Here is a 111,193-nt window from a genome sequence, read left to right on the forward strand (position 1 = left end):
TAATGATACGGCGACCACCGAGATCTACACGTGTGGCGCTTCGTCGGCAGCGTCAGATGTGTATAAGAGACAGGCCGAACACCTCGCGCACCGTGTCCGCCGTCGCGCCCAGGCTGGTGGCCTCCAGCGCCGTGCCCTGCGCGCCGCGCGTGCCCCAGCCGCGCGCATGCAGCTGCGCGCCGGGTTGCAGCTGCGCACCGTAGGCCGCGCCGACGTGCGGCGGGAAGCGCACGATGGTCTTGTCCGCCAGCACCACGCCGCGCACGTCACCGCGGTCGGTGTACAGCAGGCGCTCGATGCGTCCGCTCGCCGACAGGGCGCTGAGCGCGCCCGGCTCGCGCGGCGGCGGCGGGGCCATGCCGGGGGCCGGTGGCTGGTCGGTCAGGCTGCGGCCGTTGGCGGCGAGCGACTGCATGCGCACCACCGGCACGTTGGGCGCGCGCCAGCCGCTGACCTGCACCGTGTCGCCGGGCTTGAGCATCTGCATCACCGCGGCCGAGAGGTGCGGGGCAAAGGCGACCTGCGTGCCGTCGGCCAGCAGCAGGCCGTCGGCCTCGCCGTTGGGGTTGACCAGCCATTGCTGCACACGGCCGGTGGCGACCGTGCCCGCTTCGGGCGCAACAGGCGCGATGGGCGCGGCGGGCTGCATCGGGCCGCTGGCGCCGAGCGGCGCCGGGGGAACCGGGCCGCCCGGCGGGGGCGGTGGCACCTGGGCGAAGGCGGCGCCGCCCGCCAACAGGCAGGCGGCGGCGATGAAGGTGATGCGGGTTGTCATGGGTGGCTCCTTGTGGATGGGATGCCCAAAGACATCTCACACAACGTGCCAGCTCACGAACCCTTTGAAATCAACGACTTGCGTGCACAGGGCGGCGAGCGGCCGGATGATCCGCGGACACCGTGTGTCCGGTTTGCGGACACTCCGGCGTCAGTCGAGCCCGTACTGCGTCAGCTTGCGGTACAGCAGCTGGCGGTGAATGCCCAGCCGGCGCGCGGTCTCGGCGCGGTTGCCTTGGGTCTGCGCCAGGGCGTGGGTGATGAGCATGCGTTCGAGCCTCTCGACGGCGGCCGGCAGTTCGCCTTCGAGCCATTCGGCGGGGAGCGTGCCGCCCGCGTTGCCGTGCGGCGCGGCCCCCAGCCCGAGGGCCAGGTCGGCGCCGCCGATCACGCGGTGCCGCACCAGCGCATGGCAGCGCTCCATCACGTTGCGCAGCTCCCGCACGTTGCCCGGCCATGGGTGGCTCAGCAGCCGCTGCGCAGCCTCGGCCGACAGCGCATTCGGCGCATCCAGGGACCCCGACGAACCGTACCGCGCCGCGCGGCGCAGGAAGTGCTCCGCCAGCGGAATGATGTCGGCCAGCCGTTCGCGCAGCGGCGGCATGCGGATCGACAGCACGTCCAGCCGGTACAGCAGGTCTTCCCTGAAGCGCCCCTCGCGCACGGCGGCGGCCAGGTCGCGGTGCGTGGCGGCGACCACGCGCACATCGACCTTCACCGTCTTGTGGCTGCCCAGCGGCGTGACTTCCCCCTCCTGCAGCGCGCGCAGTATCTTGGCCTGCACGTCCAGCGCCATGTCGCCGATCTCGTCGAGCAGCAGCACGCCGCCGTCGGCCGCGCGAAAGCAGCCGGGGCGCTCGCCGGTGGCGCCGGTGAAGGCGCCGCGCACGTGGCCGAAGAGCTCGCTTTCGAGCAGTTCCTTCGGAATGGCCGAGCAATTGACGGCCACGAAGGGGCGTTCGGCGCGCGCCGAGTGGCGGTGCAGCGCGCGCGCCACCATTTCCTTGCCGGTGCCCGTTTCGCCGAGCACCAGCACCGGCATCGCGTTGGCGGCGGCCAGGCCGATGCGCTTGTGCACCTCGCGCATTGCGTGGCTCGGGCCGACCAGGTCGCTGCCGTCTTCCTCTTCGTCGCCCGGCGCCGCACCGGGCGACGATGCCGCCGCGTGCTGCTGCAGCGCGCGGCCGAGCACCTCGCGCACCGCCTCGCGGCTGACCGGCTTGGCCAGGTGGTCGAAGGCGCCCAGGCGCATCGCCTCGATGGTGTTGCCCGCGCTCGAGAACGCGGTGAGCACGATCACCGGCGGCAGCCGCGCCCGGCCTGCCAGCAGTGCCTGCATGGCCGCGAGCGTCTGCAGGCCGTCCATGCCGGGCATGCGGTGGTCGAGGAAGACAGCGTCGAAGCGCTGGCGGGCGAGCAGGTCCAGCGCTTCGGCGCCACCGGCCGCAGCGCTCACGTCGTGACCGAGGCCCTGCAGCGTTTCGGCCAGCGTGTCGCGAAAGGCGTCGTCGTCGTCGACGATCAGGAGATGCGCCATGGAAGCTCCAGTTCGAAGCGGGTGCCCGGTGTCAGCGGCACATGATGCAGGTCGCCGCCGTGCGCCAGCGCCACCTCGCGCGCCAGCGCCAGGCCCAGCCCGGTGCCGTCGGCCCGCCCGGTGGCGAAGGGCTCGAACAGGCTCGCCTGCAGCGACTCGGGCACGCCCGGCCCGTCGTCTTCCACGCGAATGGCCAGCGTGGGCGCCGCAGGTTGCAGGGCCGACAGCACCACGTGGCCGCCGCGCGGCGCATGGCGCACCGCGTTGTCGAGCAGGTTGTCCACCGCGCGCGCCAGATGCACGGGGTCGAACACCGCGCTGGCGGGCGTGCTGTGCTGCAGCGTCACCTGCACGCCGGCGGCATGGGCCTTGGGCGCCACGGCGGCCACGCGCTCGTCCAGCCAGCGGTGCAGCACCACCTCCGCCGGCGCCAGCGTCACCGGCTGCACCAGCGCCAGCAGGCTTTGCACCAGGCCGTCGAGCCGGTCGATCTGCCCGACGATGGCCTGCAGCGCGGCGCCCTGGCGTTCGGGCGTGGCGGCCAGCGCGTTCTCGGCCTTCAGTCGCATGGTGGCGATGGGGTTTCGGATTTCGTGCGCGATGCCACCCGTCATGCGGCCCAGCGCGGCCAGGCGCTGGTCGCGGCTGCGCTGCTGTGCGGCGGCGCGCAGGTGGGCGCGAGCCTCCTCGAAGCGCAGGCGGTAGCGGTTGAAGCCGTCGACGATGCGGTCGAGCTCGCGCACGCCGGTGCGCGGCAGCTCGGGCATGGCGCCGCCGTCGGCGTCGGCTTGCGCTTCGGCGTGCGCCAGGCGGTTTTCCAGGCGCTGCACATGGCGCAGCCCGCGCAGCAGGATGAAGCCCAGCCACAGGCCCGAGGCCAGCACCAGCAGCAGCAGCACGCCCAGGCCGGTGCGCAGGCTGCCCTGGGCGGCCAGCGCGCCGCCGTTGGTGCGGGTCATGGTCCATGCCGCCAGGTCTTTGCCCGGGGCGGCCAGCGGGCAGGCCGAGACGATCAGCGCCTCGCGGCTGCCGCGCACCACGTCGGTCTGCGGCTGCTGCGTGCGCGCGGCGAGCTGCGCCATCTCCACGATCAGCGGCTGCTCGGCCGCTGGCACGTCGCGCTTGACGCCGCTGCCCTCGTAGGTGGGGTAGGCATAGGCGAGCTGGCCGCCGGCCGCCTGCCACACGCCGCCCTCGACGTGCGGCGCCTCGATCAGCACCAGCTGCAGCAGCACCTGCAGCAGGTCGACCTGCGGCTTGGGCGGAGCGGGCACGGTGGCCGACTTGGCGTAGCGCGCCGCAATCGCCCGGCACGACTGTTCCGTGGCGCTGCGCCCCGCCGCCACCTGTGCGCCCGCGCTGCTGCGGTAGAGCGTGAGCATCACCACCGCCAGCGCGGCACACATGCCGAACAGCAGCACCCAGAAGAACAGCAACTGACCGCGCAGGGATTTCATTGGCCGCGATCCTGCCTTGTCCGGGGGCCGCGACGCGTCAGCCGGGGTCGCGTTCGCGCAATTCCCGCTTGAGCACCTTGCCGATCGCGCTGCGCGGCAGCTCGTCGATGAAGCTCAGCCGCGCCAGCCGCTGGGTCTTGCCGAGCTGGTCGTTGGTCCACTGCAGCAGGGTTTGTTCGGTGGTGGCGTCGCCGTCCTTGCGCACTACGTAGGCCACCGGCGTTTCGCCCCACTGCTCCGACGGCACGCCGATCACGGCCACGTCGGCCACCGCCGCGTGGCCGCGCAGCACGCCCTCGAGGTCGCTCGGGTAGATGTTGAAGCCGCCGCTGATGATCATGTCCTTCTTGCGGTCGAACAGCGTGAGGAAGCCGTCGGCATCGAAGCGGCCCACGTCGCCCGTGCGGATGAAGCGCTTGCCGGTGGCGTCGAACCACTCGGCCTCGCGCGTCTTCTCGGGCTGGCGGTGGTAGCCGGTCATCATGCCGGCCGAGTGGCCCACCACCTCGCCGGCGGCGTCGAGCTGGTCGCGCGACAGCTCGCGGCCTTCCTCGTCGATCAGGCGGATGTCGCTGCCCGGCGCGGCCTGGCCCACGGTGTGCAGCTTGGTCGGGTGCAGGTGCGCCTCCAGGATGCAGGTGCCGCCGCCTTCGGTCATGCCGTAGAACTCGATGAGCCCGCCCGGCCAGCGCTTGAGCACGTCGGCCTTCAGCGCCGCGTTGAAGGGCGCGCTGGTGCTGAACTTGAACTTGTAGGTCGACAGGTCGTGTTCGTCGAAGCGCGGGTGCGCCATCAGCCGCTGGTACTGCACCGGCACGAGCATGGTGTGCGTCACGCCGTGCTTCACCGCCAGCTGCAGGTAGCCCAGCGCGTCGAACTTGGGCATCAGCACCACGCAGCCGCCGAAGGCAATGGTCGGGAAGAACACCACCAGCGTGGTGTTGGAGTACAGCGGCGTCGACAGCAGCGTGACGGTGTGGCTGTCGTACTCGTACTTGGCGCCGCGCTGCACGTGGGCCCAGCGCATGCCGTGGCCCTGAACGATGCCCTTGGGCCCGCCGGTGGTGCCCGACGAATAGATGATGTTGAAGGGCCAGGCGGGCTGTGCCTCCACCGGCGTGGGGCTCGTACCGACCGGCGCCAGCCATGCGTCGAAGGCGCTGCCGACCTGCGAGCCGTCGAGCGCGATGCGGGCAATGCCGCCTGGCACGGTGGGGCCGATGACCTCGGCGGCCGAGGCGTCGCTGAACAGCAGGCGCGCGTCGGCGTCCGAGATCATGCGCGCCAGGCTGGCGGGCGTGGAGCCGGGTGCCAGCGGCGCCACGGCCACGCCCGCGCGCAGCGCGCCCAGGAACACGGCCGCGTAGTTCACCGACGAGGCCGCGCACACGGCAATGGCGTCGCCGGGCTGCAGGCCGTCGCGCTGCAAGGCGGCCGCGATGCGGTCCATCAGCGCGTCGAGCGCGCGGTAGCTCAGCATGTGCTGTGCATCGGCCAGCGCGGCGTGGTCAGGTGTGTGTTGCGCGTGGAGGCGAACCAGGTCGGCGATGGCGCCGAATTCGCGTTCCATCGCGGCTTGAAAAGCGGAGTGCATGAGAGCGTCAGTCCTTCATCTTGGCCAGCCGGCAGGATAGCGGAGCCATCGCCCAAGGCCAGCGCCTTGGCGACGCGGGCGCGGCGCGTCAGTTGCCGCTCAGCCAGGCGGCGCCACGATGGCCGCACGAAGCCGCTTGCATCGTGGCCGCTTTGTGCCGCAACAACGGGCATCGCGCCGGTGCCGGCCCTGCGGGTTGCGCACCGGCAGCACTCGATTCCAACAAGGAGCTTTTCCCATGGGGCTACTCGACATCCTCCAGCAGGCCATCGGCAACCACAACGCCGAGGCCCACATCGACCAGGTCACGCAGCATGCCTCCACCGGCGAAGTCGGCGCGGGGCTTGCCGCGGCGATGCGCTCCGACCAGACGCCGCCCTTCGGCGACATGGTGGGCCAGCTGTTCGGCCGGTCGTCGCCGACGCAGCAGGCCGGCGTGCTCAACCAGATCCTGGCCACGCTCGGCCCGGCGGCCGCGTCGGCGCTGGCCGGCGGCGTGCTGGGGCGCCTGCTGCAGCCGGGGCAGACGCAGGTCACGCCCGACCAGGCCTCGCAGCTGTCGCCCGCCCAGGTGACCGAGATCGCCGCGCACGCCGAGCAGCAGCACGCCGGCGTGATCGACGAGGTCAGCCAGTTCTATGCGCAGCATTCGGGGCTGATCAAGACCCTGGGCGGCGCGGCGCTGGCCATCGCGCTGGCGAAGATGAAGGAGAACGCCACGCGCGGCTGATGCGCCGCACGCTCAGCGCGATGACGCGGTCGTCCCGGCCGGCACCTCCGCCTGTGCCTGCACCTGCACCGTGTCCCCGCCCCCCATCACCTTGTAGAGCGTGATGCGGTTGCTCTGCTCCGACAGGCGCAGGCCGATCAGCGTCTGCTGCGCGGTGTAGAGCGAGCGCTGCGCGTCCAGCACCTCGAGGTAGCTGTAGCTGCCGTTGCGGTAGAGCGCGTTCGACAGCGTGAAGCTCTTCTGCGTGGCGTCCACCAGCGATTGCTGCGCCGCCAGCTGCTCGCCCAGCGCGCCGCGCGTGGCCAGCGCGTCGGCCACTTCCCGGAACGCGGTCTGCACGGTCTTCTCGTAGGTGGCGAGGTCGATCTCCCGCTGCGCCTTGGCGGCGTCCAGGCTGGCGCGGTTGCTGCCCGCGTTGAAGATCGGCAGGCTGACCGAGGGCGCAAAGCTCCATGCGCCGTTGCCGCCCTTGAACAGGCCCGACAGCGCCGTGCTCGACGAGCCGGCGCTCGCCGTCAGCGAAATGCTCGGGAAGAAGGCCGCGCGCGCCGCGCCGATGTCGGCGTTGGAGCCCTGCAGCGTGTGCTCCGCGGCCCGCACGTCGGGCCGCTGCTGCAGCAGCGCCGAGGGCAGGCCCGCGGGCACGTCGACCAGCGCGCTGGCCGAACCGGCCGGGGCCAAGCCGGCGGCGGGCAGCAGGTCGTCGGGCACCGTGGCGCCGGCCAGCAGGTCGAGCGCGTTGCGGTCCAGCGCCACCTGCGCGGTGTAGCTGGCCACGTCCACGCGCGCGGAATCGACGGTGGTCTGCGCCTGGGCCAGCGTCAGCGCCGAGCTCGCGCCCAACGCGTGCATGCGCCCGGTCAGCGCGTACGAGCGCTGCTGGCTGGCCAGCGTGTCCTGCGCCAGCTGCAGCCGCGCGTGGTCCGCGGCCAGCGTGAGCCAGGCCGAGGCGACCTCCGCCACCAGGCTGATCTGCGTGCTGCGGCGCGTGGCCTCGGTAGCGAGGTAGCTCTGCAGCGCCGCCTCGTTCAGGTTGCGCACGCGGCCGAACAGGTCGAGTTCGTAGCTGCTGAAGCCCAGCGCCGCCGTGTACTGCGTGCCGATGGCCGACTCGCCGCTGCTGCTCGCGGCCGCCGAGGTGCGCTGGCGCGTGGCGCCGGCCGTGGCGGCCACGCTGGGGAACAGCTCGGCGCGCTGCACGCCGTACTGGGCACGCGCCTTCTCGATGTTCTGCACCGCCACGCGCAGGTCGCGGTTGTTGGCCAGCGCCAGCGCGATGGTGCGGCGCAGCCGCTCGTCGGTGACGAAGTCTTGCCAGCCGGTGAGGGGCGTGGCGACGGTGCCGGCCTTCGCATTCGCGGAGGCCGTGGAAACGGGCCACGCCGAGGCGACCGGCGCCTCGGGCCGCGAGTACACCGGCGCGAGGTTGACGCAGCCGGCCAGCAGCGCGGCCACGACCAGCGCGCAGGGTCGGAAATTCACGGAAGTCATGGGGTCCCCGTTTGAGCAAGTGCGGGCAGCGTGGGCGCTGCCGCGGGCCGGTTCTTGGGCGCGAAGAAGCGCCGGATCACCACGAAGAACAGCGGCACGAAGAAGATGCCCAGCGCCGTGGCGCTCGCCACGCCGCCCAGCACGCCCACCCCGATGGCGCGGCGGCTGCCCGAGCCCGCGCCGGTGCTCAGCGCCAGCGGCAGCACGCCGAACATGAAGGCCAGCGAGGTCATGAGGATCGGGCGCAGCCGCAGGCGCACCGCCTGCAGCGTGGCGTCGACCAGGGCCATGCCGTCGTCCTGCAGCTGCTTGGCGAATTCCACGATCAGGATCGCGTTCTTCGCCGACAGGCCCACCGTGGCCAGCAGCCCCACCTGGAAGTACACGTCGTTCGACAGCCCCGCGAACTTGGTGGCCACCACCGCACCCAGCACGCCCAGCGGCACCACCAGGATCACCGAGAACGGCACCGACCAGCTCTCGTACAGCGCGGCCAGGCACAGGAACACGAACAGGATCGACACCGCGTACAGCAGCGGCGCCTGCGAGCCCGACAGCCGCTCCTGGTAGGAGCTGCCTGCCCACTCGTAGCCGATGCCCTGGGGCAGCTGCTTCATGATGCGTTCCACCGCGTCCATCGCCGCGCCGGAGCTCACGCCCGCGGCCGGGTCGCCGATGAGCTCGAAGGACGACATGCCGTTGTAGCGCGCCAGCTCCGGCGAGCCGTAGGTCCAGCGGCTGCTGGCGAAGGCCGAGAACGGCACCATCTCGCTGTTGGCGTTGCGCACGTGCCAGCTGTCGATGCTGTCGGGCTGCATGCGGAAGGGCGCGTCGGCCTGCACGTAGACCTTCTTCACACGGCCGTTGTTGACGAAGTCGTTCACGTAGCTGCCGCCCATGGCGCTGGACAAGGTGTCGTTGATGTCCGCCGTGGAAAGGCTCAGCGCGGCGGCCTTGCGGTCGTCGATGTCGATGGCGAACTGCGGCGTGTCGTCCAGGTTGTTGCTGCGCACCTGGCTGAGCGCCGGGTCCTTGCGCGCGAGCGCCAGGAACTGCTCGCGCGCCTTCACGAGCGCGTCGTGCCCGATGCCGCCCAGGTCCTGCAGCTGCACGTCGAAGCCCGCGCTCGAGCCCAGGCCGCGCACCGCCGGCGGCAGCATGACGAACACGCTGGCGTTGCTGGCGCGCACAGACATCTCCTGCGTGAAGCGGCGCGCCAGGGAGGCGGCGTCCTGTGCCTTGCCGCTGCGCTCGCTCCAGTCCTTCAGCGTGATGAAGGCATTGCCCGTGGCCTGGTCGCCGCTCAGGCCGGTCAGCGTGATGTAGTGGCCGACCTCCTTCTGCGTGGCCAGGTAGTCCTCGAAGATCTTCATGGTCTGGCGCAGCTGCTCGTCGGTGGCGCTGGCGGGCAGCTTGATCTGCGTCATCAGCGTGCCCTGGTCTTCGTCGGGCAGGAACGAGGTGGGCAGGCGCATGAAGACCAGCGCCATCACGCCCACCATCAGCGCGTACACCAGCAGGCTGCGCTTGCCACGGTGCAGGATGCCGCCGACGCCCGAGCGGTAGCGCCCGGCATTGCGCTCGAAGCTGCGGTTGAACCAGCCGAAGAAGCGCCCCGGCAGGCCCGTTCGCGGCGCATGCCCGGCCGCTGTCGCCGGCTTGAGCAGCGTGGCGCACAGCGCCGGCGTCAGCGTGAGCGCCACCACCACCGACAGCAGCATGGCCGCGACGATGGTCACCGAGAACTGCCGGTAGATCACGCCCGTGGAGCCGCCGAAGAAGGCCATGGGAACGAACACCGCCGACAGCACCAGCGCGATGCCCACCAGCGCGCCGGTGATCTCGCGCATCGACTTGCGCGTGGCCTCCAGGGGCGAGAGCCCTTCCTCGGCCATGAGCCGCTCCACGTTCTCCACCACCACGATGGCGTCGTCCACCAGCAGGCCGATGGCCAGCACCATGCCGAACATGGTCAGCGTGTTGACCGAATAGCCCAGCAAGGCCAGCACGCCGAAGGTGCCCAGCAGCACCACCGGCACCGCGATGGCGGGCACCAGCGTGGCGCGCAGGTTCTGCAGGAAGAGATACATGATGAGTACCACCAGCACCATGGCCTCGCCCAGCGTCTTGGCAACTTCCTCGATGGAGATGCGCACGAAAGGCGTGGTGTCGTAGCCGACCACGGCCTTCATCTGGTTCGGAAAGAAGGGCTCCAGCGTGGCCAGCTTGGCCTTCACGGCGTTGGACACCGAGAGCGCGTTGGCGCCGGTGGCCAGCTTCACGCCCATGCCGCTGGAGGGCTTGCCGTCGAAGCGGGAGTTGACGGTGTAGCTCTCGCTGCCCAGCTCGATGCGCGCCACGTCGCCCAGGCGCACCACGGAGCCGGCGCTGTCCGACTTGACGATCACCTCGCGGAACTGCTCCGCGGTGCGCAGCTTGCTGCGCGCGGTGATGGTGGCCGTGAGCCGCTGGCCGGCGACGGCGGGCAGGGCGCCGAGCTGGCCGGCCGAGACCTCGGTGTTCTGGCTGGTGAGCGCGCTCGTCACGTCGGACGGCATCAGCGAATACTTCTGCAGCTTCGACGGGTCGAGCCAGATGCGCATGGCGTAGCCCGAGCCCAGCACCTGCACGTCGCCCACGCCGTCGATGCGGCTCAGCACGTCGAGCAGGCTGCTGGAAATGTAGTCGCCGATGTCGGTGGCCGAAGCGCTGCCGTCCTGCGAGGTGAGCGAGACGATCATCAGGATGTCGGTGCCCGCCTTGGTGACCGTCACGCCCTGGCTCTGCACCGACTGCGGCAGCTGCGACAACGCCTGCTGCACCTTGTTCTGCACCTGCATCTGCGCCACGTCGGCGTTGGTGCCGGCCTCGAAGGTGAGCTCGATGCTCGCGCTGCCCGAGGAGGTGCTCTTGGACGACATCGAGCTCAGCTGGTCGAGCCCTTTCATCTTCTGCTCGATGACCTGGGTGACCGAGTCCTCGATGGTCTTGGCCGACGCGCCCGGGTAGGTGGCGTTGATCGACACCTTGGTGGGCGCGATGTCGGGGTATTGCTCCAGCGGCAAGGTGCTGATGGACAGCGCCCCGGCCAGCATGATGACGATGGCGATGACCCACGCGAAGATGGGCCGGTCGATGAAAAAGCGTGCCATGTGCGGTGCCTTCAGCGCGCGGCGGCCGCGCCGGCCGCGGGCGCGGTGTCGCCAACGGTGGCGGCCGTGGCAACCGTGGCAACCGTGGTGTCCGCGGCGGCCACCGGCTTGACCGTGTCGCCCACCCGCACCTTCGTCGAGCCTTCGACGATCACGCGCTCGCCGGCCTTCAGCCCCTCGGTCACCTGCCAGCGGCTGCCGACCGCGCGCGACAGCTTCAGCGCGCGCTTCTCGACCTTGTTGTCCGCCGTGACCACCAGCGCCGAGGCGTCGCCGCTCGCGGTGCGGGTCACGCCCTGCTGGGGCACCAGCAGGGCCTGCTCGGCCACGCCCTCTTCGAGCACGGCGCGCACGTACATGCCGGGCAGCAGCGTGCGCTCGGGGTTGGGCACCAGGATGCGCAGCGTGACCGCGCCGGTGCCTTCGTTGACGGTGACGCTGGAGAACTGCAGGCGCCCGGCGTGGGCGTAGGCGGTGCCGTCTTCCAGCATCAGCCGGACCGACGCCTCGCCCTTGTTCGCGCTGCTCTTCAGCGCGCCGCTGGCCAGCTCGCGCTGCAGCCGCAGCAGGTCGGTGGTCGACTGCGTCACGTCGACGTGAATCGGGTCGAGCTGCTGCACCGTGGTGAGCGCCGTGGTCTGGCCGGCGGTGACCAGCGCGCCGGGCGTGACGGTGGAGGCCTCGATGCGCCCTGCGATGGGCGCGGTGATGCGCGTGAAGCCCAGGTTGATGCGCGCCGTGTCCAGCGCGGCGCGCGCCACGCCGAGGTCGGCCTGGGCCTGCTGCAGCGTGGCCTGGCTGTCGTCGTTGGTCTGCTGGCTCACCGCGTCGATCTTCACGAGCTCTGCGTTGCGGCGCGCCGCGGTCCTTGCGGAATTGAGCGTGGCCTCGGCCTTGGCGACGCTGGCCTGCGCGCTGGCATGGGCGGCCTGGTAGCTGGCCGGGTCCAGCTGGTAGAGCACCTGGCCGGCCTTGACCAGCGCGCCTTCTTCGAACAGCCGCTGCTGCACGATGCCGCCGACCTGCGGGCGGATCTCGGCGCTCAGGCGGGCCCGCGTGCGGCCCGAGAGTTCGGTGGTGACGGGCTGGTTTTCAGGCTGCAGGGTGACCACGCTCACCTGCGGAGTGGCGGCTGCGGGAGGCTGCGCGGGAGGCTGCGCGGAAGAAGAACCGGAGCACCCCGCAATGCCGCCCAGCAGGCCGAGGGCCAGGGCGCACGCAAGGGCGGTGCGGGTGAAGCGAGAAGACATGGGCGGGTTTCCAATCAGGTTGGAACCCATGGTCTTCAGCGAATGTGGAGCGAGTGTGAAGGTCCCCCGGCCCGCGCGGCCTTGGGGCCGGCGTGCACTGCGCGGGCTGCAATCTGGCTTATCTTGTGGGCCTTCATGAAGATCAGCATCACCACCAAGCTCTTTCTCGCCGTGCTGGCCACCGCCGTGCTGGCGGTGGTCGCCATGGGCGCCGCCTCGCGCTGGAACTTCGAGCGCGGCTTTGTCGGCTACCTCAACGAGCAGGGCGTGGAGCGGCTGGACGCCGTGCTGCCCAACGCCGTGGCGGCCTACCGGCAGAACGGCAGCTGGGACTTCCTGCGCGAAGGGCCGGGGCCGTGGTTCGAGATCATGCGGCCCGCGCCCTTGGTGAGTGGTGAGCGCTTCGATCCGGGCCGCACGCCGCCGCCTGTGTCCGACCTGACGGGGGCCATGCTGCGCGTGAGCCTGCTCGACACCGACCGCAGGGTGATCGCCGGCTTCCGGGAGGCGCGAAAAGGGTCGGCCGAACGCGCCGTGGTGGTCGACGGCAAGACCGTGGGTTGGGTGGTGATGGCACCGTTCCAGAACGTGAGCGAGGCCGGTGACCAGCGCTTCCAGCAGAACCAGGCGCGTGCGAGCTGGGTCATCGGCGTGCTGTGCGTGCTGCTGGCCGCGGGCATCGCATGGTGGATCGCGCGGGTGCTGCTGGGCCCCGTCAAGCGCGTGGCCGCGGCCACCCACCGGCTGGCCGCCGGCGACTACGAAAGCCGCGTGGCCGTGGCCTCGCAGGACGAGGTGGGGCAGCTGGCGCGCGACTTCAATTCACTGGCCCACACGCTGCAGCGCAACGAGCGCATGCGCCGCGAGTTCATGGCCGACGTGTCGCACGAGCTGCGCACGCCGCTGGGCGTGCTGCACGGCGAGCTGGAGGCGATGGAAGACGGTGTGCGCCGCCTCGACGCGCAGGCCGTGCGCTCGCTGCAGCACGAGGTGGGCATGCTCAACCAGCTGGTGTCCGACCTCTACGACCTGTCGCTGGCCGACGTGGGCGCGCTCGCGTACCGCAAGGCCGACGTGGACCTGCGCGAACTGGTCGAGGCGAGCGTCGACGGCTTCCGTGAGCGGCTGGCCTCTGCGGGCCTGCGCCTGGAACTGGACCTGCCGGCGCAGCCGCTGGTGGCGTTCGCCGACGAGCGCCGCATGCAGCAGCTGTTCAGCAACCTGGTGCTCAACAGCTGCCGCTACACCGATGCGGGCGGCGTGCTGCGCATCGCGGCGCGCGAGGAGGGCGCGCAACTTGCCGTCGATTTGATGGATTCGGCGCCGGGTGTGGAGGCGGCGCAGCTGCCGCGCCTGTTCGAGCGCTTCTTTCGCGGCGAGGGCTCGCGCAACCGCGCCAGCGGCGGCGCGGGGCTGGGCCTGTCGATCTGCCGCAGCATCGTGGAGGCGCATGGCGGCACCATCGAGGCCCAGGCCTCGCCGCTGGGCGGCGTGTGGGTCGCGATCCGCCTGCCGCGTGCCTGAGGACCGGCGATGAACGACGTACCCATGACACCCCCTTCGGCCGCACACGTCCTGATCGTCGAGGACGAGCCGCGCATGGCCGCGCTGCTCGCCGACTACCTGCAGGCCTCCGGCTACACCTCGGCATGGCTGGCCAACGGGCTGGAGGTGGTGCCCAGCGTGAAGGCGCGCCGGCCCGACCTGGTGCTGCTCGACCTGATGCTGCCCGGCCAGGACGGCATGAGCGTGTGCCGCGCGTTGCGCCTGTTCAGCGACGTGCCGGTCATCATGCTCACCGCGCGCGTGGAAGAGGCCGACCGCCTGATGGGCCTGGAGATCGGCGCGGACGACTACATCTGCAAGACGCCGTTCAGTCCGCGCGAGGTGGTCGCGCGGGTCAAGGCGCTGCTGCGCCGCAGCGGCCATTCGGCGCGCGAGGTGTCGGCGCTGCAGATCGACGCGCAGGCCTACAAGGCATCGTGGCAGGGGGCCGCGCTGGACCTCACGCCGATCGAGTTCCGGCTGCTGAAGGCGCTGGCCGATGCGCGCGGGCGCGTGCTGTCGCGCGACAAGCTGCTCGACCACGTGCATGCCGACCAGCGTGCGGTGACCGATCGCGCGGTCGACAGCCATGTGAAGAACCTGCGCCGCAAGCTGGACGCGGCGAGCGGGGGGCAGGAGCTGATCCGGTCGATCTATGGGGTGGGGTACAGGCTGGACTTGCCTTAGGCCAGCGGTGGGCGCGCGATTCGTGCCCTCGCGCCGCCATTGAAAAAGGCCCGCGACGGGCCTTTTTCATTCGCTTGCCGAAACGCTCAACCGCCTGCGGCGTGCGCCTGCTGGGCCGCATGGGCCTGCTGGTCGGCGTGGTAGCTGGAGCGCACCATCGCGCCCACGGCCGCATGGCTGAAGCCCATCTTGTAGGCCTCTTCCTCGAACATCTTGAAGGTGTCGGGATGCACGTAGCGGCGCACCGGCAGGTGCGAGCCCGACGGCGACAGGTACTGGCCGATGGTCAGCATGTCGATGTCGTGGGCGCGCATGTCGCGCATCACCTGCAGGATCTCTTCGTCGGTTTCGCCGAGGCCCACCATGATGCCGCTCTTGGTCGGCACCTTCGGGTGCAGCGCCTTGAATTTCTTCAGCAGGTTCAGGCTGAACTGGTAGTCGCTGCCGGGGCGCGCTTCCTTGTAGAGGCGGGGCGCGGTCTCGAGGTTGTGGTTCATCACGTCCGGCGGCGCGGCCTTGAGGATCTCGAGCGCGCGGTCGTCGCGGCCGCGGAAGTCGGGCACCAGGATTTCGATCTGCGTCATCGGCGAGAGCTCGCGGATGTGAGTGATGCAATCGACAAAGTGCTGGCTGCCGCCGTCGCGCAGGTCGTCGCGGTCCACGCTGGTGATCACCACGTACTTCAGGCGCAGCTTGGCGATGGTCTTGGCCAGGTTGAGCGGCTCGTCCTTGTCCAGCGGGTCGGGGCGGCCGTGGCCCACGTCGCAGAACGGGCAGCGGCGCGTGCACTTGTCGCCCATGATCATGAAGGTGGCGGTGCCGTTGCCGAAGCATTCGCCGATGTTCGGGCAGGAGGCCTCTTCGCACACGGTGTGCAGGTTGCTCTCGCGCAGGATCTGCTTGATCTCGTAGAAGCGCGTGGTGGGGCTGCCGGCCTTCACGCGGATCCACTCCGGCTTCTTGAGCACTTCGCCGCTCTGCACCACCTTGACGGGGATGCGCGAGAGCTTGGCGGCGGCTTTCTGCTTGGCCAGGGGGTTGTAGTTTTCGGCGCTCTGGGCCTCTCTCACTACGGGGGACGGGACGACTTCGGTGGTGCTCATTGGATTGCTAGGGCGCCAGGTAGGTGGTGAGTTTTTGGCTCAGGACCCGGGCAGCTTCTTCCCATGTGGTTTGGATGCCGATTGTAGAAAGGTCGACCGTTTGCAGCCCCGCATAGCCGCAAGGGTTGATGCGCGAGAAGGGTTCGAGGTCCATGGCGACGTTCAGCGCCACGCCGTGGTAGGTCGCGTGGCGGCTCACCTTGATGCCCAGCGCGGCGATCTTGCCCAGGCCGCGGAAGGGGTCGCCGGCGGGCAGCGGTCCGGTCAGCGCCGCATGGGAGAACGGGTCGTCCAGGCGCACGTAGATGCCCGGCGCACCGGGCACGCGGTGGCCGGTCACGCCGAAATGGGCCAGCGTGCGCAGCACCGATTCCTCGATGCGGTAGACGTACTCCTTCACGAAATACCCCGCCCGGCGCAGGTCGATCAACGGGTACACCACCACCTGGCCGGGGCCGTGGAAGGTGACCTGGCCGCCGCGGTCGGTCTGCACGACCGGAATGTCGCCGGGGTTCAGGATGTGGTCCTGCCTGCCCGCCACGCCTTGGGTGAAGACCGGGGCATGCTCGCAAATCCATAGCGCATCGGGCGTGTCCGGCGTGCGTTCCAGCGTGAATTGCTTCATGGCCGCGAAGGTGTCTGCGTAGCCGACGCGGCCCAGCGGATGCCGTTCGATGGCAGGGGGGACAGCGGTGGTGTCGGTCATGGCAGGGCCTTCGCCTTGCGGGCGGCCAGGAGGCCGCTGGCACACAGTGCCGCCGCAGCGAACCGCCGGCGCAGGCTCAAAGCACGACCTTGACCAGCGGGTGCGCGGACAGCGCGCGGTACAGGTCGTCGAGCTGTTCGCGGCTGGTGGCCGTGACGGTGATGGTCACGCCCAGGTAGTTGCCGCCCTTGCTGTCGCGCAGCTCGACGGTGGTGGCGTCGAAGGTCGGGTCGAACTGCTCGGCGATCTGCGTGATCGCGTGCACGTAGCCGTCGGCCTTCACGCCCATCACCTTGATGGGGAACTGCGAGGGGTACTCGATCAGCGATTCCTTGCGCGGGTCGGGGATCGCGGGGGTCTCGATGGGGGTCGTGTCGTTGTCGGTCATGCCGGGGCTCCGTGCTTCTGTGCGTTGCGTACCTTGGCCTCCTGGTAGGCCTTGTACAAGCTGTCGTAAATGGGGCCGGGTCGGCCGTTGCCAATAGCCTGGCCGTCGAGCGTGACCACGGGCAGCAGCTCCTTGCTGGCCGAGGAAATGATCAGCTCGTCGGCGCCGAACACCTCGTCGCGCGAGATGCGGCGCAGCGCGAAGGGAATGCCGCGCTCCTGGCACAGGCGCTCGAACAGGCCGTAGCGGATGCCGGTGAGCACCAGGTTGTCCTTGGGTGGGCCCATCAGCTGGCCGTCCTTCACGATCCACACGTTGCTCGACGAGGCTTCGCTGAGCCATTCGTCGCGGAACATGATGGTTTCGGTGGCGCCGGCTTCCACGCTGATCTGCCGCGCGAGCACGGCGCCCAGCAGGCTGGTGCTCTTGATGTGGGCCTTCTGCCAGCGGAAGTCGGCCGCGGTGACGCAAGCCACGCCCCTGGCGCGCACGGCCTCGGCGATGGGCGGCAGCGGGTTCACCATGACGAACACCGTGGGGCGCAGGCCGCGCACCATCGCATGGTCGCGCGGCGCCACGCCGCGCGTCACCTGAAAGTACACGGATTGCGGTGCCTCGCCACCCGGCGCGACCAGGCGCATGACGATGTCGCGCCACTGGTCGAGCGAGTACGGGTTGTCGATCTGCAACTCGGTGAGCGAACGGGCCAGGCGTGCCATGTGCTCCTCGAAGCAGAAGGGCTGGCCGAAGTAGACGGGCACGTATTCGTAGATGCCGTCGCCGAAGATGAAGCCGCGGTCGAGCACGCTGATCTTCGCGTTGCGCAGGGCGGTGTATTCGCCATCGAGGTAACAAAGCGTGGCGGGCAGGGCGTCGGTGATAGGGTGCATGCCGGAATTATGGTTGGGCGTGCCGCGTCGGGTTCGCGTCAGGGAATCCGACATCGATTTGCATGCGCGACACGCCGGATGGCGGGAGCGCTTGGGTTTTTACTTATAATCAATGGCTTTGTAGATTCTGGGTGGTCATCCGGGCTTCATTCGAAATGAAAACAATCGCCCGACAAGACTCGGAGGTCGCTGAAGACCTCGACGCAGAATTCAAGCCGCTGACCGCCGATGAGGCGCGTGAGCTGCGAGCAAAGAACCCTTCGATCTGCCCATGGCGGGTGGTCGCGGGTCAGTTGGTTGTCGGTCTGGTGGTGGCTTTGGCCATCTGGGGACTGACGGGGAGGCAAAATCTGGGTTGGTCCGCCGCTTACGGTGCGATCGCGGTGGTTGTTCCATCGGCGGTCTTTGCACGCGGGCTGACCGGTCGGTTTTCTTCCTTGAATCCGGGCACGGCTGTGTTCGGATTCTTCCTGTGGGAAATGGTCAAGATGGCCTTGTCGGTGGCGATGCTGATCGCTGCGCCAAGGCTGATTACGGCGCTGAGCTGGCCAGCAATGCTGGTCGGCCTGGTGGTGACAATGAAGGCGGCCTGGTTGGCGGTGATGTTCTCGCCCCGGCGCCGGAAACAGAGAGACGAGTAACGGAATGGCTGCTGAAAACGCTGCGGAACATGGTCAGACCGCGGGTGAATACATCGTTCACCACTTGACGCACCTGCAAAGCTCCAAGCCTGGAGGTGTTGCGGACCTGACTGTTTTCAATTTCGACTCACTGTTCTTCTCGATCCTGCTCGGCGTGCTGGGCTGCTGGCTGCTCTGGCTGGCTGCCCGCAAGGCCACTTCGGGTGTTCCTGGTCGTTTTCAAGCGGCTGTCGAACTGCTCGTCGAAATGGTCGACCAGCAGGCCAAGGGCATCGTTCACAACGCCGCGAGCCGCAAGTTCGTCGCTCCGCTGGCGCTCACGATCTTCGTCTGGATCTTCCTGCTGAATGCAATGGACCTGTTCCCGGTCGATTTGTTCCCGGCGATCTGGGCCAAGATCTTCCACATTGCCGGCGAAGACCCGCACCACGCCTACCTGCGCGTCGTGCCTACCGCCGACCTCTCGGTGACCATGGGCATGTCGGTGGCCGTGCTGCTGATCTGCATCTACTACAACATCAAGATCAAGGGCGCCGGCGGCTGGATCCACGAGCTGTTCACCGCACCCTTCGGCAACCACTGGGCGCTGTACCCCTTCAACTTCGCCATGCAGATGATCGAGTTCGTCGCCAAGACGGTCTCGCACGGCATGCGGTTGTTCGGCAACATGTACGCCGGTGAACTGATCTTCCTGCTGATCGCCCTGATGGGCGGTGCCTGGTCCATGTCGGCGACCGGCATCGGCCTGGCCATCGGCCACATCGTTGCGGGTACGGCCTGGGCCATCTTCCACATCCTGATCATCACGCTGCAAGCCTTCGTGTTCATGATGTTGACGCTGGTCTACATCGGCCAGGCCCACGATCACCACTGATCATCCGTTTTCGTTTCTGTTTTTTGTTTTCTCTTCAACCAAAGTCCTCTAGGAGTCATCATGGAAGTTATTAGCTTTGTTGCACTGGCCGCCGGCCTGATCATCGGTCTGGGCGCTGTGGGCGCATGTATCGGCATCGGCATCATGGGCAGCAAGTACCTCGAGTCGGCCGCACGTCAGCCTGAACTCATGGGCGAACTTCAAACCAAGATGTTCCTGCTGGCTGGTCTGATCGACGCCGCTTTCATTATCGGCACCGGTATCGCTCTGTGGTTCGCAACGGCCAACCCGTTCCTGGCTCAGATCGCCAACCTGCCGAAGTAAGTCTTTCTCCTCGGACCCGTGTCGTCGTTCCCCACTGCGGAATGGCTTCGCATTCAATCCCAAAGAGAGGGTAAAAAGTGAGCATTACCGGTACCCTGATCGTTCAGATGATCGTGTTCCTGATCCTGGTCGGGTTCACGATGAAGTTTGTGTGGCCGCCGATCGCGAAAGCGCTGGACGACCGCGCTGCGAAGATCGCCGAAGGCCTCGCTGCCGCCGACAAGGCCAAGTCCGAGTTGTCCGCCGCCAACAAGCGCGTGGAAGCCGAGCTGGGCCAGGCACGCAACGAGTCCGCGCAACGTCTTGCCGACGCCGAACGTCGCGCCCAGGCCATCGTTGAAGAGGCCAAGGCCCGCGCGACCGAGGAAGGCAACAAGATCGTTGCAGCCGCACGTGTCGAAGCCGACCAGCAGGCACTGAAGGCCCGTGAAGCACTGCGCGAGCAGGTTGCCGCACTGGCCGTCAAGGGCGCAGAGCAGATTCTGCGCAAGGAAGTGAATGCAGGCGTCCACGCCGATTTGCTCGCTCGTCTGCAGACCGAACTCTGATAGAAGCCATGGCAGAACTCGCCACCATTGCACGCCCCTACGCCGAGGCGCTCTTCAAGGCGTCGTCGTCCGACGTCGCCGGAACCAGCGCCTGGCTTGAAAAGATTGCCGCCATCGCGGCCAATCCGGAGCTCCAGCAGTTCGCCGACAACCCCAAGGCCACGGCCGAACAGGTGATCGGCGTGGTCGCCGGTGCATTCGGTGCACCGCTGGCCGCTCCTGCCCAGAACTTCCTGTCCGCACTCCTCGAGAACGGGCGTTTTTCGGTGCTGCCGGAAATTGCGAAGCAGTTCCGGGCACTGGCCAACGCGAAGAGCGGTTCGTCCGACGCCGTGGTCTACAGCGCCTTCCCGATCGATGCGGCGGCCTTGGCCACCGTGTCGGCCGCGCTCGAAAAGCGTTTCGGCCGCAAGTTGCAGGTCACGGTCCAGCAAGAGCCGGAACTGATCGGCGGCATTCGTGTGGTGGTCGGCGACGAGGTGCTCGACACCTCCGTCAAAGCGCGCCTTGAACAAATGAAAGTTGCGCTGGCGGCCTGACGGTCTCCATCGCCTTACAAAGAAAGAAGGAAAGAGTCATGCAACTCAATCCCGCAGAAATTTCCGAACTGATCAAGAGCCGCATCGAGGGCCTCGGGGTCAGCGCCAACATCCGCAATGAAGGCACCGTGGTGTCGGTGACCGACGGCATCGTGCGCGTGCACGGCCTGTCGGACGCCATGCAGGGCGAAATGCTCGAGTTCCCGCCGAGCGCCGACGGCACGCCGTCGTTCGGCCTGGCCCTGAACCTCGAGCGCGACTCGGTCGGCGCCGTGATTCTGGGTGAATACGAACACATCTCCGAAGGCGACACCGTGAAGTGCACGGGCCGCATTCTGGAAGTGCCGGTGGGCCCCGAGCTCATCGGCCGCGTGGTGAACGCACTGGGCCAGCCGATCGACGGCAAGGGTCCCATCAACGCCAAGCTCACCGACGTGATCGAAAAGGTCGCTCCGGGCGTGATCGCACGGAAGTCCGTCGACCAGCCGCTGCAGACCGGCCTGAAGTCCATCGACTCGATGGTGCCGATCGGCCGTGGCCAGCGCGAGCTGATCATCGGCGACCGCCAGACCGGCAAGACGGCCGTCGCCATCGACGCGATCATTGCCCAGAAGGGCCAGGGCGTGACGTGCATCTACGTCGCCATCGGCCAGAAGGCTTCGTCGATCAAGAACGTGGTGCGCTCGCTGGAACAAGCCGGTGCCATGGACTACACGATCGTGGTCGCCGCTTCCGCTTCGGAATCGGCCGCCATGCAGTACGTGTCGGCCTACTCGGGCTGCACGATGGGCGAGTACTTCCGCGACCGCGGCGAAGACGCGCTGATCGTCTATGACGACCTGTCCAAGCAAGCCGTGGCCTACCGCCAGGTGTCGCTGCTGCTGCGCCGCCCGCCAGGCCGCGAAGCCTACCCCGGCGACGTGTTCTATCTCCACAGCCGCCTGCTCGAACGCGCAGCCCGCGTGAACGCCGACTACGTCGAAGCCTTCACCAAGGGTGAAGTCAAGGGCAAGACCGGTTCGCTGACCGCACTGCCGATCATCGAAACGCAAGCCGGCGACGTGTCCGCTTTCGTTCCGACCAACGTGATCTCGATCACCGACGGCCAGATCTTCCTGGAAACGAGCCTGTTCAACGCAGGTATCCGCCCCGCCATCAACGCCGGTATCTCGGTGTCGCGCGTGGGTTCGTCGGCTCAGACGAAGATCATCAAGGGCCTGTCCGGCGGTATCCGTACCGACCTGGCGCAGTACCGTGAACTGGCTGCGTTCGCGCAGTTCGCTTCCGACCTGGACGAAGCCACCCGCAAGCAGCTCGACCGCGGTGCCCGCGTGACCGAACTGCTCAAGCAGTCCCAGTACAGCCCGCTGCCGATCTCGCTGATGGGCGCGACGCTGTTCGCCGTGAACAAGGGTTTCATGGACGACCTCGACATCAAGAAGGTGCTGCCGTTCGAACACGGCCTGCATCAATTCCTGAAGTCCAGCTACGCCCCGCTGCTCGACAAGATCGAGAAGTCCAAGGCGCTCGACAAGGAAGCGGAAGCCGAATTGACGGCCGCCGTCACCGCGTTCAAGAAGTCGTTCGCCTGATCGACGCCTTGACCGACGCAAGAAGGAGCTCTCATGGCAGCTGGTAAGGAAATCCGCGGCAAGATCAAATCGGTGGAAAACACCAAGAAGATCACCAAGGCCATGGAAATGGTCTCGGTTTCCAAGATGCGCAAGGCGCAGGAACGCATGCGCGCCGCTCGCCCCTACAGCGAAAAGATCCGCAACATCGCGGCCAACCTTGGCAAGGCGAACCCGGAGTACACCCACGCGTTCATGAAGACGACCGAGGCCAAGGGCGTCGGTTTCATCATCGTGACCAGCGACAAGGGCCTGTGCGGCGGCTTGAACACGAACCTGCTTCGTGCTGTCACGACCCGGCTGCGCGAAGCGCAGTCTGCAGGCAACGTGGTCGAGTCGGTTGCCATCGGCAGCAAGGGCCTGGGCTTCCTGAATCGCATCGGCGCCCGCGTGGTGGCCCATGTGACGCAGCTGGGCGACACGCCGCATCTCGACAAGCTCATCGGGCCTGTCAAGACGCTGCTCGACGCCTACGCCGAAGGCAAGCTGTCGGCTGTGTACCTGTGCTACACGAAGTTCATCAACACCATCAAGCAAGAGCCGATGGTGGAGCAACTGCTGCCGCTGAAGGCCGAGACGCTGCAGACCGACCCGGGACATCATTCGTGGGACTACATCTACGAACCCGACGCGCAAAGCGTGATCGACGAGCTGCTGGTGCGCTACGTGGAATCGCTGGTGTACCAGGCCGTGGCCGAGAACATGGCGTCCGAGCATTCGGCGCGCATGGTGGCCATGAAGGCTGCGACCGACAACGCCGGCAATGTGATCAGCGAGCTGAAGCTGGTCTACAACAAGACCCGCCAAGCCGGCATCACGAAGGAACTCTCCGAAATCGTGTCCGGCGCGGCCGCCGCCGCGGGCGTGTGACCGAGGCGATGCATCTGCACGGCTGACCGGGTGCACTCTGCGCGCCCTGTCGCCGATCTGAATCATTCAAGGGTGCCGGCCCGTCCGGCATTCTTGCAAAAGCGGCCCGCGATGGCACAAGGACGCTTCTGCAAGAACCTGTCGCAACATTATTGAGATCCAGAAGGAAACGCCATGGCTGAAGGAAAAATTGTCCAATGTATCGGCGCCGTGGTCGACGTGGAGTTCCCGCGCGACCAGATGCCGAAGATTTACGACGCTCTGAAGTTCGAAGGCAGCGCGCTGACCCTCGAAGTGCAGCAGCAGCTCGGCGACGGCGTCGTGCGCACGATTGCACTGGGCTCGTCCGACGGCCTGCGCCGCGGTCTGATCGTGACCAACACCGGTGCCTCCATCACGGTGCCGGTCGGCAAGGCCACGCTGGGCCGCATCATGGATGTGCTGGGCTCGCCCATCGACGAACGCGGCCCGGTCAGCCAGGAACTCACCGCCTCGATCCACCGCAAGGCCCCCGCGTACGACGAACTGTCGCCGTCGCAAGACCTGCTGGAAACCGGCATCAAGGTGATCGACCTGGTGTGCCCGTTCGCCAAGGGCGGCAAGGTGGGCCTGTTCGGCGGCGCCGGCGTGGGCAAGACCGTGAACATGATGGAACTCATCAACAACATCGCCAAGGCTCACTCGGGTCTGTCGGTGTTCGCCGGTGTGGGTGAACGTACCCGCGAAGGCAACGACTTCTATCACGAGATGGCCGACTCCGGCGTGGTGAACCTCGAGAAGCTCGAAGACTCGAAGGTCGCCATGGTCTACGGCCAGATGAACGAACCTCCGGGCAACCGTCTGCGCGTGGCGCTGACCGGCCTGACCATCGCCGAGTCGTTCCGCGACGAAGGCCGTGACGTTCTGTTCTTCGTGGACAACATCTACCGCTACACGCTGGCCGGTACCGAAGTGTCGGCACTGCTGGGCCGCATGCCTTCCGCCGTGGGCTACCAGCCGACGCTGGCCGAGGAAATGGGCCGCCTGCAAGAGCGGATCACGTCGACCAAGGTCGGCTCGATCACCTCGATCCAGGCCGTGTACGTCCCTGCGGATGACTTGACCGACCCGTCGCCCGCCACTACCTTCGCCCACTTGGACTCCACCGTAGTGCTGTCGCGCGACATCGCCTCGCTGGGGATCTACCCCGCCGTGGACCCGCTGGACTCGACCTCGCGCCAGCTCGACCCGAACGTGGTCGGCGAAGAGCACTACAACGTGGCCCGCGCCGTGCAAGGCACGCTGCAGCGCTACAAGGAACTGCGCGACATCATCGCGATTCTGGGCATGGACGAACTGGCACCGGACGACAAGCTGGCCGTGGCCCGCGCTCGCAAGATCCAGCGTTTCCTGTCGCAGCCGTTCCACGTGGCCGAAGTGTTCACGGGCTCGCCTGGCAAGTACGTGCCGCTGGCCGAAACCATCCGTGGTTTCAAGATGATCGTGAACGGCGAAGCCGACCACCTGCCGGAACAAGCGTTCTACATGGTCGGCGGCATCGACGAAGCGTTCGAAAAAGCCAAGAAAATCGCCTAAGGCGACATAGGAACTCAGATGGCAAACACCATTCACGTCGACGTGGTCAGCGCGGAAGAGTCGATCTTCTCGGGCGAAGCCAGGTTCGTCGCGCTGCCCGGTGAAGCCGGTGAGCTCGGCATCTATCCGCGTCACACCCCGCTGATCACGCGCATCCGCCCCGGCGCGGTGCGCATCGAAACGGCCGATGGCAAGGAAGAGTTCGTCTTCGTGGCTGGCGGCATTCTCGAAGTGCAGCCCAATTCCGTCACCGTGCTGTCCGACACCGCGATCCGCGGCAAGGACCTCGACGACGAGAAGGCCAACCAGGCCAAGGCTGCGGCGGAAGAAGCCCTGAAGAACGCGAAGAGCGACATCGACATCGCGATGGCGCAATCGGAGCTGGCCGTGATGGCAGCCCAGATCGCGGCGCTGCGCAAGTACCGCCAGAAGAAGTAAGCAAGAGCCCGGTCTCTCTGCTCGGAAGAAGCCGCCCTCGGGCGGCTTTTTTGCGTCTGTGCCTTTCCGAGGCCGATTGCAACCATCTTTGATCTGAATATGGTCGAAGTTCAGCCTTGTCTGGCTGAAGCCCTGCCCCTAGTATTCGGCGCGAAGACAAGAAAAGAACACGGAGACAAGACGTGGCACGTTGGAGTGGCATCACCGCCGATGAAATGCGCTTGCTGGAAACGACCTTCTGGTCGGCCGGCGGCTCGCGCCATGCCATGGCCGAACAACTCGGCTTTTCCAAGAGCAAGGCCAACGGCCTGATTGCCGGCCTCGTCGACCAGGGCTTGCTCGCCGAAGCCGGCCTGCAACGTTCCTCGGGCGGGCGCCGCGCGGAAAACCTCCAGCTCCACACCGCGCTCGGCGTGCTCGTGGGCATCGACATCGGTGCCACCAGCCTCGACGTGGCCGTGCTGCGCCCCGACCTCACGGTGCTGGCCCAGCACGAAGAATCCGCCGACGTGCGCGAAGGCCCGACCGTCGTGCTGGCGCGCGTGCGCATCCTCATGCGCGAGCTGCTGGCACGCTGCGGCTGCGGCGCCAAGGACGTGCTCGGCATCGGCATCGGCGTGCCCGGCCCCGTGAACTTCGAGATCGGCCAGCTCGTGAACCCGCCGCTGATGCCGGCCTGGGACGGCTTCTCGATCCGCGACTACCTGCGCGAAGACTACGCCGCGCCGGTCTTTGTCGACAACGACGTGAACCTCATGGCGCTGGGCGAACTGTGGCGGCTCAAGCGCTCGCTGAACAACTTCCTCGTCATCAAGATTGGCACCGGCATCGGCTGCGGCATCGTCTGCCACGGCGAGGTGTACCGCGGTGCCGCCGGTTCCGCCGGCGACGTCGGCCACATCTGCGTCGACCAGGAAGGCCCGCGTTGCCATTGCGGCAACCTCGGCTGCGTCGAAGCGATGGCCGCGGGCCCCGCCATCACGCGCATGGCCGTGCAGGCTGCGGAGGCTGGCGAAAGCGCGGCGCTCGCCGAATGCCTTCGCGTTCATGGCCGCATCGACGCCATCGACGTAGGCCAGGCCAGCCGCGGCGGCGACACGGCGGCCAACGGCATCATCCAGCGCGCCGGCAGCCTGATCGGGCAGATGCTCGCGTCGGTCGTCAACTTCTTCAACCCGTCGCACGTGTTCATCGGCGGCGGCATCACGCGCATCGGGCCGCTGTTCCTTGCGGCCGTGCGCCAGAGCGTGTACCAGCGCTCGCTGGCGCTGTCCACGCGGCATCTCGAGATCCAGTACACGCCGCTGGGCATGCAGGGCGGACTGGTGGGCGCGGGCGTGCTCGCGATGCATGAAACCCTCAAGGTCCGCGGAGTGGCGCCATGAACGCTGAAATCAAGGGCAGCGTCGCCGTCGAGTTCGACGGCGTGGTGAAGGCCTTCGGCCCCGTGCAGGTGCTGCACGGCGTGAGCTTCGCGCTGGCGCCCGGCCGCGTGTACGGCCTGCTCGGCGAGAACGGCGCGGGCAAGTCCACGTTGATGAAGATCCTGGCCGGCTACGAGCAGCTCACCGGCGGCGCGCTGCGCATCAACGGCCAGCCGCAGCAGTTCACGAGCTCGCGCGACGCCGAGGCACTCGGCATCGTGCTGATCCACCAGGAGTTCAACCTCGCCGAAGACCTGAGCGTGGCGCAGAACATCTTCCTGGGCCATGAAAAGAAGAAGGGATGGCTGCTCGACGACGCATCGATGGAGCGCGAAGCCGCCGCCGCACTCGCCGCCGTCGGCCTGCAGGTCGATCCGCGCACCAAGGTCCGCAAGCTCATCGTTGCCGAGAAGCAGCTCGTGGAGATCGCCAAGGCCATCGCCCGCCGCGCCCGCCTGCTCATCATGGACGAGCCCACCGCCACGCTCACGCCCGGCGAGACCGAGCGCCTGTTCAAGCTCATCGCGCAGTTGCGCGCGGACGGCGTGACCATCGTCTACATCTCGCACAAGCTCGACGAGGTGGAGCAGGTGACCGACGAGGTCATCGTGATGCGCGACGGCCGCTTCGTCGCGCGCGCACCCACCGCCGACGTCACGCGCCACCAGATGGCCAACCTGATGGTGGGCCGAGAGCTGGCCGATCTCTACCCACCGCGCGACGTGGTCGTGGCCGCCGATTCGGCCGCGATGCGCGTGCGCAACTTCAACGTGCCCGGCTGGGCGCAGGACGCGAGCTTCGAGGTGCGCCCCGGCGAGATCCTCGGCTTCGCGGGCCTGGTCGGCGCGGGCCGCACAGAGCTCTTCGAAGGCCTGCTCGGCCTGCGCCCCGCGAGCGGCAGCGTCGAGATGCTCGGCAAGCCCGTGCCCGGCGGCAAGGGCTGGCGCAACCCGCGCGACGCCGCGAAGAACGGCCTCACGTACCTGAGCGAAGACCGCAAGGGCAAGGGCCTGCACGTGGACTTCGGCCTGCGCCAGAACCTCACGCTGATGGCGCTCGAACGCTACGCGCAGCCATGGCTCCAGCCCGAGGCCGAACGCGGCGCGCTGGCCGCGGCGGTGAAGGACTACGGCATTCGCACCGGCTCGCTCGAGGTCAGGGCCTCGTCGCTGTCGGGCGGCAACCAGCAGAAGCTGGCGCTCGCCAAGGTGCTGCAGCCGCAGCCGAAGGTGGTGGTGCTCGACGAGCCCACGCGGGGCGTGGACGTGGGCGCCAAGCGCGACATCTATTTCCTGATCCAGCGACTCGCCCGCGAAGGGCTCGCGGTGATTGTCGTCTCGTCGGAGCTGATGGAGCTGATCGGCCTGTGCCACCGCGTCGCGGTGATGCGGGCGGGCAAGCTCGTCGCCACGCTGGACGCGGACCATCTCACAGAAGAGGAGCTCATCGCTCATGCCACCGGAACAGCAGACACCCCAGCCCCCGCCGCAGCCTGAAGCGGCCTCGCACCGCAGCGAAGCCAAGCCCGGCTGGACCGAGCGCCTGCACGGCCTCGGCCCGGTCATCGGCCTGGTGCTGCTGTGCATCGCCGGCACGCTGCTCAACAGCGACTTCGCCACCGTCGACAACGCGATGAACGTGCTCACGCGCACGGCCTTCATCGGCATCATCGCGGTGGGCATGTGCTTCGTGATCATCTCGGGCGGCATCGACCTGTCGGTGGGTTCGATGGCCGCGCTCATCGCGGGCAGCGTGATCATGTTCATCAACTGGGCCGGGCCCGCATCGGGCTCTCCGCTGCTGGCGGTGGTGATGGGCGCGGTGCTGGCCATCGTGCTCGGCGCGGTGTTCGGGCTGGCCCACGGGCTGCTCATCACCAAGGGCCGCATCGAGCCCTTCATCGTGACGCTGGGCACGCTGGGCATCTTTCGCGCCTACCTCACCTACTTCGCCGACGGCGGCGCGCTCACGCTCGACAACGACCTGTCGGACCTGTACGCGCCCGTCTACTACGCGAGCCTGGCGGGCATTCCGGTGCCGGTGTGGGTGTTCGTGATCGTCGCGATCATCGGCGGCGTCATCCTGAACCGCACGGCCTACGGGCGCTACGTGCAGGCCATCGGCTCGAACGAGCAGGTGGCGCGCTATGCGGCCGTGGACGTGGACCGCGTGAAGATCATGACCTACGTGCTGCTGGGCGTGTGCGTGGGCATTGCCACGCTGCTGTACGTGCCGCGGCTGGGCTCGGCCTCGCCGACCACCGGCCTGCTGTGGGAGCTGGAGGCGATCGCCGCGGTGATCGTCGGCGGCACCGCGTTGAAGGGCGGCGCGGGCAGCATCACCGGCACGGTGGTGGGCGCGATCCTGCTCTCGGTCATCAGCAACATCCTGAACCTCACCAGCATCATCAGCGTGTACCTGAATGCGGCCGTGCAGGGCTTCGTGATCATCATCGTCGCGTTCCTGCAGCGCGGCCGGCGCTAGTTTTTTCGTCCGTTTGTTCGTTGTTCGTTCGTTCTGTTCCACCCACCAAGAGGAGACATCCAGCATGACCACTTTCACCCGACGCCTCGCCCTCACGGCCGTTGCCGCCGCAGCATTCGCCAGCCTGCCCGCGCTCGCCGCGGAAAAGGTCAACCTCGGCGTTTCGATTCCCGCGGCCACGCACAGCTTCATGGGCGGCATCAACTACTGGGCCAACCAGGCGAAGAAGGACCTCGAGAAAGAGCACAAGGACCTGAAGATCACCATCAAGACGGCCGCCAACGCGCCCGAGCAGGCCAACCAGCTGCAAGACCTGTCGACGGTCACCAAGATCAACGCGCTGGTCGTGTTCCCGTTCGAATCGGCCGCGCTCACCAAGCCGGTCGCGCAAGTCAAGGCCAAGGGCGCGTACGTCACCGTGGTCGACCGCGGCCTGACGGACACCAGTGCGCAGGATGCGTACGTGGCCGGCGACAACACCGCCTTCGGCAAGATCCCGGCCGAATACATCGTGAAGACGCTGGGCGGCAAGGGCAACGTGGTGGCGCTGCGCGGCATTGCGACCACGCTGGACAACGAACGCATGGACGCCTTCAACGCGGTGCTCAAGGGCAGCCCCGACATCAAGCTGCTGGACGCCAAGTACGCCAACTGGAACCGCGACGACGCCTTCAAGGTCACGCAGGACTACCTGACGCGCTTCAAGCAGATCGACGCCATCTGGGCCGCCGACGACGACATGGCCGTGGGCGTGCTCAAGGCGATTTCGCAGGCCAAGCGCGACGACATCAAGATCGTGTTCGGCGGCGCGGGCGCCAAGGACATGGTCAAGACCATCATGGACGGCAAGGACAAGCGCATCGGCGCCGACGTGAGCTACTCGCCCAAGTTCATCTACGACGCGATCAAGCTCACGGCCGAAGCGCGCCTGAAGGGCGAGAAGCTGCCGGCGACCACGATCATCCCGTCGGTGTTGATCACCAAGGACAACGCCAAGGATTTCTACCACCCGAACTCGCCGTTCTGAGGCGTCTTGCTCCCTCTCCCCGAGGGGAGAGGGAACAGTTTCAGGAAACACGAGGAGATCGATGACCGACACCCCGCTTCGCAAGCTGCGCTACGCCATGGTCGGCGGCGGGCGCGACGCCTTCATCGGCGCCGTGCACCGCAAGGCCATGGCGCTGGACGGCCAGATCGAACTGGTCGCCGGCGCGCTGTCGTCCAGTCCGGACAAGGCGCGCGCCTCGGGCCGCGACCTGGGCCTGGCCGACGCGCGCAACCACGGCGACTGGCAGGCGCTGCTGGCCGACGAGCTGAAGCGCCCGGCGCACGAGCGCATCGACTTCGTGTCGATCGTCACGCCCAACCACGTGCACTTTCCGGTGGCGCAGGCCTTCGCCGAAGCGGGCTTCCACGTGGTGTGCGACAAGCCGCTGGTGCACACGCGCGAACAGGCCGATGCGCTGGTCGCCACCGTGGCCAGGCAGGGCACGGTGTTCGGCGTCACCTACAACTACACCGGCTACCCCATGGTGCGGCAGGCGCGCGAGATGGTGCGCGCGGGCCAGATCGGCGACGTACGCAAGGTGGTCGTCGAATACAACCAGGGCTGGCTCGCGAGCCATGTCGAGAGCGGCACCAACAAGCAGGCCGATTGGCGCACCGACCCCGCCCGCAGCGGTGCGGCCGGCGCCATCGGCGACATCGGCTCGCATGCCGAGAACCTCGTGGCCACCGTCACCGGCCTGCAGATCGAAAGCCTGTGCGCCGACCTGAGCGCACTGGTGCCGGGCCGCACGCTGGACGACGACGGCAGCCTGCTGCTGCGATTCCAGGGCGGCGCGCGCGGCGTGCTCATCGCCTCGCAGGTCAGCACCGGCCTGGAGAATGACCTGCGCCTGCGCGTGTCGGGCACGCTGGGCACACTCGAATGGCACCAGGAGCAGCCGAGCCGACTGGTGCACCTGCCGCACGACGGGCCCCAGCGCGTGCTGACGCGCGGCGCGCCGTGGCTGTGCGAATCCGCGCAGCGCGCGAGCCGGCTGCCGGCGGGGCATCCGGAGGGTTTCATCGAGGCCTTCGCGAATGTGTATGCGGGCGTGGCGGCGGACATCCGCGCGCGGCTCGCGGGGCAGGTGGCCGACCCGCTGGCGGCGGATTACCCGCGCGTGGAGGACGGCGCGCGCGGCGTGCGCTTCATCGAACGCACGGTGGCCTCGGCGAAAAGCGAATTAAAGTGGACGCCCTGGTAGCGCGCCGTGCGCTGCACCGGCTTCCATGACACCCTCCGCACCCGACACGTCCAGCAGCGCGTCCCAGACGACACCCACCTGGCTCACCGCCCTGTGGCGGCGCTGCGCCACGCTGTTCCCGCTGAAGCTGGCCGGCAACCTGGTCGCCACCATCGGTTTCTTTCCGCTGTATTTCTGGACCATGAAGAACGCGGGCCAGGCGTGGGTGCTGCCGCTCACCGCCTTCGACCGGTTGATCGCGTTCTCGCCGGTGCTGCTGCCCGTCTACCTCTCGCTGTGGGGCTACATCGCATTGCCGGTGCTGCTGGCCAAGGACAAGCGAGAGCTGTGGGGCTTCTCGTCCGGCTGCGCGTCGATGACGGCGCTGGCGCTGCTCGTGTTCTGGTTCATGCCCACGGCCATTCCGAACTTCACGGTCGACACCGTGCCGGGCACCTCGCTGCAGTTCCTGAAGATGGTGGATTCGGCCGGCAACGCCTTTCCCTCGTTGCACGTCTCGTTCTCCGTGTTCGCCTGCGTGGTGCTGGCGCGGCAGCTGCGCGAGGTGGGCGCGCCGGCGTGGCTTCGTGTCGTGAACGTGGCGTGGGCCGCGGGCATCGTCTATTCGACGATGGCGGTGCGCCAGCATGTGCTGATCGACGTGCTCGGCGGCTTCGTGCTGGGGGTGGCGCTCGGTGTCGCGACGCGGCAGCGTGCCGCGGCCACCGCACCTGTGCGCGCACGTCCGGCGTAGGCCGATTGCGCTATTCCGCCGCGGCGGCGCGCGCGGTACAACCCCTGCATCGTCGTTCACCGCTGCGGGAGCCGTCATGAAGATCCGTTTGTCTGCCATCGCGGCCTGCATCATGGCCGGCGCCATCGCGTGCCCCGCCTTCGCGCTCGACTTTCCCTCGCGCAAACCAGGCCTGTGGGAGATACAGACCGGGGACGGCACGGGCAAGGCCCAGGGCCCCGCGGGCAGCCACACCATGCAGCAGTGCATCGACGCGGCCAGCGACAAGGCGCTGCGCGACATGGGCCAGGGCATGGGCAAGGACATGTGTTCGAAGCAGGAGCTGCGCGCCGACGGCGGCAAGCTGGTGATGGACTCGGTCTGCAAGATCGGCAACACCACCGCCACCTCGCACGCGGTGATGAGCGGCGACTTCAACACCGCCTACCGCATGGAAAGCAAGTCGAGCTACAACCCGCCGCTGATGGGCCGCGCCGAAGGCACCAGCGTCATGGAAGCCAAATGGATCGGCCCCTGCAAGGCCGACCAGAAGCCGGGCGACATGGTCATGTCCAACGGCATGAAGATGAACGTGCTCGACATGATGAGCGGGCGGCCGAAGAAGCCCTGAAGAAGCGCGCCAGGTAGGCGCCGGACCACAGCGCATCGCGGCTGCAGCGCGGCGGCGCGAAACCCGGGCTGCGCCTAGGATGGCGTGCCATGCCCGCACCGCAAGAAGAACTCGTCGTCGCCCGGCCCGAAGGCCTGTACTGCCCACCCGGCGATTTCTACATCGACCCCTGGCGCCCGGTGGGGCGCGCGGTCATCACGCACGCGCATTCGGACCACGCCCGCGTCGGGCATGCGCACTACCTCGCCCACACCGACAGCGAAGGCACGCTGCGCACGCGGCTCGGGCAGGACATCAACCTGCAGACCTTGCCCTACGGCGAGGCCATCGAGCACCACGGCGTGCGCGTCTCGCTGCACCCGGCCGGCCATGTGCTGGGCTCGGCGCAGGTGCGGCTCGAACACGGCGGGCGCGTGTGGGTGGCTTCGGGCGACTACAAGACCGAGCCCGACGGCACCTGCCCGCCTTTCGAGCCGGTGCCTTGCGACACCTTCATCACCGAGTCGACCTTCGGGCTGCCGATCTACCGCTGGCCCACGCAGTCCGTGCTGTTCGCGCAGATCGACGCGTGGTGGCGCGCCAATGCGCAGGCCGGGCGTGCCTCGGTGCTGTTCTGCTACGCCTTCGGCAAGGCGCAGCGCATCCTGCATGGGGTGGACGCGAGCATCGGGCCGATCGTGGTGCATGGCGCGGTGGAGCCGCTCAATGCCGTGTACCGCGCAGCCGGCGTGGCCCTGCCGCCGACCTTTCGCGTGAGCGACGAAGGCGTGGACGCCGCGATGCTCAAGCGCGCGCTGGTGCTCGCGCCACCTTCGGCGCAGGGCACGCCCTGGATGAAGCGTTTCGGCAACTACGCCGATGCCTTCGCCAGCGGCTGGATGCAGCTGCGCGGCACGCGCCGGCGGCGCGGCGTGGACCGCGGCTTCGTCATGTCCGACCACGCGGACTGGCCCGGCCTGCAGCAAGCCATTGCCGGCACGGGCGCCGAACGTGTGTTCGTCACGCATGGCAGCGTGCAGGTGATGGTGCGCTGGCTCACGGAGAACGGGCTGGACGCGCGCGGCTTCAAGACCGAATACGGCGATGAAGACGACCAAGAAACTCCCTCCCCTTCCGGGGGAGGGCTGGGGAGGGGGCCAGCGGCGCTCGATGGGGACGCCGCCAGCCCCCATCCCGACCTTCCCCCAGTGGGGGAAGGAGCCAATACATGAAGGCCTTTGCCGCGCTGTACCGTGACCTCGACGCGAGCACGTCGAACCTCGCCAAGCAGGCTGCGCTGCAGCACTATCTGCGCGAGGCCGACGCTGCCGATGCCGCATGGGCGGTCTACTTTCTGGCCGGCGGCAAGCCGCGCCAGCTCGTGCCCACCAAGCTCCTGCGCCTGCTCGCTCAGGAATCCGCGGGCCTGCCGGAGTGGCTGTTCGACGAAAGCTACGACGCCGTGGGCGACCTCGCCGAGACCATCGCGCTGCTGCTGCCGCCGCCCAGCGAGACGCACGACCTCGGCCTTGCCACCTGGGTCGAGCAGCACCTGTTGCCCCTGCGCGAAGCCGCGAAGACCGCGCCCGAGCAACTGGCCGACCGCCTGCGCGCGCAGTGGCGCCAGCTCGCGGCCGAAGAGCGGCTGGTGTACTTCAAGCTCATCACCGGCGCCTTCCGCGTGGGCGTGTCGAAGCTGCAGGTCACGCAGGCGCTCGCCGCCGTGGGCGGCATCGACGCCAAGCGGGTCGCGCAGCGCCTCATGGGCTACACGCACATCGGCGCGCGGCCGCTGCCAGGCGACTACAGCGCGCTGGTCGCGCCGGAGTCGGGCGAAGAACAGGTGCAAAAGACCAGCGGGCAGCCGTACCCCTTCTTCCTGGCGCATCCGTTCAACCTGCCGGTCGAGCAGTTCGACGCGGTGCTCGGGCCGCCGGCCGACTGGGTCGTCGAGTGGAAGTGGGACGGCATTCGCGCGCAGCTGGTCAAGCGCGCCGGCGTGGTGTGGGTGTGGTCGCGTGGCGAGGAGCTGGTGACCGAGCGCTTCCCCGAACTCGCCGTGCTGGGCGAAGCCCTGCCAGACGGCACGGTGCTCGACGGCGAGATCGCCGTGTGGCGCAAGGACGAAGCTTCGCCGGGAGGCGAAGGCAAGGTCCAGCCCTTTGCCGAGTTGCAGCGGCGCATCGGCCGCAAGACGCTGGGCCCCAAGCTGCTGCGCGAGATTCCGGTGGTGTTGCTGGCCTACGACCTGCTCGAATGGGAAGGCCGCGACCTGCGCACCTTGCCGCAGTCCGAGCGCCGCGCGCTGCTCGACGAGCTGGTCACGCGCATGCAGCACCCCTCGCTGCTGCCGAGCCCGATGCTCGTGGGCGCCGACTGGAACGACCTTGCACGCCAGCGCGAAGCGGCGCGCACCATGGGTGTGGAAGGGATGATGCTCAAGCGCCGCGACGCGCAGTACGGCGTGGGCCGCACCAAGGACGTCGGCGTGTGGTGGAAGTGGAAGATCGAGCCGCTCAGCATCGACGCCGTGCTGATCTACGCACAGCGCGGCCACGGCCGCCGCGCAAGCCTCTACAGCGACTACACCTTCGCGGTGTGGGACGGCCCGCCCGGGCAGGAAGGCCGCAGGCTCGTGCCCTTCGCCAAGGCCTATTCGGGTCTGACCGACGCGGAGATGGGGCGCGTCGACGCGGTCATCCGCAAGACCACGGTGGAGAGCTTCGGGCCCGTGAAGAGCGTGAAGCCGACGCTGGTCTTCGAGCTGGGCTTCGAGGGCATCGCGCGCAGCACGCGGCACAAGAGCGGGATCGCGGTGCGCTTTCCGCGGATGCTGCGGTGGCGGGAGGACAAGCCGGTGGCGGAGGCGGATACCTTGCAGACGCTGGCGGCGTTGTTGCCTTCATGAACGATCCGGTGGAGCCCGAATTTCTCCCTCCCCTTCCGGGGGAGGGCAGGGGTGGGGGCAAGCGGCGTATCAAAGACCAGCCGCCTGTCGAAGGCCCAGAGCCCCCATCCCAGCCTTCCCCCGGAAGGGGAAGGAGCAAATCCAGCAAGACAGTGGAGCCGGGTGACCCCGATTTTCTCCCTCCCCTTTCGGGGGGGGGCAGGGGTGGGGGCAAGCGGCGTGTCCGGAGTGAGCCGCAGCTCGATGAGGGCCGCTTGCCCCCCTCCCAGCCTTCCCCCAGCGGGGGAAGGAGCAAGACAAGGGTCAAGGCGGCGCTCGACGCTTGGTTCGCCGCGCGCGAGTGGAAGCCTTTCAAATTCCAGCGCGAGGTCTGGAAGGCCATCGCCGAAGGCAAGTCCGGCCTGCTGCACGCCACCACCGGCGCGGGCAAGACCTATGCGGTGTGGCTCGGCGCCTTGCTGGCGTTCTCCAGGGCCCGAAAGCAGGGCGCCCTCAAGCCGACACCGATGCCGCTCACCGTGCTGTGGCTCACCCCCATGCGCGCCCTTGCCGCCGACACCTTGCGCGCCCTGCACCAACCGCTCGAAGCGCTGGGCGCCGACGTGCATCCGTGGAGCGCGGGCGCCCGCAGCGGCGACACCTCTTCCGCCGAACGCAGCGCGCAGAACAAGCGCCTGCCCACCGTGCTCGTCACCACGCCCGAGAGCCTCTCGGTGCTGCTCTCGCGCGCCGACGCGCGCGAGGTGCTCGGCGAGGTGCAACTGGCCGTCGTCGACGAATGGCACGAGCTGCTCGGCAACAAGCGCGGCGTGCAGGTGCAGCTTGCGCTCGCGCGCCTGCGGCGCTGGAACCCGGGCCTCGCGGTCTGGGGCATGTCGGCCACGCTGGGCAACCTGCAAGAGGCGATGCATGCCCTGCTGGGTCATGAAGACGGCGTGCTCGTGCAGGGCCAGGTGCCCAAGAAGCTCGTCATCGATTCGCTGCTGCCCGGGCGCGCCGAGCGCTTTCCGTGGGGCGGCCACCTCGGGCTCACGATGCTGCCGCAGGTGATCGAGGAAATCGCCACCAGCAAGACCACGCTGGTCTTCACCAACACGCGCTCGCAGTCGGAAATCTGGTACCAGGCCCTGCTGGAGGCGAAGCCCGAATGGGCCGGCACCATCGCGCTGCACCACGGCTCGCTCGACCGCGAGGTGCGCGAGTGGGTCGAGCTGGGCCTGAAGAGCGGCGAGCTGAAGGCGGTGGTCTGCACATCGAGCCTGGACCTGGGCGTGGATTTTCTGCCGGTGGAGCGCGTGCTGCAGATCGGCTCGCCCAAGGGCGTGGCGCGCCTGCTGCAGCGCGCGGGCCGTTCGGGCCATGCGCCGGGGCGGCCGTCGCGCATCACGCTCGTGCCCACGCACAGCATCGAGATGGTCGAGGGCTCGGCCGCGCGCACGGCCATTGCGGCGGGGCACATCGAGGCGCGCCATTCGCCCGACCAGCCGCTGGACGTGCTGGTGCAGCACCTGGTGACGGTGGCGCTGGGCGGCGGCTTCGTGCCCGACGAGCTGTACGAGGAAGTGCGCGGCACGGCGGCGTACCACAACCTCTCGCGCGAGAGCTGGCAATGGTGCCTCGACTTCGTGGCGCAAGGCGGCGCCTCGCTCGCAGCCTATCCGGACTACAGGCGCGCCGTGCCCGATGCCGACGGTGTCTGGCGCGTGCCCGATGCACGCCTGGCGCGCCGCCACCGCATGAACATCGGCACCATCGTGAGCGATGCGAGCATGTCGGTGCAGTACCTGGCGGGCTCGAAGATCGGCAGCGTCGAAGAAAGCTTCGTCGCGCGCATGAAGCCCGGCGACTGCTTTCTCTTCGGCGGCCGGCTGCTCGAGCTGGTGCGCATCCACGACATGACGGCCTGGGTGCGGCGTGCCAGCGGCAAGCGCGCGGTGGTGCCGCGATGGAACGGCGGTCGCATGCCGCTGTCGACCACGCTGGCCGATGCGGTGGTGCGGCAGCTCGCCCTGGCTGGAGAAGGCAAGTACGAATCGCCCGAACTGCAGTGCGTGCGGCCGCTGCTCGAGATCCAGCAGCAGTGGTCGGCGCTGCCGACGCCGCAGACGCTGCTGGCCGAGACGCTGATGACGCGCGAAGGCTCGCACCTGTTCCTGTATCCGTTCGCCGGGCGGCATGTGCACCTGGGCCTGGCGAGCCTGCTGGCATGGCGCGTGGCGCAGCACGAGGCGCGCACCTTCTCCATCGCGGTCAACGACTACGGCTTCGAGCTGCTCAGCGCGACGCCGGTCGACTGGCCCACGCTGCTGCCGCAGGTGCTGCGCCTGCCGGAAGGGGAAGGAGAGGGCGACGACGCCCACGCCGCGCTGCTGCACGAGGTGCTGGCCTCGCTCAACGCGGGCGAGCTCGCGCAACGGCGCTTTCGCGAGATTGCGCGCGTGTCGGGGCTGATCTTCCAGGGCTACCCCGGCGAGAAGCGCAGCAGCAAGCAGCTGCAGGCGTCGTCCTCGCTGTTCTGGGAGGTGTTTCGCAAGTACGACCCCGGCAACAAGCTGCTGCAGCAGGCCGAGCAGGAGCTGCTGGCACAGGAGCTGGAGATCGGCCGGCTGCGCGCGAGCCTCGTGCGCATGGCCGCTCAGGCGCTGGTGCTGAAGCCGCTCGCGCGGCCGACGCCGTTCTCGTTTCCGCTGATGGTCGAGCTGTTCCGCGAGAAGCTGTCCAACGAGAACGTGGCCGACCGCATCGCGCGCATGGTCGAGCAGCTGGAGAAGGCCGCGGGCGGCGTGGTCACGGCCGGCGGTGTCGAGCGGGTGAAGGGAACGCTGGCCTTCGGGCAGGAGGGGCTTGGCAAGGGGCGAGGCACGCCGCCGGCGCCACGGCGTGAGCGACGCCGCAAGCCGTCACGGCCCCTGCCTCCGTTGTGAGACGGCGGCAAGGCGTCGGCGAGCCGCTCAGCCCGCACCGTTCGCCTTCACCCAGCGCACGATGTCCGCCGCGCCCATTGCGCCGGCCTGCCGCGCCACTTCGCGCCCGCCGCGGAACAGTGCCAGCGTGGGGATGCTGCGGATGTTGAAGCGCGCGCCCAGCGCCTGCACGGCCTCGGTGTCGACCTTGGCCAGCCGCACCTGGGGCTCGAGCTGGGCCGCCGCCTGCTCGTAGCCCGGCGCCATCTGGCGGCAGGGACCGCACCAGGGGGCCCAGAAGTCGACCAGCACCGGGATGTCGTTGCGCGCGATGTGCTTGTCGAAGGTGGCCGCGTCCGCCAGCGCCGTCGAGTGCCCGGTGAACAGCGGACGGTGGCAGCTGCCGCAGTCGGGCGCACTGCCCAGCTGCGCCGCGCGCACGCGGTTGGTCGTGTGGCAATGCGGGCAGACGATGTGCAGCGCTGGCGACTCGGCTGTGGTTTGGGCGGTGGTTTCGGCGGTCATGGCAAAAAGCTGGGGGCCGCGAGGGCGAATTGCAAGGCGTGCGCCGGCCGGGGCGGCTTTTGCGACACTGGCTGGCAGTGAGCTCTTCTCTTTCTTCCACGACGCCGCTGCCGGTGCAGTGGGCCGGCGAATCGTTGTGTCTGTTGCCCGAACGCGCCCTGTGGTGGCCCGCGCAGCACACGCTGTTCCTGGCCGACCTGCACCTCGGCAAGGCCGCGACCTACCGCGCGCTGGGCCAGCCGGTGCCGGGGGGCACCACGCAGGAGAACCTGGCGCGGCTCGACGCGCTGATCGCCCGCCATGCACCCAGGCAGATCGTGTTCCTCGGCGACTTCCTGCATGCGGCGCAGGCGCGCACGGTGCTCGCCGCCGTCGAGGCCTGGCGCGCGCGGCACCCCGACGTCGCGATGACGCTGGTGCGCGGCAACCACGACAGCCGCGCGGGCGATCCGCCGGCCGCGTTGCGCATCGACGTGGTCGAGGAGCCCCATCTGATGGGCCCTTTCGCCTGTTGCCACCATCCACAGGCGCATGCCACGCACTTCGTGCTGGCGGGACACCTGCATCCGGCCTGCAAGCTCTACGGGCCGGGGCGCGACAGCGTGCGATTGCCGTGTTTCGTGAGCGATGCGCAGCAGGCCGTGCTGCCGGCCTTCGGGGAGTTCACGGGCGGGTGGCTGATGGAGGCGGCGCCGGGGCGGCGCTTTCACGCGGTGGGCGGCTCGGCCGTGTGGGCGCTGCCGGCAACGGACTGAATGTCTTGCTCCTTCCCCCTCTGGGGGAAGGCTGGGATGAGGGCAGGCAGAGCGCCCGGTGGAAACGCCGCTTGCCCCCACCCCAGCCCTCCCCCAGCGGGGGAGGGAGAAAGTCAGGGCTCCTCTCCCGGAAGGGGAGGGCGCAAGTCAAAGCTCCTCTCTCGCTCTGGGGGAGGGAGAGATTCAAAGGGTCAGAGCACGACCGGTTCGTCCGGCAACTCGTTCACATCCAGCTCGCCGTCGCCCAGCGGAAAGTGTTCCACCAGCAGGGCCGAGATCTCTTCCAGCGCCTGCGTCAGCCCGTCCTCGAAGCGGCCTTCGCGAAACGCCGCGCCCATGCGCTGCGTCATCGCGGCCCACGCCGCATCGTCGACGTGCGAATGCAGGCCCCGGTCGGCCACGACCTCGATCGCGTGCTCGGCCAGCAGCAGGTAGATGAGCACGCCGTTGTTGTGTGCCGTGTCCCACACGCGCAGCTTGCCGAACAGCATGACCGCACGCTCGCGCGCCGAGGCATGGCGCCACAGGTACGACATCGGCAGGCCCGCCTCGACGCAGATGCGGACCTCGCCGCTGTGGCGCCGCTCGCTGGCAGCCACGCGGCCCGTCAGGCGCTGCATCACGGCCTCGGGCAGGGCGCGGCGCACCTCGGACTCGTCGATCCAGCGATGGCGCCAGATGCGGCCCAGCCTGGAGAAAAGGGTTGCGTCGGTTGCCATCGTGTTCACCCGTTCTTCACCAGTTTCCCGAGGCGCCGCCGCCGCCACCACCCGGCCGCCCCGCGGCCGCCACCAGCGTGATGATGAGCGCGATCACCCCCGCAATCGCCGCGATGGCGATGCTGGCGGTGATGAGAAAGACGACCAGCCCGACGCCACCGCCCACCACCACCGTGCCCAGTTTCTTGCCGAGGATGGCCCGCACGATCGGCGCGCCGATGAACACGCCCACGAACAGGAACAGGCCGAAGTGCTGCAGGAAGCCGAAGATCCCTTCGTTGCCGTAGCCGCTCGATTCACCCGTGTCGCGCGAAGGCGCCGGCAGCGGCTCGCCGTCGACCAGCCCGATGAGCCGGTCCACCGCGGCGTTCAAACCACCCGCAAAGTCGTTCTGGCGAAAGCGCGGCTTCATCTCCTCGTCGATGATGCGGCTGGCCGCCAGGTCGGGCACCGCGCCTTCGAGCGTCTTGGCCGTGGCGATGCGCATGGCGCGGTCGTTCTTGGCCACCACCACCAGCAGGCCGTCGCCCACGCCCTTGCGGCCGATCTTCCAGGTGTCGCCCACGCGCTGCGTGTAGCCGGCGATGTCTTCGGGCGCGGTGGTCGGCACCATCAGCACCACGATCTGCGAGCCCTTGCGCTGCTCGAAGGCCGCGAGCTTGGTCTCCAGGCCGTTGCGCTGGGCGCTGTCGAGCGTCTGGGTCTGGTCGATCACCCGCGCCGTGAGCGCGGGCACCGGCAGCAGGCCTTGCGCCAGCGCGGGCAGCCCGGCCCAGGCAAAGGCCGTCAGAAAGAACGCGGCCAGCGTGCGGCGGAACAGGGCGGCAACGGCCATCGGTTGCGGCTCTTACTTCTTCGGTGCGCTGAAGTCGACGGTGGGCGGGGTGGAAATCTGCGCCTCGTTCTGCACCGTGAAGTTGGGCTTGGGCGCGTAGCTGAAGATCTTGGCCGTGATGTTGGTCGGGAAGCTGCGCGCGAGCACGTTGTACTCCTGCACGCTCTCGATGTAGCGGTTGCGCGCCACGGTGATGCGGTTCTCGGTGCCTTCCAGCGTCACGCGCAGGTCGCGGAACGCCTGGTTGGCCTTCAGGTCGGGGTAGCGTTCCGACACCACCATCAGCCGCGACAGCGCCGACGAGAGCTCGCCCTGCGCCTGCTGGAACTTCTGGAAGGCCTCGGGGTTGTTCAGCGTCTCGGGCGTCACCTGGATCGAGGTGGCCTTGGCGCGCGCCTCGATCACCTTGGTGAGCGTGTCCTGCTCGAAGGCGGCCTCGCCCTTCACGGTGGCGACGATGTTGGGCACGAGGTCGGCTCTGCGCTGGTACTGGTTGAGCACCTCGCTCCAGGCCGACTTGCTGGCCTCGTCGAGCGACTGGAAGTCGTTGTAGCCGCAGCCGCTCAGCGACACGACCGCCGCAAGGATCAGGAACCAGCGCTTCATCATCATTTGCATTACCTCCGCAGAAGAGCCGGAAGTTAGCATAGGACGTCGCTCGCCCCCAGGCTTCGCGCACTTCGTGTCGCTTCTCCTACCCCCTGGCGGGAGCAACACCTGCAGCCCGGCAAAGCCGGTTCCGCGGTGTTTCGCGAAAAGGTTTCGATGGCTTTCACTCTTATGGCGTCTTCTCCGATCAGTCCTCTGCATGCCCTGCAGGCCGCGAACCGTGCAGGTTTGCCTGTTGCTTCCTCGGCCTTCGGCACGCTGCTGATCGCTGGTGCCACGGGCGCCCTGGGGGCCGAGTTGCTGCGCCGGCTGGCGGGCAGCCACCGCCATGCGCACACCCGTGTGCTCGCGCGCGAGCCGATGCGCGACGGGCTGCGCGGTGTCGAGACCTGCCTGAGCCCGGCGCTGCCCATCGCGCAATGGCCGCTCACGTCCGCCCACACGGCCGTCGTCGCCTTCGACCCGCCGCGCCTGTACCACGACCGCGAACGCGCGCTGTGGGTGCCCGAGCCCTCGGATCTGCCCGCGCTCGCGCGCTGGCTGCATGCCTGCGGCGTGCGCACGCTGGCCATCGTGCAGCCGCACGACCAGGGCCGGCTGCCCGAGGCGCTCAAGCGCGGGCTGGCCAGCCTCGACGAGCAGGCGGTGGTGGCCTGCGGCTTCGAGCGCGTGATCCTCGTGCGCTCGGCGCGCAAGCCGGCGAATGCCAAGTTCGCCAATCCGCTGGAGCGGCTGGCCGCATGGATGCTCTCCGTCGTGCGCTTCATGGTGCCGAGCAGCGAGCAGCCGGTGCGCGCGTCGAAGGTGGCGGAGCTGGTCGACCTGGCGCTGCGCATCGCGCCGCCAGGCGTGCACGTGGCCGCGCCCGAGCTGGTGTGGCAGGCCGCGCAGGGCGACATGCAGGGCGTGGCCGAGCGCTGGCTCGGCACGACTTAGGCTTGGGCTCGGCCCCAGGCTGCGCGCACGTCGTGTCGCTTCTGCTTCGCTCTGCCGGGGGCAACACCAGCGGCCCGGCAAAGCCGGTTCCGCGGTGTTTCGCGGCACAGCAGGACGCTGCTTCCTACGCGCGCCACTGGCGCAGCAGCTCGCCCGAATCGACCACCAGCCCCAGGTGCAGCGACACCATCGCCAGCGCCGCGCCTTCCAGGTGCGCATCGGTGCCGCGCACCAGGTCGCGCAGCACGATCACGCGGTAGTTGTGGTTGTTGGCGTCGAAGGCCGTGTTGAGCACGCAGCAGTCGGTGAAGCCGCCATTGAGCACCACCGTCTCGATGCGCTGGTTGCGCAGCAGAAAGTCGAGGTCGGTCGGGTAGAAGGCAGACAGCCGCCGCTTGGTGTCCACGCGCATGTCGCCGGGCTCGACGCGCGTGACCCACTCGGTCCACTTCGAGCCTTCGATGGCGTGCGCGTCGGCGTTCGGAATTTCGCCCACGTGCAGCGGAAAGGTGCGCCGCCACGCGGCCGGGATGCCGCGCGTGTCGTCCTCGCCGCCGGGCCGCAGCACCGACTTGATGTGCACGATGCGCACGCCCAGCGCGCGCACCTCGTCGTGAAAGCCGTCGATGGGCGCCACCACGTCGCGCGCCCGGGGCGCCGGGCAGGGGCAGTCGGGGCTGTCGTCCAGGTGGCCGCGGTGCATGTCGATGGACACGACCGCGGTGGTGGCCGGGTTCAGGTAGTCGGCGAACTGCGCCGCGTCGAGCTCGCGCTCCTCGTTGTAGACCCAGGCCTTCATCGGCGTTCTTCTCTCACATAGGGTTGGCCCAGCGCGCCGGGCTCTTCGTCGGCGCCGCGCCGCGAGAGCGCGACCCACACCATCACGCCGAGCGTCACCGCGTACGGCGTCATCATCACGAAGTACTGCGGCAGCTGCACGCCGGCCGCGGCCAGCTGGGGAATCAGCGCCTCGATGCAGCCGAACAGCACCGCGCCCACCAGCGCCTTCCAGGGCGACCAGCGCGCGAAGATCACCAGGCCCACCGCGATCCAGCCGCGCCCGCCGGTCATGCCCGCGATCCACAGCTTGGTGCTGACCACCGAGATGTAGGCGCCCGCCAGGCCCACCAGCGCCGAGCCCGCGAGCACCGCCGCGAAGCGCCACGCCGTGACGTTGATGCCCGCCGCATCCGCGGCCTGCGGGTTTTCGCCGACGGCCCGCAGCCGCAGCCCGGTGGAGGTGCGCGCGAAGAACCACGCCACCGCGCCGAAGATCGGCAAGGTGAGCCACACCATCGCGTTCTGCGCAAAGAGCTTGCCCACGCCGGGCAGCATCGACAGCGGCCACAGCGCCATCGCGCCGATGCCCTCGGTGGCGTGGTTGGTCCAGTCGGCCATGGAGCCGACCAGCGAGGTGAGGCCCTGGCAGAAGAACACCAGCGCAAGCCCGGCAATCACCTGGTTCACGCGCAGCCAGATCACCATCACCGCGAACAGCATCGACACCACGCTGGCCGCCAGCATCGCGAGCACCAGCGACACGGCCGGTTGCCCGATGGCGATCTGCGCGCCGATGCCGGCGAGCGCGCCGACCAGCATCAGCCCTTCGGCGCCCAGCGAGAGCACACCCGCGCGTTCGCTGATGATGAGACCGAGCGCAGCGAGCGCATACGGAATGGCGAAGTCCGGCGTGCTCGCGAGCCAGTTGAGGATGACACCACCGCTCATTGCAGAACCTCGCCCCCCACGCGGCGCAGCCGGTGGCGAATGAAGAAGTCGCTCGACGCGACACACACCACGATGATGGCCTGGATCAGCTGCACCATCGAGAACGGAACCTGGTAGAACACCTGCAGGCTGCGCCCGGTGACGAACAGGGCGGCCACCAGCAATGCGACGACCGTTGCCGCCAGCGGGTTGTTGCGCGCCAGGAAGGCGATGAGGATGCCCGAGAAGCCGTAGCCCTGGTAGAAGGCCTGCGTGAGCCGGCCTTCCTGCCCCGCGACCACCGCGAAGCCCGCGAGCCCGGCCATCGCGCCCGACAGCAGCACCGCGCCGTAGATGGTGCGCCGCACCGGCACGCCGTTGGCATGCGCCACGCGCGGATTCGCGTCGACGAAGCGCAGGTACAGGCCCACGCGGCTCACGCTCACCAGCCACCACGCCAGCAAGGCAACAACGCCCGCCAGCAAAATCGCGCTGCCCACGCCGCCACCGAGTTCGGGCAGGCGCTCGAACGCGCGGAACTGCGGCGAGTAGGGGAAGTTGTCCTTCGGGTCCTTCCAGTTGCCGTACACCAGGTGCAGCAGGAAGTTGCCCGCCATGTAGTTGAGCATCAGCGTGGAGATGATCTCGTTGACGCCGAGCTTCAGCTTGAGCCACGCCGGGCCCAGCACCCACAGCAGGCCGCAGGCCACGGCGGCCACGAACATCAGCGGCAGGCGCAGGTTCTCGGGGCCGATCTGCCACATCGAGAGGGTGGTCGCGCCGATCGCGCCCCAGATCATCTGGCCCTCGAGCCCGAGGTTCCAGAAGCGCGCGCGGAATGCGATGGAGCCCGCCAGGCCGACCAGGATCATCGGCGCGGCCTGGAACAGCACGGCGCGAAAGTTCTGCCCGTCGAAGAAGGTCTGCGTGACGAACTCGTTGGCCAGCTCGTCGGCCGGCACGCCGGCGGCCACCAGGATCGCGGCGGAAATTGCGAAACCGACGAACAGCGCGGCCGCGAGGATCAGCGCCTGCCAGCGCCACGCCATGTGCTGGCGGATCTCGAGCGCGTAGCGGCGGCGCGCGAGCGGCTGCATGGCGCGCGGCGCTTCATGAGCGAGAGGAGCGAGAGCAGCGGTGTGGGGGGGCTTGGGTGTGTGTGCCATGTCGGCCGTGAGGGATGCTTCAGCCATGGTCGACCATCGCCTGTCCGATGGCCTGGCGGTCGGCCGGTTGCGCGAATTCACCGGCAATGCGACCGCGTGTCATCACGCCCACGCGGTCGGCCAGCTGCAGCACTTCGTCGAGGTCTTCGCTGATGAGCAGCACCGCGGCGCCGCCGTCGCGCGCGGCCCGCAGCCGCGCGTGCACCTCTGCGCTCGCACGCACGTCGAGGCCCCGGCTCGGGCTGTGCGCGAGCACCAGCGTGGGCGACTTGCCGAACTCGCGCGCCAGCACCAGCTTCTGCGCATTGCCGCCCGAGAGCAGCGCGGCCTTCTGCGCGACCGAGCGCACGCCCTGCACGTCGAACGCGCGCACGGCTTCCTGTGTGTCGCTCTGGATGCGGCCCCGGCGCAGGCGCCACACGGGCCCGTAGCGCCCGGTGTGCACGCGGCCGATGGCGTAGTTCTCGGCCACCGACAGGCCGCCCGCGAGCGCGAGCCCGTAGCGGTCGGCCGGAATGGCGGCAATGCCGATGCCGCGGCGCGCCGAGGCCGCCAGGGTCTTCAGGTCGCCATGGCCCGCGAGGTCGATCTCGCCTTCGGTGGCCTCGCCCGGCAGGCCCATGATCGCGCCCGCCAGCTCGCCCTGCCCGTTGCCGCCTACACCGGCCAGGCCGTAGATTTCGCCGGCGTGCAGCTCGAGGTCGACCCCGTCGAGCACGCGCCGGCCTTCGGGCGAGGCCGGCGTGCGCAGCCCGCGCACCGACAGCCGCACCGGCCCGCGCGCGGCGGCCGAGGCTTGGAAGCCTTGCGCGGCGATCGATTCGCCCACGGTGAGCTTCACCAGTTCGACGACCGATGTCTCGGCGGGCTGCAGCGTGGCCACCGTGCGGCCGCTGCGCATCACCGTCACGCGGTCGGCGTAGGTCTTGACGTCGGCCATCTTGTGCGTGACCAGCACCACCGCGGCACCGGCACGCGCCAGGCCCTGAACCGTCTGCAGCAGGCGTGCGGCCTCCTGGTCGGTGAGCACGGCGGTGGGCTCGTCGAGGATCAGGATGCGCGCGCCCGCGAGCAGCACCTTGAGGATCTCGACGCGTTGTTGTTCGGCAATGGACAGGGCGTCGACCCGCTTCGACGGATCGATGTCGAAGCCCAGCTCCGATGCCTTGTTGCGGATGTCGCGTGCCATCTCGCGCAGGCGTTCGCCGTGGCTCTGGAACTCGGCCGGCGGCGGTGCGGTGAGCAGGATGTTCTGCGCCACCGTGAACGGACGCACCAGCTTGAAGTGCTGGTGGACCATGCCGATGCGGTGCCGTGCCGCATCGCGCGGCCCGGTGAAGCGCACCGCGTTGTCGTCCACCAGCAGCTGCCCGGCCTCGGGCGCGTAGAGCCCGGCCGCGATGTTCATCAGCGAGGACTTGCCCGCGCCGTTCTCGCCGAGCAGGGCGTGCACCTCGCCCCAGCGGGCGGCGAAGTGTGCGTCGGTCAGCGCCGCAAAGCCGTCGAAGGACTTGCGGATGCCGGTGAGTTCGAGCGCGTTGGGCATGGGCGTCTTCGGTCCTGGCTGGCTTACTTCTGCGTGACCACGCCCTTGACGAACCAGTCCATCTTCCACAGGTCGGCGTCGGACAGCACGGCACCCTTGGCCACGCGCTCCTTGCCGTCGCGGTCGGCGAGCGGGCCGGCATAGACCTGCTTGCCCTTCATGATCGCGTCGCGCTCGGCGGTGATAGCCGCGGCCTTGTCCTTGGGAACGGCGGGGCCGAAGCCCGCGATGTCGGTGCCGCCGTCCTTCATCTCGATGAAGGCGCCGTAGGGGGCGGGCTTCCATCCGCCGGCCATCACCTTCTTCAGCTCCGGCGTCAGGAACTTGTCCCACACCCACACCGACGAGCACAGCGTGGCCTTGGGTGCGAACTGGCGCAGGTCGCGGTGGTGGCCGGTGCCGTACACGCCGCGCTCCTGCGCGACGATCTGCGGCGTGGGGCTGTCCACGTGCTGGCCGATCACGTCGGCGCCCTGGTCGATGAGCGCGGCGGCGGCGGCGCGTTCCTTCAACGGGTCGTTCCACGCGCCGGTGTAGATCACGTTGACGGTGGCGTTCGGGTTCATCTTCTGCGCGCCGAGCGCGAAGGCGTTGATGGTCCAGTTCACCACGCCGAAGGGGTTGGCCGCGACGAAGCCGAGCTTGCCGGTCTTCGAGGCCGCGCCCGCGGCCATGCCGCAGAGGTACTGGCTCTCGTAGGTGCGGCCGTAGAACGATTCGAGGTTGGTGCCGTTGGTGGTGCCCGAGCCGTTGAGGAAGGCCACGTCGGGGTACTTGGCGGCGAGGTCCTTGAAGCTGTCGGAATAACCGAAGGCCGTGCCGATCACGATGTTGGCGCCGCGCTGAATGAATTTTTCTGCCGCAGGCTTGATGGCCGAGGCGTCCTCGGGCACGTTCTCGACGAACTGGATCTTCTGGCCGATCTCCTTTTCGATCTTCACGCGGGCTTCGTCGAAGGCCTGCGTCCAGCCGCCGTCGTTCTTCGGGCCGAAGTAGAGCATGGCGATCTTCGGCTTGTCCTTCAGCGTGAAGCCGTCGGCGGCCGCGGCGGGCAACGTCGTGAACAACGCGCCGCCGGCTGCGAGGCTCAGGGCCAGGCCGAGGGTGGTGCCGTGGGAGGGAGTGCGCAGCATGGAGCAACCTTTCGTGAGGAGCATGGGAGGAGACGGGGAAGAAAGAGAAGAAAGCCGCGTGCCGCTACATCATGAAATTGATGCGGAACACGTTGCCCTCGGGGTCGAGCAGCACCGACTGGTACCAGTTGTAGTAAGTGACGTACGGCGCCTTGACGAGCGTGGCGCCGGCCTCCAGCGCCACGGGCACCATGCGGTCCACGTCGGCCTGGCTGTCGACGTCGATGTTCAGCAGGAACTTCACGCCGCGCGTGTCGGAGAACTCGGCCAGGTGCAGCAGCTCGTAGGCGTCGAGCGCGTTGAAGCCCAGGCTCGACTTGCCGGTGTCCAGCCCGCGAAAGATCGGCGAGCGGATCGCCTCGATTTCGGGGAAGCCGAACACGCGCTGGTAGAAGCCGCTGAGCGCGACCACGTCCTTGGCGAAGACGTTGACGTAGGAGAGGTGCGCCATGTGCGTGGGGCCCCGGTCAGGCGGTGGCCTTGGTGCCGCCGAACGTCGTCTGCTTGACGAACTTCGAGGTCAGGTGATCGCCGGAGGAAATGGGCGCGTACTTGGCGCTCTCGCCGGGCGCCAGGCAGCTCGGCAGGCACTCCACCATCGCGTCGTAGTTGGGCTGGTGAAAGAACACCAGCGACTGGCGGCGGTTGGTGCTCGCCACCTCGAACGGCGGGTTGATCACGCGGTGCAGCGTGGACACCCACTGGTCGTTGGTCCACTGCATCATGAGGTCGGCGATGTTCACCACCAGGCCGCCCTCGACCTGCGGCACGTCGACCCACTGGCCGGCCTTGTTGAACACCTGCAGGCCCTTGTCGTCGGGCAGCACGATCGTCAGGCTGCCGTAGTCGCTGTGCGCACCCGCGCGCAACTGGCCGGGCAGCGGCTGCTCGCGCTGCGGCGGATAGCTCAGCACGCGGAACATGCTGATGTGCTCGTCGATCTTGTCGTCGAAGAAGGTCTCCGGCAGCGACAGGCCGAGCGCGAAGATGCGCATCAGCGAGCGAGACAGATCGCTCATGGCGTCGAAGTAGCCTTCGTAGGCTTCGCGGAAACCGTCGATGGGCGGCCAGCTGTTGGGCTCGAAGTGCGGGCCTGCGGCGGGGCCGCGGTGGTAGTCGTCGTTCGGCACGTTCGAAGGGCCGATGGAGAACGACTCCTTCAGGTCGCCGGGCGCCGCCTCTTCCAGGCTGTACGACAGGCCTTCCTCGCCCACCGCGCTGTAGCCGCGCACCGCGTCTTCGCGCGGCCGGTCGACCTTGCGCTTCTCGGCGAGCGGCATGTCGAAGAAGGTGCGCGAGAGCGACGACACGCTGGAGATCAACGCCGGCGGAATGCCGTGGTTGGTGATGACGAGGAAGCCGATGCTGCGGCAGGCTTCGTCGACTTTCTTCGCGACCTCGGCCTTGCCTTCGGCGGTGCCGGCGAAGTAAGGCGCGAGATCGATGATGGGGACGGACAGCAGGGTCATGGCGGGTTCCTCTTGCTTGGCATGCCTTTCGCCATGCAACGTCTGTGCCAGTTGGACCAAATGGACAAATCGCAATCGCCGCGTCAGCATGGTGCGTGGCAAGGCCCTTGCGTCAGCCTGTGAAGGCCGTCGTGGCGCACGGTGATGCACCGTGGCCTTACAGTGGTGCGCAGTACTGAACGAAACCGAAGACCGAGATAGAGAGAGCGAGGGAAGATGCCGAAGACCAAGGCGCTGGCTGCCAACACCAGCAAGGAAGCCAGCAAGGAAAGCCCGGCGCGCAAGCGTACGAAACCCGTGGTGCGCAGCGCGTCAGCGGTGAGCCGCAGGCTGCGCCAGATCGAGGACAAGCGCAGCGCCATTCTGGGTGCGGCACTGGGCCTGTTCTCGCGCTTCGGCCTGCACGGCACGTCGATCGACCAGGTGGCCGCGCGCGCCGATGTGTCCAAGAGCAACCTGCTCTATTACTTCGCGAACAAGGAAGAGCTCTACGTCAACGTGCTGCGCGACTTGCTGGCGCTGTGGCTCGAACCGCTGCGCGGCTTCAGCGCGGAGCAGGACCCGAGCCAGGCCATCGGCGACTACATCCGCCGCAAGCTCGTGATCTCGCGCGACCGGCCCGATGCGTCGCGCCTGTTCTGTCTTGAAATGATCCAGGGCGCGCCGCTGCTGCGCGACGAACTCGACCGCGAGCTGCGCACGCTGGTGGAGCGCAAGTCGGAGGTGATCGCGGCGTGGGTGGCCGCGGGCAAGCTGGCACCGGTGGATCCGCAGCACCTGATCTATGCGCTGTGGGCGATCACGCAGCACTACGCGGATTTCGGCGTGCAGGTGCAGGCGCTGTCGGGGCACACGCTCGACGACGAGGCGTTCTTCGAGAAGACGGTGGAGAACGTGCAGCGCATCATTCTTCAGGGCATCACGCCGCGGTGAGTGCCGCAAGGCGCTGGGTCTTGCTCCCTCTCCCCGAGGGGACATGGGACAACACGGAACGCGCATCGCGCGCGTGGGTTTTCCTTGCCAAGAGAAAAGTCAGTGCTGCGGCGGCACCGCGATCTCGTGATAGCGGCGGTCGAAGTAGATGAGCCCTTGCGCCGCACCGCCGATGGCGATGGCCACCGCCTCGCAGAACAGCACGTCGTGCGTGCCCGCGCTGGTCGCGTGCATCACGCGGCAGTCGAAGGACACGGCCGCGTCGTCGAGCATCGGCGAGCCCGTGGTGTTGCGGCTCCATCGGCCCGCCGCGAAGCGTTCGTCCATCGGCGTCTTGCCGCCGAACAGGGCCGACAGCGACTGGTGCCCCGCGGCCAGCACGTTCACGCACAGCACGCCGTTCGCCTTGAACGCCGGGTACACCGACGCCGAGCGGTTCAGGCACACCAGCAGCGTCGGCGGCTCGTCGGTCACGCTGCACACGGCCGATGCCGTGAAGCCCGCGCGGCCCGCGGGGCCGTCGGTGGTGATGATGTTCACCGCGGCGCCCAGGCGCGCCATCGCATTGCGATAGTCGGCCTTGGGCAGGCCCTGCGGCAGGCCGGCGGGGTTTGATGGAGCAGCGTGGGAGACCATGGCGTTCAACATTGCAGTGACTCCGTCAGGCCAGCACGCAGGCCGCGTCGAAAGGCAGGCGCGGCAGGCGAGCGAACACTTTCGACGCGTCGCCGTGGCCCAGGTTGATGAGGAAGTTGACGCTCCAGTCGGTGCCTTCGAAGAAGGCCGCCTCGACCTTCGCCTTATCGAAGCCCGACATCGGCCCGGCGTCCAGGCCCACCGCGCGTGCGGCCAGCAGCAGGTAGCCCGCCTGCAGGCTGGCATTGCGAAAGGCAGTCTCGTGCGCGGCCTCGGGGCTGCCGGTGAACCAGCTGCGCGCGTCGGCATGCGGGAACAGCGTGGGCAACCGGTCGTAGAACTTGCGGTCCCATGCGGCAATGACCGTGACGGGCGCGCTCATGGTCTTGTCGAGGTTGCCCTTGGAGAGCGCAGGCGCCAGGCGCGCCTTGCCTTCGGGCGTGCGCACGAACACGAAGCGCGCGGGCGAGCAGTTGGCCGAGGTCGGGCCGAGGCTCGCGAGCGCGTAGATCTGCTGCAGTTGCGCGTCGGTGACGGGTTCGTCGGTCCAGCCGTTGTGGCTGCGCGCGCCGGTGAACAGCAGCGACAGCGCGGCGTCGTCGAGTGTGGAGAGCGTGGCGGAGGTGGTCATGCGGAAACGGTGTGTGCTGTGTGTGCGGTGGGAGTGCTCGCCCGCGAAAGAAAGGCCAGCAGGGTGCTGTTGAATGCATCGGCCTCGGTCACGCTGTGCGCGTGGCCGCCGTGCGCCATGAGGTTGAGCGTGGCGTTCGGCAGGCCGTCGGCCAGGCGCAGCGAGCAGGTCCAGGGCACGAGCACGTCGTCCTTGGCGGCCGCCACCAGCGTGGGCGCGGCGATGTCGGCCAGGCGTGCGTCGATGTCGAAGGCGCGCAGCGCGGCGATGCGCGTGCGCATGGTGTGCTCGCCGGGGAAATGCGCGAAGGCGTGATCGACTTCGTCGGCCACGCGCTTGGCGTGCGCGGCGCACCACGCGGCGGGGTACAGGAAGATCGGTTGCGCTTCGACGTACACACGCGCACCGCATGCGCCCAGCAGTGCAAGGCGCGCATCGAAGCAACGCGCCGAGTGCGGGTTGGGCTTCGACCAGGCGTTGACGAGCACCAGGCTGGCGATGCGCGAGGGCGTGTCGAGCGCGAGCTGCAGGCCGACGAGGCCGCCCAGCGCATGGCCCGCGAAATGGCATTGCGCGGTGTTCGTGGCGTCGAGGATCTCGCGCACGTCGTTCGCCATGTCCGCGATGGCATACGCATCGGGCAGGGCGCCGGGGCTGCGGCCGGTGCCGCGCTGGTCGTACGCAATGACCCGATGCCCCGCGGCAATCAACGCGCCCAGTTGCGGCTGCCAGAACCCGGCCGAGCCACCGAGGCCCGACGACAGCAGCACGGTGGCCGCCGCGTCCGACGGCCCATGCACCTCGTAGTGCAGCGAAGTCATGCCGGTCATGCGGGTCATGTGCTTCAGGCCTTCTTGCCGACGTGCGCGATGGAGGCGATCTCGACCAGCGCATCGGGCTTCACCAGGCCGCACTGGATGCAGTAGCGCGCGGGCTTGGTACCGGGAAAGAACTCGGCATACACCGCGTTGATCTTGGCGTAGTCGGCCCAGTCCTTGAGCATGATCTGGTTGAAGGTCACGTCGTCCATCGTGCCGCCGGCCGCCTCGACCACGCCCTGGATGATGGTGAGCACATGCCGCGCCTGCGCGCTCGCGTCGCCCACATGGACCACGTTGTTGTCCTTGTCGAAGGGCAGCGTGCCCGACACGTAGAGCACGCCGTCGGCGAGCGTGCCGGGAACGTAGGGGGCAAGGGGCACACCGGTGCCGGGCGGGATGATGGCTTGCTTGGGCATGGGAAAAGTCCTTCGTGAAGAAATCAGGCGATGGCCGTTTCGGCCGGGGCGGTTGGTGCGGCAGCAGCAGGGGCGGGCGCGAAGGTGCGGCAGAACTGGTCCACCGTGGAGACCCATCCGAAGAAGGTCTCCACGTTGTAGACCGAGGCCTTCTGGATGGCGGCGCCGCCGAGCTCGTGCGTGGCGTCTTCCAGCATCACCGCGAAGTACTCGAGGTGGAAGGCATCGCGCAGCGTGGACTCCACGCACACGTTGGTCGCGATGCCGGTGAACACCAGGTGGCGGATGCCGCGCGCGCGCAGCGTGCTGTCGAGCGTGCTGTTGAAGAAGCCGCTGTAGCGCGTCTTGGGCACCACGATGTCGCCGGGTTGCGGCTTCATCTCTTCGATGAGTTCGTAGTCCCAGCCGCCCTTGGCGAGGAACTTGCCCTGCAGCTCGGGCCTGGCGCGCATGGTCTTCAACGCGTTCGACTTGTGCCAGTTCGGCGAGCCGGGGCCGCCGGCCTCCACATAGGCTGCGTCCCAGCCGTTCTGCAGGAACACGACCAGCATGCCGGCCGCGCGCGCCGCCGAAATGGCGCGCGCGATGTTGGCGATGGTGCCTTGCGCGCCGGAGATGTCGAAGCCGGCCGAGTCGACATAGCCGCCGATGGAGGCGTAGGCGTTCTGCATGTCGACGACGATCAGTGCCGAGTCGGTGGCGTGCAGCGCCATCGGCTCGGGGCGCGCGGGCAGCACCAGCGGTGCGGGCGCACCGGGCAGGCGCGGCGCGCCGACGGGCGTGGTCGAGGTGAGGGTGGTGTTCTTGGGTGCGGACGAGGTCATGCGCGTCTCCTCTTCAGGCTGCGAGGCGCTCGGGCTCGACCTGCGAAGGCACCGGGCTCTGCACGTGCGCGCGGCTCTTCATGAGCGGCTGGATGCGCTCGCCGAAGGCTTCGACGCCCTGCACGAAGTCGTCGAAGGTCAGCAGCACGCCTTCGGTGCCCGGCACCTCGGCCACTTCGTCGAGCATGCGCGCGACGCTGGCGTACGAGCCCACCAGCGTGCCCATGTTGATGTTCACGGCCGAGGTCGGGTCGGCCATCTGGCGCACGTTGGTGTCGGCGCCCGACTTGGTGTCGGCCGCGCCCTGCTGGCCCAGCCAGGCGATGGCCTCGTGGTCGGCGCCGGCCTTGTAGTGCTCCCACTTGGCGCGCGCGGCCTCGTCGGTCTCGTCGGCGATCACCATCATCAGCACGTAGGTGGTGACATGGCGGCCGGTCCTGGCGGTGGCCTCGATCAGCTTCTCGGCGGCGGGCGCGAAGGCCTTGGGCGTGTTCACGCCCTTGCCGAAGCAGAAGTTGTAGTCGGCGTACTTGGCCGAGAACTCCATGCCCGCGTCGCTCTGGCCGGCGCAGATCACCTTCATGTCGGCCTGCGGCTGCGGGCTCAGGCGGCAGTCGTCCATCTGGAAATGGTCGCCCTTGAAGTCGGACTGGCCCTTGCCCCACAGGTCGCGCAGCACCTGGATGTATTCGGAGAGGTAGGCGTAGCGCGTGCCGAAGAACTGGTCGCCGGGCCACATGCCCATTTGCGAGTACTCGGGGCGCTGCCAGCCGGTGACCAGGTTCAGGCCGAAGCGGCCGTTGGAGATGGAGTCGATGGTCGACGTCATGCGCGCCACGATGGCCGGCGGCATCACCAGCGAGGCGGCCGTGGCGTAGAGCTTGATCTTGCTGGTGACCGCCGCCAGGCCGGCCATGAGCGTGAAGGACTCGAGGTTGTGGTCCCAGAACTCGGTCTTGCCGCCGAAGCCGCGCAGCTTGATCATGGACAGCGCGAAGTCGACGCCGTAGCGCTCGGCCTTCAGCGTGATCTGCTTGTTGAGCTCGAAGCTGGGCTTGTACTGCGGGGCGTTTTCGGACAACAGCCAGCCGTTGTTGCCGATGGGAATGAAGATGCCGACGTTCATGGAAAGGCTCCTGTTGCGTGATTGCGCAACGCCTTGCATACGCCGTGCCAGTTGAATAAGTTGTTTGAAATCAATGGCTTGGAGAAATGGTGCGCCAATGTTTTGACCAAATGGTCCAAAGTGGCGCAAGCGAACGGCCGGCGATGCGGCAGCACGGTGCGCACCGGACCAAAGCGGTGCAGTGCCGCCGTCACGGTCGGCGCGGCAGAATCACGCCATGCCCAAGACCCCACTCCGCGCCGCCGCGGCCCTCGGCGGCACTGCCGACGACGTCGAGACGGCTTTTTATGAAGCGCTGCAACGCGGCGACATCGATGCGCTGATGGCCTGCTGGGCCGACGAGGACGAGGTGTTCTGCGTGCACCCCGGCGGCCCGCGGCTGGTGGGCGCCGTGGCCATTCGCGCGGCCTTCGAGCAGATGTTCGGCAACGGTGCCATCCACGCCACGCCGGCGCGGGTGCGCAAGATCGAGTCGCTCGCCAGCGCGGTGCACAACGTGCTGGAGCGCATCGAGGTGCTCACCGCCGAGGGCCCGCGCCATGCCTTCGTGCTGGCCACCAACGTCTATCACAAGACCGCGCAGGGCTGGCGCCTGGTGGCGCACCATGCGAGCCCCGGCAGCGCGCGCGAGCCCGACGACGTGAACGACCCGCCCCAGACCCTGCATTGATGCCGTCCTTCGTTTCCCCCTCTTCCCCTTCTTCCGGTTCGACGATGGACTACCTGGCGCCGCGCTGGCTGCCCGGCGGCAACCTGCAGACCATCTGGGCCGCGCTGTATGCGCGGCGCTTCGACGGGCCGGCGCCGGTCTACCGGCGCGAGCGCTGGCCCACGCCGGACGGCGACTTCATCGATGTCGACTTCGTGGACGCACCTGCGGCGTATTTGGCTGAAGGACCCGCACCGCTGCTGGTGCTGTTCCACGGCCTCGAGGGCTCGTCGCGCAGCCACTACGCCGAGGCCTTCGCCACCTTCGCCGCGGCGCAGGGCATGGCCTTCGCCGTGCCGCATTTCCGCGGCTGCAGCGGCGAGCTGAACCTGGCGCCGCGCGCCTACCACTCGGGCGACTTCGAGGAAATCGGCTGGATCCTGGCGCGCATGCGCGAGCAGCACGTCGCCAAGGGTGGCGGTCCGGTGCTGGCCGCAGGCGTGTCGCTGGGCGGCAATGCGCTCATGCGATGGGCTTCGGAAGCCGGAGAAACGGCTTCGGGCGTGGTGGGCGCCGTGGCCTCCGTGTGTGCGCCGCTCGATCTTGCGGCGGGCGGCGAGGCCATCGGCCGCGGCTTCAACAAGCTGGTCTACACCCGCATGTTCCTCAACACCATGAAGCCCAAGGCGCTGGCCAAGCTGGCGCAGTTTCCGGGCCTGTTCGACCGCGAGCGGCTGATGTCGGCGCGCAACCTCCACGACTTCGACAACGTGTTCACCGCGCCGCTGCACGGCTTTCGCGACGTCGCCGACTACTGGTCGCGCGGCTCGGCCAAGCCGCACCTGGCGTCGATCCGCGTGCCCGCGCTGGTGGTGAACGCCCGCAACGACCCGTTCATTCCCGCCGCGAGCCTGCCCCGGCCCGGCCAGGTGGGCCCGCACGTCACGTTGTGGCAGCCCGCGCACGGCGGCCATGTGGGCTTTCCGATGGGATTGCCGCCGGGGCATGTGCAGGGCATGCCCCAGCGCGTGGGCAGCTGGCTGCAGCTGCATGGCGGCACACGTGGCACACGCGGCACATTGACTGACGGTGCGGGCTTGCGCACGGGAAGAGAATGACGCCATGGACGACATCGTCAAACAAGCAATTGCCAAGTGGCCCAACGTGCCGCACTGCTACGGCTGGCTCGGCCTGGACGCGCGCGGCAACTGGTACATGCGCGACGACCGCACCCAGGCCGAAGGCCCGTTTCGCACGGCCAAGGGCTCGATGCTGCGGCACGACAAGCTGATCGACTTCATTCACCGCAACTACGAGCACGACGACGAAGGGCAATGGTTCTTCCAGAACGGGCCGCAGCGCGTGTACATGGAGCTGGAGGCCGCGCCCTGGGTGTGGCGCGTGGCCGAGGAGGGCGATGGCTTCAGCGTCACCTCCCACACCGGCAAGGCGGTCGAGGTGTCGGGCTGCCTGCTCGACGAGGAGGGCAGGCTCTACCTGGCCTCGCCGATCGGGCTGGGCCTGGTGCACACGCAGGACGTGGGCATTGCGGCCGAGGCCGTCGAACGCGGCCTGTGGCAGCCGGAGGCGGTGCAGGCCAGCGAGTTGCCAGGCCGCTTCGGGCATGTGCTGAGCCCGGCGCAGCGCCACGCCGAAGAAGCGTCTGCGCCTTCGCCTTCCGGGTCTTAGCCCTGGCGAGGCCCGCGCGCCGCCCATTGAAAAAGCCGGCGCTGGGCCGGCTTTTTCAATGGGATCGGGGGAACGCTCAGTTGGCGGGCGCGCTGGCAGCGGACGCCGCAGGAGCAGCAGCCGCCGCAGGCGTGGCTGCCGACGCAGCGGGTGCCGCTCCCGAAGCGCCTTCGGCAGGCGCCGCCGCCGCCGGACGGTCCGGCACCGGGAACTTGGCGCCACCGGCATTGGCCATGTAGACCACGGCGCGCCCCACTTCGAGGTCTTCGAAGTCGCCGCCGCCCTGGGCAGGCATGGCGCCCTTGCCCTTCAGGGCATGTTCGAGGAGGGTGGCATAGCCCTGGCCGATGCGCGGGCCCCAGGCGGCTGCGTCCTGGAAGTGCGGGGCGCCGGGAATGCCGGGGGCGCCGTGGCAGGTGGCGCACTGGGCCTTGAACACGGCCTCGCCGGTGGCCAGGGGGCGGTTGGCGTCGCGGACCTCGATGGCGCCGACCCGCTTCAGGCGCTCGGCCACTTCGCGGTCGCGTGCCTCCTTGGTCACGCCGTAGAGCGCCATGTTGTCGCCCTCGGCGGTGCCGGCGGGCTTGTTGCCCGAGACCACGTAGGCGACAAGACCCACGATGATCAGGATCGGGGCAACGAAGGAGAAAAATACCGCCAGCAGCAGTTGCTTCGGGTTCTTGATCGGCCCGGTGTGGGCTTCTTCTGTGGCCTGGTAATGCGGGTCTGCGCTCATGGCGTCCTCAATAACGGGGGCTCGTCGGGGGGCTTCTTCTAACCAACCGGCGATTATAGAGAGACCCCTTGCCCGAAGGGGCAAGGGACCTACCCTTAGGCGGCGACCCGATGGCTCAGCCCTTGTCGCGTGTGGCCCAGCCGCCGCCCAGCGTCTTGTACAGCGTGACCTGGTTCTGCAACTGCAGCAGGCGCGTGGTCACGGCCGATTGCTGGGCCGTGAACAGCGAGCGCTGCGCGTCCAGCAGGTCGAGCGCGCTGGCAATGCCGTTGCGGTAGCGCAGGTCGGACAGCTTGAAGCGCACGCCTTCGGCATCGGCCTGCGCACGTTGCGCGCGCACCTGCTCGCCCAGCGTGGCGCGGCCCGCGAGCGCATCGGCCACTTCGCGGAACGCCGTCTGGACCGACTTCTCGTACTGCGCCACCGCGATCTCGCGCCCGGCCTTGGCCGAGTCGAGCGTGGCCATGTTGCGGCCCGCATCGAAGATCGGCAGCGTCACCGTGGGCGCAAACGACCAGGCCTTGGAGCCGCGGTCGAACAGGCCCGAGAACTCGGTGCTCGCGGTGCCGATGCCGCTGGTGAGCGACACGCGCGGGAAGAAGTTGGCGCGCGCCGCGCCGATGTTGGCGTTGGCCGCAATCAGCTGCTGCTCGGCAGAGCGGATGTCGGGGCGCTCGGCCAGCAGGTCCGACGGCAGGCCGGCGGGCACGTCGGGCATCGGGTTGATGCCCTCCAGGCCCTTGGTGGGGCTGGTGCTGCCCGCGGTGGCTTCGGCCGGCACCGGCGCGCCCAACAGCAGGGCCAGGGCGTTCTCGTCCTGCATGCGCGTGCGCTGCTGCTGCGCATAGGAGGCGCGCGCGGTTTCCAGCAGCGAGTTCGCGGCCTGGAAGTCGAGCTCGGACGACACGCCGTTGTCGAAGCGCAGCTTGGTCAGGCGCACCGACTCTTCGCGCGTGGTCAGCGTCTGGCGGGTGATTTCGAGCAGCTCGTCGTCGGCCAGCAGCGTGAGCCAGCCGTTGGCGACCGAGGCAATCAGGCTGATCTGCACCGCCTTGCGCGTCTCGTCGGTGGCCAGGTACTGCGCCAGGGCCTGGTCCTTCAGCGCGCGGATGCGGCCGAAGAAGTCCAGCTCCCAGGCGGTGAAGCCGAAGTTGACGCTGTACTGCGAGGACACGCTGCCCACGCTGGAGTCGAAGGCCTGGAACGTATTGGGGCTCGAGCGCGAGCCCGAGCCCGTGAGGCCCAAAGCCGGGAACAGCGCCGAGCGCTCGACCTGGAACTGCGCGCGCGCCTGCTCGATGTTGAGCACCGACACGCGCAGGTCGCGGTTGTTGGCCAGCGAGGTCTGGATCAGGCCCGCCAGCCGCGGGTCGGTGAAGAAGTCCTGCCACGGCAGGTTGGCCGCGGCCTGGCCGGCCGGTTGCGTCGGGTCGCCCGGGTAGGTGGTCGGCACCGGCGCGGCGGGACGCTCGTAGGTCGGAATCAGCGAGCAGCCGGCCAGCAGCAGGGCCGCTGCCAGGGCGGTGGGAATCAGTGTCTTATTCATGTTTCGGTTCCTCCACGATGCCGGCGGCTTCGGCGTGCCGCTTGTCGGCCTCGCGCTGGCGCGCGCTGCCCTTGAACAGGGTGCGCACCACCACGAAGAAGATGGGTACGAAGAACACGGCCAGCGCCGTACCGGTGATCATCCCGCCGATCACGCCGGTGCCGATGGCGCGCTGGCTGGCCGAACCCGCGCCGGAGGCGAGGAACAGCGGCAGCACGCCCAGGCCGAAGGCCAGCGAGGTCATCACGATCGGGCGGAACCGCAGGTGGGCCGCGGTGAGCGCCGACTCGATCACGCCCTTGCCCTGCGCCTGCAGGTCTTTCGCGAACTCGATGATCAGAATCGCGTTCTTCGCGGACAGGCCGATGATGGTGATCAGGCCCACCTGGAAGTACACGTCGTTCGAGTACGAGCGCAGCATGGTCGCCAGCAGCACCCCGATCACGCCCAGCGGCACCACCATGATCACCGCCAGAGGAATGGTCCAGCTTTCGTACAGCGCGGCCAGGCAGAGGAACACCGCCAGGATCGCGAAGCCGTAAAGAATGATCGACTGCGAGCCCGCGAGCTTTTCTTCACGCGACTGGCCGGTCCATTCGAAGCCGAAGCCCGCAGGCAACTGCGTGGCGAGCTTTTCCATCTCGGCCATCGCGGCGCCCGTGCTGAAGCCGGGTGCGGCGTCGCCGCTGATGCGGATGGCCGGGTAGCCGTTGTAGCGCACCGTCTGCGTGGCGCCCTTGACCCACTTCGTGGTCGCGAAGGCAGAGAGCGGCACCGGCAGGCCCTGGGTGTTGGGCGCCGTCAGCTTCAGCAGGTCGTCGGGCTGCATGCGGGCCGGCGCGTCGGCCTGCACCACCACGCGCTGGAGGCGGCCGCGGTTCGGAAAGTCGTTCACGTAGCTCGAGCCCAGCGAGGTCGACAGCGTCGCGTTGATCGCGTCGAAGGTCACGCCCAGTGCGCTCGCCTTTTCGCGGTCGATGTCGATCTGCAGCTGCGGTGCGTCTTCCAGGCCGTCGGGGCGAACCTGCGCCAGGATCTTGCTCTGCCCGGCCATGCCCAGCAGCTGGTTGCGCGCGTTCACGAGCGCCTCGTGGCCCGCGCCTGCGCGGTCCTGCAGCCGGAAGCTGAAGCCGGTGGCGTTGCCCAGTTCGGGAATGGGCGGCGGGCTCAGCGGGTAGATGAAGGCGTCGCGGATGCCCGAGAGCGCACCGAAGGCACGTCCGGCCAGCGCGCTGGCGGAGTTGGCCGCGTCCTTGCGTTCGTCCCAGTCCTTCAGCGTCACGAAGGCGAGGCCGGCGTTCTGGCCCTGGCCCGAGAAGCTGAAGCCCATCACGCCCACCATGCTCTGCACTTCGGGCTGCTTCAGGATGAAGCCTTCCACCTGCTGCATGACCGACAGCGCACGCTCCTGCGTGGCGCCTGGCGGCAGCTGCACGTTCACGATGATGTTGCCCTGGTCTTCCTGGGGCAGGAACGAGCTCGGCAGGCGCAGGTACGCCACCACCACCGCGCCGATGATCACGGCGTAGATGATGAGGTAGCGCGCCGCGCGGCGCAGCAGGCGGGAGACGATGCTTTCATAGCCCTTGGCCGTGCGCGTGAACACCCGGTTGAACCAGCCGAAGAAGCCGCGCTTCTCGTGGTGGTGGCCGGCTTCCACCGGCTTGAGCAGCGTGGCGCACAGCGCGGGCGTGAGCGACAGCGCCATGAAGGCCGAGAACGCGATCGACGCCACCATCACCGCCGAGAACTGGCGGTAGATGTTGCCGGTCGAGCCGGCGAAGAACGCCAGCGGCACGAACACCGAGATCAGCACCACGGTCACGCCGATGATGGCGCCCGAAATCTGCTTCATGGCCTTGCGCGTGGCTTCGAGCGGCGAGAGCCCCTCTTCGCTCATGATGCGCTCGACGTTTTCCACCACCACGATGGCGTCGTCCACCACGATACCGATCACCAGCACCATGCCGAACATGGTCAGCACGTTGATCGAGAAGCCCAGTGCGAGCAGCGTGGCGAAGGTGCCCAGCAGCGCGACCGGCACCACGATCGTCGGGATGATCGTGTAGCGCCAGTTCTGCAGGAAGATGAACATCACCACGAACACCAGCGCCACGGCTTCCAGCAGCGTCTTGACCACTTCGGTGATCGAGATGCTCACGAAGCGCGAGCTGTCGTAAGGAATGGCCCACTTCACGCCCTGCGGGAAGTACTTGGACAGCTCGTCCATCTTGGCGCGCACGGCCTTGGCCGTCTGCAGCGCGTTGCCCGAAGGCGTCTGTTGCACGCCCACGCCCACGGCCGGCTGGCCGTTCAGGCGCGCCGACGTGGCATAGGCCTGGCCGCCCAGTTCGACACGGGCCACGTCCTTCAGCCGCACGGTCGAGCCGTCGGTGTTGGCGCGCAGCACGATGTTCTTGAACTGGTCGACGTTGGCGAGCTGGCCGTTCACCACCACGGTGGCGGCAATGGCCTGGCCCGGCACGTTCGGCAGGTCGCCGATGGTGCCGGAGGCCACTTGCGCGTTCTGCGCCTTGATGGCGTTGTTCACGTCCAGCGGCGACAGGTTGAAGCCCTGCAGCTTGGCCGGATCGATCCAGATGCGCATCGCGTTCTCGGTGCCGAACAGCTGCGCCTGGCCCACGCCGGGAATGCGCTGCAGCTCGGGCACGATGTTGCGCGAGGCGTAGTCGCCCAGCGCCACCGGGTCGTAGGCGGGGTTGTCGGACGACAAGATCGTGAACAGCAGGAAGTTGTTGCGCGACTTGTCCACGCGCACACCCTGCTGCGTCACCGTGGCCGGCAGGCGCGGCGTCGCGCGCGACAGCCGGTTCTGCACGTCCACCTGCGCCAGGTCTGGGTCGGTGCCCTGCTCGAAGCTGATCGTGATGGTGCCGGTGCCGTCCGCCTGGGCCACCGATTCCATGTAGATCAGGCCCGGCGAGCCGTTCATTTCGCGTTCGATCACGGACAGCACGCTGTCCTCGAGCGTCTGGGCCGACGCGCCAGGGTAGGCGGCGTTGATCACGATGGCCGGAGGCGCCACCGGCGGGTACTGCGAGATCGGCAGCTGCGTGATGGCGACACTGCCCATTACCAGGACGAACAGTGCGATCACCCAGGCAAAGATCGGGCGGTCGATAAAGAATTTGGCCATGCGGGCGCGCTCCTGCTTACTTCTTCTCGGCCGGGGCCGAAGCCTGGCCGTTCGCTGCGGGTGCCGCGGCGGGGGCGGCTGCACCTGCGGCGGCCGGTGCGGCGCCTGGTGCTGCACCCGAGGCTGCGGCGGCGGGCGCTGCAGCGGCATTCGGGTCTGGCTTCTTCCACGGCACCGCCTTCACGGGCGTGCCTGGCGGCATCATCTGCAGCTTCTGGAAGCCGTCGACCATCACCTGTTCGCCGGCCTTCAGGCCGTCGAGCACCACCCACTGGTTGTCCTTGGCGGCGCTGATCTTCACGGTGCGCTGGCTGATCTTGCCGTCGGCGCTGACCACCGACACCGTGTCGCCCTGCTGGGTGCGCGTCACGGCCTGTTGCGGCAGCGTGATGGCGTTGGTGGCCTGGGCCTGCTCGAGCTTCACCCGCACATACAGGCCGGGCAGCAGCTCGCCCTTGGGGTTGGGCACTTCGGCGCGCAGCGTGATCTGGCCGGTGGTCGCGTCGACCGTCAGGTCGGAGAACAGCAGCTTGCCTTCCAGCGGGTAGTCGCTGCCGTCTTCCAGCACCACGCGGATGCTGGCGGCCTCGCCGCCGCCGGCGCGCTTGTACTGGCCGTCGGCCACGGCGCGGCGCAGCTTCAGCACGTCGGTGGCCGACTGCGTGAAGTTCACGTACACGGGGTTGATCTGCTGCACCACGGCCAGCTCGGTGGCGTCGCCCTGGCCCACCAGCGCGCCTTCGGTCACGAGGGCGCGGCCGATGCGGCCCGAGATGGGCGCGGTCACGTCGGCATAGCCGAGGTTGATCTTGGCGGTCTGCACGGCGGCGCGGCCCGAGATCACGTCGGCTTCGGCCGTCTTCTGCGAGGCCAGTGCGACGGAGTATTCCTGCTTGCTCACGGCGTTGGCCTCGACCAGCGGCTTGTAGCGGTCGGCCAGGGCCTTGGCCTGCACGGCATTGGCTTCGGCGCGGGCCAGCGTGGCCTGGGCGTTCTGGGCGGCGGCCTGCAGCGGTGCGGGGTCGATGCGGAACAGCAACTGGCCGGCCTTCACGTCGCTGCCTTCGCGGAACTCGCGCTTGAGCAGGATGCCGGCCGCGCGGGCGCGGACCTGGGCGATGCGCGACGCTTCGAGGCGCCCGGGCAGTTCGGTCACCAGGCCGACATCGGTCGGTGCGGCCACCACCACGCCCACTTCAGGGGCAGGGCGGGCGCCGCCGGCAGCGCCGCCCGGGGCGGCGGGCGCATCGCTCTTGCCACAGCCCGCAAGGACCAGCAGGACGACGGCAGCCACGGTCGCGAGACGCGGCGAAAAGGACGAGTGACGCGAAACATGCAGGAGAGGCATGCGATTCCTTTGAAGCGAAGACGGGAGATGGCGCATTTCACGGAGCGAACCGCAAACCAGCGCAGACAGGCGGGCCATCGGGGAAGCCCGGTAGTTTACATACATTCATGGATGTATAGTGACAGCCAGCAATGGCCCCACGATACTGAAAGGGCGTTGCCTTTACAAATCAGGAGACTGGGTGGCACGTCGTACGAAGGAAGAGGCATTGGCCACGCGGCATCGCTTGCTCGATGCCGCGGAGCTGCTGTTTCAGGCGCAAGGTGTCTCGCAGACCACGCTGCAGCAGATTGCGCAGCAGGCCGGCGCCACGCGCGGCGCCATCTATTGGCATTTCAAGGACAAGGCCGACCTCTTCAACGCGATGATGGAGCGCGTCATCCTGCCGCTGGAGGCCGGCCCCCGGGCCGCCAGCATGCCGGGCACCGACGACCCCCTGGCCGAGATCGAGGAGGGCATGGTCCACGCGCTGACCCTCATGACCACCGACCCGCAGGTGCGCCGCGTGTTCGACGTGGCAACGCACAAGGTCGAGTACACGCACGACATGGCCTCGGTGCAGCAGCGCCACCTGGACGCGCGCAACGCCTGCGTGGCCGATTTCGAAAAGGCCCTGCGCCTGGCCGCGCGGCGCGGCCACCTCAAGCTGCCGGTGCCCGGCTATGTGGCGGCGCAGGGGCTGCATGCGCTGATCAGCGGGCTCATCCAGAACTGGCTGCTCGACCCAGAGGCCTTCGAGCTGGTGGCCACGGGCAGGCGCACGTTCCGGGTGTATCTGGCGGGGCTCGGGTTCGCCCGGCCGGCGGCTGGCGCCCCTGTGGAGAGCGAGCCTGAAACACTCGGCGCCTGATAGGCCATAATCACGGGCTCCGGTGCACGCCGGACCCCGATTCCTCGCTGTATTTCAACGGATAGAATTCGGCCCTCCGAAGGCTGAGATCCAGGTTCGATTCCTGGCGGCGGGACCAGTTACTCGACTCACATAGCCTCGCGTTGTCTCTAAACCCGCTCTCCTCCTAGGAGAAGCGGGTTTTTCTTTGTCCGAGGTTGTCTCGCGTTGTAGCATTTCATCTCGGTACTTTGTCGGTACTTCTGTCGGTACCGACCAAGCACCCGAAATCGAAGTACCGACACTAAAAACGCGCGGATCAGCAATGGCACTCACGGATACCTTCGTCAGGCAAGTCAAACACAAGGGCGCCGAAATCGGCGAACGCTACGCCGATGGCGGCGGGATGTACCTGCGCGTGAAGGCGGCGGGCAAGTACTGGCGCATGGACTACCGCATGGACGGCAAGGCCAAGACCTTGGCCCTGGGCGTCTACCCCGAGATCACTCTGGCCGAAGCCCGTCAGCGGCGCGACAAGGCCCGCAAAACTTTAGCCCACGGCATCGACCCCAGCGTGGCCAAGCGCGAGGAGAAAACAGCCAAGGCCGCGGCAGCAGCCAACACGTTCGAGGCCGTCTCTCGCGACTGGCTGAAGAACACTGCCAACAAGCGCGCAGAGATCACTCAAGCCAAGATCACCAACTGGCTCGAAAAGGATGTGTTCCCCTACATCGGCAAGTGGCCGATCGCGACGATCAAGGCCAAGGACATCCTCGACAAGGTAGCTAGGCGCATGGAGGCGCGCGGCATCCACGAAAGCGCCCACCGCATTGTTCAGATTTGCTCGCAGGTCTTTCGCTACGCCGTCGCCACCGGCGTGGTGGGGCGCGATGTGACGGCCGACCTTCGTGGCGCGCTGGTGGCCATCGAGAAAACCAATTACGCGGCCATCACCGATCCACAGCAGACCGGCGCCTTGCTGCGTGCCATCCATGCCTATGGCGGCCATCGGTACACGCTCGCTGCCCTAAAGCTTTCCCCTCTTGTGTTCGTGCGTCCCGGCGAACTGCGCGCGGCCGAGTGGTCTGAAATCAACCTCGATTCCGCTGAGTGGCGAATCCCTGGCGCGAAGATGAAGATGGGCGTCGATCACATCGTGCCCCTGTCGGTGCAGGCTGTCTCCATCTTGCGCGACCAGCACGCGGCCACCGGCCACGGGCAGTACGTGTTTCCCAGCATCCGCACCGGCGAACGCCCCATGAGCGAGAACACCGTGAACGCCGCGCTGCGTGGTATGGGCTATGCCAAGGAGGTGATGACCGCGCACGGCTTCCGCGCGATGGCCCGCACGATCATGGACGAGGTGCTTGGCGAGCGCGTGGACTTCATCGAGCACCAACTGGCGCACATGGTCAAGGACCCCAACGGCCGGGCCTACAACCGAACGGCGCACCTGCCCGCGCGGCGCGAGATGATGCAGCGTTGGTCTGACTACCTCGACAAGTTGCGCATCGGTGCAGACGTGATCCCGCTGAGGGCGGCGGCCTGAGGGCAGCTGTCGCTCTCAGAGAAAACGACGCTCTTAGCGTCTCAAACCGTCGCGCATAATCTCGCTCGATCATTTTTCTGACGGTCGGGTCAACGATGGGCCCCGCCCCCCAAGCACGCTGGCTTGGAACGTCACGTGATAACTTAAAGGACGTGAAGGCGCGATGTTGTTGAAACCCGATATGGACAGGTACTGGGCGGGCGCTCAAGCACGGATCGACGAGATACTGATGCCTATGGCGATCAAGGCCAAGTGCTTTCCGGAAGGTACGACCGCCGATGATCTCGAAAAGCACATTGTTGAACTGAGGCCCGCGACTGGAGAGTCCCAGCCGAGCGACCCCAGACTCAGGGCGGCCGAGGCGGTTCGGTTGCTGTACGGGATTTGCCACGCTGGCTTCGCCTTGTCGAATCTCCAAGCAACAGCGTATGCCCGATTGGCGAACATCCCGATGGGCGACCATCGCGCAGCCGCGATGCAGGCGGTCGACGAGCCGTTCTTGCAAGGCCACGCCGATCTCTACGCGACATTCGAGGATTTCGCTCCGCAAATGGTCGGCTATCTCGGGGCGATCCAAGATTTTTCGCAGCACAACGCCCAACGTGGCGCGGCGGGGCGACGCGAGATCGGCGAGCAAACGACAAGCAAAGTGAAGGAGGCGGCCCCGAAGTTCATGCACCTGCCCAAGGACTCCGCCGCCACCTTGATCGCTGAGGAGATCGGCAGGTCGGCTAGCACGGTGCGCAGGTTGCTTTCTGAGTTGTTCCCCGGCCCTGCGTGGGTGCGTCAGATCCCCGGATCCGACACACTAAGTCCAGCGATACGGCAAATGACATCCGACGATGCGCCGCATGACATCCACTGATGCCTCATGCCGTTTCCATCGAAGCGGCGTAGCGCCATTGTTCCCGTGAATTGACAGTCACTCCATACCGCATGCATGACGCAACGTGGGTTCAATTGGAGCGACGAATGGCATCACCTGCCCAGTCTTACCGCCCGAAGCAAGCTGCCGAATTGCTCGGCATCGGGACGGCCACCCTCTGGCGCTGGATCAAGACCCGGCCCGACTTTCCACGGCCGATTCGCCTGTCGGCGCGCTGCACGGTCATTCCCGGCGACAAGCTGATTGCCTGGCGCGACGCCCAGGTCTCCAAGTGAGGGCTCGCCGAGCAAATGATGAGCAGCATGCTTGACGCCATGTGCGCAGTCGGCCTGGCGCCTTGGAAGAATCTGGACTTGCGCGCCGACGGCCGCCTGATGCGCTACCGCGTAGAAGGTGACAAGCCCGGCAGTCGCAATGGCTGGGCCGTGCTACACGACAGCCCGCTGCGCGCAGGCGCCTTCGGTAGCTGGAAGACCGGGGAGACGCACACATGGTGTGCGACGCCATCGCCCAATGCCAGGCCGCCGACGCCGGCCGAGCGAGCCGCACTGCAGCGTGCGATGAAGGCCGCCCAACAAGCCCGCTTCGCCGAGCAACATGCCGTGCACGCCTCTGCGCGCGAGCGTGCGCAGAAACTGTGGGCGCGAGCGCGACCGGTGCAGCACGACCACCCCTATCTACAGCGCAAGGGTGTGCCAGTCATTCCGGCCATTGGTATGCGGCAATTGCGCGATGCCTTGCTGATTCCGGCCAGGGATGCGGATGGCATCTTGCACACCCTGCAATTCATCGGCCCCGACGGCGCCAAGCGTTTCCTGACCGGTGGGCGCATCAAGGGGTGCTACTTCGCCATCGGAAGGGGACGGCCCGAGCGCTGTCTGCTGCTCGCCGAAGGTCTGGCGACCGGCAGCACCCTCTACCAAGCCACCGGCCATGCGGTGGCCATCGCCTTCAACTGCGCCAATCTGGAACCCGTGGCGCGTGCGCTGCGCGCCAAGTTCCCCACGCTGCGGCTGGTGGTCTGCGCGGACAACGACCAGCATACGCCCGGCAATCCCGGCGTCACGCATGCCCAGGCCGCCGCGCGCGCTGTGGGCGGCTGCGTCGCCATCCCCCGGTTCACAAGGAACGCCGCGTGAGTGCCGCCACAGATTTCAACGACCTGGCCCAATTGGCCAGCCTCGACGAGGTGCGTCAACAGGTTCACCAGGCCGCGTCGACGCTCCAACCCATCGAAGCAATTAAAGCGACTGAACCCTCGTCGTGGCCGGAGCCGATCCTGCCCGGCACCCTGCGCACTCCGGCGATCCCGTGCGACGTCTTGCCCACCTGGATGGGGGCCATGGCGCAAGCCGTCTCCGAGAGTACGCAGACCCCACCTGCGTTGGCTGTCATGTCCTGCCTGGCCGTGCTCGCCACGGTGCTGCATCGGCGCTTCGAGGTCGCGCCCTTCGGCGATGGCTACACCGAGCCGCTGGCCCTGTGGACATTGAGCGCCACCCCCAGCGGGACACGCAAGTCGGCTGTGCTCAACGCCATGCTGGGGCCGTTGGTGCAGTGGGAGGAACTGTTGCGGGGCCGCATGCGCAGCACCATCATCCGCACCAGTGCGACCCGGGCGGTGGCGAAGAAGCGCATCGAGCGGCTGCTGCAGGATGCGGCGAAAGCCAAGGACGAGAGCGAGCGCGAAGGCGTCCGCAACGAGATCGCGCGCGAGGAGACCGACATGCCCGACGAGGCTCGGGCGCCTCGTCTGTTCACGGGTGACACCACGGCCGAGCGACTACAGGCCCTGCTTGTGGAGCACGGCGAGCGCATGGCGGTGCATTCGGACGAGTCGGGCATCTTTCTCATCATGGCCGGCATCTACAACGGCGGCGCGGCCAACATCGACGTGTTCCTGCAGGGCCATGCCGGCACGCCCATGCGCGTGGACCGTGCGGGCCGCACGGCGCACGTCGACAAGCCCGCACTGTCGTTCGGCTTGCTGCTGCAGCCGGACGTGTTGGCGGATGTGGCCAGCTCGCGACGCTTTCGTGCATCGGGCCTGCTGGCGCGCTTCCTGTACGCCATGCCGGCCAGCAACGTCGGCAGGCGCGATGTGCGCAAGCACACGCCTATCCCGGCAGATGTGCGCGACGACTACAAGCAGCACCTGTTCGGCCTGTTGGAGGGTGTGCCCGGCCCCTTGGCGGCACCCAAGGTGCTGCCCCTGTCGGACGCGGCGCGCGACGTTTGGCTGGATCTGGCCGAAGAGATCGAGCGCCAGCAGGGAGATGGCGGTCGCTACGAATCGATCAGCGATTGGACTGGCAAACTGCCCGGCGCGGTGGCGCGCATCGCTGCGCTGCTGGAGCTGGCCGAGATGGGTCTTGCCAGCCAGGAGGTCAGTCAGGTGGCGATGGAGCGGGCGCTGCGTTTGGGACGGCTGCTGATCCCGCATGCGCAGGCGGCGTTCGGGCTGCTGGGCACCGATGCCATCGACGGTGATGCGGCAGCGATCCTGAAATGGGCGCGTGCGGGCGAGTTGGCCGAGTTCACCAGACGCGAATGCCAGAAGGCGCAGGAGGGGCGCTTCAGGAGCGTGGAGCGGCTGCAGAAGGCGCTGGACCGGCTGGAGCATCAGGACGTGGTGCGTGAGTTCAAGCGGCCCAACAAAGGCGCACCGGCGACCACTGCGTATCGCGTCAATCCGAGGGCTCTGTCGACATAAGCGAGTTTGTCGCCATAACCAAAAAAATAGACTTTTTCTTTCTATATCAATCACTTGCAGGGTTGGATACCTACCCCTATCGACAATGTCGACAAACGCGACAGACCCGGATCGAAAGGGTGTTTGTCGAGTCTGTCGACATTGTCGATAGGGGGTGGGAGTCGATAGCGCCGTGAGGCGGTGCCCACCCCGGTCGCGGGTCCTTCCTGGAGGTGCGCTGCACGGGTAATTCGAACCGCGACCTCAGACTGTTCACTGGTCCTCCTAAGGGGGTTAAGTGAAGATCGAAAACCGGCGATAGCCACAAGCACGCAAATACCCAGTCATTGGGCGTTGGTCAGCGGAAGGCGCAGTTCGCGGCGGTGAATGTCATCCCCCTTGCGGCGTCGACATCCTTCTTCTCAACAGCATCTCGCGAATCGATGCAACACATTGAAGAATCGGGCAAGAAGCGGCTGCGAGTCGGCAAGGCCTCAACTAAGCTCCACTGTCCTCACGGAAATAGCCTTGCGCGCCAAAGTAGTCGTGAACAAGCAAAAGCAATGCCTCGCTAGAAGGTTCGATCTCCGCATTGAAATGAATGGTGTGATCACCCGACTGGCGCACAACCCGAAAGTCTTGCAGCTTCAAACGATCAAGGTCTGGTGTTTCGTGTAGCAGCCCGATGTGCACTACACCGGCAACCGACATCTTCCAATCGCTCGCCGTATGGAACTCGATCGTCAGTGCTGATTTAGTCTCGCTATCTTCGTAAACTAGAGAATCCACAACCATATCCAGAAGTGGGTCAGTGCTCTTAAGAAAGTACCAGACGACATCGACGTACATATGGCAAGTTGCCTGATCTGGTGGCTGCGCGTCATTGTGCTCGATATCATTTCGCAGCTTCATCAGCTCTGCGAGGAGCGTCGGTCTGACCAGACCGAAATCTTGCAACGTTTCAAGAATTCGCTTCTTTGCCTTCGCTGTTGGTAATTTTGAGAATCCGTACTCGGCTTCGAGTGCTTTAAGTCGAGTGTTGATGGACCGCTTCAAGGAGCTCATGCAATCTACGCGATCGAGCTCAGTCAGTTGACCGGCGAGTCTGTCACGAGCATGGCGCCATATATCTCTTGGACGTGAGACATAGTCCGAAGCGGATGGAAACCGTTGCCCTTGATGATCGTATGGCCACCGTAGGAAATCGCTAGACAGGTACATGATCGAATAAGGTTAGTGCAGGCCCTAGTGCTTTAGATTCATTCTATGAGGCCTGCCAGCCTGTACGCCCAAACAGATCAAGGCTTGGTTGCGTTCTCGGTCGCCTCCACTAAGCTTTTGAGAAATCTAATCGCCCTTTCTAGCTCGTCTTTCCGTACCAAGTGAGCGGCTGGAACTCCAACACTTGGAGCCTTCGAGCGATGGACCGCCTCGCCCCGCTTCTTGATCAGCGCATCGAGCTCTTGGCGGGCTCGCGCGGTGTCATAGTTGTTCCATTGCCAGCCTGACGCAACGTCGACGCCAAGGAAGTCCGAAAACAACTTGCAGGTCTTCTCAGCGCTAGGATTATGGAACTGCTTCAGCGTCGCTTGCAGATGCCGCAATACAAATCGATTCTGGAAGCTGTCATTTCCTTCGCCCAATCTTTGCTGCACGGCTTCCTGCACTCGGTCCTCTACATAGGTTTCCCAAGCGGTGCAGGCCATGATGAGCCCGGCACGCTTCAACACTTCGGCATTCGGTGGTGGAGGAAGAACATTGATCGCGTCGAAGTGATCGAGGAGCTCTACTGCATCTTTGATGGAGCTATCGAATGTATCTCTTGCTGTTGGCATTGTGAAATTCTTGTCAATGACAGATGGATTCAGAGGATAGTTTCCTCTTTCTACTTTGGCGCGATCCGAGATTGCTCCGAGCGCCGCAAAGGCCAGAGCACGATGGCGTCACAGTTGCGTGCACCGGTGGCAACACCTTCTCGCTCTACGAGCTCGCTCGTCCGGCCATGAATCGCAGTCGCATGGCCTGGCGAATTCGCTACAACGACGCAGCTTCATCAAGAAGAACATTGAAGACCGGCGGCAGATTCGCTTGGCGTGCTTCTTTCCGGAGTTGCTCAAGATGACGTGGCACGAGTCGAAGCCGACCGCAGGCCGCTGCGAGCAGAAACTCCGCGAGAGCATCTCCGCGGCCTTGATCCCAAGAAGCAATATCGGCACGGATCACGTCGCGCATCTCTTCACTACTTCCTTCATCGACAGAGTAGTTCAACTCTTGCATGGTCGCACCGCGAATCAATGCGGCGCGCAAAACAGCATCATTGAAATCACGAAAATTCGAAGGACACAGAAGACTCTGCGCATAGACGGTTTGTCCCCAAACGGGGGTGGGGTTCGCACGCAGCGTCTTTGTTTCGATGCCGATATCGTCGCTACGCACCGCTGCCAGTGCGTTGCAAACAATGGCATATACGTCGGCCTGCGAGATCAACTCTCTCGATTTGGAAGTGTCGAGCAACACAAAATCTGGCGCGATTGCCAGCTGCCGGCCTTCAAAGCCGGGTAGGAAGATTTTCTCGGACGCGGCTGCCGTATTCTGCAGCCAGTTCCGTCGCGGCAGAAGAGTCTTTGGTAGCTCGTTCGTCGAAGCGAGCTTCTGCCAGTATCTCAACTCCATCTCCCAGGGAGAGGCCTGTTCACCTATCCATGGAAGCATCAGTTCAAGCACCGAGCGGAATGTGAAAGTCTCCGGCCCGAGCTCTCCATAGGTCAGAAAGATCTTCAAATCACTCAAGCTTCTGGCCGAATCAGCGATCGTCAGTGCGGAGAGGTACGAAACGCATCCGCCATCTACTTTCGGACGCAATTGGGCATTGATGCCACGCAGCGTCGCGTGGTCGCATAGAGTGCCAATTAGAACGAGCGCATTGGCGCGCGATTTCGCGGTCAGCTGCGCAACTTGGTCTCCAGTTACGCACCGTGCACTTCTCAAAATTGAAGTTAGCCCCGCCCTCCGGCAGTAGGCCTTGGCATCCGCCACCGTCAGACCTACAACCACAAGAAAATCCAAAGGTGTGGGCGTGAATCTTGTTAGTAGGCGCGAGAAGGATTGCTCCAGATAGCCGCCCGCACTAAGTCCGCCATTCAAGTTGACATCGACATCTGTGCGATTCGTGTCTCTCCGATGGAGGCGAATACTCATCGCGCCCGTCCGAGCTAGCGTCTCCATCGTCTTTCGCGCGCTCGGCGACTGAGACGCTTGCCCGACCCGAAGGCGCTTCACGGCTCGCTTTTCGAGCAAAAACTGATCACCCTCTAGTTCGGCCAGGATATAGCCACGCCTGCATAGAAGGCACGTGTCGTGCGTATGGTTTTCGATGTATGGATATCCGAACGCTCTTGTGGATCCGAATGTGAGATCGCATAGCACCCGGCCAGGTGTTGCCATCGCTGCCGAAGACTTGAGTAAGAAGAGCGTCAAAAGCATGCCTTCTTCCACGCCTAGTCCGATCAAACGAGCGGCCAGCCCGCCGGAAGTTGAAGCCGAAACGAGCACCAGATCACTACGACCAAGTCGCGGCAACTTATCGACACCACCGTAGGAGCTGAAGGACTTCGCAGTCGGCATCTCGCTCCATAGCCCCCGAACAGCAGCCACTCGCTGCATCGCGAATGCAAGCGATAGGAGCGGCGCCGTGTCCACGAATACGCGGCGCGGCTCAAGTTGGCGCAGCACCGCCAATCCAAAGAATGCCACGACGGCACATGCTGCCGACGTGAGAAGCACGCTACTCGTTCGCAAAAACTTGCTGACATGCTTTCCTGAGGCTTTCGAGAAGTGCACGCCGACCGGGGCGTCAACCAACCCTTTTCCTTCGTCGAACAGATTAAACAGCCAGCCGTGCCGCAGCTCGTCGCCAAGCGAACCGGGCTCCATCGCAGTAGGCACGCCGTCGACCAGCGAGTACTCTGTGCAACGCACAGAGCCGACCCCGCCTGTGGAGCTGAATCCGAGCGCAGCGACCTTGACATTGCCAATCGCTTGGCCGACACCGGCCCGTAGCAACGCGGATCCTCCATCCAGCAGGGCTTTCTCAACGGCGTTGTCGTCCAAGAACGGGGCTACGACGTAGATTCGAGGCGTATTTGGCCGCCGCTCCAATACATCGCGAACGTCGTCTCCAATCGTGACTCCGCTCAGATACGGAATGTCATACACCAGCAAGCAGGCGTCGCCTTCTAGCGCCCCTTCCTTAAACCTGGTGGTGAGTGCAAGCGCCTTCATTCGTCGCTCAGCGGGATAATGATTCGTACTGAGGATCCCAACAAGAACTCGTGCTCCGATGGTTCAGCACGATACTTTCTCTCCACGTCCAAGAGCTTCGGAACTGGCCAGGCGAAATGAGCATGAGCAGCGCGCGGCTTCATCTTCGCTTGGAGTTCGCCGTCAAGAAATGTACGGTATGCGAACAACCTGCCGGTGCGAATCTCTATGCGCCCGTTAAGGGACTGAAGGCCGCGTAGAACCTCGTACAGGCCAAGTGCCCGGTGCCCGGCGCGTTTGTCGAGGAGCCCAGGGTAGTAGTGCCGCTCAAGACAGTTGTGGAGCACCTTCCACTCTTCATCCAACGGTGTCTTGTCGTTGAGTGCTGCGCGCGTGAACGAAGCGAAGTAGCCGACACCGGAGTCAAACACGGAAGCTTCAAAGCACTCGACAAATCGCGTGCGCGGTTCGCCTTTCAGAGGTCGTAATACGGGAACCTCTATCTTCACTCTCTTGAAGACGAGTCCACGCAGACTGTCTTCGCCGAGGGGCCTTCCGGATGTGTCGAGTTTCCCATGCATGTCGGTGTTTTCAAAGAGCTCAGCGATCACGACACCGAGCGCGTTCGCCTTGCTGTAGATCGTCGAACCACGCGAGCTCGAGCCGGTTTGAGCCAGCAATGCGTCAACCACTAGGGTCTCGAAATCCTCACGCCCGTGAAGCCGAAGAGTCACGGGATCGTAGAGATCACTCGGAGGCGCTTCACCAGCGCTGTCTGAGCAAACGATGATGTCGCTGTCTGAGAAGAAATCGCGAGCAAGGCGATGCGTGAGAATCGCTTGGCGGATCCGCTTTACGGGCAACTCTTGCCGCTTGCCATTAGCGGACAAGACAAAGTGCGAGGACTTGTGCATCGAGAGAAGCACAGCAAGTAGGGGAAATATCGAAGCCCCTGTCGCTGCGCGTTTCGCCAGTCCTTCATCCCACACCACCTCAAACCGTGCACCCTTCCGAGCCAAGGTCAAGATTCTCTGAACTCCGAGAACTTCGGATTGTCCAATCGCCGCGGCCATCTGAAACTCATAGTCCGCCGGGACGATCAATGTCAACGTCGTTTCGGCGTCGACTCGCGATATCCATGGTGTGCTCACCATGAGATCCACCGGCAAGTGAATGCTGGCCGGTATTGAGTCAGAAGCGGGAGCCATACGACCTTTGCTGCTTTTCCGAGGTGAGTGGCATATATCCTACTGGTTAGCGCGTGAAAGCAAAGAAAAATTGCCAGTTCGGAGGAGTAAGACAGAGCACATACGCCAGCGCAAACACATCATCGGTCGATGCGCCGGCACTTAGTCTTCAGCGACCAAGCCAAGTCATCGCGACCACAAAAATGTGGGCTCGCACTGCCACTAGCGTGCCCCTAAGAACTCCAAACTGTCTCATAGCAACACGCGATATGTGATCTGGCTGTGTCAGCCGTATCCCGTTTCACAGCGACGGCTGCCATTCTCACGGTCTTCCGCAATGTCTGCTGTTAAACGATTCTGGTGAAAAACTCGGTCGCAGCGTTCACCGCTGTCCCGCGGCGAAAATCGACCTCTAAGATCGATCCAGGATCGACGATCGCGACCCGAGGAATGGTTTGACCACCCCCCGCAAATGTGCCCAAGAGGGCACCACTCGAGTTTTCTGAACAGAACCAAACCAATGCGCTCTCGCCAAGCGCGAGCTCGGTGTGGATCGCGATAATCAGCGTCACAGCTGCGCGTGTCGTCCAACCTCCTCGAATCCGGCAGGCCGCTACCGCTGAAAGTCCGGTACACGGCTTGTTCTTTAGAATATGGATCGCACAAGGATGTTGCCTTATGACGCTCTCCCTAGGCCAGATAGACGAAGGCATGGAAGCCCTCGGCGCAAATGCGGCTGAGCTCATCGCGGAGGCCAGAGTTCTCCACGAGCGGCAGTCGTACGCCAGAGCATTTGCTCTGGCCCACCTTGCCCGCGAAGAGCTTTCGAAGTCGGCCATGCTCTACGCTACCGGGATTCGCATCTTGGCCAAACGTGAGGTGAACTGGAAGCGCCTCATGCAGCGCCTACGAGATCACAAGGCCAAACTTCGCCTTGAAATCGTCGGCATGGCGATGCTGATGAAAGCGACGGGAAACGACGAGGCTGCCGCTGCGATATTGAACGGCGTCGGCGCTGCAATCGCCGAAGCTAGAAATGACGACAAAAATGCCGCGCTGTACGTAGGGCTCGTCGACGGTAGGTTTGTCAGGCCGCGCGACACCCGCACGGAACACCAATCTTGGCGAACGATCGAGCTCGCCGCGATGAAGTTGACCGAAACTGAGTTCATTCGGAAGAAGTCTGGTCCGTTCTCAGCCCGTACGATTGGCTCGTTCGAGATGCCAAACTACGACGACGCCAACATTGCTCAGGCGAACCTCGATGTGGTCGCCGCGCTGCACCTTCGGATTGCCGAAATGGCTCATGAGCCTGTCGAAAAAGCAGATCAGCAAGAACCGGATGACGATCCTCGCTGTGCCGCGACAGTTCCAACACGGCCAAGCGGCCCCTTTTAAATCTGCATCTGTCGCCTCTCGCTTCGGTACAGTTCCCGCTATGGACATCCGGAAAGACTTTGAAAGCGCAGCGCCGTTTCTCCATCGACTGTGGGGCATCGGCGAGCGTTTCCGCGAGCTTGAGCGTGAATGGGGTCGCCTGAAGCATGAGGAGGACTACACAAACGTCTACCGTTTGGAGCGACCTCGACGAACGCATCTTGAAAACTTGTATGCCACCGGGCGAGATGTTGCTCTTTACATGAGTGATCACCTGCGGAAATTCAACTCCATCGGTGACTATCCTTCCCTGACATCCTATTTAGATACGTTTCAAACCAATTGGTGTGCCCAAATGGAGGCGCACGAGGAGCGACTAACAGAAGTGGTGCAGCACCGCAACGAGGACAACACCCCTTGGGCGAGCGGACAGATGATGGGTATGTGGGAAGAACAGATCAGTCTGATGAAAGCGATAAATGCAACAGTCGAGATGCTGAAACAGACAGACATATATCAGATTGAAAACGGATCTATGAAAGTATCTGCTATGAACAAAGCATCCATCAACATCGGTGTCTTGGGTAACGTCGCAAATAGCCAAATCAACGTGGAATCGAACAACAACTCGAGCCATGTAAATATTACGACGCATACGGTGTTCGTCAGCATTAAAGAAGCGCTCGCAGGGTCCGATCTTCCCTCCAGTTCAAAGGACAACCTCGCGCAATATGTGGATGCGATGGAGGCAGAGGTCGGCAAACCTGCGTTCAAGGACCGCTACGTAGCATTCATGGCAGCCGGCGCCAACCATATGACCTTGCTAGCGCCGTTCTTGCCTGCATTGGCTCAACTGCTCGGTGTAAGTTAGATGCCTGTTATTGCGACTCGACACAAAAGGCCGATCGGTGGGTTTGGTCGACGACTACCTTCAGCGCGATCACCACTGCGTCGGCTGCTCTTTGTACGGCAGAGCCGACATGTGTTATTCGGCAGAGTGGAGCAAAAGCGGCCGTTCGGTGAATCAATGTGAAGATGGAAAACAGTCTGGAGCGGGTATATCTGAAGGGCGCCTACGCAACGGTTGCAGTCGGTGGATCGGAGAGGTCGAACTCACTCAGACTGGCAATGAGCGGTCGCTCAGATTAGCGACAGCGATCGGCGTGACGGTCCGTTTACCAGGAGCAGCGCTCCAAAGCCGCCGGTCGCCGCTAGCGACGTTTGACCGGTAGTCCGATCTTCATCTAGCTTGATGATGTGGGTGCCGCGATACCGCGGTGTGTCCGACCGCAGGCAGGCCACACAGATGACACAAACTCTCGACTAGCCCATGTCATCTGCAAAGGCCCGCTTTCAACAGGTATGACCGGCTGCGTGTTCCGGCGTCGAGATCGGGAATTGGACGAACGCTAGCCGTGAAGCGTCAGTCACATGTCCACGTCGTCGAATATGCTTCGATTGCCTTGCAGCTGATTAGTGGACGCGGCAGCGCCTAGAGTGCGAGTTGCCATGCTGGGGATTTCATGGTCGTTCTCACCCGCCCAAGCCTTTGCTTCGCTGATCTGCTCCTCGATCAAGCTGACGGCTTCGACATCGTCGCTGAATGTCTTCTTGAGGATGTCGAAGCCCTCAATCAGATGTTCAATGTGGTCGTCTGCGGACCGGTCACGCGTGTAGTTTTCCTGCTCCCCCTCACGAACTCGGCGCAATCTTGGTAGGAGCTCTGCGCGGACTTTCTTGATCAGTGCTGCGTGCTCCGCGTTAGTAAACAAACTGCGGATGTCTTTGTCGCGAAGGGCCAGCATGTCATCGCCTTCCGCCGCATACTTGCTGACCGTGTCCACGAACATTCGGCGGTTCGCCTCGGGCAGCAATTCAAACTCGTGCAGTCTCACGGCAAGTTTGACCTCGGACATAGCGCTCAAGACGAGACCAGGCCGACTGACTTGATCGACCAGACCCGGATTGCCTCCTATATAAAGGGCCAGAAATTCCTTGGAACATCGCCGCGTCAGAAAGCCGTGCAGCGCCCACTTGGATTGCCAACTGGCCATGTACCTCGTCACATTACTTTCTCTCGCGGTGAACTCTGCCAGTCGAGCGAGCACCTGCTTAAACAATGCCTTTGGCACCTGGACGGCACCCTCCACAAGGACGTCGCCGCATACCACCTGCTGCATGAGGTTCTCAACGGATGTGCCTGCCAAGAAAATGCCCATAAGGTCTGGCTTCCTCGCAAGGGACGTCGCAAACGCATCTCCGATGGTGGGGTGCTTGAAGCGCCAGACCGATTCGCCGTCGACCTGCTGATGTACGACAAGGCTACCGTTCAGTGCTTCTAGCCCATCGATGCAGTCTCCGAGGCTACTGCCTAGGCGGCGGAGGGCTTCCTCTTCACCGGCCGTCAGCGAGATCGGGCTTTGGAGGTGGTCCTTTTTCATGTAGATCAGGGCAAGCGCCGCCAAGCTGTCCTTGTCCAACCCATCCAGGACCTCCTGCAGCAGCTGTTCGCGCTTCTCGACGAACTCGCGCAGGTGGTACTCGGACAGGTATAGATGCCTGGTGAAAGCCGGGTCGGAGAGCCGCCTAGCGATCTCGGGGATGAAGCGCGCATGCGATGACACGAATGGAAGATACGGCTTGATCTGAGCCTTGAACTTGGAAGGCTGTGCGCCAAGCTTCAAGTGGTTGTAAAGGATCTGTTCTCGCTCCCCTGCGGACAGGTCGTGAACGTCGATCACCACCTGACTCTCGTTGAAGAGAGGAAAGGCGCCGCGCTTCAAATCGTGGCGTGCACGAGCGTAGATGTAGTCGCGCGAGGTCATGACGATCTTGGCGCCGCGGCGCAGCATTGTCTTGACCTGAGGCAGGATCCGGTTCCAGGCGTAGGCCAGCGACGGTTCATATTGCATGATGCCGAAGGCGTCGTCGACCCAAAAGAACTGGGATTGCTCGTGGGGATTCCACCGCTCCTCGACCTTGCTGGGGTCGTTGAGCTTCAGCACCGACGAACCCCATTTGTCCGCCGCGGACATAGCGAGCATGGATGCGATGGTGGTCTTCCCTGCGGCAGGCTCGCCAATCAGCAACACGAACCCATGCGCGTTCAGTGCTTCGACGGCCTTGCCGTAGGAGCCGGTGATAACGACCTTGGCTAGGTCCTCGCGCATGGATTCCAGTACCGCGCGGGCTTGGTCATAGGCTCTGTCATCGAGGATCTGGCTGAGATCTCCGAGTCCGTACATCCGAGGCACGTGCATGCGCAGATTCTTGTTCTCCTGTATCTGCTGGTTGATCCAGGTCGAGCCGAGGATCAGCACCTGTTTCACGCCGGCGTTAATCAGCAGGGTCTCGATGCGGCTGGATTGGGCACCGGACAAGCCGGCGTTCGTCATGAGTACATAGACGTCGCACAGTCCTCGTGCGACGAGTTTCTCTACCTTCTGCAGTTCATCGGTGATCTCGGAGGGCTTCAGCCTGTGGTTTGAATTCGCTGTGTACTTGCACTGGATCACAAAACGGCCAGCGTAGGTCTCGCCAGGCATTGGAGACCACGTGCCGGCAAACGCGCCGTCGCGGCCTGCATCATTCGAATCCAGGAAAGCCTGGACCGTCTGGCCCAGCACCTCGCGACAAATGGTGTGGCAAAGTTGTTGAAAGCTGTTCCAACCCAGTCGGTGGAGTTCAAAAATACGCACGCCGCTGACCTCTAGGTGGCTTTCGAGCGAGGGTCCGTCCCCGCTGCTTGTGTATGTGGCTGCACGACACTTTGACATACTGACGTCCGACCGCATCGCTTTTTTCGAAGGGGTTCGACGATCGGCGCTCGGGAACGGCAGGCCCTAGCTCGGAAGTCTGCATTGCACTTAAACCAGTCCTATGTTGCCAAATGTCCCCGCAACCTTCCCATAGTAGGAGACTAGATAAGTATCCAAGCTTCTAGGACGAGATCTATGATTGGCTCACACAAGGGGGAGAGGCGATGCACAAGATCGGGTTCATCGATATCGTGGGCCTTAGAGCCTGTCATCATGTCGCCATGCCGTTGGAGTCCTTCACTCCACTTGTCGGGCAGAACAATGCGGGAAAGTCGACCATTATTTTTGCGCTCGCTTGGGTGTTGAAGCCAAGCGCATTGGCACCGTCGGACTTCTCGAAGGCCGGTGAGCCCATTGTCATTACTGCGCGAATCGATGGGATCAACGAGGAAATTCTGAAACTGATCCCGGAAGCGAAGCATCAAGCGGCTATCGCGCCGTTCTGTAACACCGGGTCCATGTGGATTCGCGTCGTCGGTACGGCGCCTGGTGCAAAAGGCTTCACCTGCGAGGTATTCGACGCCGACAAATATTCTGGCGAAGGCGTTCCGGAGGCTTGGCGGAACTACCCAACTGGCTTACCGCAGGCGGTGTCAGCGTTACTGCCAGAGGCGTTGCAGATCGATGCCATGGAGGACCTAGGAGAAGACTTGGGCAAGGCGAAGGCCGGCAGCACGCTGAAGTCGCTGCTCGACTTGATCATGGGTCCGATTGTCGAAGCGCATGCCGAACTGGTCACTGCGATGCAGACCGTTCAGAACATCTTGGGCACTGAGGGCAAATCCCGGTCGGGGCATCTGAAATCGTTCGACGAGGGGGCGACGAAGGCCCTTGCCGACTTCTTCCCGGGGCTCGCGATCGAGTTAGGCCTGCAGACCGTCGAAGTAAAGGAGTTCTTCAAGGCAGGCAGTCTGAACGTCACGGACTTGGAAACTGGGGACTGCAGGACGTTCGACCAGCTGGGAACTGGCTCGCAGCGAGCCATCCAGATGGCGTTGATCCGGCACCTGGCTGACCTCAAGATCGGTTCGAAGCCCCTTGCTGCACGCCGCATGCTGCTCATCGACGAGCCCGAGCTGTATCTGCACCCACAGGGCATCAAACGCCTTCGCCAGGCGCTGGCATCTTTGTCGCAGATGGGCTTCCAGGTCGTCTATGCGACGCACTCTCCGCTCATGCTGAGCAGGGAGAACGCCGCAGACGCCGTGATCATTCGAAAGGACAAGGCCCACGGGACGCTAGCGCGCCTACCTCTCAGGCATGCGGTTGCCGACGCACTTGATGAGGCCCAGGCGCAGTCACGCACCCTGTTCGAATTGGGCAACCTCGCCGAGATCTACTTCTGTGATCTTGTCGTGCTCTGTGAGGGGAAGACGGAAAAGCGCCTCCTCCCGCTGCTATACGAGCGTCTACGAGGACGCCACCCGGAGCTTGACCAGGTCGCCTTCGTCGCTGTGGGCGCGTGCTCCGACATCCCGAAAGCGCTCCCCGTGCTGGCCGCCATGGGCATCCAAGCGTGCGGGATCGCCGATCTTGACTTTGCGTTCACGGAAGCTCGCAAGGGGCGGCATCCGATGCTCCCGAAAGACGATGAGCCGCTGATGCGCAGCAAGGATGTCCTCAAGCGGCTACAGGCCCAACATGGGTACCCACTGGCCGACAACGGCCTTCCCACGAAGGACAAGAAGACTGGCTGGCAGGCTGCTGATACCTGGGCGGTGTTTGCACAAGATGCTGACGGAGCTCAAATCTCCGCTGGCTTGCACGCTGTTCTGCTCGAACAGCGAGTTTGGGTCTGGAAGGTGGGGTGTTTGGAAAACGTCACCGGCCATGAAGAGAAGGGCGAAGACGCGATCCTGACTCAGGAGCTTGCCATCAGCGCGATGGATGCAGCCGCGATCGAGAAGTCCATGCCGACGATCGTCGATTGCTTTGGATGGCTGGACTGGCTGCGAGCAAACGCAGCCTGAGGTGCCGTCAGTTCACGCTGCATTGCCGGTCCAAATTTTTCCCGGGTGAAGTTCCGTATTAGGTCGAGTCCTAGTGGCCATCTCTGGCAGAAGGAGTCGTTGGCGCACCACCATCCAGCCCTTTATGCCCGAGCGACCTTTTCTGGGTGCGCAGCGGTTATCCGCCCGCCGGATCCCTGAGTGACCGGTTTCACTTGCTGCCGTCGCTCAGCCATCGAATGTGAACGTCCGCAACCAGTGGCGGACATGCTGTTCGCCCCCTCAGCGGACCGCTTATGGCCAACAGCGTCATTCGAGCAAGTAGTCAAACGACCGCATTCATTCTGGAACATTCGTTTGCTGGGAGGCTCCGAGGAGCCGCTCGGCGGCGAAGCAGTCGAAGGCTCGCCCCGACTGACCGGCTCCAACGGGCTCGTCATCGCCGACACATGGTGCGCCACGTCACCCCCGGGGGAAAATCCGGCCGAGACCGAAGCGCATGCCAGGGCATGGGTCTGTGAGGCGATCGGTGCGCATCGGCGCCGAGGAGGACCGGATTGGTCGGATTCGACCAATCTGCGGATCAGTTCGTCTCCGACAACTGGTCGAGGATCGCCGGATTTTCCAGCAATGCCTCGGAAGCACCCGGACCGATGCGGAAGCAAGGGCAATGAAAAAATCCTTAAGTTGTTGATTTAATTAGGGTTTTTGGACTTGAGCGGACAACCGCGAAAGTAATGTTGGTGGCTCTTCACTGAACCGTGGCAGCCGGCTGGCGGCATCGCCGAGGGGCTCGTTGCCGCCGATGCAGATGTCCTCGACCTTGGGCGTCTCCACGTATTGCGTCCCCCGTCCGTATGGAAGAGGAGCCGGGCGGTGGCGCCGGGAACATTTTCGCCGTTGGCATCACGGTGCCGGGCGTGGACGGGCGGAGCTTGGGACGCCCGCCCGCGCTATTCAGGTCGCCGCTTTTTCGCAACAGCCGGGGACGCTTGGAATTTTGTCGGTACCTTTGTCGGTACTTATGCGGTTCAGCCTCCTGAAACTGAGAGTTCATAAGGTCAAAAGACTAGTTTGTGATTCCTGGCGGCACCACACACAAGACCGGAAGTTTCTCCAGAGACTTCCGGTTTTCTTGTTTCTGGGGCTGCTGGAGCGGCTTTTGAGCACACCCCCCTCGATATACACTGCGTCGTCACGTCCGAACAAGGCGTGATCGGGATTGGCGTCCCGAGTAACCCGCTGCGACGCAAGCCGCAGATTTCTCCGCAGAGACTCTGCGGCTTCGTTGTTCGTGCCTCCAGTTTTGGCGGCTCGGACAGGGAGCCGCGAGGCTCGCCGGTTCGCGCAAGCGGGTTCCCGGTACGCCAACCTGTTCGAGCTGCCGCCTCCAATTGGCGTTGGGTGCGGCGGTTGTTGCAAATCGAACCCTACGGAGGCCATTCATGGCGAATTCCACGCGCGCGCACGACCCGTCCCCTGAGTCTCCCGAAGCTGCCGGTGCCGCACACCACGCGGCGCCGAAGTCGGCTCCCTTACCGAACGACACCGAATCCCTCGTCCTGCAGGCAGACGACGACATCGAGAACATCCGCCACGTGCACTGCGCCAGCGCGTGCCTCGAAAAGCTCATCCTTCCGCAGCGCGTGAACGACACCGAGGAGATGCATCCCACCCGCTCCGAACTCGGTGCGCTGATGCGCCTCGTCAACGAAGAGCTGCACCGCCGCATCGATGCAGCCGACGCGACGATCAAGTCGCTGCGCAGCGCCATGCTGGGTGCCTCCCCGCAGGCCCTCGTCGACGGAGGTCCGGACCAGGCCGTCGGCTGCGGCTGGACGGCGAACGGACCCGTGCGCGTCGCACGCGGCTGACCGAAAGAAGAAGGGCGCCGCCGCCAGCGCCTACGCCATCGAGAAATGCGACGGCGGCCGCCCCAGCGTCCTGCGGAACATCGTCGAGAACGCCCCCGGGCTGTCGTAGCCCATGTCCAGCGCCACCGCCGTCACCGGCTCGCCGGCGGCCAGCCTCGACAGCGCCACCAGCACGCAGGCCCGCTGTCGCCATTTGCCGAACGGCATGCCGGTTTCCAGGCTGAAGCGCCGGTTGAAGGTGCGCTCGCTCACGTTCAGCCGCGCGGCCCACGCCGCAGGCGCCACATGCACGTCGGGCTGGCGAAGAAATTCCACGCAGAGCCCGGCCAGCGCCGCATCGCGCGGCAGCGGCACGTGCAGCGGCAGCGCTTCGGCGCGCGCCAGTTCGTGCAGCATGAGGCGCATCAGCACGCCGTCGCGCCCCTGCCGGTCGTAGGCGGGCGGCAGCTCGACCGCTTCCATCAGCAGCTGGCGCAGCAGCGGCGACACGCTCAGTACCTCGCATTGGCCGCCCCGGCGCGGCACGGCGCGCGGCTCGATGTAGAGGCTGCGCGTGCTCACGCCCAGCATGCGCACCCGGTGCGGCTTGCCGGCCGGAATCCACACACCGCGCTGCGGAGGCACGACCCAGGCGCCGTCGTCGCAGCCCACCTCCATCACGCCCGTGGCGCCATACAGGAATTGCGCGCGACGGTGGCTGTGCGTGGGCAGCAGGTGGCCCGGCGGGTAATCGGTGCCGATGGCCAGCACCGGGCGGTCGGTGGCGTCGACGGAATCGATGGCGACGTTGCGCATGGCCGTGAAGCGACCCTTGAAGTTGGTTGGCTGAAACGAGAACATCATTGTCGAACATGCGCAAGCGCGCCAGGCGGTGCCGTCCTATTTTCAAGGGCTTGTTCCCTCACTTGCCTGGAGTTTTGTCGTGTCGATCTATCTCGTGCTCGCAGCCTTCGGTGGCCTGGCGGGCGTCACCACCGTGCTCTTCGGTTTCGGCGGCGGCTTCGTCGTGGTGCCCTTGCTCTACCGTGCGTTGATGCTGACGCACGGCGCCGACAGCGCCGTCGGCCGCTCCGCCATGCACATCGCCGTGGCCACCTCGACCTGCGTGATGATCGTCAGCGCGTGGCTGGCCACGCGCCGCCACCAGCGCGCCGGCACGCTCGACTGGGCGTTGATCCGGCCGTTGCTCGGCTTCATCGGCATCGGCGCCGTGGTGGGCGCTGCGATGGCGGTGGCCGCCAACGGCGAATTCGTGCGCTGGGCCTTCATTGCCTACCTGACCGCGACCCTCCTCGACTGCCTGTTGCGTCCCGGCTTCATGACGCACGACGCGTCGGCCGTGGTTCGCCCGCTGTCGCGCGCCGTCGCCACGGCCGGCAGCTTCGTCATCGGCCTGGTCGCCGCCTTTCTCGGCGTGGGCGGCAGCGTGATGACCGTGCCGCTGATGCGCCGACGCGGCATCGGCATGACGCGCTCCACCGCCATGGCCAACCCGCTGTCGCTGCCCATCGCGCTGGCGGGCACGGCCACCTACATGGCGATGGCGTGGCGCTCGGGCTCGGCGCTGGAGGGCTGGCACATCGGCTACGTCGACGTGCCGGCGTTCGCCGCGCTGGTGGCGGGTTCGCTGGTGGGCGTGCGCGCCGCCGCGCCGCTGATCGGGCGCATGCCCGACCGCGTGCACACCTGGGGCTACATCGCGTTGCTCGTGCTGGTGCTGGCGGGCATGGCGCTGCGCTGAGCGTACATGCCGGCGTAGGCCGACTTCGACACCTGCGCGCCCAAGGTTGCAGCGCCTTGCCGACCCTGCCACCATGACCGCATGCCTTACCAACTCCACTACTGGCCCACCATCCAGGGCCGCGGCGAATTCGTGCGGCTCGCACTCGAAGCGGCCGGCGCCGACTATGTCGACGTGGCCCGCCTGCCCGAATCGAAGGGCGGCGGCGAGTCCGCGCTGGGCGAGCGGCTGGGCGACCCCGACAACGCCCGTCCCGCGTTCGCGCCGCCCTTCCTGGTCGACGGCGACGTCGTGGTGGGGCAGACCGCCGCGATCCTGCTGTACCTCGGTCCACGGCTGGGCCTGGCGGGCGTGGGCGAGTCCGACGGGCTGTGGACGCACCAGCTGCAGCTCACCATCGCCGATGCGGTGGCCGAGGCGCACGAAACGCACCACCCCATCTCCAGCGGCGCCTATTACGAAGACCAGCGCGACGCGGCCGTGCAGCGCGCCAAGGCCTTTCGCGACGAGCGCATTCCCAAGTTCCTGGGCTGGTTCGAGCGGGTGCTGCAGCGCAACCCTGCCGGCAGCCTGCACCTGGTGGGCGATGTGCTGACCTACGCCGACCTGTCGCTGTTCCAGCTGGTGGACGGGCTGCACTACGCCTTCCCCAAAGCCACCGCGCGGGCACTGGCGAAGACGCCCGCGGTAGAGAAGCTGCACAGCAACATCAAGCGCCGCCAGCGCGTGCACGACTACCTGCAGAGCCCGCGCCGCATCGCGTTCAACGAAGACGGCATCTTCAGGCGCTACGCCGAGCTGGACGGTTAGCCCCGGCGGCCGGTCAGCCGACCAGTGCGGCCGCGTCCTTCCAGGCCGGCAGCAGCACCAGCCCCTCGACCGTCACCGGCTTGCGCTGCGGGCCGAACAGGTAGCGGTTCGGCACGACGCCTTCCAAGTAATGCAGCACGTCGGTGCGGTCGTCGATGAAGTGGGTGATGCGCAGTTGGCGGCAGTGGTCGGCCTTCTGCGGACGCTGCAGGCAGAAGCGCAGGTTCTCGGGTGCGATGCCGGTGCGCTCGAAGAAGCGGTGGTGACGCAGCCATGCGCGGCTCTTGGCCTGCACGCTGGGCCCGCACTTCGACACGAGCCAGACACGGCCTTCGAACTTGTCGACGAGCGGCGCGACGGCCTCGAACATGCCTTCGTAGGGCGGCGTGTCCAGGGCGTCCTGCAGCGAGCCGCCGATGAACGCGGTGTCCTCGCCGTGCGGGCCTTCGGCCGCGATCAGCACGCGGCCGATGTCGATGCCCAGGCGGGTAGGGGTGTGCTTGCTCTTCATTTGCTGCTCCTTGTGTGTGTATGTATGCAGCCGGATCGTAGAAACGAAGCCCATCACCAGGAACTACCGATATTGGAAGTGCTATCCATAAAATGGATAGATGGACATTCCCCGCACCAACCTCGACGCACTGCAGTCGTTTGCCGTGTTCGCCGACACGCTGAACTTCAGCGAGTCGGCGCGCCTGCTGCACATCAGCCAGCCGGCGTTGCACGCCAAGGTGCGCAAGCTGTCGGAGCAGCTCGACGCCAGGCTCTACATACGGGTGGGCAGCGCGCTGGAGCTCACGAGCGCGGGCGAGCAGGTCGCTCGGCATGCGCGCGAGCTGCTCATGCTCAACCAGCGCTTCGCGAAGGGGCTCGCCGCGGGGCAGGACAGGCCCGTCGTCACGCTGGCGGCCGGGGAGGGCGCCTACCTCTACCTGCTGGGCAAGGCGCTGTCGCAGTTCTCGGGGCCGGACGCGTCGCCGCACCTGCAGCTGCTCACGCGCAACCGCGACGCGGCCATCCAGGCGGTGCGGGCGGGCCAGGCGCAGCTGGGCATTGCCCCACTCGGCACGGCGCCGGCCGACCTGCATGCGGTGCGCCTGACGGTGGTCGGGCAGGTGCTGGTGGTGCCGCGCGCACATGCACTGGCCGCCCGCAAGTCGGTGCGCCTGCGAGACCTGAAGGGCGCGCAGCTCATCGTGCCGCCGGCCGGGCGACCGCACCGTGAACTGCTCGGCCGCTTGCTGCAGGCGGAATCGGTGGCCTGGCACCCGGCGCTCGAAGCCGACGGCTGGGAGCTGATGCTGCGTTTCGCGCAGCTGGGCTTCGGCCTCGCGGTGGTCAACGCCTGCTGCCGCATTCCCAAGGGGCTGGTGGCGGTGCCGCTGCAGGGGTATCCGCCGCTCGAGTACCACGTGTTCCATGCGGCGGACCGGCCACCAGCCGCGCATGTTCAACGGCTGTGGAGCGCGCTGCTGGCGCACGGCGATCACTGGAAGACGGCATGACCCCCGAAGACGTGAGCAAGTTCATGGCCTATGTGCTGCGGCACGCGCCGGAATCCGTCGGCCTGCGGCTCGACCTGCAGGGCTGGGCCGACATCGACGCGCTGGTTGCGGGCGCGGTGGCCGAAGGCCGCGACCTGGCCCGCTCGGACGTGGTGCGCGCGGTCGATGCGGGCACCAAGAGGCGCTACGAGCTGTCGGCCGACGGGCTGCGCATTCGCGCCCTGCAAGGTCATTCGACGCCGCAGGTCAGCCGAAGCTTCGAGGCGGTGACGCCGCCCGCGGTGCTGTTCCATGGCACGGCGACGCGCTTTCTGGATGCGATCCGCGCGAAGGGCCTGCGGCCGGGCGCGCGGCAGCACGTGCACCTGTCGGCCGACGAGGCGACGGCGGTGCAGGTGGGCCAGCGCCACGGCAAGGCGCATGTGCTGCGCGTCGACGCGGGCCGCATGCATGCGCGGGGCCATGCCTTTCATCGTGCGGAAAACGGCGTCTGGCTGACCGCTGCCGTGCCGCCCGAATTTCTCGAAGGCTAGTTTTCTTCCGCGTCCTTGCGGATGCGCAGCGCCGTGTCGTACAGCGTGTTGCGCGGCGCGCCGCTGATCTCTGCGGCCAGCTTCACGGCCGTCTTCACGGGCAGCTCGGCCAGCAGCAGGCGCAGCACGCGCTCGCCTTCGGCGCCGCCGTCGCCGCTCACCGCCACCGGGTGCAGCACCAGCGCGAACTCGCCGCGCGTGCGGTCGCGGTCGGCGCCGAACCAGTCGGGCAGGGCACTGGCGGCCACGGTCGCGATTTCCTCGAACTGCTTGGTGAGCTCGCGGCCCACGGTGATGCGGCGTTCGCCCAGCGTGGCGAGCGCACGCGCCAGGCTTTCGATGCGGTGCGGTGCCTCCAGCAGCACCACGGCGCGCGGCTCCTGCGAGAGCGCCTGCACGGCGGTGTCGCGTTCGCCGGCCTTGCTTGGCAGGAAGCCCGCGAACACGAAGGCGCTGCTGGCGTTGCCGTCGCCGCCGTCGGCCACCAGGCCGGCCGCGCCGACCAGCGTGGTCACGGCGCTGGCGCCCGGCAGCGGCAGCACGCGGTGGCCGGCCGCGCGCACCGCGGCGGCCAGCCGCGCGCCGGGGTCGCTCACGCCGGGCGTGCCGGCGTCGCTGACGTAGGCGATGCGCTCGCCCTGCGCGAGCCGCGCGACCACGGCCTGTGCGGCCTCGGCCTCGTTGTGCTGGTGCACCGCCAGCAGCCGCGAGCCGTGCCGGTCGATGCCGTAGGCGCGCAGCAGGGTCTGGGTGTGGCGCGTGTCCTCGCAGGCGATGGCGTCAACCAGCTGCAGCACGTGCAGCGCGCGCAGCGTGATGTCGGCCAGGTTGCCGATGGGCGTGGCGACCACGTAGAGCGTGGCCTGCGGATAATGCTGCGCACCCGCGGCGTCGTGCGCGGCCGCGAGGGCGGCGCCGAAAGAAGCAGGGGCGAGTGAAGCCAAGAAGTTTCTCCGTCAGAACGAACAAGAAGATTGCGGCAGGGAGCCATGAAGACCACCACCACGAAGACCACGAAGCATCGCGGCGATGCGGCGGAAGACGCCGCGCTCGACCACCTGCAGGACGCCGGCCTGACGCTGGTCGCGCGCAATTATCGGACGCCCGGGCGCGGCGGCGGCGAGATCGACCTGATCATGCGCGACGCGCGCCGTCCGCCCGAGGCCACGCTGGTGTTCGTCGAAGTGCGCCAGCGCAGCACCGGCACGCACGGCGGCGCGGGCGGCAGCATCACGGGTGTGAAGCAGCGGCGCATCGTGTTCGCCGCGCAGCATTTCCTGAACGGCCTGCGCACGGTGCCGCCCTGCCGGTTCGACGTGGTTCTGGTGGAGGAGAAAATCACCTGGCTCCAGGGCGCCTTCGACGCCGGCTGAAGTGCCCCGTGCGGGAACCGAAGCCTTGGCTTGCGGCTCCACCACTCACACCTTTTGTTTCACAACCCCCAGTTATCATCCCGCCTCATGCTCGAGCAACGGATTCAGCAGCACTTCATTGACAGTGCCGACCTCAAATACCAGACCGGACCGGTCCTCAGCAAACCCATCTCTCAAGCGATGCAGGCCATCCTGGCGTGCGTGACCAGCGGCGGCAAGGTGCTGGCCTGCGGTTCGGGCGTGTCCGGCCTGCTGGCGGCGCAGTTCGCCGCGCAGTTCGTGGGCCGCTTCGAACGCGAACGGCCCGAGCTGGGCGCCATTGCGTTGCCCGGCGACACCACCGACCCCGACGCCGACAGCGCCACCGCGATGGACGCCGACCGCTTCGCCCGCCAGGTGCGCGCGCTCGGCCAGGCCGGCGACGTGCTGCTGGCGCTCAGCGCCAGCGGGCAGTCGGCGGCGGTGCTGGCCGCGGTGACGGCCGCGCACGAGCGCGACATGACCGTGGTGGCGCTGCTCGGCAATGCCGTCTCGGGGCCGCCTTCGGCGCCGGGCGCGGGCAGCAGCGGCTCGGGCGGCGCCATCGGCCGCGCGCTGCGCGAAACCGACGTCCAGATCAGCGTGCCGCACGAGCGTGCGGCGCGCATTCACGAAATCCACCAGCTCGCGCTGCACTGCCTGTGCGACGGCGTGGATGCCCAGTTACTCGGAGAACAGGAAGTTTCCTCATGACCTTCACGACCATGACGACGACGTCGACCCAACGCCTTGCCCTTGCCCTCACGTTGGGCGCCGCATTGGTGGGCGGCCTTTCCGCCTGCGTTCCGCTCGTCGTGGGCGGCGCCGCGGTGATGGGCGTGGGCATGGTGGCGACCGACCGCCGCAGCTCGGGCGCGCAGCTCGACGACCAGGGCATCGAGCTGCGGGCCGCGGCCCGCGTGCGCGACATCGCCAACGACAACATGTACGTGAGCGTCACCAGCTACAACCGCCAGGTGCTGCTGACCGGCGCCGTGGGCAGCGACGCCGACCGCCGCCGTGTCGAAGAGGAAGTGGGCCGCGTCGTGAACGTGCGCTCCGTGGTCAACGAACTGACCGTGGGCGCGTCCAGCACCTTCCAGGACCGCTCGAACGACCTCTACATCACCGGCAAGGTGAAGGCCTCGCTGCTCGACGCCAAGGACATCTTCGCCAACTCCTTCAAGGTGGTGACCGAGCGCGGCACGGTCTACCTGATGGGCATCGCCACGCGGCGCGAGACCGACCGCGCCACCGAGATCACGCGCGGCGTGAGCGGCGTGGCGAAGGTGGTGCGCGTGGTCGAGATCGTGTCCGAGGCCGACCTGGCAGCCTCCCAGGCCGCCAACCAGAGCGCGGCCCAGCGCGGCGGGCAGGGCCCGGCGCCGGTGACGTCGGCCTCGCCGTCGGCACCGCCCGCGCCTTCGTCGTCGTCGCGCGTGCCGCTGCCGCCGATGGAGCCGCTGCCCGCGAGCGGCGCGACGACCTCGCCGATCCGCTGAGCAGGAAGCGCTGAATCAACAAAGCCCGCTGTTGCGGGCTTTTTTCGTGGAACACCGCGAAACCGGCTTTGCCGGGCCGCAGGTGTAGCCCCCGGCAGGGGGAAGGAGAAGCGACACGAAGTGCGCGAAGCCTGGGGGCGAGCCTATTTGAGGCGGGTGATGAGGCTTGACGTGTCCCAGCGTTTGCCGCCGGCCTGCTGCACGTCGGCATAGAACTGGTCGACCAGCGCCGTCACCGGCACGCGCGCGCCGTTGCGCTTGGCCTCGTCGAGCACCAGGCCCAGGTCCTTGCGCATCCAGTCGACCGCGAAGCCGTAGTCGAACTTGCCGGCGATCATGGTCTTGCCGCGGTTTTCCATCTGCCAGCTCTGGGCCGCGCCCTTGCTGATGACGCCCAGCACGGCTTCCATGTCGAGCCCGGCGCGCTGGCCGAAGGCGATGGCTTCCGACAGGCCCTGCACCAGGCCGGCAATGGCGATCTGATTGACCATTTTTGCGAGCTGGCCGGCACCGCTCTCGCCCAGCAGCGTGACCGCGCGCGCGAACGCCATGGCCACCGGCTTGATGCGCTCGAACACGGCCGCGTCGCCGCCGCACATGACGGTGAGCGCGCCGTTCTGCGCGCCGGCCTGGCCGCCCGAGACGGGCGCGTCGATGAAGTGCAGGCCCAGTGCCTGCGCTGCCTTCGCCAGTTCGCGGGCCACGTCGGCCGAGGCGGTGGTGTGGTCGACGAAGGTGGCGCCCTTCTTCATGCCGGCAAAGGCGCCGTCGTCGCCCAGCACCACGGAGCGCAGGTCGTCGTCGTTGCCGACGCAGCAGAACACGATGTCCGCGCCGGCGGCGGCTTCGCGCGGGGTCGGGGCGTGGCGCCCGGGTGCGCCGAATTCGGCCGCCCAGGCCTGCGACTTGGCAGGTGTGCGGTTGTAGACCGTGACGCTGTGGCCGGCCTTGGCCAGGTGGCCGGCCATGGGGCCGCCCATGACGCCGAGGCCGAGAAAGGCCACGGTTTGCGCGGGGACGGATTCGTAGGTGCGGGTGTTGATGCTGCTCATGGGGCGACAGCTTAAAGCCATTCCGCCGCCGACGTGATGACCCCCAACCTGTACGTGAACGTACAGGTTGGCGCAGAATTGCGTCACCATGACCGACGCATCTGCCGCCACACCTGCCGCCACATCGCCCGCCAGCGCCCTCACCGTGCGCGATGCCGCAGCCCGGCTCGGTGTCACCCCGCGCACGCTCAAGTACTACGAAGAACTCGGCGTCGTGGTGCCGGCGCGCAGCGAAGGCGGCTACCGCCTGTACGAGCTGGCCGACCTCGACAAGCTGGCGCGCGTGCTGCGCATGCGCTCGCTGGGCTTCTCGCTGCCGGTCATCACCGCCATGCTCCAGCAGCCCATGGACGCGCCGGCCGAAGGAGGCCGCCCGCGGCTGTCGAATGCCTCGCTGAAAACCCTGCGCGAGACGCTCACCGAGCAGTTGGAAACGCTCGATGCGCGCGTCGCCCAGGTCCGCCGCGAGCTCAAGGAGGCCGCGTCGTTGCAGGCACAGCTGCGGCGCGACCTCGGCTACGTCGAGCGCCGCCTGGCCGGCGAGCCGGTGGAAGAGGCACTGGCGCAGCGCCGCAAGGAGCGGCCCGCGCCATGACCTCTTCGGCCCTGGCATGGCCTTCGCGCGGCAACGCCGCGGTGGCGCTGCTGCCCTGGGCCATCGGCCTCGTCACGGCCATCGACTATTTCGACAACGCACTCTTCGCGTTCTTCGCGAGCTACATCGCCGGCGGCGTCAACGCCTCGCCCGACGAGCTGGTGTGGGCCTCCAGCGCCTATGCGCTGGGCGCGGTGCTCGGCATCCTGCACCAGCATGCGTGGATCGAGCGGCTGGGCTACCGGCGCTACCTGGCCGTCTGCATGTTCGCCTTCGCCGCCGGCGGCGTGGGCGCGGCGCTGTGCGACAGCGCGATGCAGCTGACCGCCGCGCGCGCCGTGCAGGGCTACTTCGTCGGCCCGATGCTGGGCGCCTGCCGCATCCTGATCCAGATCGGCATTCCGCCCGCGCGCCGCGCCAAGGCGCTGAAGGCGTTCATGGTGCTGATCGTCTTCGGCGGCGCGCTGGCGCCCATTGCGGGCGCCTTCCTCGTCACCCACCTCGACTGGCGCTGGCTGTTCGCCAGCACCGCGCCCGTGGCCGCGCTGATCGGGCTGCTGGTGCTGTGGACGCTGCCCGACATCGGCGACGTGCCGGTGCACGAGCGCACCGAGCCGCACTACGTCGCCTACCTGGTGTTCGCGCTCGCGCAGGCCGCGCTGCAGGTGGTGCTGACGCGCTCGCACTTCGAGCTGTTCACCGGCTCGCCCGCGCTCATCGGCCTGACGATCGCCGGCGTGGCGGGGTTGGCCTGGTTCGGCTGGCAGCAGTGGCGGCACCCCGCGCCGCTGGTGCGGCTGCAGGCGTTTCGCCATGCGTCGTTCCGCGTGGGGCTGGCGCTGTACGTCGTCTACTACTACCTCTCCACGGGGTTCAGCTACCTGCTGCCGCGGCTGATGGAGGGCGGGCTCGGCTTCACCGTGGGCAACACCGGCTACTTCACCGGCGTGGTGTCGCTCGCGACCGGGCTGCTGGTGTTCGTCTACCTGCGCTACTCGGCGCGGCTGGCGCGCAAGAAGTGGCTCATCGTCACGGGTTTCGGCGTTGCGGCGCTGGCGGCGTGGTGGCTGTCGCAGATGACGCCGCAGGCGGGGCGCGAGGCCTTGCTGCCGGCGCTGCTGCTGCGCGGGCTGCTGATGCTGTTCGTGGTGCTGCCCGTGGCCAACCTCACCTTCAGGCCCTTCGCGGCCGAGGAGTTCGCGCACGGCTACCGGCTGAAGAACCTGGTGCGCCAGCTCGCCATTTCCTTCGCGACCTCGTCGGTCATCGCGCTTCAGCAGCACAGGCTGGCGCTGCACGAGGTGCGCCTGAGCGAATCGGCGAACCCGGCCAATGCGAGCTTCATGCAGGCACTGGACTCGCTGACCCGTGGGTTCGTCGCGTCGGGCCATGCGGCGGGCGAGGCGCATGCCATGGCGCTGGGCACGCTGTACCGCACGCTCGAGCAGCAGGCCACGTTCATGGCCTCGCTGGACGGGTTCACCGCGATGGCGGTGATTGCGCTGGTGGCGGGGGTGTTCGCTGCGTGGCAGCGAACGATCGACTGACGGCGCCCGGGGCGCTCAGACGATCGCGAATATCGAATACGCGCTCAGACGATCGCGAAGTGCTCGGTGCCCGCCGCCAGGTCGCTGCTGCGCGCGCGCTGGCTGTTGAGCTTGATCTGCAGCCGCAGGTCGTTGGCCGAATCGGCGTTGCGGATGGCGTCCTCGAAGCTGATCGAGTGGCTTTCGAACAAATCGAAGAGCGCCTGGTCGAAGGTCTGCATGCCCAGGTTGCGGCTCTTCTTCATGATCTCCTTGATCTCGCCCACCTCGCCCTTGAAGATCAGGTCGGAGATCAGCGGCGTGTTCAGCAACACTTCCACCGCGGCCACGCGGCCCTGGCCGTCCTCGGTGGGCACCAGCCGCTGCGACACCAGCGAACGCAGGTTCAGCGACAGGTCCATCAGCAGCTGGGCGCGGCGCTCTTCGGGGAAGAAGTTGATGATCCGGTCCAGCGCCTGGTTGGCGCTGTTGGCGTGCAGCGTGGCCATGCACAGGTGACCGGTCTCGGCGAAGGCCACGGCGTGCTCCATGGTCTCGCGGTCGCGGATTTCGCCCATCAGGATCACGTCGGGTGCCTGGCGCAGCGTATTCTTCAGCGCGGCTTCCCAGCTGTCGGTGTCGATGCCCACTTCGCGCTGCGTGATCACGCAGTTCTTGTGCGGGTGCACGAACTCGACCGGGTCTTCCACCGTCACGATGTGGCCGAAGGAGTTCTCGTTGCGCCAGTCGATCATGGCGGCCAGCGTGGTCGACTTGCCCGAGCCCGTGGCGCCCACCATGATGGTGAGGCCGCGCTTGGTCATGGCCACGTCCTTCAGCACCTGCGGCATGCCCAGGCCGTCGATGGTCGGCAGCTTGGCGGGAATGGTCCGCAGCACCATGCCGACCTTGCCCTGCTGCACGAAGGCGTTCACCCGGAAGCGGCCGATGCCGGTCGGCGAGATCGCGAAGTTGCACTCCTTGGTGCGCTCGAACTCGGCCGTCTGCCGGTCGTTCATGACCGAGCGCGTGAGCGCCAGCGTGTGCTGCGCGCCCAGCGCCTGCTGCGACACCTTGGTGACCTTGCCGTCGACCTTGATGGCCGGCGGAAAGTCGGCCGTGATGAACAGGTCGCTGCCGCTGCGGCTCACCATGAGCTTGAGCAGGTCGTTGATGAACTGGCTGGCTTGATCGCGTTCCATGAGAGCGCTCCTTGATCTGTTTAGATTGAACCCGCTGGCGGCCGACCGCCGGGCCGCCCCAAGGCGGCCGCGCCTCCCCCCCGGGGGGTGGAGTTACACGCAGCGCAGCGAAGTGAAAAGCCGGGGGGCCGCATGACTAGCCAGGGAAATTTTCGGGGATCTTGGCCTTGCCGCGGGCTTCGGCAGCCGAGATGGCATTGCGGCGCACCAGGTCGGTCAGGTTCTGGTCGAGCGTCTGCATGCCCTGGCCCTGGCCGGTCTGGATGGTGGAGTACATCTGCGCCACCTTGGCCTCGCGGATCAGGTTGCGGATGGCCGGCGTGCCCAGCATGATCTCGTGCGCCGCCACGCGGCCCTGGCCGTCCTTGGTCTTGCACAGGGTCTGCGAGATCACGGCCTGCAGCGACTCCGACAGCATGGCGCGGATCATTTCCTTCTCTTCGCCGGGGAACACGTCGATGATCCGGTCGATCGTCTTGGCGGCCGAGGAGGTGTGCAGCGTGCCGAACACCAGGTGGCCCGTTTCGGCCGCGGTCATGGCCAGGCGAATGGTTTCCAGGTCGCGCAGCTCGCCCACCAAAATGGCGTCCGGGTCTTCGCGCAGGGCGGAGCGCAGCGCGTTGGAGAACGACAGCGTCATCGGGCCGACCTCGCGCTGGTTGATCAGGCACTTCTTGGACTCGTGCACGAACTCGATCGGGTCTTCCACCGTGAGGATGTGGCCGTACTCGTTTTCGTTGAGGTAGTTGACCATTGCGGCCAGCGTGGTCGACTTGCCAGAACCCGTGGGCCCCGTCACCAGCACCAGCCCGCGCGGCTTGAGCGCGAGCTCGCCGAAAATCTTCGGCGCGTTCAGCTGCTCCAGCGTGAGGATCTTCGAGGGAATGGTCCGGAACACCGCCGCCGCGCCGCGCGCCTGGTTGAAGGCGTTCACGCGGAAGCGCGCGAGGCCGTCGATCTCGAACGAGAAGTCGACCTCCAGGAATTCTTCGTAGTGCTTGCGGTGCGTGTCGCTCATGATGTCGTACACCATGGCGTGCACGCCCTTGTGATCGAGCGCATCCACGTTGATGCGGCGCACGTCGCCGTTGACGCGGATCATGGGCGGCAGGCCTGCGGAAAGGTGCAGGTCGGACGCTTTGTTCTTGACGCTGAATGCCAGCAATTGGGTGATGTCCACAGGGCTCCTCGGCTCGGGTGCGGTGACGTTTTGATACGATTTTGGACGATTATGACGATGATTGGCGACGACCTCCAGCAAGTAAACAACCGGATCGCGAAGGCATGTGTAACGGCCGGGCGCGCGCCCGGCGAGGTGCGGCTGCTGGCAGTGTCCAAGACCTTCGGCCCGCAGGCCGTGCGCGAGGCGCATGCGGCCGGCCAGACGGCCTTCGGCGAGAACTACGTGCAGGAGGGGCTGGACAAGATCGAGGCGCTGGCCGACCTGCGCGCCAGCCTTCAGTGGCACTGCATCGGCCCTCTGCAAAGCAACAAGACGCGGCCCGTGGCCGAGCAGTTCGACTGGGTCCACAGCATCGACCGCCTGAAGATCGCCGAGCGCCTGTCGGCCCAGCGGCCGGCCCATCTGCCGCCGCTGAATGTGTGCCTTCAGGTCAATGTGGACGGGGGCGCGAACAAGTCGGGCGTGGCGTCGCAAGAGGCCGTGGCGCTGGCCCGCGCTGTGGCGGCGTTGCCACAGCTGCGGCTGCGCGGGCTCATGGCGATCCCCGAGCCGGCAGAGGGTTTCGACGCACAGCGCGAGCTGTTCCTGCGCGCGCATGCGGTGTTCGAGTCGATTCGCGCGGCGGGCATTGCGGGCGTGGAGCTCGACACGCTCTCGCTGGGGATGAGCGCGGACCTCGAAGCGGCCATCAGCGCCGGTAGCACGATGGTTCGCGTCGGCACCGCGATCTTCGGCGGCCGGGCGCGCAAGCCCGCGTAGGCTTCAGACGCCCAGCGGCAGGCGCGCGCTGCTCTTGACTTCTTCCATCACCGCATAGGTCCGCGTTTCCCGCACGCCGGGCAACTGCCACAGAACGGTGCCGGCGAACTCGCGGTAGGCGGCCATGTCGGCCATGCGGGTCTTGAGCAGGTAGTCGAAGCCGCCGGCGACCATGTGGCATTCCATGATCTCGTCGCGCACCTGCACGGCAGCCTTGAACTGGTCGAACACGTTGGCCGTGGTGCGGTCCAGCAGCACCTCGACGAACACGGTGAAGCCGCGGCCCAGCTTGTGCGGATCGAGCCGCGCCTCGTAGCCCAGGATGAACCCTTCGCGCGTGAGCCGCTGCACCCGTGCCAGCACCGCGGTGGGCGACAGCGCCACCGCCTCGGCCAGCTTGAGGTTGGTGATGCGGCCATCCTCCTGAAGGGTCTTCAGCAGCCGGAGATCGATGCGGTCCAGGTCGAGCATCGGAGGATTATCCGGCGCGGGTGTCGATCGGCGGCGGAAGATGCGGCCTATGGCAGCCGGCTACAGGAGATAGAACCAAGGAAGTGCCCTTGGCCTACCCTTGGGGGTTCGTTTTCGCTGCGACCGTGTTCTGGCGCCTGCACAGGGCGACCTGAACAGGTCAGCGAACCGTCGTCCCCGGCTGGGCTTGTGCCTGCGCCCCGGCCTGCCCGGACATGTAGTTCGCCACGGCTTGGCGGTACCCCGGCTGCGTCACGTCAGCACCGGCCTCGCCGTTCTGTTTTGCCGCCAGGCCCGACTGCATCCACAGCCGCGTATCGGCAGCCACCGCGGCCCGGGTGTTCGTCGAGACCACGGCCGCCTGCTGCGAGATGCCGTCGGTGTAGCCCTGGGTGGGCGCGGCCTTGAGCCATTGCTGCGTGTCGGCAGCGACGACGGCGCGCGTGGTCGACGAGGTCGTCGCCACGGGGCGCGGGTCGCCCTCGGCGTAGTTGCCGGCAAAGCCGGGTGCCGAAACGAGGCCGCTCACGGCGGCGATGGCGGCGGTGCCCAGGAGGCGGGTGGCGTTCGTTTGCTGGGTCATTCGGGAAGCTCCTTGAGGTCGGTTGTGGTTGGTGAGCCCACTCTAGGGAGCGCATCCGCCGGATCGATAACCCGTCGATGACGGTTTCGTCATGTGCCGCGGGCGCCGCCCCAACGTCTCTTGCATAACCGCCAGCGCGCCGCGCATAAGCCATGGCGTCGCGCGCGGGACAGGTCTATCGTTGTGCCCATCCGTTCAACCCTGGGATCTCTCATGAGTGAAAAACTCTCCTTCGTCAGCCCGACCGCCAACAGCCCGTGGGGCACGTACCTTTCGCAGGTCGACCGCGTCGTGCCGTACCTCGGCCCGCTGGCCCGCTGGGTCGAAACGCTCAAGCGCCCCAAGCGCGCGCTGATCGTGGACGTGCCGATCGAAATGGACGACGGCCGCATTGCCCACTACGAGGGCTACCGCGTGCAGCACAACATGAGCCGCGGCCCGGGCAAGGGCGGCGTGCGCTTCCACCCCGACGTCACGCTCGAAGAAGTGATGGCGCTGTCGGCCTGGATGACCATCAAGACCGCCGCCGTGAACCTGCCGTACGGCGGCGCCAAGGGCGGCATCCGCGTCGATCCGAAGAAGCTGTCGCAGAACGAACTGGAAAAGATCACCCGCCGCTACACCAGCGAGATCGGCATCATCATCGGCCCGCACACCGACATTCCCGCACCCGACGTCAACACCAATGGCCAGATCATGGCCTGGATGATGGACACGTACTCGATGAACACCGGCGGCACCGCCACCGGCGTCGTCACCGGCAAGCCGCTGCACCTGGGCGGCTCGCTGGGCCGCGTCAAGGCCACCGGCCGCGGCGTGTTCGTCACCGGCCGAGAGGCGGCCCGCCGGCTGGGCATGGACCTGCGCGGCGCGCGCATCGCGGTGCAGGGCTTCGGCAACGTGGGCTCGGTCGCGGCCGAACTGTTCGCGGAAGCCGGCGCCAAGATCGTGGCCGTGCAGGACCACACCGGCACCATCGTCAACAGCAACGGCCTCGACCTGGCAACGCTGATCCCCATTGCCAACAAGGACGGCGTGGTTGCCTTCAAGGGCGGCGACGTGGTGCCCAACGACGCCTTCTGGGACACGGCCTGCGACATCCTGATCCCGGCCGCGCTCGAAGGCCAGATCACCGCCGAACGCGCGAAGAAAACCACCGCCAAGCTGGTGCTGGAAGGCGCCAACGGGCCGACCGTGCCGGTGGCCGACGACATCCTCGCCGAGCGCGGCGTGCTGGTGGTGCCCGACGTGATCTGCAACGCCGGCGGCGTGACGGTGAGCTACTTCGAATGGGTGCAGGACTTCTCGTCGTTCTTCTGGGACGAGGACGAGATCAACGTGCGCCTGGACCGCATCATGATGAACGCGCTCAACCAGATCTGGGACACCGCGGACAAGCACAAGATCACGCTGCGCACGGCGACGTACGCGGTGGCTTGCGAGCGCATCCTGATGGCGCGGCAAGAGCGCGGCCTGTACCCGTGATTTTTTGACGGGAAGGGGTTGTACGCTCGGGGCATGACCAGCGTCCCCGTGCAGAAACTCCCTCCCATTCCTGCAGACAGCCTCGCCCGCCTGCACGCCCTGATGGCCGGCGGGCAGCGCAAGCTGCTGGGCCTGGTCGGCGCCCCCGGCGCCGGCAAGTCCACGCTGGCGGCGGCACTCCTCGGGGCCATCGGCGCCGACCGCGCCCAGGTCGTCCCCATGGACGGCTTCCACCTCGCCAACGTCGAGCTGCAACGGCTCGGCCGGGCCGGCCGCAAGGGCGCCCCAGACACCTTCGACAGCGCCGGCTACGTCGCCCTGCTGCAACGCCTGCGCGAACAGCGCCCCGACGGCGACATCGTCTATGCGCCCGAATTCCGCCGCGAGATCGAGGAGCCGGTGGCCGGCGCCATCGCCGTGTTGCCCACGACGCAGCTGGTCATCACCGAAGGCAACTACCTGCTGCACGACGTCGGCCCGTGGGCCGGGGCGGCGGCGATGCTCGACGAGGTCTGGTACGTGGACATCGACGACGCCCTGCGCGAAGCGCGCCTGGTGCGGCGCCACCAGCAGTTCGGCCGCAGCGCCGAGGAGGCCCGCGCCTGGGTCGACAGCACCGACGCGCCCAATGCGCGGCTGATCGCGGCGACGCGGGTGCGCGCGCAGCACGTGCTGCCCTGGTCCTGAAAATTTATCGCGGCGGGGAACGCCGGGCCGCGGGCACGCTCGAAGCCTTGCCGGCGCGCTACGCCGGTTAGCATCCGCCGCTTCATGCCGACCATGCACCTCACTTCATCTGCTTCTTTCTTCTCCTTCGTTCGCGCCCCGGTCCTGCTGCTGGGCCTGGTGTCCGCGCTCGTTCTGGCCGGCTGCGGCACCAGCTCGCGCCGCGTCACCTACGAGCCCGAGGAGTTCGGCTCCACCACCACGCATACCCGCAACTACGAGGCCACCGAGGCCCAGACCTGCGAGGCCGCGCGCCGCGCGCTGCTGAGCCAGGGCTACATGATCACGGCCGCCAACGCCGACCTGGTGACCGGGCGCAAGAGCTTCCAGCCGGCGGCCGAGGTGCATGTGGAGGTCGAGTTCCGCGTGGTCTGCGCGCAGGAGGGCGGCAGGGGCACCAAGGGCGGCACTGCCAGCAAGAGCACGGTGGCCTTCGTGACGGCGCTGCAGGACCGCTACGGCATCAAGAAGGTGAACAACTCGGCCAGCGTGGGCGTGGGCGCGATCGGCTCGCTGTCGCTGCCGTTCTCGGCCAGCGACGACGCCATGGTGAAGGTGGCGAGCGAAACGCTGACCGACGAGCGCTTCTACGACCGCTTCTTCGCGCTGCTCGACCGTTTCCTCGAAGGCCCCGAAGGCGCTGAAGGCGCTGAAGACGCCGGCGACAGCCAGGCCGAGGCCCCCACCCAACCGCCCGCGGCCAGGTTGCCTGCCCCGACGTCGCCTGCCGCGCCTGCCGCGCCGGCCACGCCACCTGCGCCTGCACCGGTCATGACCTTTCCCGTGCCCTCGTCGCCGAGCCGCGGCTGAGGGCGGCCCCGCCCCGCGGGCCTCGACGTCAACGCACCAGCGTCGACTTGCCGAACAGGCTCTCGATCAGCTCCACCGCCACCTCGGCCGTCTGGTTGCGCACGTCCAGCGCGGGGTTCAGCTCCACCACGTCGACGGAGCCCAGCCGCCCGGTGTCGGAGATCATTTCCATGCACAGCTGCATCTCGCGGTAGGTCGGCCCGCCGCGCACGCCGGTGCCCACACCGGGCGCAATGCCGGGGTCCAGGCAGTCGAGGTCGAAGCTCACGTGCAGGTGGGTGTCTTCGTCCACGTCCTGCAGCGCCTCGGTCATGGTGGTGCGCATGCCGTGCTCGTCGATGTGGCGCATGTCGAACACATGCAGGCCCAGCGTGCGAATGGCTTTCTTCTCGTCGCTGTCGACGCTGCGGATGCCGATGAAGCGGATGGCGTCGGGCTGCAGCGCCGCGCGCTCGCCGCTCCAGCCCGTGAGCACCGCGGGCCCGTGGCCCAGCAGGCACGACACCGGCATGCCGTGCAGGTTGCCGCTGGGGCTCGAGGTCTCGGTGTTGACGTCGGAATGCGCGTCGAGCCACAGCACGCGCAGCTTCTTGCCGCGCTGGCGCGCGTGCCAGGCCACCGCGCTGATCGAGCCGATGGCCAGGCAGTGGTCGCCGCCCAGCATCACCGGCACGTGGCCTGCGCCCAGTGCGCTGTCGACGGCCGTGTACACCGAGCGGTTCCACGCGATCACCTCGTCGAGGTGGCGCAGCCCGTTGGCCGGGGCCGTCCAGGGCGTGGCCGGGCCTGCGAGGTTGCCGCGGTCGATGATCGCGAAACCCTGCCCCGCGAGCGCCTCCGCGAGGCCCGCCACGCGCAGCGCGTCGGGCCCCATGCCGGCGCCGCGCACGCTGGCGCCGATGTCGGTCGGCGCGCCGATCAGTTCGAGGGTGGTGGGGTCATTGCTCATTTCGGCTTCCTCAGGTGTTGCCACAGGTACGCATAGCCCAGCGCGTCCATGAAGGCGGACTCCTTGTTGTCCGTGGCCGCGCTGTGGCCACCTGCCAGGTTCTCGTAGAAGCTGCTGTCGTGGCCCAGCGCCACCATCTTCGCGTGCATCTTGCGCGCATGCACCGGGCCCACGCGGTCGTCGCGGGTGGAGGTGGTGAACAGGGCGGGCGGATAGGCCCGGCCGGCCTCCGCGTTCTCGTAGGGGGAGAAGGTCTTGATGAACGCCCATTCGTCGGGCTGCTCCGGGTCGCCGTATTCCGCGATCCACGACGCGCCGGCCGACAGCTGCGTGTAGCGCCGCATGTCGAGCAGCGCCACCTCGCTCACGATGGCGCCGTACAGCTGCGGGTACAGCGTGAGCATGTTGCCCATCAGCAGGCCGCCGTTGCTGCCGCCCATCGCGCCCAGGTGCGTGGGCGAGGTGATCCTGCGTGCGATGAGGTCTTCGGACACGGCCGCGAAATCCTCGCAGGTGCGCAGCCGGTTCTCCTGCAGCGCGGCCTGGTGCCAGCGAGGGCCGTACTCGCCGCCGCCGCGGATGTTGGCAACGACGTACACGCCTCCCTGGTCGAGCCACGCCCGGCCGATGCTGCCGCTGTAGCTGGGCTGCAGCGAGATCTCGAAGCCGCCGTAGGCGTACTGCAATGTGGGGTGGGTGCCGTCGGCCTTCAGGTCGTGGGCGGCAATCTCGAAGTAGGGCACGCGCGTGCCGTCCTTCGAGGTGGCGAAGTGCTGGCTCACGCGGTAGCGCGAGGCGTCGAAGAAGGCGGGGCTGTCCTTCAGCACCTGGGGCTCGCCCTGGCCGATGGTGCCGATGTAGAGCGTGGTCGGCTGCAGGAAGCCGCTCACGGTGAGGAAGTAGTCGTCGTTCTCGTCCTCGTCGATGCCGCCCGCCGCAATGGTCGACAGCGCCGGTGCGCCGCCCAGGCTTTCGCGTGTCCATGCGCCCTTGCCGTCGGCCGGGGGCGTCAGCACTTCGAGCCGGTTCACCACGTCGTGCATCACGTTGACGATCAGGTGGTGGCGCGTCCATGAATGGCTGTCCAGCGCGGTGGTGTCGTCGGGCGCGAACAGCACGGTGAGTTCGCGCCGGCCGGCCATGTAGTCGTCGAAATTCGTGGCCAGCAGCGAGCCCGACTTGTACGTGGTGTCGCCCACGGTCCAGTCGGTGCGCGGTTCGATCAGCATCCACTCGCGCGTGATCTCGGCCAGCGAGTCGTCGGGCACGTCGATCTTGGCGAGCGCGCCGTCGGCGCCGCGCAGCCAGGTCTCGCTGTCGTAGAAGTCGATCTGGCGCGAGACGTAGTCGCGCTCGAAGCCGGGCGTGTTGTCGCGGTAGGCGCCGACGGACATGTCCTCGTGCAGGCCTTCGTACACCGTCACGGCGCTTTCCAGCGGCGTGCCGCGGCGCCACTCCTTCACGATGCGCGGGTAGCTGGAGCTGGTCATGGAGCCGGGGCCGAAGTCGGTGGCCACGTACAGGTGGTCGATGTCCTTCCAGCCCACATGGTTCTTCGCCTCGGGCAGCGTGAAGCCGCCTTCGACGAACTGGCTCGTTTCCAGGTCGAACTCGCGCACCACGTCGGCGTCGGCCCCGCCGCGCGACAGCGAGATCAGGCAGCGCTTGTAGTCCGGGTCCAGGCAATCGGCGCCGTGCCAGACCCAGTTCTCCTGGTCGGCCGCGGCCAGCGCGTCGAGGTCGAGCACGGTTTCCCAGGCGGGCTGCGGCTTGCGGTATTCCTCGAGCGTGGTGCGGCGCCACAGGCCCTTCGGGTGCGCCTTGTCGCGCCAGAAGTTGTAGAAGCGCGCGCCGATCTTGCGCACCATCGGAATGCGCTCTTCCGAGTCGAGCACCTCGAGGATGCCCTGCTGGAGCGCATCGAACGCGGGCGACTGGGCGTAGGCCTGCACGGTGAGCGCGTTCTGCGCACGGGCCCAGTCGAGCTGCTTCTCGCCGTCGATGTCTTCGAGCCAGAGGTGGTCGTCTTGCGCTGGTTGCAGCGATTGCGGGGGGAGGCTGGATGTCATGGCCTCAGTGTACGGAGGCCGTGTGAAAGAGGCTCCGCACAAGCCCCTGGGCGCACCTGTCGCGGCCCCGCCGGGCATGCGCAACCTTTCCCTTACTCCGGGCAAACCCCTGCCCGCTGGTGCCTTCCCCCCGGTGGAAACACTGAAGAAGACGGGGCCCACGAACGCAATGCCCGCGCTATCCTGCCCCACGGCGCCAGCCCCACCTAGGAGACACAACACATGAAACACCTGAGCGGTCTTGATGCCACCTTCCTGCACCTGGAAACGCCGGAAATGCCGATGCACGTGGGCTCGCTCAACGTGCTCGACCTGCCCAAGGGCTACAAGGGCGACTTCTACGAAGACGCCAAGAACTTCATGGCCAGCCGCATCCACCTGGCCGACGTGTTCACGCGCAAGCTGGCGCTGATGCCCTTCGACATGTCCAACCCGGTGTGGGTGGACGACGAGGACATCGACCTCGACTACCACGTGCGCCACATCACGCTGCCCAAGCCGGGCACCAACCGGCAGTTGCAGCAGTACGTGGCGCGGCTGCATTCCACGCTCATCGACCGCAGCCGCCCCATGTGGGAGTTCTTCATCATCGACGGGCTGAAGAGCGGCCAGGTGGCGCTCTACACCAAGGTGCACCATGCCGGCATCGACGGGCAGGCCGGCGTGGAGCTGGGCAAGGCCATCTTCGACCTCGAGGCCACCGGCCGCGTGGTGAAGCCGCCGCGTTCGCGCCCGCGCAGCAGCGGCTACCAGCTGGGCATGGCCGAGCTGGCCACCGCGGCGCTGCGCAACACCGCGCAGCAGTACGTGAAGCTCTTCAAGATGGCGCCGGCCATCGCGCGTGCCATCGGCGGGCTGGCCAAGCCCGACGAGAAGTCGGCCGAGAAGGACACGGCCGCCGCGCCGAAGAAGTTCAACCTGTTCGCGCCGCGCACCTCGCTCAACGTGTCGATCACCAACCAGCGTACCTTCGCCGGGCGCACCATCTCGCTGGCCGAGACCAAGTACGTCGCCAAGCATTTCGGCGTGTCGCTCAACGACGTGGTCATGGCCACCGTGGCCGGCGCGCTGCGGCACTACCTGGCCGACAACAACGAGCTGCCCGCCAAGCCGCTGGTGGCCGGCGTGCCGGTGAGCCTGCGCGAGGCGGGCGACAGCACGGCCAACAACCAGGCCAGCATGATCCTGGTGAGCCTGGCCACCGACATCACCGACCCGGTGCAGCGGCTGAAGGCCATCAACACGTCGTCGAACGCGTCGAAGTCGACCATGAACCGCTTCAAGGCGGTGATCCTGGACGACTTCCCGACCTTTGCTGCGCCCTGGCTGGTGTCGGGCATTGCGTCGATGGTGGGACGCTCGGGCATCGTCAACCTGCTGCCGCCGGCGGCCAACGTGGCCATCTCGAACGTGGCGGGGGCGCCGTTCCCGATGTACTTTGCCGGCGCGCTGGTCACCTGCTACTACCCGGTGTCGATCGCCAGCCACGGCACGGCGCTCAACGTCACGGTGCAGAGCTACAACGGCCGCATGGACTACGGCCTGATCGCCTGCCGCCGCGCCGTGCCCGACATCACCGAGATCGGCGACTACATGCTGGCCGAGCACAAGCTGCTGATGGAACTGACGCAGAAGCACCCTGCCGCCGCCGGCGCGGCGCCCGCGCCCGCGCCGCCGAAGACGGTGGAGGAGCCGTCGGACGAGGAGGCGCCGGCCGTCGCCGCAAAGAAGACGCCTGCCGCGCGCAAGAAGGCGCCTGTGAAGGTGGCCGCCAAAAAGGCGCCTGTCAAAGCCGCTGCAAAAACTGTCGCCAAGGCGCCTGCCAAGGCCGCCGCGAAAAAGGTTGCTGCAAAAAAGGTTGCTGCAAAGAAAGCCGCCGCGCCCAAGCCGCCGGCCCGCAAGGCCGCGCCGGCCAAGCGCGCCCGCGCCCCGCGCGCCGCTGCGGCATGATCGGCGCGCGGGCCCGGCCTGCAGAAAGTTGGGGCAGTTGGACTAGTTTTCCGACCGTTCTAGTTTTCCAGGCCTAGGCCCCCGGGAAGAAGATAGGCCCATCGCGACAGAACCTCTCGGTTTCCTTCGCGAGCCCATCCACTTCAAAGGAAATCACCATGTCCACGCAAACCACCATCGCATCCGCAGCCGTCCACGTCGTCGGCCAGTACAACGACGCGGGCAAGACCCTGGTCGGCGCCTACCGCACCGGCGTGCACCGCCTGCTGGGCGGCGCCGCTTCGCGCTACAGCAACTTCCTGGGCAGCCGCCAGATTCCGATGGTGAGCGAACAGGTGAAGGCCAACCTGATCGGCGCGCAAGAAAAGATCAACGGCTTCCTGGCCAACCGCCTGGACATCGACACCGGCCGCATCGTCTCCGTGATGGACCGCGTCGCAGCAGGCACCACCACCGGCATCGAAACGGTCGCCGGCCGCGTGGCCCGCGTCGAGTCGCCGGTCGTCACCTCGGTGATCAACGCCCTGGGCGCGCTGAACCAGCCGATCGCCACCGTCTCGGTGCAGATCGCCGACAAGATCGTCGCCGGCACCCGGCAGATCGAAGCCCGTGTGAGCGGCGCCGAAGAAGCCAAGCCGGTCCGCACGGTGAAGGCCAAGGCCGCCGTGGCCCGCAAGCCGGTTCGCCGCGCTGCGGCCCGCAAGGCCGCCTGAACTCCGGGGGCCCCGGGGCACCCGGCGCCCCTTTTCTTTTTCCCGGCATCTGGAGCACCGCATGGCGACCCGTCCTGAAGAAACTGCAAAGTTGAAGAAGAGGGCGGCGCCTGCGAAGAAGGCGCCGGCTTCGCGGAAAGCGGCCCCGCGCAAGGCGGCAACCGCAACGAAGAAGACGCCGAAGACGCCGAAGGCGCCCGAGCCCGGCAAGGCCGAAGGCCTGCTGCGCGCGGGCCTGAAGGCGCTGGACACCGTGCGCAACGACGTCGCCAAGCGCCAGGCTAACGTGATCGAAGGCCTGCTTGGCATCCGGCAGGGCAAGGTCCCCAGCCTCGACAGCTTCGGCATCCGCAAGTTCGAGGACGTGTTCGACCAGCGCGTCGCCACCGCGCTGGAGCGCCTGGGCATGCCGGGCGCGCAGGAGGTGCAGGCCCTGCGCGACGAGGTCGCGCAGTTGCGCGAACGGGTGGCGCAACTCGAAGGCACCGCAGGCACCGGCGTTGCCGCCCCGCGCGGCCGCGCCAGGCGCTGAAGCCACGACACAAGCCGGTTGTGGCCAGTTCCAACACCACGCGCGATCGCATCCTGCAGGCCAGCCTTGCGCTGTTCAACGCGCAGGGCCTTGCCGCCGTGTCCACGCACAAGATCGCGGCCGAGCTCGGCATCAGCCCGGGCAACCTGCACTACCACTTCAAGGCCAAGCAGCTGATCGTCGAATGGCTGTTCCGGCGCTTCGAGCAGCGGCTCGAGGCCCTGAACGGTTCGTCGGCCGCCATTGCCGCCATCGACGACCTGTGGCTGGCGCTGCACCTGCGCTTCGAGGCCATCGACGAGTACCGCTTCATTTACCGTGACATGGCCTTTCTGGCCAGCGAATACCCGGCGCTGGGCCAGCGCGCGCAGGCGCTGACGGCGCACAACCTGCTGGCCGCGCAGGCGCTGTGCGAAGGCCTGGTGGCCTCGGGCGTGATCGAGACCAGCGCGGAGCAGGCGCGCATCCTGGCGCTGCAGATGGTGTTCACCACCACCTGCTGGCTGTCGTTCGAGCGGCTGGTGCCGGGGCGCGACGCGCTGGCGCAGGCCGACCCGGGCCTGGCGGCTTTCTACACGCTCACGCTCGTTTCGCCATATGTTTCCAGTGAATCGAGGGCTTACCTCGATTACCTGAGGGGCAAATACCTCGGATAAATGACGTTGTTGTCCGACGGGGCATGGGCTGCCAGAGCCCCAACTTCGTCGTCAACAGACAAGAATCGGCAGACAAGGAACCCGCACCATGACCACCGCCACCCACGCCAAAGACACCATCGCCCCGCCGTCGCGCCTGCTGCTGCTGGCCGAAGCGCGCGCGCTCTGGGAAACCGGCGCCGGCATCGCCATGTGGCCGCTGCTGCAGCTCACGCCGCGCGGCGACGGGCACCCGGTGATCGTGCTGCCGGGCCTGGTGGCCGGCGACGGTTCCACATTGCTGCTGCGCCGCTACCTGTGCAGCCGCGGCTACGACGCGCACGGCTGGGGCCTGGGCCGCAACCTCGGCCCGCGCGAAGGCGTGGAGCACGGCATGGTCGAGCTGCTGAAGACCCTGCACGAGAAGAACGGCGAGAAGGTCAGCGTCATCGGCTGGAGCCTGGGCGGCGTGTACGCACGGATGCTGGCGTCGTCGTATTCGCACATGATCCGCGACGTGATCACCCTGGGCAGCCCGTTCTCGGGCAGCCCGCGCGCCACCAACGCCTGGCGCGTGTACGAGGGCGTGAGCGGCCAGAGCTCGCACGACCCGCGCCGCATGAAGTTCGTGCAACCCACGCCGCCCGTGCCCACCACCTCCATCTTCAGCCGCACCGACGGCGTGGTGGCCTGGCGCTGCAGCATCGAGAAGACCGGCCCGCAGTCGGAGAACATCGAGGTGATGGCCAGCCACCTGGGGCTGGGCGCGCACCCGGCCGTGCTCTATGCGGTGGCCGACCGGCTGTCGCAGGCCGAGGGCCAGTGGAAGCCCTTCAATCGCGGACTGCTGGGGCCGCTGGTCTACCCGGACCCGGACCGCGCGAGCTGACCTGCGAGGCTGGGCGAGGCTACGCGCCGGCCCACACGTCGAGCACGTAGCGCTGGTCGGCAATCATCCTGTCCATCCACGCCGCGCTGTCTTGGCCGTGTTCGCGCGCCAGGTCGCTCAGTGTGCGGCGCACGTCCGGCTCCATGCGAGAGCCGTCGCCGCACACGTAGACCACGGCGCCCGCTTCCAGCAGCTTCCAGATTTCGGCCCCCTGCTCGCGGATCAGGTCCTGCACGTAGACCTTGCGCTCGCCCGAGCGCGAGAACGCGGTGTGCAGCTTCATCACGCCGCGGTGCGCCCAGCCCTTCAGCTCCTCGGCATAGATGAAGTCCTGCGCCGGATGCCGGCAGCCGAAGAACAGCAGCGCCTCGCCCAGCGAATGGCCCGCCTCGATCTGTGCCGCGCGCTCCTGCAGGAAGCCGCGGAACGGCGCCAGCCCCGTGCCCGGGCCGACCATGATCAGCGGGCGGCTCGCATCCTCGGGCAGGCGGAAGCCCTCGGCCGTGGTCTCGCGCACCACGCCATGCACCGTGTCACCGGCTTCCGAACGCGCCAGGAAGTTGGAGCACACGCCTTCGAAGGTGCCCATGCCCGAGCGCGCCGGTTCCCGCACCACCCCCACCGTCACGCTGCAGCGGCCCGGGGTCATCGTCGGCGATGAAGAGATCGAGTAATAGCGCGGCGACAGCGGCGACAGCATCTCCAGGAACACCGAGAACGGCACTTGGCAGGCGCGGTGTTCCTCGAGCAGGTCGAGCAGCGACTTGCGCTTGTGCAGCACCTCGGCCTTGTACGCCGCCTGCGAGGCCTCGTCGCTGCCCGACAGCGCCGCCAGCTTCGGTTTGGTGAACGGGCATTCGGTGTACGCCGCGAGCGTGGCGATCTGCTTGCGCGTGGCCACGTCCTGCAACTCGACGTAGTCGCCCAGCAGCCGGTCGACGGCAATCACCTGCTCCACCGGCAGCGCCGCCTTGCGACCCGCGCCCGCATGCAGGCGCACATGGGCCGTGCGGTCGAAGCCGAAGCGCGCCATGGCGCGCTCGACCTGCGTCGGGCTGTTGCGCGGCACCACGCTCAGGTGGTCGCCGGCACGGTAGATCAGGCCCTCGGGCAGCATCAGCTCGACGTGGCGCGTGGAGCGCCCGGCCTCGCCGTGCACACCGCCATCGGCCGGGCTCTGCAGCTCGCGGTTCTCGATGACCCGCAGCGCCA

General features: G+C 67.0%; 105 protein-coding genes and 1 tRNA gene (1 of these 106 cut by a window edge). 57 read left to right on the plus strand and 49 right to left on the minus strand.

Annotated elements, in window-relative coordinates; translation table 11 throughout:
- Window positions 1-52 precede the first annotated feature (52 nt).
- From AC0IYU_RS24340 to AC0IYU_RS24355, 4 genes are all read right to left on the minus strand, one after another.
- Complete coding sequence (locus AC0IYU_RS24340; protein WP_472122046.1) at window positions 53-775, minus strand: hypothetical protein; 723 nt, start codon at window positions 773-775, stop codon at window positions 53-55.
- A gap of 150 nt (window positions 776-925) precedes the next feature.
- Window positions 926-2,311: a sigma-54-dependent transcriptional regulator gene (locus AC0IYU_RS24345; protein WP_472122049.1), complete on the minus strand. Its 1,386-nt coding sequence runs from the start codon at window positions 2,309-2,311 to the stop codon at window positions 926-928.
- The gene (locus tag AC0IYU_RS24350; protein WP_472122051.1) at window positions 2,296-3,768 is read right to left on the minus strand and encodes a sensor histidine kinase; all 1,473 of its coding nucleotides are present in this window, start codon (window positions 3,766-3,768) and stop codon (window positions 2,296-2,298) included. The genes AC0IYU_RS24345 and AC0IYU_RS24350 overlap by 16 nt, the downstream gene beginning before the upstream one ends.
- Window positions 3,769-3,805: 37 nt before the next feature.
- On the minus strand, window positions 3,806-5,338 hold the full coding sequence (locus AC0IYU_RS24355; protein WP_472122345.1) for a class I adenylate-forming enzyme family protein: 1,533 nt from the start codon (window positions 5,336-5,338) through the stop codon (window positions 3,806-3,808).
- A gap of 262 nt (window positions 5,339-5,600) precedes the next feature.
- Between AC0IYU_RS24355 and AC0IYU_RS24360 the strand changes: the two genes are divergently transcribed.
- Window positions 5,601-6,092, plus strand: coding sequence for a hypothetical protein (locus AC0IYU_RS24360; RefSeq protein WP_472122054.1), 492 nt, complete (start codon window positions 5,601-5,603; stop codon window positions 6,090-6,092).
- Window positions 6,093-6,104: 12 nt separating this feature from the next.
- Here AC0IYU_RS24360 and AC0IYU_RS24365 read toward each other — a convergent pair whose 3' ends face one another.
- From AC0IYU_RS24365 to AC0IYU_RS24375, 3 genes are read right to left on the minus strand one after another with little or no spacing between them, the layout of a single operon-like run.
- Window positions 6,105-7,583 (minus strand): efflux transporter outer membrane subunit, encoded by a 1,479-nt coding sequence (locus AC0IYU_RS24365; protein ID WP_472122057.1) that lies wholly within the window; start codon window positions 7,581-7,583, stop codon window positions 6,105-6,107.
- Window positions 7,580-10,735, minus strand: a complete 3,156-nt coding sequence (locus tag AC0IYU_RS24370; protein WP_472122061.1) for an efflux RND transporter permease subunit — start codon at window positions 10,733-10,735, stop codon at window positions 7,580-7,582. The genes AC0IYU_RS24365 and AC0IYU_RS24370 overlap by 4 nt, the downstream gene beginning before the upstream one ends.
- An 11-nt stretch (window positions 10,736-10,746) precedes the next feature.
- Window positions 10,747-11,985: an efflux RND transporter periplasmic adaptor subunit gene (locus AC0IYU_RS24375; protein ID WP_472122064.1), complete on the minus strand. Its 1,239-nt coding sequence runs from the start codon at window positions 11,983-11,985 to the stop codon at window positions 10,747-10,749.
- A 135-nt stretch (window positions 11,986-12,120) separates the two neighbouring features.
- On the opposite strand from AC0IYU_RS24375, the gene baeS reads away from it, so the two are divergent.
- A complete protein-coding gene (gene baeS, locus AC0IYU_RS24380) occupies window positions 12,121-13,509 on the plus strand; it encodes a sensor histidine kinase efflux regulator BaeS (protein WP_472122067.1) in 1,389 nt (462 codons plus the stop codon).
- A gap of 9 nt (window positions 13,510-13,518) precedes the next feature.
- Window positions 13,519-14,217, plus strand: coding sequence for a response regulator (locus tag AC0IYU_RS24385; protein WP_472122070.1), 699 nt, complete (start codon window positions 13,519-13,521; stop codon window positions 14,215-14,217).
- Between the two features lie 86 nt (window positions 14,218-14,303).
- Here the strand turns inward: AC0IYU_RS24385 and lipA are convergent, their stop codons facing one another.
- From lipA to AC0IYU_RS24405, 4 genes are all read right to left on the minus strand, one after another.
- Complete coding sequence (lipA, locus tag AC0IYU_RS24390; protein ID WP_472122073.1) at window positions 14,304-15,320, minus strand: lipoyl synthase; 1,017 nt, start codon at window positions 15,318-15,320, stop codon at window positions 14,304-14,306.
- Window positions 15,321-15,327: 7 nt separating this feature from the next.
- The gene (lipB, locus tag AC0IYU_RS24395; protein WP_472122076.1) at window positions 15,328-16,026 is read right to left on the minus strand and encodes a lipoyl(octanoyl) transferase LipB; all 699 of its coding nucleotides are present in this window, start codon (window positions 16,024-16,026) and stop codon (window positions 15,328-15,330) included.
- A gap of 76 nt (window positions 16,027-16,102) precedes the next feature.
- Entirely contained in the window at window positions 16,103-16,414 is a 312-nt protein-coding gene (locus AC0IYU_RS24400) for a YbeD family protein (RefSeq protein WP_435441141.1), read from the minus strand.
- The gene (locus AC0IYU_RS24405) at window positions 16,411-17,304 is read right to left on the minus strand and encodes a D-amino acid aminotransferase (protein WP_472122079.1); all 894 of its coding nucleotides are present in this window, start codon (window positions 17,302-17,304) and stop codon (window positions 16,411-16,413) included. Before AC0IYU_RS24405 ends, AC0IYU_RS24400 begins: the two co-directional genes overlap by 4 nt.
- Before the next feature lie 155 nt (window positions 17,305-17,459).
- Here AC0IYU_RS24405 and AC0IYU_RS24410 point away from each other — a divergent pair, with 155 nt between their 5' ends.
- The 19 genes from AC0IYU_RS24410 to AC0IYU_RS24500 all read left to right on the plus strand — a co-directional run bounded on the left by AC0IYU_RS24410 (window position 17,460) and on the right by AC0IYU_RS24500 (window position 38,058).
- Window positions 17,460-17,945 carry an ATP synthase subunit I gene (locus AC0IYU_RS24410; RefSeq protein ID WP_472122348.1) on the plus strand — a complete coding sequence of 162 codons (486 nt, stop codon included), beginning with the start codon at window positions 17,460-17,462 and terminating at the stop codon, window positions 17,943-17,945.
- Window positions 17,946-17,949: 4 nt separating this feature from the next.
- Entirely contained in the window at window positions 17,950-18,819 is an 870-nt protein-coding gene (gene atpB, locus AC0IYU_RS24415; RefSeq protein WP_472122082.1) for a F0F1 ATP synthase subunit A, read from the plus strand.
- A gap of 60 nt (window positions 18,820-18,879) precedes the next feature.
- Complete coding sequence (gene atpE, locus AC0IYU_RS24420) at window positions 18,880-19,143, plus strand: F0F1 ATP synthase subunit C (RefSeq protein WP_007830191.1); 264 nt, start codon at window positions 18,880-18,882, stop codon at window positions 19,141-19,143.
- Between the two features lie 77 nt (window positions 19,144-19,220).
- A complete protein-coding gene (locus AC0IYU_RS24425) occupies window positions 19,221-19,691 on the plus strand; it encodes a F0F1 ATP synthase subunit B (protein ID WP_007830193.1) in 471 nt (156 codons plus the stop codon).
- A gap of 8 nt (window positions 19,692-19,699) precedes the next feature.
- Complete coding sequence (locus tag AC0IYU_RS24430; RefSeq protein WP_435441137.1) at window positions 19,700-20,230, plus strand: F0F1 ATP synthase subunit delta; 531 nt, start codon at window positions 19,700-19,702, stop codon at window positions 20,228-20,230.
- A gap of 38 nt (window positions 20,231-20,268) precedes the next feature.
- The gene (gene atpA / locus AC0IYU_RS24435) at window positions 20,269-21,822 is read left to right on the plus strand and encodes a F0F1 ATP synthase subunit alpha (RefSeq protein ID WP_435441136.1); all 1,554 of its coding nucleotides are present in this window, start codon (window positions 20,269-20,271) and stop codon (window positions 21,820-21,822) included.
- Between the two features lie 33 nt (window positions 21,823-21,855).
- Complete coding sequence (gene atpG, locus AC0IYU_RS24440) at window positions 21,856-22,731, plus strand: F0F1 ATP synthase subunit gamma (protein ID WP_472122085.1); 876 nt, start codon at window positions 21,856-21,858, stop codon at window positions 22,729-22,731.
- A gap of 174 nt (window positions 22,732-22,905) precedes the next feature.
- A complete protein-coding gene (gene atpD, locus AC0IYU_RS24445; protein WP_435441134.1) occupies window positions 22,906-24,306 on the plus strand; it encodes a F0F1 ATP synthase subunit beta in 1,401 nt (466 codons plus the stop codon).
- Window positions 24,307-24,324: 18 nt separating this feature from the next.
- Window positions 24,325-24,744 carry a F0F1 ATP synthase subunit epsilon gene (locus AC0IYU_RS24450; RefSeq protein WP_409171974.1) on the plus strand — a complete coding sequence of 140 codons (420 nt, stop codon included), beginning with the start codon at window positions 24,325-24,327 and terminating at the stop codon, window positions 24,742-24,744.
- A gap of 215 nt (window positions 24,745-24,959) precedes the next feature.
- The gene (locus AC0IYU_RS24455) at window positions 24,960-26,129 is read left to right on the plus strand and encodes an ROK family protein (RefSeq protein WP_472122351.1); all 1,170 of its coding nucleotides are present in this window, start codon (window positions 24,960-24,962) and stop codon (window positions 26,127-26,129) included.
- Window positions 26,126-27,664 (plus strand): sugar ABC transporter ATP-binding protein, encoded by a 1,539-nt coding sequence (locus AC0IYU_RS24460; RefSeq protein WP_472122088.1) that lies wholly within the window; start codon window positions 26,126-26,128, stop codon window positions 27,662-27,664. Before AC0IYU_RS24455 ends, AC0IYU_RS24460 begins: the two co-directional genes overlap by 4 nt.
- Window positions 27,621-28,652, plus strand: a complete 1,032-nt coding sequence (locus tag AC0IYU_RS24465) for an ABC transporter permease (RefSeq protein WP_472122091.1) — start codon at window positions 27,621-27,623, stop codon at window positions 28,650-28,652. Before AC0IYU_RS24460 ends, AC0IYU_RS24465 begins: the two co-directional genes overlap by 44 nt.
- 64 nt (window positions 28,653-28,716) lie before the next feature.
- The gene (locus tag AC0IYU_RS24470; RefSeq protein WP_472122094.1) at window positions 28,717-29,679 is read left to right on the plus strand and encodes a substrate-binding domain-containing protein; all 963 of its coding nucleotides are present in this window, start codon (window positions 28,717-28,719) and stop codon (window positions 29,677-29,679) included.
- Window positions 29,680-29,740: 61 nt separating this feature from the next.
- Window positions 29,741-30,904, plus strand: a complete 1,164-nt coding sequence (locus AC0IYU_RS24475) for a Gfo/Idh/MocA family protein (RefSeq protein WP_472122097.1) — start codon at window positions 29,741-29,743, stop codon at window positions 30,902-30,904.
- Between the two features lie 25 nt (window positions 30,905-30,929).
- A complete protein-coding gene (locus AC0IYU_RS24480) occupies window positions 30,930-31,637 on the plus strand; it encodes a phosphatase PAP2 family protein (RefSeq protein ID WP_472122099.1) in 708 nt (235 codons plus the stop codon).
- Window positions 31,638-31,713: 76 nt separating this feature from the next.
- Window positions 31,714-32,247: a DUF3617 domain-containing protein gene (locus tag AC0IYU_RS24485; RefSeq protein WP_472122102.1), complete on the plus strand. Its 534-nt coding sequence runs from the start codon at window positions 31,714-31,716 to the stop codon at window positions 32,245-32,247.
- An 89-nt stretch (window positions 32,248-32,336) separates the two neighbouring features.
- Complete coding sequence (locus AC0IYU_RS24490; RefSeq protein WP_472122105.1) at window positions 32,337-33,458, plus strand: ligase-associated DNA damage response exonuclease; 1,122 nt, start codon at window positions 32,337-32,339, stop codon at window positions 33,456-33,458.
- The gene (locus AC0IYU_RS24495) at window positions 33,455-35,134 is read left to right on the plus strand and encodes an ATP-dependent DNA ligase (RefSeq protein WP_472122108.1); all 1,680 of its coding nucleotides are present in this window, start codon (window positions 33,455-33,457) and stop codon (window positions 35,132-35,134) included. Before AC0IYU_RS24490 ends, AC0IYU_RS24495 begins: the two co-directional genes overlap by 4 nt.
- A gap of 254 nt (window positions 35,135-35,388) precedes the next feature.
- Window positions 35,389-38,058 carry a ligase-associated DNA damage response DEXH box helicase gene (locus tag AC0IYU_RS24500; RefSeq protein ID WP_472122111.1) on the plus strand — a complete coding sequence of 890 codons (2,670 nt, stop codon included), beginning with the start codon at window positions 35,389-35,391 and terminating at the stop codon, window positions 38,056-38,058.
- A gap of 27 nt (window positions 38,059-38,085) precedes the next feature.
- On the opposite strand, the gene trxC is transcribed toward AC0IYU_RS24500, so the two are convergent.
- Complete coding sequence (gene trxC, locus AC0IYU_RS24505) at window positions 38,086-38,562, minus strand: thioredoxin TrxC (RefSeq protein ID WP_472122114.1); 477 nt, start codon at window positions 38,560-38,562, stop codon at window positions 38,086-38,088.
- 77 nt (window positions 38,563-38,639) lie between these two features.
- Between trxC and pdeM the strand changes: the two genes are divergently transcribed.
- Entirely contained in the window at window positions 38,640-39,317 is a 678-nt protein-coding gene (gene pdeM / locus AC0IYU_RS24510) for a ligase-associated DNA damage response endonuclease PdeM (protein WP_472122116.1), read from the plus strand.
- Between the two features lie 191 nt (window positions 39,318-39,508).
- Here the strand turns inward: pdeM and AC0IYU_RS24515 are convergent, their stop codons facing one another.
- The 3 genes from AC0IYU_RS24515 to AC0IYU_RS24525 are packed head-to-tail and all read right to left on the minus strand — an operon-like array spanning window position 39,509 to window position 41,483.
- The gene (locus AC0IYU_RS24515) at window positions 39,509-40,036 is read right to left on the minus strand and encodes a TPM domain-containing protein (protein WP_472122119.1); all 528 of its coding nucleotides are present in this window, start codon (window positions 40,034-40,036) and stop codon (window positions 39,509-39,511) included.
- Window positions 40,037-40,052: 16 nt separating this feature from the next.
- The gene (locus AC0IYU_RS24520; protein WP_472122122.1) at window positions 40,053-40,871 is read right to left on the minus strand and encodes a TPM domain-containing protein; all 819 of its coding nucleotides are present in this window, start codon (window positions 40,869-40,871) and stop codon (window positions 40,053-40,055) included.
- A 12-nt stretch (window positions 40,872-40,883) separates the two neighbouring features.
- Window positions 40,884-41,483 carry a LemA family protein gene (locus AC0IYU_RS24525; RefSeq protein ID WP_435487409.1) on the minus strand — a complete coding sequence of 200 codons (600 nt, stop codon included), beginning with the start codon at window positions 41,481-41,483 and terminating at the stop codon, window positions 40,884-40,886.
- Between the two features lie 153 nt (window positions 41,484-41,636).
- Between AC0IYU_RS24525 and AC0IYU_RS24530 the strand changes: the two genes are divergently transcribed.
- Window positions 41,637-42,416, plus strand: coding sequence for a hypothetical protein (locus AC0IYU_RS24530; RefSeq protein WP_472122125.1), 780 nt, complete (start codon window positions 41,637-41,639; stop codon window positions 42,414-42,416).
- A gap of 124 nt (window positions 42,417-42,540) precedes the next feature.
- Here the strand turns inward: AC0IYU_RS24530 and AC0IYU_RS24535 are convergent, their stop codons facing one another.
- The 7 genes from AC0IYU_RS24535 to AC0IYU_RS24565 all read right to left on the minus strand — a co-directional run bounded on the left by AC0IYU_RS24535 (window position 42,541) and on the right by AC0IYU_RS24565 (window position 49,437).
- Window positions 42,541-43,215 carry a cysteine hydrolase family protein gene (locus tag AC0IYU_RS24535; RefSeq protein WP_472122128.1) on the minus strand — a complete coding sequence of 225 codons (675 nt, stop codon included), beginning with the start codon at window positions 43,213-43,215 and terminating at the stop codon, window positions 42,541-42,543.
- Window positions 43,212-44,144 (minus strand): ABC transporter permease, encoded by a 933-nt coding sequence (locus tag AC0IYU_RS24540; RefSeq protein WP_472122131.1) that lies wholly within the window; start codon window positions 44,142-44,144, stop codon window positions 43,212-43,214. The genes AC0IYU_RS24535 and AC0IYU_RS24540 overlap by 4 nt, the downstream gene beginning before the upstream one ends.
- Window positions 44,141-45,220, minus strand: a complete 1,080-nt coding sequence (locus AC0IYU_RS24545) for an ABC transporter permease (RefSeq protein ID WP_472122134.1) — start codon at window positions 45,218-45,220, stop codon at window positions 44,141-44,143. The genes AC0IYU_RS24540 and AC0IYU_RS24545 overlap by 4 nt, the downstream gene beginning before the upstream one ends.
- A gap of 88 nt (window positions 45,221-45,308) precedes the next feature.
- Window positions 45,309-46,835, minus strand: coding sequence for an ABC transporter ATP-binding protein (locus AC0IYU_RS24550; RefSeq protein ID WP_472122137.1), 1,527 nt, complete (start codon window positions 46,833-46,835; stop codon window positions 45,309-45,311).
- 23 nt (window positions 46,836-46,858) lie between these two features.
- Window positions 46,859-47,968: a BMP family ABC transporter substrate-binding protein gene (locus AC0IYU_RS24555; protein WP_472122140.1), complete on the minus strand. Its 1,110-nt coding sequence runs from the start codon at window positions 47,966-47,968 to the stop codon at window positions 46,859-46,861.
- Between the two features lie 64 nt (window positions 47,969-48,032).
- A complete protein-coding gene (locus tag AC0IYU_RS24560) occupies window positions 48,033-48,419 on the minus strand; it encodes a VOC family protein (RefSeq protein WP_472122143.1) in 387 nt (128 codons plus the stop codon).
- A gap of 16 nt (window positions 48,420-48,435) precedes the next feature.
- On the minus strand, window positions 48,436-49,437 hold the full coding sequence (locus AC0IYU_RS24565) for an isopenicillin N synthase family dioxygenase (protein ID WP_472122145.1): 1,002 nt from the start codon (window positions 49,435-49,437) through the stop codon (window positions 48,436-48,438).
- 216 nt (window positions 49,438-49,653) lie between these two features.
- Between AC0IYU_RS24565 and rutR the strand changes: the two genes are divergently transcribed.
- Window positions 49,654-50,370 carry an HTH-type transcriptional regulator RutR gene (gene rutR / locus AC0IYU_RS24570; RefSeq protein WP_472122148.1) on the plus strand — a complete coding sequence of 239 codons (717 nt, stop codon included), beginning with the start codon at window positions 49,654-49,656 and terminating at the stop codon, window positions 50,368-50,370.
- Window positions 50,371-50,469: 99 nt separating this feature from the next.
- Here rutR and rutF read toward each other — a convergent pair whose 3' ends face one another.
- From rutF to AC0IYU_RS24605, 7 genes are read right to left on the minus strand one after another with little or no spacing between them, the layout of a single operon-like run.
- Complete coding sequence (gene rutF, locus AC0IYU_RS24575; RefSeq protein WP_472122151.1) at window positions 50,470-51,018, minus strand: NADH-dependent FMN reductase RutF; 549 nt, start codon at window positions 51,016-51,018, stop codon at window positions 50,470-50,472.
- 13 nt (window positions 51,019-51,031) lie between these two features.
- The gene (locus AC0IYU_RS24580; protein ID WP_472122154.1) at window positions 51,032-51,637 is read right to left on the minus strand and encodes a malonic semialdehyde reductase; all 606 of its coding nucleotides are present in this window, start codon (window positions 51,635-51,637) and stop codon (window positions 51,032-51,034) included.
- Complete coding sequence (gene rutD, locus AC0IYU_RS24585) at window positions 51,634-52,476, minus strand: pyrimidine utilization protein D (RefSeq protein WP_472122157.1); 843 nt, start codon at window positions 52,474-52,476, stop codon at window positions 51,634-51,636. Before rutD ends, AC0IYU_RS24580 begins: the two co-directional genes overlap by 4 nt.
- A gap of 5 nt (window positions 52,477-52,481) precedes the next feature.
- A complete protein-coding gene (rutC, locus tag AC0IYU_RS24590) occupies window positions 52,482-52,874 on the minus strand; it encodes a pyrimidine utilization protein C (RefSeq protein ID WP_472122160.1) in 393 nt (130 codons plus the stop codon).
- Between the two features lie 23 nt (window positions 52,875-52,897).
- On the minus strand, window positions 52,898-53,698 hold the full coding sequence (rutB, locus tag AC0IYU_RS24595) for a pyrimidine utilization protein B (protein ID WP_435441107.1): 801 nt from the start codon (window positions 53,696-53,698) through the stop codon (window positions 52,898-52,900).
- Window positions 53,699-53,711: 13 nt separating this feature from the next.
- A complete protein-coding gene (rutA, locus tag AC0IYU_RS24600; RefSeq protein ID WP_435441106.1) occupies window positions 53,712-54,824 on the minus strand; it encodes a pyrimidine utilization protein A in 1,113 nt (370 codons plus the stop codon).
- Window positions 54,821-55,018 (minus strand): hypothetical protein, encoded by a 198-nt coding sequence (locus AC0IYU_RS24605; protein ID WP_472122163.1) that lies wholly within the window; start codon window positions 55,016-55,018, stop codon window positions 54,821-54,823. The genes rutA and AC0IYU_RS24605 overlap by 4 nt, the downstream gene beginning before the upstream one ends.
- A 23-nt stretch (window positions 55,019-55,041) precedes the next feature.
- On the opposite strand from AC0IYU_RS24605, the gene AC0IYU_RS24610 reads away from it, so the two are divergent.
- From AC0IYU_RS24610 to AC0IYU_RS24620, 3 genes are read left to right on the plus strand one after another with little or no spacing between them, the layout of a single operon-like run.
- Window positions 55,042-55,494, plus strand: a complete 453-nt coding sequence (locus AC0IYU_RS24610) for a YybH family protein (protein WP_435441105.1) — start codon at window positions 55,042-55,044, stop codon at window positions 55,492-55,494.
- 44 nt (window positions 55,495-55,538) lie between these two features.
- The gene (locus tag AC0IYU_RS24615) at window positions 55,539-56,591 is read left to right on the plus strand and encodes a YheT family hydrolase (protein ID WP_472122165.1); all 1,053 of its coding nucleotides are present in this window, start codon (window positions 55,539-55,541) and stop codon (window positions 56,589-56,591) included.
- Window positions 56,592-56,595: 4 nt separating this feature from the next.
- Window positions 56,596-57,162 carry a DUF2946 family protein gene (locus AC0IYU_RS24620; protein ID WP_472122167.1) on the plus strand — a complete coding sequence of 189 codons (567 nt, stop codon included), beginning with the start codon at window positions 56,596-56,598 and terminating at the stop codon, window positions 57,160-57,162.
- 76 nt (window positions 57,163-57,238) lie between these two features.
- On the opposite strand, the gene AC0IYU_RS24625 is transcribed toward AC0IYU_RS24620, so the two are convergent.
- The 4 genes from AC0IYU_RS24625 to AC0IYU_RS24640 form a co-directional block, all read right to left on the minus strand.
- On the minus strand, window positions 57,239-57,898 hold the full coding sequence (locus tag AC0IYU_RS24625; protein WP_472122170.1) for a c-type cytochrome: 660 nt from the start codon (window positions 57,896-57,898) through the stop codon (window positions 57,239-57,241).
- Between the two features lie 115 nt (window positions 57,899-58,013).
- Entirely contained in the window at window positions 58,014-59,444 is a 1,431-nt protein-coding gene (locus AC0IYU_RS24630) for an efflux transporter outer membrane subunit (RefSeq protein WP_472122173.1), read from the minus strand.
- Complete coding sequence (locus tag AC0IYU_RS24635; protein WP_472122175.1) at window positions 59,437-62,601, minus strand: efflux RND transporter permease subunit; 3,165 nt, start codon at window positions 62,599-62,601, stop codon at window positions 59,437-59,439. The genes AC0IYU_RS24630 and AC0IYU_RS24635 overlap by 8 nt, the downstream gene beginning before the upstream one ends.
- Window positions 62,602-62,617: 16 nt before the next feature.
- The gene (locus AC0IYU_RS24640; RefSeq protein ID WP_472122178.1) at window positions 62,618-63,949 is read right to left on the minus strand and encodes an efflux RND transporter periplasmic adaptor subunit; all 1,332 of its coding nucleotides are present in this window, start codon (window positions 63,947-63,949) and stop codon (window positions 62,618-62,620) included.
- Between the two features lie 181 nt (window positions 63,950-64,130).
- On the opposite strand from AC0IYU_RS24640, the gene AC0IYU_RS24645 reads away from it, so the two are divergent.
- The 7 genes from AC0IYU_RS24645 to AC0IYU_RS24675 all read left to right on the plus strand — a co-directional run bounded on the left by AC0IYU_RS24645 (window position 64,131) and on the right by AC0IYU_RS24675 (window position 69,926).
- Complete coding sequence (locus tag AC0IYU_RS24645) at window positions 64,131-64,799, plus strand: TetR family transcriptional regulator (protein ID WP_472122180.1); 669 nt, start codon at window positions 64,131-64,133, stop codon at window positions 64,797-64,799.
- Window positions 64,800-64,842: 43 nt separating this feature from the next.
- Window positions 64,843-64,917 (plus strand) — tRNA-Arg (locus AC0IYU_RS24650).
- 186 nt (window positions 64,918-65,103) lie between these two features.
- Window positions 65,104-66,327, plus strand: a complete 1,224-nt coding sequence (locus AC0IYU_RS24655; RefSeq protein ID WP_472122354.1) for a tyrosine-type recombinase/integrase — start codon at window positions 65,104-65,106, stop codon at window positions 66,325-66,327.
- A gap of 163 nt (window positions 66,328-66,490) precedes the next feature.
- The gene (locus AC0IYU_RS24660) at window positions 66,491-67,192 is read left to right on the plus strand and encodes a hypothetical protein (RefSeq protein WP_435487429.1); all 702 of its coding nucleotides are present in this window, start codon (window positions 66,491-66,493) and stop codon (window positions 67,190-67,192) included.
- 107 nt (window positions 67,193-67,299) lie between these two features.
- Window positions 67,300-67,488: a helix-turn-helix transcriptional regulator gene (locus AC0IYU_RS24665; RefSeq protein WP_435487430.1), complete on the plus strand. Its 189-nt coding sequence runs from the start codon at window positions 67,300-67,302 to the stop codon at window positions 67,486-67,488.
- A gap of 27 nt (window positions 67,489-67,515) precedes the next feature.
- Complete coding sequence (locus AC0IYU_RS24670) at window positions 67,516-68,352, plus strand: hypothetical protein (RefSeq protein WP_472122183.1); 837 nt, start codon at window positions 67,516-67,518, stop codon at window positions 68,350-68,352.
- Window positions 68,349-69,926 carry a YfjI family protein gene (locus AC0IYU_RS24675; RefSeq protein WP_435487432.1) on the plus strand — a complete coding sequence of 526 codons (1,578 nt, stop codon included), beginning with the start codon at window positions 68,349-68,351 and terminating at the stop codon, window positions 69,924-69,926. Before AC0IYU_RS24670 ends, AC0IYU_RS24675 begins: the two co-directional genes overlap by 4 nt.
- A gap of 477 nt (window positions 69,927-70,403) precedes the next feature.
- On the opposite strand, the gene AC0IYU_RS24680 is transcribed toward AC0IYU_RS24675, so the two are convergent.
- The 4 genes from AC0IYU_RS24680 to AC0IYU_RS24695 form a co-directional block, all read right to left on the minus strand.
- The gene (locus AC0IYU_RS24680; protein ID WP_435487433.1) at window positions 70,404-70,970 is read right to left on the minus strand and encodes a hypothetical protein; all 567 of its coding nucleotides are present in this window, start codon (window positions 70,968-70,970) and stop codon (window positions 70,404-70,406) included.
- A gap of 233 nt (window positions 70,971-71,203) precedes the next feature.
- On the minus strand, window positions 71,204-71,740 hold the full coding sequence (locus AC0IYU_RS24685) for a HEPN domain-containing protein (protein WP_472122186.1): 537 nt from the start codon (window positions 71,738-71,740) through the stop codon (window positions 71,204-71,206).
- Between the two features lie 199 nt (window positions 71,741-71,939).
- Window positions 71,940-74,186, minus strand: a complete 2,247-nt coding sequence (locus AC0IYU_RS24690; protein ID WP_472122188.1) for a hypothetical protein — start codon at window positions 74,184-74,186, stop codon at window positions 71,940-71,942.
- Complete coding sequence (locus AC0IYU_RS24695; RefSeq protein ID WP_472122191.1) at window positions 74,183-75,373, minus strand: hypothetical protein; 1,191 nt, start codon at window positions 75,371-75,373, stop codon at window positions 74,183-74,185. The genes AC0IYU_RS24690 and AC0IYU_RS24695 overlap by 4 nt, the downstream gene beginning before the upstream one ends.
- A gap of 657 nt (window positions 75,374-76,030) precedes the next feature.
- On the opposite strand from AC0IYU_RS24695, the gene AC0IYU_RS24700 reads away from it, so the two are divergent.
- A complete protein-coding gene (locus AC0IYU_RS24700; protein ID WP_472122194.1) occupies window positions 76,031-76,750 on the plus strand; it encodes an AbiV family abortive infection protein in 720 nt (239 codons plus the stop codon).
- A complete protein-coding gene (locus tag AC0IYU_RS24705; RefSeq protein WP_472122198.1) occupies window positions 76,659-77,600 on the plus strand; it encodes a hypothetical protein in 942 nt (313 codons plus the stop codon). The genes AC0IYU_RS24700 and AC0IYU_RS24705 overlap by 92 nt, the downstream gene beginning before the upstream one ends.
- 556 nt (window positions 77,601-78,156) lie before the next feature.
- Here AC0IYU_RS24705 and AC0IYU_RS24710 read toward each other — a convergent pair.
- Window positions 78,157-80,427, minus strand: a complete 2,271-nt coding sequence (locus AC0IYU_RS24710) for an nSTAND3 domain-containing NTPase (RefSeq protein WP_472122201.1) — start codon at window positions 80,425-80,427, stop codon at window positions 78,157-78,159.
- A gap of 284 nt (window positions 80,428-80,711) precedes the next feature.
- Here AC0IYU_RS24710 and AC0IYU_RS24715 point away from each other — a divergent pair, with 284 nt between their 5' ends.
- Complete coding sequence (locus tag AC0IYU_RS24715) at window positions 80,712-82,517, plus strand: ATP-dependent nuclease (RefSeq protein WP_472122205.1); 1,806 nt, start codon at window positions 80,712-80,714, stop codon at window positions 82,515-82,517.
- 1,424 nt (window positions 82,518-83,941) lie between these two features.
- Window positions 83,942-84,370 (plus strand): hypothetical protein, encoded by a 429-nt coding sequence (locus AC0IYU_RS24720; RefSeq protein WP_472122208.1) that lies wholly within the window; start codon window positions 83,942-83,944, stop codon window positions 84,368-84,370.
- A 30-nt stretch (window positions 84,371-84,400) separates the two neighbouring features.
- Here AC0IYU_RS24720 and AC0IYU_RS24725 read toward each other — a convergent pair whose 3' ends face one another.
- Complete coding sequence (locus AC0IYU_RS24725) at window positions 84,401-85,165, minus strand: AraC family transcriptional regulator (protein ID WP_472122210.1); 765 nt, start codon at window positions 85,163-85,165, stop codon at window positions 84,401-84,403.
- A gap of 127 nt (window positions 85,166-85,292) precedes the next feature.
- On the opposite strand from AC0IYU_RS24725, the gene AC0IYU_RS24730 reads away from it, so the two are divergent.
- Together AC0IYU_RS24730 and AC0IYU_RS24735 are read left to right on the plus strand one after the other, a co-directional pair.
- Window positions 85,293-86,111 (plus strand): sulfite exporter TauE/SafE family protein, encoded by an 819-nt coding sequence (locus tag AC0IYU_RS24730; protein WP_472122212.1) that lies wholly within the window; start codon window positions 85,293-85,295, stop codon window positions 86,109-86,111.
- Window positions 86,112-86,192: 81 nt separating this feature from the next.
- A complete protein-coding gene (locus AC0IYU_RS24735) occupies window positions 86,193-86,921 on the plus strand; it encodes a glutathione S-transferase (protein WP_472122215.1) in 729 nt (242 codons plus the stop codon).
- 13 nt (window positions 86,922-86,934) lie between these two features.
- On the opposite strand, the gene AC0IYU_RS24740 is transcribed toward AC0IYU_RS24735, so the two are convergent.
- Window positions 86,935-87,432: a hypothetical protein gene (locus AC0IYU_RS24740; RefSeq protein WP_472122217.1), complete on the minus strand. Its 498-nt coding sequence runs from the start codon at window positions 87,430-87,432 to the stop codon at window positions 86,935-86,937.
- A 100-nt stretch (window positions 87,433-87,532) separates the two neighbouring features.
- On the opposite strand from AC0IYU_RS24740, the gene AC0IYU_RS24745 reads away from it, so the two are divergent.
- The gene (locus AC0IYU_RS24745; RefSeq protein WP_472122220.1) at window positions 87,533-88,426 is read left to right on the plus strand and encodes a LysR family transcriptional regulator; all 894 of its coding nucleotides are present in this window, start codon (window positions 87,533-87,535) and stop codon (window positions 88,424-88,426) included.
- The gene (locus tag AC0IYU_RS24750; RefSeq protein ID WP_472122223.1) at window positions 88,423-88,959 is read left to right on the plus strand and encodes an RNA 2'-phosphotransferase; all 537 of its coding nucleotides are present in this window, start codon (window positions 88,423-88,425) and stop codon (window positions 88,957-88,959) included. Before AC0IYU_RS24745 ends, AC0IYU_RS24750 begins: the two co-directional genes overlap by 4 nt.
- Here AC0IYU_RS24750 and rsmI read toward each other — a convergent pair.
- Complete coding sequence (gene rsmI / locus AC0IYU_RS24755) at window positions 88,956-89,903, minus strand: 16S rRNA (cytidine(1402)-2'-O)-methyltransferase (RefSeq protein WP_472122226.1); 948 nt, start codon at window positions 89,901-89,903, stop codon at window positions 88,956-88,958. The two genes, AC0IYU_RS24750 and rsmI, sit on opposite strands and share 4 nt — an antisense overlap.
- A gap of 45 nt (window positions 89,904-89,948) precedes the next feature.
- Here rsmI and AC0IYU_RS24760 point away from each other — a divergent pair, with 45 nt between their 5' ends.
- The 3 genes from AC0IYU_RS24760 (at window position 89,949) to AC0IYU_RS24770 (ending at window position 91,852) form a co-directional block, all read left to right on the plus strand.
- On the plus strand, window positions 89,949-90,332 hold the full coding sequence (locus AC0IYU_RS24760) for a YraN family protein (RefSeq protein WP_435441089.1): 384 nt from the start codon (window positions 89,949-89,951) through the stop codon (window positions 90,330-90,332).
- Between the two features lie 87 nt (window positions 90,333-90,419).
- Complete coding sequence (locus AC0IYU_RS24765) at window positions 90,420-91,064, plus strand: SIS domain-containing protein (RefSeq protein WP_435441088.1); 645 nt, start codon at window positions 90,420-90,422, stop codon at window positions 91,062-91,064.
- A complete protein-coding gene (locus tag AC0IYU_RS24770; RefSeq protein WP_472122229.1) occupies window positions 91,061-91,852 on the plus strand; it encodes a BON domain-containing protein in 792 nt (263 codons plus the stop codon). The genes AC0IYU_RS24765 and AC0IYU_RS24770 overlap by 4 nt, the downstream gene beginning before the upstream one ends.
- 143 nt (window positions 91,853-91,995) lie before the next feature.
- On the opposite strand, the gene AC0IYU_RS24775 is transcribed toward AC0IYU_RS24770, so the two are convergent.
- On the minus strand, window positions 91,996-92,904 hold the full coding sequence (locus tag AC0IYU_RS24775; RefSeq protein WP_435496716.1) for an NAD(P)-dependent oxidoreductase: 909 nt from the start codon (window positions 92,902-92,904) through the stop codon (window positions 91,996-91,998).
- An 88-nt stretch (window positions 92,905-92,992) separates the two neighbouring features.
- On the opposite strand from AC0IYU_RS24775, the gene AC0IYU_RS24780 reads away from it, so the two are divergent.
- Both AC0IYU_RS24780 and AC0IYU_RS24785 read left to right on the plus strand, forming a co-directional pair.
- The gene (locus AC0IYU_RS24780; RefSeq protein WP_472122232.1) at window positions 92,993-93,499 is read left to right on the plus strand and encodes a MerR family transcriptional regulator; all 507 of its coding nucleotides are present in this window, start codon (window positions 92,993-92,995) and stop codon (window positions 93,497-93,499) included.
- Complete coding sequence (locus AC0IYU_RS24785) at window positions 93,496-95,046, plus strand: MFS transporter (protein ID WP_472122235.1); 1,551 nt, start codon at window positions 93,496-93,498, stop codon at window positions 95,044-95,046. Before AC0IYU_RS24780 ends, AC0IYU_RS24785 begins: the two co-directional genes overlap by 4 nt.
- A 44-nt stretch (window positions 95,047-95,090) precedes the next feature.
- On the opposite strand, the gene AC0IYU_RS24790 is transcribed toward AC0IYU_RS24785, so the two are convergent.
- Entirely contained in the window at window positions 95,091-96,227 is a 1,137-nt protein-coding gene (locus tag AC0IYU_RS24790; protein ID WP_435441083.1) for a PilT/PilU family type 4a pilus ATPase, read from the minus strand.
- A gap of 136 nt (window positions 96,228-96,363) precedes the next feature.
- Window positions 96,364-97,407: a type IV pilus twitching motility protein PilT gene (locus AC0IYU_RS24795; RefSeq protein ID WP_435487450.1), complete on the minus strand. Its 1,044-nt coding sequence runs from the start codon at window positions 97,405-97,407 to the stop codon at window positions 96,364-96,366.
- A 51-nt stretch (window positions 97,408-97,458) separates the two neighbouring features.
- On the opposite strand from AC0IYU_RS24795, the gene AC0IYU_RS24800 reads away from it, so the two are divergent.
- On the plus strand, window positions 97,459-98,169 hold the full coding sequence (locus tag AC0IYU_RS24800) for a YggS family pyridoxal phosphate-dependent enzyme (RefSeq protein ID WP_472122238.1): 711 nt from the start codon (window positions 97,459-97,461) through the stop codon (window positions 98,167-98,169).
- A gap of 3 nt (window positions 98,170-98,172) precedes the next feature.
- Here AC0IYU_RS24800 and AC0IYU_RS24805 read toward each other — a convergent pair whose 3' ends face one another.
- Window positions 98,173-98,640, minus strand: a complete 468-nt coding sequence (locus tag AC0IYU_RS24805) for an Lrp/AsnC ligand binding domain-containing protein (protein ID WP_435441080.1) — start codon at window positions 98,638-98,640, stop codon at window positions 98,173-98,175.
- A 160-nt stretch (window positions 98,641-98,800) separates the two neighbouring features.
- Window positions 98,801-99,223, minus strand: coding sequence for a hypothetical protein (locus AC0IYU_RS24810; protein WP_472122241.1), 423 nt, complete (start codon window positions 99,221-99,223; stop codon window positions 98,801-98,803).
- Window positions 99,224-99,436: 213 nt separating this feature from the next.
- Here AC0IYU_RS24810 and AC0IYU_RS24815 point away from each other — a divergent pair, with 213 nt between their 5' ends.
- From AC0IYU_RS24815 to AC0IYU_RS24825, 3 genes are all read left to right on the plus strand, one after another.
- Window positions 99,437-100,708 carry a Glu/Leu/Phe/Val family dehydrogenase gene (locus tag AC0IYU_RS24815; protein ID WP_472122244.1) on the plus strand — a complete coding sequence of 424 codons (1,272 nt, stop codon included), beginning with the start codon at window positions 99,437-99,439 and terminating at the stop codon, window positions 100,706-100,708.
- 33 nt (window positions 100,709-100,741) lie between these two features.
- On the plus strand, window positions 100,742-101,395 hold the full coding sequence (locus tag AC0IYU_RS24820; RefSeq protein ID WP_472122246.1) for a nucleoside/nucleotide kinase family protein: 654 nt from the start codon (window positions 100,742-100,744) through the stop codon (window positions 101,393-101,395).
- A gap of 84 nt (window positions 101,396-101,479) precedes the next feature.
- Window positions 101,480-102,244 (plus strand): DUF2242 domain-containing protein, encoded by a 765-nt coding sequence (locus AC0IYU_RS24825; RefSeq protein ID WP_472122249.1) that lies wholly within the window; start codon window positions 101,480-101,482, stop codon window positions 102,242-102,244.
- Between the two features lie 28 nt (window positions 102,245-102,272).
- On the opposite strand, the gene rocF is transcribed toward AC0IYU_RS24825, so the two are convergent.
- Both rocF and AC0IYU_RS24835 read right to left on the minus strand, forming a co-directional pair.
- On the minus strand, window positions 102,273-103,193 hold the full coding sequence (gene rocF, locus AC0IYU_RS24830; RefSeq protein ID WP_472122251.1) for an arginase: 921 nt from the start codon (window positions 103,191-103,193) through the stop codon (window positions 102,273-102,275).
- Complete coding sequence (locus AC0IYU_RS24835) at window positions 103,190-105,262, minus strand: prolyl oligopeptidase family serine peptidase (RefSeq protein ID WP_472122254.1); 2,073 nt, start codon at window positions 105,260-105,262, stop codon at window positions 103,190-103,192. Before AC0IYU_RS24835 ends, rocF begins: the two co-directional genes overlap by 4 nt.
- Window positions 105,263-105,484: 222 nt before the next feature.
- On the opposite strand from AC0IYU_RS24835, the gene AC0IYU_RS24840 reads away from it, so the two are divergent.
- The 5 genes from AC0IYU_RS24840 (at window position 105,485) to AC0IYU_RS24860 (ending at window position 109,981) form a co-directional block, all read left to right on the plus strand.
- The gene (locus AC0IYU_RS24840; protein ID WP_472122257.1) at window positions 105,485-107,212 is read left to right on the plus strand and encodes a WS/DGAT/MGAT family O-acyltransferase; all 1,728 of its coding nucleotides are present in this window, start codon (window positions 105,485-105,487) and stop codon (window positions 107,210-107,212) included.
- A gap of 158 nt (window positions 107,213-107,370) precedes the next feature.
- Entirely contained in the window at window positions 107,371-107,925 is a 555-nt protein-coding gene (locus AC0IYU_RS24845; protein WP_472122260.1) for a hypothetical protein, read from the plus strand.
- Window positions 107,926-108,016: 91 nt separating this feature from the next.
- Window positions 108,017-108,457 (plus strand): phasin family protein, encoded by a 441-nt coding sequence (locus tag AC0IYU_RS24850; protein WP_472122263.1) that lies wholly within the window; start codon window positions 108,017-108,019, stop codon window positions 108,455-108,457.
- A 20-nt stretch (window positions 108,458-108,477) separates the two neighbouring features.
- Window positions 108,478-109,113, plus strand: a complete 636-nt coding sequence (locus AC0IYU_RS24855) for a TetR/AcrR family transcriptional regulator (RefSeq protein WP_472122266.1) — start codon at window positions 108,478-108,480, stop codon at window positions 109,111-109,113.
- An 88-nt stretch (window positions 109,114-109,201) separates the two neighbouring features.
- Entirely contained in the window at window positions 109,202-109,981 is a 780-nt protein-coding gene (locus tag AC0IYU_RS24860; protein ID WP_472122268.1) for an esterase/lipase family protein, read from the plus strand.
- A 19-nt stretch (window positions 109,982-110,000) separates the two neighbouring features.
- Here the strand turns inward: AC0IYU_RS24860 and AC0IYU_RS24865 are convergent, their stop codons facing one another.
- Window positions 110,001-111,193, minus strand: the 3' portion of a protein-coding gene (locus AC0IYU_RS24865) for a bifunctional cytochrome P450/NADPH--P450 reductase (RefSeq protein WP_472122271.1). Its footprint extends 2,038 nt past the window's final position; only the last 1,193 of its 3,231 coding nucleotides appear in the window; its start codon lies off the right edge, out of view; its stop codon occupies window positions 110,001-110,003.

The organism is Variovorax sp. AC103, from assembly GCF_979254005.1.

Excerpts from the sequence above, each read along its gene's own strand:
- AC0IYU_RS24340 (WP_472122046.1), bottom strand. The coding sequence starts at position 775 with ATGACAACCCGCATCACCTTCATCGCCGCCGCCTGCCTGTTGGCGGGC.
- AC0IYU_RS24345 (WP_472122049.1), bottom strand. The coding sequence starts at position 2,311 with ATGGCGCATCTCCTGATCGTCGACGACGACGACGCCTTTCGCGACACG.
- AC0IYU_RS24350 (WP_472122051.1), bottom strand. The coding sequence starts at position 3,768 with ATGAAATCCCTGCGCGGTCAGTTGCTGTTCTTCTGGGTGCTGCTGTTC.
- AC0IYU_RS24355 (WP_472122345.1), bottom strand. The coding sequence starts at position 5,338 with ATGGAACGCGAATTCGGCGCCATCGCCGACCTGGTTCGCCTCCACGCG.
- AC0IYU_RS24360 (WP_472122054.1), top strand. The coding sequence starts at position 5,601 with ATGGGGCTACTCGACATCCTCCAGCAGGCCATCGGCAACCACAACGCC.
- AC0IYU_RS24365 (WP_472122057.1), bottom strand. The coding sequence starts at position 7,583 with ATGACTTCCGTGAATTTCCGACCCTGCGCGCTGGTCGTGGCCGCGCTG.
- AC0IYU_RS24370 (WP_472122061.1), bottom strand. The coding sequence starts at position 10,735 with ATGGCACGCTTTTTCATCGACCGGCCCATCTTCGCGTGGGTCATCGCC.
- AC0IYU_RS24375 (WP_472122064.1), bottom strand. The coding sequence starts at position 11,985 with ATGTCTTCTCGCTTCACCCGCACCGCCCTTGCGTGCGCCCTGGCCCTC.
- baeS (WP_472122067.1), top strand. The coding sequence starts at position 12,121 with ATGAAGATCAGCATCACCACCAAGCTCTTTCTCGCCGTGCTGGCCACC.
- AC0IYU_RS24385 (WP_472122070.1), top strand. The coding sequence starts at position 13,519 with ATGAACGACGTACCCATGACACCCCCTTCGGCCGCACACGTCCTGATC.
- lipA (WP_472122073.1), bottom strand. The coding sequence starts at position 15,320 with ATGAGCACCACCGAAGTCGTCCCGTCCCCCGTAGTGAGAGAGGCCCAG.
- lipB (WP_472122076.1), bottom strand. The coding sequence starts at position 16,026 with ATGACCGACACCACCGCTGTCCCCCCTGCCATCGAACGGCATCCGCTG.
- AC0IYU_RS24400 (WP_435441141.1), bottom strand. The coding sequence starts at position 16,414 with ATGACCGACAACGACACGACCCCCATCGAGACCCCCGCGATCCCCGAC.
- AC0IYU_RS24405 (WP_472122079.1), bottom strand. The coding sequence starts at position 17,304 with ATGCACCCTATCACCGACGCCCTGCCCGCCACGCTTTGTTACCTCGAT.
- AC0IYU_RS24410 (WP_472122348.1), top strand. The coding sequence starts at position 17,460 with ATGAAAACAATCGCCCGACAAGACTCGGAGGTCGCTGAAGACCTCGAC.
- atpB (WP_472122082.1), top strand. The coding sequence starts at position 17,950 with ATGGCTGCTGAAAACGCTGCGGAACATGGTCAGACCGCGGGTGAATAC.
- atpE (WP_007830191.1), top strand. The coding sequence starts at position 18,880 with ATGGAAGTTATTAGCTTTGTTGCACTGGCCGCCGGCCTGATCATCGGT.
- AC0IYU_RS24430 (WP_435441137.1), top strand. The coding sequence starts at position 19,700 with ATGGCAGAACTCGCCACCATTGCACGCCCCTACGCCGAGGCGCTCTTC.
- atpA (WP_435441136.1), top strand. The coding sequence starts at position 20,269 with ATGCAACTCAATCCCGCAGAAATTTCCGAACTGATCAAGAGCCGCATC.
- atpG (WP_472122085.1), top strand. The coding sequence starts at position 21,856 with ATGGCAGCTGGTAAGGAAATCCGCGGCAAGATCAAATCGGTGGAAAAC.
- atpD (WP_435441134.1), top strand. The coding sequence starts at position 22,906 with ATGGCTGAAGGAAAAATTGTCCAATGTATCGGCGCCGTGGTCGACGTG.
- AC0IYU_RS24450 (WP_409171974.1), top strand. The coding sequence starts at position 24,325 with ATGGCAAACACCATTCACGTCGACGTGGTCAGCGCGGAAGAGTCGATC.
- AC0IYU_RS24455 (WP_472122351.1), top strand. The coding sequence starts at position 24,960 with ATGCGCTTGCTGGAAACGACCTTCTGGTCGGCCGGCGGCTCGCGCCAT.
- AC0IYU_RS24460 (WP_472122088.1), top strand. The coding sequence starts at position 26,126 with ATGAACGCTGAAATCAAGGGCAGCGTCGCCGTCGAGTTCGACGGCGTG.
- AC0IYU_RS24465 (WP_472122091.1), top strand. The coding sequence starts at position 27,621 with ATGCCACCGGAACAGCAGACACCCCAGCCCCCGCCGCAGCCTGAAGCG.
- AC0IYU_RS24470 (WP_472122094.1), top strand. The coding sequence starts at position 28,717 with ATGACCACTTTCACCCGACGCCTCGCCCTCACGGCCGTTGCCGCCGCA.
- AC0IYU_RS24475 (WP_472122097.1), top strand. The coding sequence starts at position 29,741 with ATGACCGACACCCCGCTTCGCAAGCTGCGCTACGCCATGGTCGGCGGC.
- AC0IYU_RS24480 (WP_472122099.1), top strand. The coding sequence starts at position 30,930 with ATGACACCCTCCGCACCCGACACGTCCAGCAGCGCGTCCCAGACGACA.
- AC0IYU_RS24485 (WP_472122102.1), top strand. The coding sequence starts at position 31,714 with ATGAAGATCCGTTTGTCTGCCATCGCGGCCTGCATCATGGCCGGCGCC.
- AC0IYU_RS24490 (WP_472122105.1), top strand. The coding sequence starts at position 32,337 with ATGCCCGCACCGCAAGAAGAACTCGTCGTCGCCCGGCCCGAAGGCCTG.
- AC0IYU_RS24495 (WP_472122108.1), top strand. The coding sequence starts at position 33,455 with ATGAAGGCCTTTGCCGCGCTGTACCGTGACCTCGACGCGAGCACGTCG.
- trxC (WP_472122114.1), bottom strand. The coding sequence starts at position 38,562 with ATGACCGCCGAAACCACCGCCCAAACCACAGCCGAGTCGCCAGCGCTG.
- AC0IYU_RS24515 (WP_472122119.1), bottom strand. The coding sequence starts at position 40,036 with ATGGCAACCGACGCAACCCTTTTCTCCAGGCTGGGCCGCATCTGGCGC.
- AC0IYU_RS24520 (WP_472122122.1), bottom strand. The coding sequence starts at position 40,871 with ATGGCCGTTGCCGCCCTGTTCCGCCGCACGCTGGCCGCGTTCTTTCTG.
- AC0IYU_RS24525 (WP_435487409.1), bottom strand. The coding sequence starts at position 41,483 with ATGATGATGAAGCGCTGGTTCCTGATCCTTGCGGCGGTCGTGTCGCTG.
- AC0IYU_RS24530 (WP_472122125.1), top strand. The coding sequence starts at position 41,637 with ATGGCTTTCACTCTTATGGCGTCTTCTCCGATCAGTCCTCTGCATGCC.
- AC0IYU_RS24535 (WP_472122128.1), bottom strand. The coding sequence starts at position 43,215 with ATGAAGGCCTGGGTCTACAACGAGGAGCGCGAGCTCGACGCGGCGCAG.
- AC0IYU_RS24540 (WP_472122131.1), bottom strand. The coding sequence starts at position 44,144 with ATGAGCGGTGGTGTCATCCTCAACTGGCTCGCGAGCACGCCGGACTTC.
- AC0IYU_RS24545 (WP_472122134.1), bottom strand. The coding sequence starts at position 45,220 with ATGCAGCCGCTCGCGCGCCGCCGCTACGCGCTCGAGATCCGCCAGCAC.
- AC0IYU_RS24550 (WP_472122137.1), bottom strand. The coding sequence starts at position 46,835 with ATGCCCAACGCGCTCGAACTCACCGGCATCCGCAAGTCCTTCGACGGC.
- AC0IYU_RS24555 (WP_472122140.1), bottom strand. The coding sequence starts at position 47,968 with ATGCTGCGCACTCCCTCCCACGGCACCACCCTCGGCCTGGCCCTGAGC.
- AC0IYU_RS24560 (WP_472122143.1), bottom strand. The coding sequence starts at position 48,419 with ATGGCGCACCTCTCCTACGTCAACGTCTTCGCCAAGGACGTGGTCGCG.
- AC0IYU_RS24565 (WP_472122145.1), bottom strand. The coding sequence starts at position 49,437 with ATGACCCTGCTGTCCGTCCCCATCATCGATCTCGCGCCTTACTTCGCC.
- rutR (WP_472122148.1), top strand. The coding sequence starts at position 49,654 with ATGCCGAAGACCAAGGCGCTGGCTGCCAACACCAGCAAGGAAGCCAGC.
- rutF (WP_472122151.1), bottom strand. The coding sequence starts at position 51,018 with ATGTTGAACGCCATGGTCTCCCACGCTGCTCCATCAAACCCCGCCGGC.
- AC0IYU_RS24580 (WP_472122154.1), bottom strand. The coding sequence starts at position 51,637 with ATGACCACCTCCGCCACGCTCTCCACACTCGACGACGCCGCGCTGTCG.
- rutD (WP_472122157.1), bottom strand. The coding sequence starts at position 52,476 with ATGACCCGCATGACCGGCATGACTTCGCTGCACTACGAGGTGCATGGG.
- rutC (WP_472122160.1), bottom strand. The coding sequence starts at position 52,874 with ATGCCCAAGCAAGCCATCATCCCGCCCGGCACCGGTGTGCCCCTTGCC.
- rutB (WP_435441107.1), bottom strand. The coding sequence starts at position 53,698 with ATGACCTCGTCCGCACCCAAGAACACCACCCTCACCTCGACCACGCCC.
- rutA (WP_435441106.1), bottom strand. The coding sequence starts at position 54,824 with ATGAACGTCGGCATCTTCATTCCCATCGGCAACAACGGCTGGCTGTTG.
- AC0IYU_RS24610 (WP_435441105.1), top strand. The coding sequence starts at position 55,042 with ATGCCCAAGACCCCACTCCGCGCCGCCGCGGCCCTCGGCGGCACTGCC.
- AC0IYU_RS24615 (WP_472122165.1), top strand. The coding sequence starts at position 55,539 with ATGGACTACCTGGCGCCGCGCTGGCTGCCCGGCGGCAACCTGCAGACC.
- AC0IYU_RS24620 (WP_472122167.1), top strand. The coding sequence starts at position 56,596 with ATGGACGACATCGTCAAACAAGCAATTGCCAAGTGGCCCAACGTGCCG.
- AC0IYU_RS24625 (WP_472122170.1), bottom strand. The coding sequence starts at position 57,898 with ATGAGCGCAGACCCGCATTACCAGGCCACAGAAGAAGCCCACACCGGG.
- AC0IYU_RS24630 (WP_472122173.1), bottom strand. The coding sequence starts at position 59,444 with ATGAATAAGACACTGATTCCCACCGCCCTGGCAGCGGCCCTGCTGCTG.
- AC0IYU_RS24635 (WP_472122175.1), bottom strand. The coding sequence starts at position 62,601 with ATGGCCAAATTCTTTATCGACCGCCCGATCTTTGCCTGGGTGATCGCA.
- AC0IYU_RS24640 (WP_472122178.1), bottom strand. The coding sequence starts at position 63,949 with ATGCCTCTCCTGCATGTTTCGCGTCACTCGTCCTTTTCGCCGCGTCTC.
- AC0IYU_RS24655 (WP_472122354.1), top strand. The coding sequence starts at position 65,104 with ATGGCACTCACGGATACCTTCGTCAGGCAAGTCAAACACAAGGGCGCC.
- AC0IYU_RS24660 (WP_435487429.1), top strand. The coding sequence starts at position 66,491 with ATGTTGTTGAAACCCGATATGGACAGGTACTGGGCGGGCGCTCAAGCA.
- AC0IYU_RS24665 (WP_435487430.1), top strand. The coding sequence starts at position 67,300 with ATGGCATCACCTGCCCAGTCTTACCGCCCGAAGCAAGCTGCCGAATTG.
- AC0IYU_RS24670 (WP_472122183.1), top strand. The coding sequence starts at position 67,516 with ATGCTTGACGCCATGTGCGCAGTCGGCCTGGCGCCTTGGAAGAATCTG.
- AC0IYU_RS24680 (WP_435487433.1), bottom strand. The coding sequence starts at position 70,970 with ATGAGCTCCTTGAAGCGGTCCATCAACACTCGACTTAAAGCACTCGAA.
- AC0IYU_RS24685 (WP_472122186.1), bottom strand. The coding sequence starts at position 71,740 with ATGCCAACAGCAAGAGATACATTCGATAGCTCCATCAAAGATGCAGTA.
- AC0IYU_RS24690 (WP_472122188.1), bottom strand. The coding sequence starts at position 74,186 with ATGAAGGCGCTTGCACTCACCACCAGGTTTAAGGAAGGGGCGCTAGAA.
- AC0IYU_RS24695 (WP_472122191.1), bottom strand. The coding sequence starts at position 75,373 with ATGGCTCCCGCTTCTGACTCAATACCGGCCAGCATTCACTTGCCGGTG.
- AC0IYU_RS24700 (WP_472122194.1), top strand. The coding sequence starts at position 76,031 with ATGACGCTCTCCCTAGGCCAGATAGACGAAGGCATGGAAGCCCTCGGC.
- AC0IYU_RS24705 (WP_472122198.1), top strand. The coding sequence starts at position 76,659 with ATGAGCCTGTCGAAAAAGCAGATCAGCAAGAACCGGATGACGATCCTC.
- AC0IYU_RS24715 (WP_472122205.1), top strand. The coding sequence starts at position 80,712 with ATGCACAAGATCGGGTTCATCGATATCGTGGGCCTTAGAGCCTGTCAT.
- AC0IYU_RS24720 (WP_472122208.1), top strand. The coding sequence starts at position 83,942 with ATGGCGAATTCCACGCGCGCGCACGACCCGTCCCCTGAGTCTCCCGAA.
- AC0IYU_RS24725 (WP_472122210.1), bottom strand. The coding sequence starts at position 85,165 with ATGCGCAACGTCGCCATCGATTCCGTCGACGCCACCGACCGCCCGGTG.
- AC0IYU_RS24735 (WP_472122215.1), top strand. The coding sequence starts at position 86,193 with ATGCCTTACCAACTCCACTACTGGCCCACCATCCAGGGCCGCGGCGAA.
- AC0IYU_RS24740 (WP_472122217.1), bottom strand. The coding sequence starts at position 87,432 with ATGAAGAGCAAGCACACCCCTACCCGCCTGGGCATCGACATCGGCCGC.
- AC0IYU_RS24745 (WP_472122220.1), top strand. The coding sequence starts at position 87,533 with ATGGACATTCCCCGCACCAACCTCGACGCACTGCAGTCGTTTGCCGTG.
- AC0IYU_RS24750 (WP_472122223.1), top strand. The coding sequence starts at position 88,423 with ATGACCCCCGAAGACGTGAGCAAGTTCATGGCCTATGTGCTGCGGCAC.
- AC0IYU_RS24760 (WP_435441089.1), top strand. The coding sequence starts at position 89,949 with ATGAAGACCACCACCACGAAGACCACGAAGCATCGCGGCGATGCGGCG.
- AC0IYU_RS24765 (WP_435441088.1), top strand. The coding sequence starts at position 90,420 with ATGCTCGAGCAACGGATTCAGCAGCACTTCATTGACAGTGCCGACCTC.
- AC0IYU_RS24770 (WP_472122229.1), top strand. The coding sequence starts at position 91,061 with ATGACCTTCACGACCATGACGACGACGTCGACCCAACGCCTTGCCCTT.
- AC0IYU_RS24775 (WP_435496716.1), bottom strand. The coding sequence starts at position 92,904 with ATGAGCAGCATCAACACCCGCACCTACGAATCCGTCCCCGCGCAAACC.
- AC0IYU_RS24780 (WP_472122232.1), top strand. The coding sequence starts at position 92,993 with ATGACCGACGCATCTGCCGCCACACCTGCCGCCACATCGCCCGCCAGC.
- AC0IYU_RS24785 (WP_472122235.1), top strand. The coding sequence starts at position 93,496 with ATGACCTCTTCGGCCCTGGCATGGCCTTCGCGCGGCAACGCCGCGGTG.
- AC0IYU_RS24790 (WP_435441083.1), bottom strand. The coding sequence starts at position 96,227 with ATGGAACGCGATCAAGCCAGCCAGTTCATCAACGACCTGCTCAAGCTC.
- AC0IYU_RS24800 (WP_472122238.1), top strand. The coding sequence starts at position 97,459 with ATGACGATGATTGGCGACGACCTCCAGCAAGTAAACAACCGGATCGCG.
- AC0IYU_RS24805 (WP_435441080.1), bottom strand. The coding sequence starts at position 98,640 with ATGCTCGACCTGGACCGCATCGATCTCCGGCTGCTGAAGACCCTTCAG.
- AC0IYU_RS24810 (WP_472122241.1), bottom strand. The coding sequence starts at position 99,223 with ATGACCCAGCAAACGAACGCCACCCGCCTCCTGGGCACCGCCGCCATC.
- AC0IYU_RS24815 (WP_472122244.1), top strand. The coding sequence starts at position 99,437 with ATGAGTGAAAAACTCTCCTTCGTCAGCCCGACCGCCAACAGCCCGTGG.
- AC0IYU_RS24820 (WP_472122246.1), top strand. The coding sequence starts at position 100,742 with ATGACCAGCGTCCCCGTGCAGAAACTCCCTCCCATTCCTGCAGACAGC.
- AC0IYU_RS24825 (WP_472122249.1), top strand. The coding sequence starts at position 101,480 with ATGCCGACCATGCACCTCACTTCATCTGCTTCTTTCTTCTCCTTCGTT.
- rocF (WP_472122251.1), bottom strand. The coding sequence starts at position 103,193 with ATGAGCAATGACCCCACCACCCTCGAACTGATCGGCGCGCCGACCGAC.
- AC0IYU_RS24835 (WP_472122254.1), bottom strand. The coding sequence starts at position 105,262 with ATGACATCCAGCCTCCCCCCGCAATCGCTGCAACCAGCGCAAGACGAC.
- AC0IYU_RS24840 (WP_472122257.1), top strand. The coding sequence starts at position 105,485 with ATGAAACACCTGAGCGGTCTTGATGCCACCTTCCTGCACCTGGAAACG.
- AC0IYU_RS24845 (WP_472122260.1), top strand. The coding sequence starts at position 107,371 with ATGTCCACGCAAACCACCATCGCATCCGCAGCCGTCCACGTCGTCGGC.
- AC0IYU_RS24860 (WP_472122268.1), top strand. The coding sequence starts at position 109,202 with ATGACCACCGCCACCCACGCCAAAGACACCATCGCCCCGCCGTCGCGC.